Origin of the sequence: Tolypothrix campylonemoides VB511288_2, from assembly GCF_045999855.1 — a bacterium.
Classification (GTDB): domain Bacteria; phylum Cyanobacteriota; class Cyanobacteriia; order Cyanobacteriales; family Nostocaceae; genus Scytonema; species Scytonema bouteillei_A.
In genome coordinates, this window is record NZ_JBFPMW010000001.1 from 115,343 (window position 1) to 230,685 (window position 115,343).

The window sequence follows — 115,343 nt, forward strand, 5'->3', positions numbered from 1 at the left end:
CTGCTTTGTCAAACTTTGCTGGTAATCCTTTTGTAACTGTTGAGAAGCAACGGAATTTTGCTTAAAAACTTGCACGGATTCAGACACTTCCAACATACATTGTGCTGCATTTCGCGCATCACTGGCAACTTCCTCAAATTCCAAGATCGCTGTGGCTACAGTTTCCTGCAACCAAACTGCTAGTCCAAAAGCACCACGGGCTGGACGAGTAAAACCCATTTCAGTCACTTTAGTTAAGGCTGTGCGTACATTAGCAATGAAATTTTCAACAGCTTGATTTCCATTGGTATAAGGTTTCAGTAGTGGCAAAAAATTCACAATTTCTGGGCTTTCCCAATCGATATGAGGAGCAGTTTGCAGGAGATTATCTAACCTTGTTTTGAAAGATTGAACTTCACTTATAGTATCTAGACTTTGTTTGGAAATTGTTTCATATCTTTGATAATTTTCCTCTAAAACTGTCTTTTCTGCTTCTAATTGTTTTTGTGTTTCTTGAAATTCTTCTTCAGTTTTTAAATACTTTAAAAATCTTGATGAAGCTTTCAAAATTTCCTGAAAAAGCCGTACATTTTCTTGACGTTTTGCAAGATTTTTCTCACAGTCATCAGCAGTATTTTGCATCCATGTTACGATCGCATTATCTTCTAAAAAAGGCTGTCCTTCTTCCTGCACTTTTTCAGCTTTTCCCTTCCGCAAAGCACGGATAACAGGGCTGTGAACTAAGCGACTGAGAGCATTATCCACCGCTAAATTAGCTTGAGATGCAATCAGCGTCTTTCCACCCCGTAAGGCAACTTGATAGCAAATTTCGGCAATTACTGTAGTTTTACCAGTACCGGGAGGACCCTGAATCAAAACCATATCGGGAGCGGAAAGTACTGCTTCAACTGCAGCTATTTGATCGGGATTGGCATCTCGTTTTAATAAGTCTTGAGGTTGTAGTTTAATGATTTTTGATGGACGATGGGCTTTGGCTGCATCGAATAAGAAGTTTCCTAATAAAAGATTTTGCGATCGCCCCTGTCGCAAGTTGTCTAAAGCCTTTTTCTTTTGGTTGATTTGGTTTATATCACCCGCAGCTTCAAAATATAAAAATCCTTTTTTGGGGAGTTTGTAACGCCCCCGATTCAAGCGCTCAACAAAATCGGAATCTAACCTAATACGAATTTTACTCTCTTCAAAGTCAACGTCTGCGATTGTCCCCAACTTTTCTCCATCTCGTTTGTTGCTATATTGGGGAGAGGAGTCAAACAACATCACATCTTCATTACGTGCTTTTTTAGCGCGTTGCCAAAAGTCATCTTCATCCAACTTATTTGCAGAAGAACCGTCAAGAGTTGCTGCTTCCGCATCAATTTCAAAAGTTACCCGTCTGGTATCTCCACCATAGTTATGATTTTGAAAAGGTACGCAAAATTGGCGGGATTGGGCTATACGTTCTTCTATCTCTAAAAATGTATACCAAACTTGTAACTGTTTTTTTGTTGGTATGACCCGTTCCCCAACAGCATCTTCTGAATTGTTATTTCTTGTATATATAGGTTCTACATTGGTTGGCTGATTTGCTCTAATGAAAGCAGAAATCCGAACAACCCGATTGCCATCGATTGCTTCAATAGAAACAGAACCAGAGAGAATCGTTCCAGTAGGAATATCTTGTGAATCCAGCGTTAAGTACAAATCCTGCACTCCCGGAGATAAGTGAGAATCTTGCACTCTCAACCAACTGACATCAGATACAATTTTACACGGTGTCCCTAATTGTACCGTCCAAGAACGTTCAACTTGGCGATCGCTTTCTACCTCTCCAAAATCCAAAATAGCAGGAATATCCCAATGAGCATTTTCCCAGATTGCATGAGGCGCTATCCCTGTTAACCTGACCGCCTGACAAACGGGGGGTGTTTCTTTCGCAGCCCAAAGCGCTATCTCTCCCTTATCTCCTCCAACCGTGCGGGCGATCGCTAAATTCTCCAGCCGTACCCCAGGAACTTGCACAACCAATGCTGGCTCATCAACTGCAAAAATAACTGTCTCCGCACCTGTACCGCGAAGAGTCAGCGATTTTTCGATACAGAAGGGTCCTTTATATTCCCCAGACTTCAAGCTGATTTCCGCACCATCACGGACAATTTGCAGCAATTCAAGAAAATTTTCTGGTTCAGCTTGAAATGATGGCATTGTTACCTCAGAGAGTTGGGTTTGGAAATGGAGAGTTAGGGATTAAAGCTTCCCTATTTTCCAGATTTACATATAGTTCCGAAATTTTGATATAGTAGCAGACTGAGGAGGTCATGTTTTCAAGATGGCAATCATAAAAGTTGTAGTGATGCGATTGCTGGAGGATTCATTTTGGTAACGATAGAATGTAAAAACGTCAAGTTTTCCCATATCCAGGCGGTTCTATTTGACAAAAATGGGACTCTAGAAGACTCAGATGCTTATTTACGCGCCCTTGCACAGAAGGGTGCAAGGGTAATAGATGCACAAATTCCCGGTATTGGCGAGCCACTGTTAATGGCATTTGGTGTGAGTGGCGATACTTTAGATCCAGCAGGTTTAATGGCGGTAGCCAGTCGTCGCGAAACAGAAACGGCGGCGGCGGCTTACATAGCAGAAACTGGGCGGGGATGGTTTGAATCGTTGGTGATAGCCCGTAAAGCTTTGGATGAAGCGGAAAAGTATGTCAACCAAACACCTTCACCTCTGTTTGCAGGTACATCGGAAGTACTTCAATCTTTGTCGCAAGCAGGTTTGAAACTTGGGATTCTTTCAGCAGCTACAACTTCTGAAGTGCGGACTTTTGTAGAACGTCATGAATTAAGCGATCGCATCCAAGTGGCGATGGGAGTTGATGGAGGACCAAGTAAACCAGATCCCATTTTATTTTTACAAGCATGTCAAGCTTTGGGAGTCGAACCCAGTGCCACACTCATGGTAGGAGATTCTGTAGGTGATATGCAAATGGCACGTAATGCCAAAGCAGCTGGTTGCATTGGCATTACCTGGATTGGGAAATCAGAGAACGTCCGAGGTGCAGATGTGGTGATAGAGCGACTCGAGGAAATTCTTGTGGTTTGACGCTCCCGCAGCTGGCTCAATCCAAAATGGTATGACTTATCCTAGAAAAAATTCTAGTAAAAACGGGTAAAACTTAGTCGCTAATAACTCAAATTTTTCTCCAATCCCATCAGGCGACGTGATTTTATACCCCGTGCCATTTGACCAGTTATAATTATTTCCCGGAATATAAATTAAGTGAGCCGTTCCTTGGCAATAGTACCCAGATAAAATTAAAGTCTTGATTTTTGGAAAAAACATCACTCTAAAGTTCTCAGAGGCATATTTGCCCTTAAAAGTCAGCGATAAATTCTCACTTCCGATCTTTGGTGATAACAACTCAAATTGAGTTTTTGGAAGTACCAACGCTGCACAATCTCTTCCGATTGGTTGTGAAAATACCTTAAACAGAGTTTTTGGAAAAGCCAAAGCAGCAATATTAGCGGCTTCTGTTTGGATATCTGATTGTACTGTGTGGAAAAGATCTCCTGCGCCTGTGGTAAACATATTTTTTTCCTTCAGCAATAGATTTAAAAGTAGTTTTGTTAATGCTCTGGATGATGCAATAGCTAAGATTTTCGCACAGTTAAATTTTCTACAAACAAAGTTCAATTAAGCCCACTAAATTATCCTGAAAAGGGGTACTTGTTGAGTATTCTAGAGCGTGTTTCCACGCGTATTTGTTTGGGCTCCTAATTTCCCATATCCCCCTCTATCCCTCAATTTATTGGGGGACTTTTGAGTATCTTAGCCGCCCTTTTTTAAGGGGGTTAGGGGGGATCGAAACTGCAAGAATACACTTTAGAAGACGTGTGTACACCACCGTAGCTGGGGTTGGGGGGAGATGGGGGGATCTATAAGAGTTTGAAAACGCGCCCTAGGGGGAAGCAAGCATAAAATATAAGATTTCTCAGACACCCTCTTTGAATCGCTACATAAGTTTGCTCTGTTTATCTATTAATAAAGTAGGGAAAAAAAATGAAGATTTCGTGAAGGTGTGTCCATTACGATCGCTGTCTCTAATTTTTTAAAATTATTGCAGTTCCAGTCTTTATGACATATTGTGGCTTATAAAAATCTTGCAACTGTGCGGTGAACTCTATATTAGAGGTAGCAATTTTGCGGTATGGCTAAGGAGAAGCGTTGGGAATGAAGGCGTTTCTCGCATACTCGAAAAACCCCACTTTAACCTCCTGTTGGTGGGTTTGAGAGTGGGGATATAGAATGAGTAGCTAATGAATTAGTAAGACTTTAGTTCTTAGTGTAACTATCAATTACCTTAGCTAAGCCCGGTACTGCTTCCTCCACGTGCTTCTTAGCCGAACTGCGGAGTTTGCTATATACGCCTTTCACGGTTGTGTTTTGGCTTTTTTCGATCCTTTCATCTGTAACACTGAGCAACGCGTCTGCGGTACGAGTACGATTTTGAACTAAGTGTGCGACTGGGTCTCCTGTTTGTACACCCTCATTCCAAATGGGATCGAGTGCTGTGAGGGATTGCGGTAGAATCCTTTCAATAGCACCCGTGCAATACGTGGGCGCAATTCCTTTAACCGCAGCGTAGCCAGCTTTCAAAGCTAACCCAGAAACGCCTCCCATTGATGCAACTTGTTCGTCTAGCAACTTTGTACAATCAGCTACAACCCGATCCTTTTTATTTGGGTTTGAAAGACCATCACAAAGCCCCATTTTAATTCTCCTTAAATGGTAAACTAACTTATGTTTATTCAATCTCTACTTACTAGAAAGTAGGAAATGATAGATGTGAAATCGGAAAGCCAGAAAATTTTCTCAACTTTCTCATATAACTTAAATGGAAAAATTTCAGTAAAAGCAACCTGGAATAAGGACTGAAAAAGCTACCTGTGCTTGAAAAGCAAAGCTATATATAGTTCTGCTAATCTGTCTAGCTTTTTTCATCTTTATCCTTTTGAATTAGGTTAATTTTCATTAACTGTTATAACCATAATTGCTGTTTATGTCAACTAAGAACAGACAAAACATACAACCAATCAATATTCATACTATATGAAGTAAGAAAAGAAAGTAAGTTCATCAATTCTTTAATTAATAAGTCAGAAACGTAAGGATTTAGGGAAGTCTTGACAATTCCATTTGAAGGGCGTATTCTTATTTTCTGGAAAGCTTAATTGCAGCTAGCGATCGTTTCGTTCACTTTTTTATCTCTTCGTAAGATATATAAAGAAGTTAGGTTGCCTATTAAAACCTATTTTTTCATATATATAAATTATATTTAATTGTTGAAATATAAGTGGGATAAGCATTCCCTACTATTGAATGTAATACCAATTCTATATGAGGTTGCGCTTAAAATTCCCTCACATTGGAAATGTGGGGCTATACAAACAAAGCCCGCCTGCGCGGGCTTACTAAATGCAATTTATACAAAATTGAGAAGTACTAATACGGTAAAATAATGTAAATGATATAACTGTTAAAGGTGGCTTTTATACTTAAATTCACCTACCTACGCTTCAGGTAATCTATGGTGGCTTGTAGATAACACATCAAAATTTGAGTTTTCGCTAACATAACAAAAAGTAAAGAGTGTATTGACAGTCTCATGGGTTAACTGCATGTTCAACTTAGCTATGTGCGTTAGCGAAGCTTACCGACAGTATCATTCTGTAAATCAGTGGCTTGGTCTAAAGGCGACACTTTCTCAATGGCTGACAACACCTGTTGTTATCGTGTTACCACTCTTGTTTCTCGTTTTATTACCTTGGATTTTTCCCCGACTGCGTTGGAAACGCATCATCAGTACTTTGGGAGTGTTGTTACTGGTTGTATACTTTAGCGCCACTTTTCCACTCACGATCGCAGTTGCAAAAAAAGGATTAGTTGCTTTTATTCCCCCTGACTCTGGTACCGGTGTAGATGCAATTGTTGTACTGGGACGGGGGAAACCTTTTAGAAGGTCGCGAGTGGAAGTTGCTGCTGAACTTTGGAAAGCCCGTCGCGCACCTTTGATTTTTGCTAGCGGTTCAGGTGATGGTTCTGAAATTGTCGAGCAACTTAAAGAAAAAGGTATTCCCGCTTCCGCGTTAAGCGAGGAGCATTGTTCTGAAACGACTAGAGAAAATGCGCTCTTCACCGCATCAGAATTACAACCAAGAGGAGTCAAGAGAATTTTGTTGGTAACCGATCCCCCTCACATGTTGCGATCGCTACTCACTTTTCAAAGTCTGGGGTTTGAAGTCACTCCACATACTAGCCCCGTACCAAGTGGGTTATCTTCAAGTAAAACCGCAGTGCTTTTGTTTTATGAGTATATGGGCTTAGTGAGCTACGGTTTACAAGGGCGATTTTTACCTCAAAATGGAAAAGAGATTGCTCCACCCGTTGCAAAGGTCAAAAACTTGCAAACTCTGGGGAATTTGTAATAAATCAAATTGAAAAATACCCGCTTTACCCTGAGGGTGAGCATTCCTGCTCACCCTCGAATTACAAGGGTTTAATATAGCAATCCTATCTAATAGTTTGGACAGGTTTTGAATAGCGCACAGCAATAGTACTATTGAATTATCATTATTTAGGTTGAACGTTGGCGTTCGCTGAAGGAAAATTAAGCTGAAATTGACAAAGAAGGATTTGTCTTGTATTCAAGATAAGCTCCATCAAGATGATTGTTCCACTTTTCTTAAAAACTTATTATGGCTCTAGTACTAATAAAGCTGGGAGGGTCTCTCATTACAGATAAGGAAAAACCTTACACTGCTCGACCCGAAGTTATGCAACGATTGGCTAGAGAAATACATTATATACGGGCTCAAAATCCCAATCTCAAATTAATTATTGGCAATGGAGCGGGTTCTTTTGGTCATCAGTCGGCTAAGAAGTACAACACTATCGAGGGTTTTGTCTCTCCTTCTGAAAAAATGGGATTTTGCCTGGTACACCAAGATGTTTTAGACCTCAATCTCTTACTAGCTAAGATTTTTTTGCAAACAGGTCTACCAGTGGTTAGCTTACCTCCAGTAACAATGGTTGTGACTGAGAATCAAAAGCTAATAGAAAGAAATTTTTCATGCATAGATAACAGTTTAGCAACCGATTTAATTCCTTTAGTTTTTGGTGATGTTGTTCTGGATAAGGAAATTGGCGGTACTATCCTCTCTACAGATACTTTATTAGCAGAATTAGCTAAATATTTCCTCAAGCAAAATCAAGATAAAATTATTTTAATTAATGCTGGAGATTATCCGGGAGTTCGCGATCGAAAAGGAGACGTTATTTCTCTAATTACTAAAAGTAACTATTGTGAAATTGAAACCGCTTTAGGTTTAAGTCACTCAGTAGATGTCACTGGGGGAATGAAAAAGAAAGTAGAAGAGTTTTTAGCTATTTCTAGTTTGGGAATCGATTGCTGGATTCTTGATGGAAGTATTCCTGAAAATTTAGTTCGGGCTGTTTTAGGAAAACCAACTTCAGGTACTCTCATTCGAGCATTCTAATAAGTAAACTATCTACACCGCTCTTTTAGTTGCACAAACAATAGTACACATATCATGGGTTGAACTATATGTACTATGCCCAATGCCCAACTGTATACGTCTGATGGCGAGCAGTGCCCACACAACTTGGATTATTTGGTAATGTATGTTACATTATGAAAAACGCTAAGAATTTTGTCCCCTAGTATCTTAAGTCATAATCTTGATTGAGCAACAGCATAAAATTAAGACTTGCACCGATCGTTTGGTCAGTTAAAAATAAAGTTGGTGAATGCACGCGGGGAAACTAACGTGAGTGAAGGGTTCGATTACGATTTAGTGATTTTAGGCGCTGGAGTGGGCGGACATGGTGCTGCTCTACACGCCGTTAGCTGCGGTCTCAAGACAGCGATTGTCGAAGCGGCTGACATGGGAGGAACTTGTGTTAACCGAGGCTGCATTCCATCTAAGGCACTGTTAGCAGCATCTGGGCGGGTGCGGGAATTACGTAATGCTCATCACCTCAAGTCCCTGGGTATTCAATTGGGAAATGTTGAGTTTGACAGACAGGGTATTGCGGATCACGCCAACAATCTTGTGGCAAAAATTCAAGGTGACCTAACCAATAGCTTGAAGCGCTTGGGTGTTGATATCATTCGTGGTTGGGGTAAGGTCGCAGGGACACAAAAAGTCACTGTCACAACAGATAGCGGTGAAAAAACTATTACGGCAAAAGACATTATTCTTTCCCCTGGGTCTGTACCTTTTGTCCCTCCGGGTATTCAAGTAGATGGCAAAACAGTTTTCACAAGCGACCAAGCGGTAAAATTAGAATCATTACCCGAATGGGTAGCAATAATTGGCAGTGGTTACATCGGATTGGAATTTTCTGATGTTTACTCGGCATTGGGCAGTGAAGTCACCATGATAGAAGCCCTAGACCAACTTATGCCGGGATTTGACCGCGATATTGCCAAGCTTGCGGAACGGGTTTTGATTGCGAACCGTGATATTGAAACCCATGTAGGAATATACGCGAAAAAAGTGATTCCCGGTTCACCTGTCATTATTGAGTTAGCTAATTTTAAAACCAAAGAAGATGTGGACGTACTGGAAGTGGATGCTTGCTTGGTAGCAACCGGACGCATACCTGCTACACAAAACTTGGGTTTAGATTCTGTAGGGGTAGAACTGGATCGCCGGAATTTTATTCCAGTTAACGACAATATGGCTGTGCTGTCCGCAGGTGAACCAGTACCGCACTTGTGGGCGATTGGGGACGCTACTGGTAAGATGATGCTTGCCCATGCAGCCTCAGCTCAAGGAATTGTAGCTGTGGAAAATATTTGCGGGCGTCGTAAAGAGGTAGACTACCCCAGCATTCCCGCAGCAGCGTTTACCCACCCGGAAATTAGCTACGTTGGGATGACTGAAACTGCTGCTAAAGAAAAGGGTAGCGCAGAAGGATGGGCGGTAGGAACAACTAAGAGTTACTTTAAAGGCAATTCCAAAGCCCTGGCTGAAGGTGAAGCAGACGGAATGGCAAAGGTTATATATCGCAAGGACACGGGCGAAGTGTTAGGCGTCCATATCTTTGGAATGCACGCTTCGGATATTATCCATGAAGCCTCAGCAGCTATTGCCAACCGTCAATCCGTTCACACCCTTGCTCATTTGGTTCACGCCCACCCAACACTATCAGAAGTGTTAGACGAAGCCTACAAACGAGCAGTAGCTTAATAAATGATGAATTATGAATGATGAATGCTGAAAAACTAGCAATTCACCATTCATAATTCATAATTCACAATTCATAATTTTTTTATGCAAATCCGTCGCCGTCGTCCCAACCCATCCGTGGCTGTTTCTATAATGCTGTATCAGGTCGCTGTTCCTGATGCTCAGCCAAACAACATATTAGAGGAAATTGTTTGGCACAAAGAACAAGAAGTTGACATCATGCGGGAAAAGGTACCCCTACAAGAGTTGCAGCGTCAAGTACTGGATGCACCTCCAACTCGTGATTTTGTGGCGGCTTTGCGTCAAGGCAAAACACAGCCAGCACTGATTGCTGAGGTAAAAAAAGCTTCTCCCAGTAAAGGGGTTTTAAGGGAGAATTTTGACCCAGTGGAAATTGCTCTAAAATATCAACAGAGCGGTGCGAGTTGTATTTCGGTACTTACGGATGAAAAATTTTTCTCTGGCAGCTTTGAAAATTTAACTAAGGTTCGTTCTGCCGTAGAATTACCGTTGCTGTGCAAGGAATTTATCATTTATCCTTATCAAATGTACAGAGCACGTGTTGCGGGTGCAGATGCAGTCTTATTGATTGCAGCAATACTGAGCGATCGCGATTTACAGTACTTTATCAAAATTGCCAAAACTTTAAAAATGGCAGCTTTGATTGAAGTTCATACTCTAGCAGAACTCGATCGCGTTTTAGCTCTTGATGGTGTGACCTTAATAGGTATTAACAATCGCAATTTAGAAGATTTCTCCGTTAATTTGCAAACCACTTGCGAACTGATAGCCGCAAGGAGCAATTTATTACAAGAGCGTAACATTCTAGTTGTGAGCGAATCGGGATTCCACACACCAGAAGATTTAGCAATAGTAGAACGTGCAGGAGTCTCTGGTGTTCTTATTGGAGAGTCTCTTGTAAAACACCCAGACCCAGGGGAAGCGGTTACCAACCTCTTCGCTAAATCTTCATCGCCTGCCAAATTAGGGCTTTAACCAAATTATTTTGGCTTATGTAACAATTTATGTAATGACAAATTACCAGTAAGGATAAAGAGTAAAGGATAAAGTAAGAAAGGTTGATGCTTCGCCATTCCCTCTTCTTTCAGACTTTATACTTTATACTTCGGTACACTTATCCAAAAATTGCAATCAAAAACTAACTACATGGAGCAACTTCCTCTGCCTTCACCTGTCCATTACGAACTTATACTGCAACTGCTAGAAAGGCAAACTCTGTCAGCAGTCAGTAGCAACCCAAATTTAAGGAATCAGGTGAACCAGCTTATTATTACTCTCAGAAAAGCCGTTGCACAACAAAAGCAATTAGAAGAAGCTTGCCAATCATCCTCTATAGAGGTAGATCATCGTTGGTCGCTCAATCACCTAAACACCGAACAAGTTGTTACCCCTGATTGATAAAAAACTTCCATCATGAATTCTTATAGGCAAGTTTAACTCCGCCATCACTCAAACAGTTCGCAATTCGCAATTGATTTTTCGATTGATTGCAATTTGCGAATTAGTATGATTTTTTATTTTCCAAACATCCACCAAGCACCAACCAAATGAGAAAGCGGGCTGAATAATTCGCCCGCTTCTCAGACTTATTCTGTTTGACAGATCTATAAGGTCCGCAATTGCTCGCATTCTGAATCAGCCTTTGTACAAGGCAAGGCAAATCCCGCATAGTAGATTATCCTCAACGACCATCCTATAACTACGCAGTTTCCAACCAGTCATAGATTTGTTCTAACTGGTCCATAGTGATCAAGCCATACTGCCAAAGAATCATTGGTAAAGGACCCGGATCTTGCTCTCGATGGCGAAGGGCAACAGCCATGCAGGCTGTCGAGATCGCTAAATCTTCCTGTAAAAAATGAATAAACCTGGAATATGTTGATGGTGACACCCTTGTGGACCCCCTAAATTGAGAATTAAAGTGTACTTAAGTATATCAAGTAAAATTTTTTCCAGCACCGACGTTTTTTTTGATGCCAATAGAGCTTCGGCAAACACTTGTATCAGTTTCCGGATTTTCTTGAACAAAGCGGATTATATTAACTCAAGCTTATGTGCCACTAGCTTTTGAGTTTCAAATAGCACAGATTCTTGTTCGTTTTAACTTTATCCTTTGTACCTTAGTACCCCAGTTAACTACACCTGCACTAAGAAAGATTCCTTAGATAATACTCCCTTATTGACTACACTTTACACTTACGTCAAAAGAAATATCTTTTGCAATCTGGAGTTAAATCCATTATCTGACTTGAACGCAGGAATGCTTACTGAAACGCATTGTATCAAATATTAATCTTATAAAAGCTCTCTTTACAGATACGTAATACTTTTTTTACAAATGCTTCAAAAAAACTCAGAGTACAGAATATCACAGGCAAGCTATTCTGACTCCTGAGTTTTCACTTCTTTTTTCAGAACACCTTATTTCAACGAAGAACCAGATTTAAGAAATTCAATTTTGATACGAGATCCTTCTTTCAAACCAAGTTCAGATGCTCGCCCAGAACGCAGTTCAATAACTTGGTTAACTGGCGTGTCAGGACCGTAGGTAGGACAAGGGGTGCGGTTACAGGGAGGGACGGAAACAGCGATGTGTTTTACAACACCATCAAGCATAAAGACCATATCGAGAGGAACAGGTACATCCTTCATCCAAAAGCTAGCTTGAAACGCTGAGGGAAATTGAAAGAGCATTCCTCTATCATCAGGTAAAGCAGGTCGAAACATCAAACCCATTGCCTGCTCTTGGGTTGTTCGGGCTACTTCCAGTTGAATTTTTGCATTATTAGGAACAATAGCAACGGCTGAAATTGGTAACTGCTGACCGGCTTTGGCTGTAAGTGGCGCTTTCTCCTGATTCATTTGTGCTTGAGTTTGAGAACTAGGAGTACCTGTAGGCGATACTGCTGATGTCTGAGTAGAACAACTCATCAGCAATAGACTCAACATTATTGATAGGATGCATAGTCGATTCATCATAACAGGTGCGTGTTAGTTGTTAGTTGTTAGTTATTGGGTGTTAGTGGTTGGGTGTTGACAACAAATCCTACTAACCAACCACTAACTATTCTTCTAAGATTCTCTCAACACATAACCTACTCCCCTCACGGTTTGAATAAGTCTCTTTTGACCTTCATCTTCTATTTTTAACCGTAAGTAGCGAATATAAACTTCTATCACATTTGATTCACCCATGAAGTCGTAACCCCAAACGTTTTCTAAAATTTGTTCGCGAGTTAAGACTTCACGAGGATGTTCCATAAGATACTTGAGAAGTTCAAATTCTTTCATCGTCAAGTCAATTGCTTTACCGTTAAGTACGACACGACGAGTCGCTATATCTAACACTAAATCTCCAAAACGCAGTTGTTCGGTTGTATCGATATCAGGTTTTAAGTATAAGCGAACTAGATTTAAAAAATCTTCCGCTCTATATGGCTTGAGAAAGTAATCATCAGCTCCTGCTTCCAAACAGGCTACGCGATCGTCAACTGTATCTCGCGCCATCAAGACTAATACGGGCGATCGCGCTCCAGTAGTTCTAAAACTTTTACATAAGGACAATCCAGATTCTCCTGCTAGCATTCGGTCAATCACAATTAAAGCAGGCTGACGTTCTCGACTGTGTTGTATTCCACTCACCCCATCATGAGCCACAAGAGGCTCATAACCTGCTTCTTTTAAATCAAAAGCTAGCTGATTGGCGAGACTTTCGTCGCTTTCAATAACTAAAACACAAGGGTTATGAGCAACTGTCATATAAATTCTATACTTTAGATTTTAGATTCAGGTAGAGGTGCAATTGTTTCTTAAAATAAAAAATCCTGATTTAACAAGCTGTCTACCCAGTTGTAACACGTACAAGTATCAGCTAATAAATCAAGACAGTCAGTAAACTTAACGACTTATTTAAAATTTTACCCATACGCAGTCATCGGTAGCCAGCGAGCAGTGACCGTTGAGTGTTATGGCAATTCCACAGACGTTGGTTTGGCAATATGTGGTAAACCCCAACCTAATTTTTCTCGCAAGATTCTGAAAAATTCTGGAGTTTGCAAGCGGATAAATCGGGCGCTGTATTGCGATCGCTCTAAATACACCCTATCCTCTGGAAGAACATAGCATCCACCATTGCCATCTACCACCATAACCAACCGAGGAGTATTGACTGGGTAGATATTAACGGGTTCGCTATCTGGAAAAACCAACGCCCTAGAAGCTAGAGAATGGGGACAAATGGGTACTAGTTGCAATACTGGTACGCCAGGAGTGACTACCGGACCACCAGCACTTAAAGAATACGCTGTAGAACCAGTTGGCGTAGATACAATCACACCATCAGCAGCAATATCCACTGGTGCGTGATGACCTATGGCTATTTCAAAATGGCACATAGAGGTCAAAGGTTCTCTATGTAGCACCATTTCATTTAAACAAAGGGCTTCCCAGAGAGCAGCATCCGAGCGAAACACTTTGACGCTGAGCATCGCTCTCTCTTCAACCTCATATTGACCCGCCAATAGTTGTTCTACCGCTTGAGGGATCTGGTTGAGGTAAGCTTCTGTCAAAAACCCCATATGACCCGTGTTTACCGTTAATATCGGAATACCACGAGGAGCAACAAGACGGGACGCCGCTAAAACCGTACCATCACCGCCTAACACCACTGCAAATCTCATTTCTGAGTCAAAGCCAGGAGGTGTTAGACCTTCAATCGGGGTGTGACATACGGGGCTTTCAGGGGTTGAATAGCCCAATATCCCACCGACACCACTTGTGATGCAAACATCCCAGCCTGCAGTGGTGAACTTTTCCTTTAATTCGACAGCGATTCGACCCGCTATCGGTTTAACATCATTGTATATAATGCCTGCTTTGGGCACGCTCAAACATCCAATTCTTAGCGACTCGCTTTCTTTAGATAATCGTTACACATTTTGGACTATTTTTGTCCTTGTGTTATTTGTCTTCAGCCATCGGTCAATCGTGTAACCGGGATTAACCAACGACCACTAACTGTTAACTTTTTTAAAGGGTGTTTTTTTGGGTTTTTGTTTTTTAGTGTTGGTTTGCTCGTAATCTATTTCTTTAAGTTTTTTCATTATACGACTGAAGTACTCTTGTAAGTAAGTTTCTAAAGTTGTTGTTTCGTTGCGCTCCAATCCAAAGGTTGTGTAAACTTCATCCATAGACGCTGTCAGGGGCTTACCGCTTGCCAAAACCTCTGTAAAAGCCAGCCGATCTGCTACATTCCATCCCCACTGGAAAAACCGCAAGGCACGACGCATGGTGCGGAGCAAGTTAATGGGCATTCGCGTGATCCTAGCTTCTTTTCCGGCTAGGCGTTCGCAAAGACTGATAATTTCCTCTGCACTCCAAGCACGAGTTCCAACGACAGGAAAAGCTTTTTTCTCCGTTTCTGGCACTTTCAAAGCCCGAATAGCGAATTTGGCAATATCTTGAGTATCCATGTAAGCAATGGGTGAAGATTCACCTGTTACCCAAACAGGCTGTCCTTCCAAGACAGGAATTCCATACTGACCGATTAAGCCTTGCATGAAACCGGCCAAACGCAATATGGTGTAGTTTAAACCTGACTCTGCCAAAAACAGTTCCGTACACCGCTTAATTTCCATTAATGGCACTTCTGGGTATTTGTCAGCATCCAAAATGGAGAAAAAGATAAACCGCTCTACACCAGCAGCACGCGCAGCTTGGATCAGAGAGACTTTACCTTCCCAATCTACCTGTTTAATACTGAGAGAATCTGTAGGACGAGATGTTGCCGCATCAATAACTGCGGTTACACCCTCAAGTGCCGATGTTAGTGTTTCGGGGTAAGACAAAGAACCAGGTACTAACTCTGCTCCCCACTCTTTAAGAAACGCGGCTTTCTTTGCACTCCGGACAAGACAACGAACTTTATAACCTTCGTCGAGCGCACGACGAGCTACTTGCCTTCCCAAGGTGCCAGTGGCACCAACTATTAATAATGTCATGAGAGTTTGTAACAAAAATTATTATAGAATATTATCAGAATAACTCATGTCAACAAAAATTTACAAAAGAAAGCATCAAGGATAAAAAGCCAGTAGTTGAAACCTCGACCTGCATTTTATCCTTAATACTTTATCCTTGTTCAGGCGGTTACTCTTCTGCTCCTTGGATTTTTAACAACAACGTACCTAAAGCCCAGCCTACAAAGATCAAACCGAAAGACAGTAGAGCTGCATTAAACATTTCGCCGCCCATAAGCGCAAATCTCCTTTGTAAAGTGTTTCATTAAGTTAAGTTTACCAGATGCTTGAAAGCGCTCCTGTATGATTAGACTTATGTTAACGATTGTAAAGGAAGAGGATTTGGCGATAAGGGGGACAAGGGAGATAAGGAGATAAGGGGGACAGGATAGAATACTCATGCCCAATCCCTAATTCCTAACATTATGCGTAAATTACGTTTGGCACTAACATTGGGAGACCCAGCAGGAATCGGTCCGGAAGTTATTCTAAAAGCTTTAGCAGACCCAGCAGTAGGCAAAAACTGCGAGATTACAGTAATAGGAAATCGAGAATTAATAGTAAAAAATTATATAAGTTTTTCTAAAACTGCGAATTCAGAACCATTGGTCAATCCAGAAAAACTTTCCATTCTTAATGTAGCAGCAGCTTTGCCTTTTCAAGATAATATCGTTATCGGTCAGGGTAATGCAGCTAGTGGGTCAGCAAGTTTTGCTTACATGGAAGCAGCTATCAGTCATACTCTTGCAGGTCAATTTGATGCAATTGTGACAGGTCCAATCGCAAAATCAGCATGGAAAGCAGCAGGATATGATTACCCAGGTCAAACAGAACTTTTGGCAGAAAAGTCAGGTGCAAAACGCGTGGGGATGTTATTTGTAGCGCGATCGCCTCATACAAACTGGTTACTTCGGACATTGCTAGCAACAACACATATCCCCCTCAGTCAAGTCCCGCAATTTCTGACACCGGAACTTATGACGGCAAAACTGGATTTGTTGGTAGAGTGTTTGGAAAAAGACTTTGGGTTAAAAAAAGCGAGAATTGCGATCGCAGGTTTAAACCCTCACAGTGGGGAACAGGGACAGCTAGGACGCGAAGAACAAGAATGGTTAATACCCTGGATAGAGCAAGAGCGTAAAAATCGTCCAAACTTACAAATAGACGGTCCGATTCCACCAGATACAATGTGGGTCAAACCCGGTCAAGCTTGGTACGGAAATGGCACAATCCAAAATCCCGCCGATGCTTACCTTGCTTTGTACCACGATCAAGGTTTAATTCCAGTAAAACTGATGGCGTTCGATCGCGCCGTCAATACATCTATAGGTTTGCCTTTCATTCGGACATCCCCAGATCACGGTACTGCATTTGATATTGCAGGTAAAGGCATAGCCGATGCAACAAGTATGAAAGCAGCAATAGAGCTTGGAGTATTCCTGGCGAGCGAGCGATTGAAAGCAAAAATAGGGACTAAGGACTAGGAACACCGGGACAAGGGAGAGGGGGGAGACAAGGGGGACAAGGGAGAAGTACTAATCTCCAATTCCTAGAAAAAATTGAATAACTATAGCAATGAGAACCAGTAATGATACGATTGTCCACGGTGTCTTCTAGCCAAAAGGGGCAACGATGAGTAACAGAAGTAACCTCCTTCGTAACGTACTAATTGGTGCTGGAGTTGCAGCAGTTGGTGCTATTGGAACCAAAGCAGCCGTTGATTATTTCAAGAATCGGGGGCAAGAAGAAGTTGTTGGGACGCGAGGTGGTGATGAAGCTGATGCCGAACCAACCTCTCCAGAAGAAGTTGCTTATGCGACAGTTGAACCAAGTTCGGTTCAAGATTTTCTAGACAAAAGTTTTGGCGATCCCGGTCGTTATGTTCCCACTCGTCCACCAAAAGTATTTGATTATCAGGGCCAACAATACATGGTGATTTGGGCGCGTGACAACAAGCAAAACAAAAATCAGATGTTGGCTTTTGCTTATGTAGACCAAAATCGCAAAATGATTGCTAGTGTTGGGTATACCAATGACAAAACAGACTACAATCTCAATCTGGGTGGTACACCTTTTGCCGTTGAAGTTAACGGTCAACAACTGACGTCAGGGCAATCAGAAACTGGTGGCACTGATGAAGTTGATTTTGTTCTGGCTGCTTAGTTAATATCAATTAATGTTATCCCCGACTCATCTTACGGTGTTGTCGGGGTATCGCTAGGTTTTTATGGAATAAACGTGGTGTTTAATAGCTTGTAGACGACGGGTTTGCCAACTTTTACTTGTAGTTTCATCACGCACTACTGAACTACTAGGAAGTTGAAAATCAAAATTTTGGAAAGCCCAAAGAATTTGCTGTCCTGTAGTACGGTACACAACACCATTCTCACGTAGTAGAATCTCGCGGTTAATCATTAAGTCGTTAACTTTATTAAATACTTTAAATAGTGAAATATGCCAAGTGTTCGGTTTATCGAAATCACCACGCACGCTGCCATAGTTAAAGCTGATTTGCTCGGTTTTGATATCCCAAAATACATACCACATCATTCGGTAAGCCAAACCACGGAAAAAAGTGTCATCGGGATCGACTCCTGCTTTCTGTAAAGTTAGGGTATCGAAGTCAGTCAGACAATCCATCCATAAGGGCAAATAATTCAGCTTGGCGAGAAGATTTGGACCCGTGCGATGGATTCCGAATACTCCAATGTCTTCTCCACAGTAGCGGTAGCCAATTTTTTGCATTTCTGCCATCAATTTTAAGTGGGCATGGTACTGTGAAAGAATGGCTGCAGCTGGTTCTTTTGCAGGACGTTGGGTAAATAGTTGCTGATTGTTGTTTGTAGCTGGCTCTCTGGCACTACTATCTGCAAGTTGGATAAAGTGGAATTTATCGCTAGAGAGATTGGTTGAACTATCTAAGAAAATAGCTTCAAGCCCTATTTCATCATGTGCTTGCTTCCAACGCTTAAGCCAGTATTCTCGTATAACTGGATCTCGTAAATTGAGTACGGCGAAAACTGGCGTGTAGTGATCGGCTTCAATAGCATTGGACGGATTGCGAACAAAAGGATCTTGCGATCGCTCTATGGCTTCCATTATCGATCCTTCTTTCGGTAAATAATCAAGACGATTTTTTACACCATTGCGATCCCATTGTTTGAGACCAAAAGTGGATAAAGCTGTATTACCCCACATCTGAACTATGGCACCACCAGCTTTTGTTTTATTACAAAAATTCCGCAAATTTTCTTCACCAACTGAATCTGCAACCTTCAGGTCAATCGTGCATGCCATATTCCCGACCCCAAAGGTATTCATATTATTTTGGAAATGGTTTGCTAAAGCAACCATTTTGACACCACTGGCTAGTAGTTTTGGCAGTGCCACTTCGGTATAACGTTTTAAATTGGCATTATCCCATTGTTCGATCAGCGCGTAAGTTGTTATTCGTTCGCGACGCATACCTATGTCAGCGTGCAGTGTTTCGTGTACTAGTTCTCTTACTGCTTCATAGGCATTGGTTTGCTCAACGCGATCCAGTTTGCCTGGGGACCACAACACCTCCATCGGTGAGGTAACTAATTCTTGACCCAGATCGCTACAGTGTTGGTGCCAGTGTATAATTTCATCAATACCACGCGGTTTTTCAAATAGCGAACGGATATGACTGGCTTTCGTTGCCCAAGTGACTAACGTACCGGATGGTCCTGATGTAAAGGTAAAGCCTTGTAAAGCTGTTTGCAGTGGTACAAATTGAAAGACACTGGGATTTTTAGCAGAAGGCAGATACCATTCAGTAGAGTAAAATTCTTCTACTGAATGAATGGACGCAATAGAAGGTGCAAAAGAGTTACGCATCCAAAACTCATTACCTACTGCACGACCATCCAGTTCCCAAGTAGCTCGATCGAGTATTTTGTAAATAGGAATGCTTTGGCTTTGGTAGCGATATTGATAACTCAAGCCTGTGTATTTGCGATCGCCTATGTTACGTGTAACCGGACGAATTTCTAACCATAAAGCAGTATCAGTGGCTTTTTGTGGTTCAGCAGCCCAATCGGATGTGTTGTAGCGGTTCCGAACAGTATGGAGCATCCACTCCATCAGACCACCTTCACGGTAATGCATGGAGAATTTTAGCTGAACTAAATTATTTGTAATATTTTGTTGTGCAATCGTATAATTGTAAAGACTTACTGCGCTAGGATTACAAATTTCAACGAACATTGGTCTTCTTCCACTTCGCAATAAGACATTTTCAGCCTTGATTTGACCAATACCAAGAAATTCATCATTATGCGTGACTAGTTCTAGTGAGATACCATTAGCCAATGCGATCGGTTGTCTGAATGACACTGCTGTTTCTTCTGAAGGCTTTACAGGCGAAGCCATTGTCTGCCTGCCCCGATTCAAGATTCCCACGATACCGCCAACAACTCCTGAAAGTGTTCCCAGCAAAAACTTACGGCGGTTAGCATCCTTCATACAACGTCTATTATTCGGCTAGTCTTTTGCTTGAGTATAACCGAATACTTTATCTTTTTTGATAAAGAAAATTGGAGTTGGGCAGTGTATATAAAATTAAGTTAAAAATGCATTACTTAAGTAAATCTTCTTTGAGACAGACGAAGTTAAATTTGATTAATTTGGTGTTTTAATAATTTTAATGACATGGACTTGCAAAAATATTATTTATATGCAGAAGATAAATTCAAACAATTGTTCTTCAGCCTATCTAATTTTCCAATTCTAAAGTCAAGTCTATATTTTATAATTTTGAACAATTTCCGGATTGAAACAGTAAATTTTTTTGACCGCTTCCGAATCTCCAGAAGATAACCAAAAGACGTAGTAGCACTGGTCATTTTAGGACAGAAAGGAAGTATTTGCATTATGTTGTACTTGCAGCATTACTTATAGAAAAAGAAATCGATTGATTATTTAAATATCCTGCTTTTAACCAAGAATATTAACTGGTCACAGGTTAGGGGTCATTGTTAATAGCAGGTCTACCATTAGGCATAAATTCAGAATTTTCATTCTCCAGAAAGAGCAATCCACGCCATTTTGTTAGATACATTTCTTGCAGTGCATAAAATTCTTGCAACTTCTTTTGTCAACTTACGCCTAAAGTCTTTTGCAAGGTAGTCTAATACGTTACAGAGGATACTCATGACTAACAAACTAGTAGACAACATCATTCCACAACAGCCCCCCATTGACTCACAGTCTGATGTTCATGTTCTCAAGTCTCGTTTGGAATGGGGCGAACCTGCTTTCACAATTTTAGATGTGCGCGATCGCAACGCCTTCAACCAAGGTCACATCATGGGTGCGATGCCCTTCCCTCAAAACGAGTTGGTAGACCGTGCAGAATCCATAGCAAAAAGCCGTGATATCTACGTTTACGGTGAAAGTGACGAACAGACTGCTCAAGCGGCACAACAATTAAGAAGCGCTGGTTTTGTACACGTATCTGAACTCAAAGGCGGTTTGGCTGCATGGAAAGCAGTTGGAGGTCCTACTGAAGGAATTATCGAATCCAGAACACCTGCTGGTGCAGATGACTATAACGTTGTAGATCGTTTGAAGAATCACGCAGAAACCCAGCAAAAAGGGTAGTCCTAACGGTGACCAGTAACCCTGGTCACTGTAACAACACCCTAATGTTCAAACACATCCTTAAATTGCAGTAAATCTAAAGAAACTATAGTTGGCAAACACTCAAAACATTCTAGGGCGATTGCATACCGTTCTTCACGTTTGAGCATATCGACGAGTTTTTGCCGCGCACCTATTAAATAACGTACATCATTAGCAGCATAATTCAGTTGTGCTTCTGATAGATTGGCAGCATTTCCCCAATCAGAACTTTGAGAGCTTTTGTCTAATTCTACTTTTTCCAACTCTTGCACCAAATCCTTCAGCCCGTGACGTTGGGTATAAGTACGTGCTAACTTACTGGCTATCTTAGTACAAAAAACGGGTTGGATATAAATGCCTAAGCTATAACGTATCGTCGCCAGATCGAAACGTGCAAAGTGAAATATTTTAAGGACGTTTGTCGCTTCCAACAGCTTTTTTAAGTTAGGAGCCTCTGTTTGTCCCTTAGCAATACGGATTGCAGTCACTCTACCATCTTTGTTGCATAATTGGACAAGACATAAGCGATCGCGTTGTGGAAGTAACCCCATCGTTTCGGTATCTACAGCAATTTCATCGTTTTGTAGATAATGGGATAAAGTAGCGTCAGTGAGGTCGCGATCGCAAACCTGAAAATCTTCCATGAATTATCAGCAGTTAGGTTAGACATCTATATTATCTAATGGCTAATAGCTAATAGTTAAGAGAGTTTTGACCATTAGCAATTAACCATTAGCCGTTAGCAATTTTAATTTATCTCATGCGAATAAAAATCTGTGTCAGGTACACTTCACCATCGCTGTTAGTAGCGACACCAATACCCGTCAGATTGTAATTCCCCTTAATATTCTTTAGATGTGCGGGGCTTTTCAGCCAACTTGTCACAGCTTCCTTAACCGGATCGTTGTAGCCTTGGTTAAAAGCGAGATTTTCTGATGCGCTTCTGTAGCGAAGGGGAATAGCATCAACTCTTCTTCTAAACCCTTGGTGACTGAATGGGGCTTTGCGTCTAGCCATATTTTGACTGTGAATCCTAGCTTGTCGAGTAATTCTTGGATTTAAAGTCAGCTTTCGCAAACCCTTAGAAACCCGGTACCGATTAATTTGGTCAAAAACTGATTTTTCCAAATCAGTTGTTTTAAAGGTAGAGAATGATTTAACCTGGCTTGATGGAATTGATACCGATTTACTTTGGGTTGCTTTTTGTTTGGAAGAGTAACCCGCTAGTAAACTCGTTGGTAATCCACTGGCAAGGACAAGCATACTTAAAGCAATGCCAAAAGCAGTTTGTCGAAACATGGAGTGTTAAATAACGTATAAGTTTAAGAGACACAATCCCTGATTTTTTGTTTCTTGAGATACCAGTATGGTTTATGGTAACCAGCAAGTTAGGAAATATTTACATATTCCAAAAGCTTCGTCAAGAGCCGCTTAATATAATTCAAGTTAATTTTTAAAACAAACACAGCTAAAATCTCGATTTGATTTTTAAAAAAAACTTAGGATTGCTGTGGATTAATTGTTGACAAAAAACCATCTTAATAAATTAAAAAATGTAAAGACGTGCTACGGCTCACTAAATCCCCTAATGAATTAGGTGACTTTTGAGTATCTTAGCCCCCTTTTTAAGGCTACGGTGGTGTATACAAGTCTTATATAGTGCATTCTGGCAGTTTCGATCCCCCCTAGCCTAAAAAAGGGGGGAATTGGAATCAACTTTCCCTGTTATCCGGTTGTTTCATATTTTTTCTACAGATCTGTATACCACCGTAGCTTTTTAAGGGAGGCTAGGCGTCTCCTCTGGGGTTGGGGGGCAGATGGGGGAATCTATAAGAGTTTGAAAACACTCCCTAGGGGCGATCGTGCAGAAAATCTGATACTTCTCGGACATCCTCATGTGGGATTGAAGTACTTAGCTACGGCTTGTACATCTTTATCCCCGCGTCCGGAAGAGTTAATAACTATCTTGGGACTTCCGCTAAGTTGGGGACACAGGGTTTCTAAATAAGCAAAAGCGTGGGCTGTTTCTAAAGCGGGAATAATTCCTTCCAAGCGTGAAAGCCTTTGAAAAGCAGCCAAAGCTTCTTCGTCAGTCACGCTGTAATATTCAGCACGCCCTATATCCTTCAGGTAGCTGTGTTCCGGACCGACACCCGGATAATCTAATCCAGCACTAATTGAATGAGCTTCAACCACTTGTCCATCTTCACTTTGCAAAAGGTAGCTCATAGCTCCGTGTAATACACCAATTCGTCCTTTTGTCAAGGTTGCTGCGTGTTTGTCAGTGTTAACTCCTTCTCCAGCAGCTTCTACACCAATTAACCGCACGGAAGGTTCGTCTACAAACTCATAGAACAAACCCATGGCATTGGAACCACCTCCCACACAAGCGATCGCAATATCGGGCAAACCACCCCACTTTTCTAGTGCTTGAGCGCGAGTTTCCTGTCCAATCACTTTGTGAAAATCGCGTACAATCATGGGGTATGGGTGAGGACCTGCAACAGAACCCAAAATGTAGTGGGTTGTTTCCACATTTGTGACCCAATCGCGGATAGCTTCAGAAGTGGCATCTTTTAAAGTACCAGTTCCTGCTGACACCGGGCGAACCTCTGCGCCCATCAAACGCATTCTAAAAACATTCAAAGCTTGACGTTCCATGTCGTGAACGCCCATGTAAATAACGCATTGCAACCCAAAACGAGCGCAAACAGTAGCCGTTGCTACTCCGTGTTGTCCGGCACCCGTTTCTGCAATGATTCTCTGTTTGCCCATACGCTTTGCCAGCAAGACCTGACCCAAAGCGTTATTAATTTTGTGAGCACCAGTATGATTTAAATCCTCACGCTTTAAATAAATTTGGGGTCCAGTGCCATCTGGTTTTGCGTAATGTGTACTAAGGCGTTCGGCAAAATATAATGGTGTTGCACGCCCTACATAATCTTGCAGCAACTGTTGCAGTTCTGCCTGAAAAGCAGGGTCATTGCGATACTGCTGATACGCTGCTTCCAACTCAGAAAGAGCTGGCATCAACGTTTCAGGAACATACTTACCACCAAAGCGACCAAAGCGTCCTAGTGCATCAGGAAGTTGAGTAGATGATTGAGAACCCGAAGGTAGGGGAGTAGTAGTCACGGACAAGCTAGAATTACGGAACGACCACAATTATACTAAGACTGCCGATACGGTTTCTCTTAATACTCATTGCCTGTTAGTGGTTCTTTACAAAGTTAACTTTATGCCTTCATCATCAAATCGTAACAACCCTGAAAACCGCTTCGTGTACCAAGAGTTTGGGAATGGTAACTCTGCTGCTTTTGAAAGAGCAACCCCCGACTTGCCACCAGAAAAGCAAAATGTGCGCGTACAAGCAACTCGCGCTGGGCGTAAAGGTAAGACCGTGACTGTGATTACTGGCTTTCAAACAAATCAAGAAACTTTACAAGCTTTACTCAAGCAGTTAAAAACCCAGTGCGGTACGGGTGGCACTATAAAAGAAAATGAACTGGAAATTCAAGGCGACCACAAGCAGAAAATTCTTGAGCTTTTAATTAAGCTTGGTTACAAAGCCAAGATCAGTGGTGGTTAGGACGGTTTACCACACTAGCTTAACCTGATGCTTTAAAAAATAAATGCTATTGTTGATGAGTATACAAATCCTGCTCATTTTAAGACTTACAGGAGGGAGCAATGGATTTAGTTAGGATACTTTGTGCTGTTTTTTTACCGCCGCTTGGAGTGTTCCTACAAGTTGGTATTGGTAAAGATTTTTGGATAAACTTGCTGCTTACTATTTTTGGATTTTATATTCTTGGGCTTGTTCATGCAATCTGGGTGATTGCGAGAAGGGATTAATTTACATAAACTGAATTGTTTTAAGTCACTTATAGGAATCCTAGTTGATTTTTCAAATATACGTAGGTAGTTGCTCTGGAACATAACAGCCTTATTGGTTGGTATTTCCCAGTTGTCTGTCGCAAAAGTTTTGATAGGCTGTCAAAACTTCGCACACCTGGTTCCCAGGTGACAGCCGATCAAAATTAATGGGACAGACCACTACAGTACTTAAAATTTTTTCATCAATGGTTTAAAATGCCTAAAATTAGCCCAAAATTGATTTGAGGGCTAATTTTTTCTTTTAGAGCATCAATTCGATAAGTAACTATTAAGAACGGATAAAAAAGCTTATAATATAAGCTTTTGCGCCTTCTGCCACGCAACTTGCTAGAGCGCGGGAAACCCGCCTACACGACTGGCCTCACGGCCTGCGCGGACTTGATAGAAAGTCCACGTAGGTGGACTTTGTTTGTATAGACGCGATTTTAATCGCTTCGTTTGTATAAACCCGATTTCAATAGCAAACGTGTTTTTTCCAAATTGGGATCTCCCCTTGCTATAGCCTGTGGAACCCTTTTGGGTATCTCCTATGTGCAAACCACACGCTATGCGATGCCAACCTATACCCGTACTATACGCTATCAGCACTGGTTTCACCGTCTATCGCAGTGGCTCCTCTGACGAGCAGACTTTGCTTTTTTATACCAATCACTGCTTGCTGGTTGCTGGTGATTTTATTTTGTAAATTGTTACTGCAAATACTTTTTTTTAAAGTCTTTAATTACAGAATACTTCTATCTTCAGAGTTTGTTTGAGCAACAAGCCAACCTCAATCTGTACTCCACAGTCCAAACACCCAGTACGGCATGGTTTAGGAAAAGTGTTTGGAAAAAGGTTTTAGAAAGCCGAGTCGATAATCTTTTGCGCCTTCTAACTTCTGCTTTTACGTACCAGTCAATAACATCGATCGCTTGTGGCTCATTTTTGAAGTTTTGCATTATACCACAAAGCTGCCTTGACTCGTGTAGCTAATTTTATAATTATGCAGGTTTTATTGTAGCCAGTTTCTTTGTTAGAGAAACTACGAAAGCACCTTGTAATATCAATGCAAATAGTCATATGCTTGTATAGGCTTGCAAAGTCAAAGACCACATAATTCTGGCGCGTCGAAGGGTCTTACTTTAGGTAAGTTAAGCAGTGCTAGCACTTAGTCTCTGTTTATTCCCAGTTGATGACATCATCAGAATATCGAGGTGGCTACCATTACTTTTTCTCGCTCAACTGAATAATCGGTGACTGACAATTAAATATACACTCTTTCAAGATCTGAAATAACCAGACTTGAGTCATGAATTTGCCCTTAAAGTGGCACTTTCCTTAGAGTTACCACCTATAGCAAAAGGAAATGTGATTATGTCAATGGTGAATAGTTCCATAATTCCTTTTAAAACCGTAGGTTTTGAAAATCCTGTAATTCCCAGTAGCAGCTTGAGTTATCAGATGCTCAGTGGTTGAACTATATGCAATTTTAATAGTCTTGTGCCTGTCAACCCGTAGTTGAGACTTTAATACTAGCGTCTAATCGCGGCTCAAGCTATTATCGCAACCAAAATTTATAGATTCACCAAAATCCGATTAATTAACGTCTTGTACCGTCTGGGTTACAGAAGTTGATTTTAATAATCTCCGTTTCACTGCAAAAGCAACACTAGTCTTAGATAGTGAGATTTTCGCAGGGCAAATATCATCATACCTTTCTGCTAACCCTACAGTGGAACTCAACTCTTTTCCTGCTTGAGTTCTAGCTTGAGATGCGACAGAACCTTATGAATGTGAGTACGTAACTCTATATTGCCTGTAAAAAATCTCTCGATTCTCAAGCGAGCGGGGAGTATGAATCCTTTTACCTCACTCATCTTCCTATTCAAAGGTGATAAGTGAAGAGTCCGTATGGCTCAAGATTGGAGTGAAACGTCAAGTCAAGTAACTATCTCGTTTGAAGTTCTCATCTTAAAGCTTTAAACTTCGGTTGCTCTACACAATTCCAGATACAACTGTTACTAAGTCAAAGGATTGAGGATAAAACATTTAATCCATATTATGTATAATTTAGTACTGATTTTTTGGAACAACTTTTTGTACTGCTTTTGCATTCACACTCTTACCATTGTCCTAAAGACTATGCTGACAGCAAAAATTCGCTGTTAAAGATTCATCTTGGTATGAAAGTTTGATGTATAGTTACGGACGCCAAAAAAGGCAGTACCACTCCCAAATAGATGTACTCTTTATACTAATAAAATGACTTAGTACTGAACCTTGAAAGGACTGTAGTATTTTGTTGTTGCAGGTGATGAAAATGCTTTTACAAACAAACAAAAAACAGCCTATTGTCCCCACAGAGTCTAAGTCGCCTTTGCTCACACTCTCTCAAGCTCAAGCGCTCTGCGGACTTTCTCTACAAGCCCTATACGATGCGATTTTCGAGGGAAGGCTACGAGCCAGGATGATTGGTAAAGATTGGAAAATTAGAAGTAGCGATTTAAAAGAATATATCTCTACCTTTAATAGGAATCGGTAAGCAGTTATAGATGAGCAGTAACCAGTGACCGACAATCAGTAACCCGCGCTCGGATAGGGTACTCACTGCTTTCACCATTCCTTATTTCTCAGTCTTGATTTTTGCGTGCAGCTAAGTACTCGTACATTTGCCAGCGTGCATTTACCTCAGCTTGCGCCTCTTCTAGCAAGCGTTTGGCGAGGGCTGGTTTGTTCTTAGTGAGCATCTTGAAACGATTTTCTTGATACATCGAGCCTTCCACCGACTGTTTGGGCGATCGCATATCCAATTGCAACGGATTTTGACCCTGTTTTTGCAAATCGGGATTGTATCGATAAAGCAGCCAACGACCTGATTCCACCAAAACTTTTTGGTGATTCATAGCTGTTACCATATCGATCCCGTGGGCTATACAGTGGCTGTACGCAATAATCAACGATGGACCGTCATAAGCTTCTGCTTCTAAAAATGCTTTGAGGGTATGTTCCGCCTTCGCGCCCATCGCTACGCTTGCTACATAAACATTTCCATAGGTCATGGCAATCAAGCCCAAGTCTTTTTTCGCAGCGGGCTTACCACTAGAAGCAAACTTAGCAACTGCACCTTTGGGAGTGGCTTTAGAAGATTGTCCGCCTGTATTGGAATATACCTCTGTATCCATGACTAAGATATTGACATTGCGACCGCTAGCAAGTACGTGATCGAGTCCGCCAAAGTCAATGTCATACGCCCATCCATCACCACCAACAATCCAAACACTTTTCTTGACTAAATAATCAACTAGTGCTGCTAGCTGTTTTACTTCGGCAATGGGAAAATCAGACATCGAAGAGTGTGTTTTAATTAACTGATGTAGCAAAGATTTGAGACGTTCGACTCGCTGCCGTTGTTGATAAATATCTGCCTCTGACTTTTGCTGTGCAGTTAAAATAGATTGAACCAAATCGTTAGGAATTAATGGTTCAACTTCTCCATTGCCGATTTCGTGTTTTGTATTTCCTAATTTTTTCAGCAGTTCGGTTGCAAATTCAGCCTGCTTATCCAAAGATAAGCGAAAGCCAAAACCAAATTCAGCATTATCTTCAAATAAACTATTTGACCAAGCAGGACCTCTCCCTTCATTATTTGTTGTCCATGGAGTGGTAGGTAAGTTTCCACCGTAGATTGAAGAACAACCCGTAGCGTTAGCGATCGCAGCCCGATCCCCAAACAGCTGTGTTAGCAATTTTAAATACGGTGTTTCACCACAACCAGCACAAGCCCCTGAAAATTCAAATAACGGTTGTTGCAGTTGTTGTTGGCGGATTTGTGTAAGTTTAAGCTGTCGGCGATCGGGATCTGGCAAAGTTAAAAAGAAGTACCAGTTTTCCCGTTCTTGCTCCCGTAAAGGCAATTGTGGCTCCATATTGATTGCCTTGCGTTCTGGGAGAACTTTATTTTTTGCAGGACAAATATCCACACAAATTTGACAACCCGTACAATCTTCTGGCGCGACTTGAATTGTAAACTTTTGTTCTGCAAAATCTTTATCTTTTGCATTGGCAAATTTAAAATTCGCCGGAGCTTTATCCAAAGCATTTGCTTGATAAACTTTACTCCGAATTGCTCCATGAGGGCAAACCATAACGCACTTACTACACTGCACGCAAATGCTGGAGTCCCAAACAGGAATCTCTTGTGCAACATTGCGCTTTTCCCACTTGGCAGTACCTGTAGGATAAGTCCCATCAGGAGGAAATGCGCTTACAGGCAGTTCATCACCCTGCCACAACATAATTTTTCCTAAAACTTCCCGCACGAATTCGGGAGCAGTTGGGAGAGGGGGAGAAGGGGGGAGGGGGAGAAGGGGGGAGGGGGAGAAGGGGGGAGGGGGAGAAAGCTCTGTTTTGTCTTCTTTGTCCCAAAAAACTTTATGCAAGTTTTCTAAAGTCCGATCCACAGCCTCTAGGTTCATGCGAACGACTTCTGTTCCTTTCTTACCATAAGTCTTTTCGATCGCTTGCTTAATTTTAGCGATCGCTTGTTCTTGTGGCAAAACACCTGCAAGTGCAAAAAAACAGACTTGCATGATGGTGTTGATCCTTCCACCCATGCCACTTTCACGAGCGACTTTGTTCGCATTAATAACGTAAAACTTTAACTGCTTGCTAATAATTTGCTCTTGTACTTTCTCTGGGAGATGTTCCCAGACAGTATAAGGATCGTGAGGGCTGTTCAACAAAAATATTGCTCCAAACGCAGCATTTTTTAAAACATCAATACGTTCTAAAAAAAACCACTGATGGCAACCAATAAAGTTGGCTTTCTCAATCAGATAAGTTGAACGAATGAGTTGGGACCCGAAACGCAAATGCGAAACAGTGATGGAGCCAGATTTCTTTGAGTCGTAGACAAAATAGCCCTGGGCATAATTATCGGTTTCTTCACCAATAATCTTAATTGAGTTTTTATTTGCTCCTACGGTTCCATCAGACCCCAACCCATAGAACATTGCTCGTACTACACTGTCTGGTTCAATAGAGAAGTTAGGGTCATGGGTGAGGGAGGTATGACTTATATCGTCATGAATGCCCACAGTAAAGTGGTTTTTCGGTGTTGTTTGGGCAAGATTTTCAAAAATTGCCCAAACCATTGCTGGGGTAAATTCTTTGGAAGAAAGACCGTAACGACCGCTAATGACTTTAGGTAGGGGTGAAATCCTTCCACTACCTCTGGCGTCCCACATTTCATGGAGGGCAGTTACTATATCTAAATATAAAGGTTCGCCAACACTACCTGGTTCTTTTGTACGGTCAAGAACTGCGATCGCTTTCACAGTTGCAGGTAGTACGTCTACAAATCGTTTGGCATCGAAAGGACGGTACAGCCTAACTTTAACAACACCAAATTTTTCACCACGAGCATTCAAATAATCCACTGTCTCATGCACTGTTTCACAACCAGAGCCCATGAGAACGATAATATACTCGGCATTGGATGCACCGTAGTATTCAAAAATGCGATAATAGCGTCCCGTGCGTTCTCCAAATCGATCCATCACTCGTTGGACAATATCGGGACAAGTGCTGTAATAAGGGTTAATACTTTCGCGGGATTGAAAATAGATATCGGGGTTTTGAGCAGTTCCCCGCAAAACGGGACGATCCGGAGTCAAAGCACGATTGCGATGGGCAAGGATCGATTCAAGATCGATAATGGCTTTTAAGTCACTATCGTTTAATAGCTGCACTTTTTGAATTTCATGGGAAGTTCGGAAGCCGTCAAAAAAGTGCATAAATGGCACTCGCGTCCGAAGGGTAGCAGCTTGTGCAATTAGAGCAAAGTCATGGCTCTCCTGTACTGAAGCCGAACACAAAAGGGCAAAACCGGTTGCACGAGCAGCCATGACATCACTGTGGTCGCCAAAAATTGACAGGGCGTGAGTTGCTAAAGCACGAGCAGCAACATGAATCACAGCACTTGTTAATTCACCTGCAATTTTATATAGATTGGGAATCATCAACAGCAATCCCTGCGATGATGTGAATGTCGTTGTCAGGGAGCCTGTTTGTAATGCTCCATGAACAGACGCCGCAGCTCCACCTTCGCTTTGCATCTCAATCACGCTCGGAACAGTACCCCATAAATTGGGACGTCCTTCAGATGACCAGGTATCAGCCCATTCCCCCATTGCAGAGGAGGGAGTAATGGGATAAATAGCAATCACTTCATTTATGCGGTAAGCAACACGGGTAACAGCTTCATTACCGTCTATGGTTGCAAAATTTGTATTCATACTCCTCCTGCTTTGATTGCTACTATCTCCTAAATTTTTCACATTCTTTGTACGCTATTAACTAATAAGTCATTACAGAAAATAATTAGCTTTTAGCAGTTTCAAAATGTGATATGTATTAAACTAATGCTCTAATTCATACATTAATGAAATTAACATTTGTATGAGTGTGCTTGGGCACTAGGTAGGGCTTAGCATAGCTCTCAATTAAACTTTTATATCACTTATTATCTCACCCTAGGAAGAAGATTTATTTGTTTGAATTACTTGTGTACTCAAATTTTAAAAATCTCATTGAGTAAGGGTTTTAGACAATTTTGTTATTTTTTAGGGGTATAGGTGCGGGATTTAATAATTGGTTTTTACGATTCTAAAACTCTTGAACTTGCATAACCTTGCTAAGCCTAGTAAGTAGAGAGGCGCAAAAAAATGAAGTATACAACGAAAAGTAAAATTGCCTAAAAAACTCGTTCCTTCAGCATAGCTACCCTCTGCCATCTGCCTTATCATGACGACAATTTTTAACACTAACCTACTTATATGAAGGGAGAAGTAGAAGCCACTGTGATGGACGGATTCTACAGGGAATGGCACGAAGAAAAGGCAGAGGGCAAAAGGACGGAGAAGATAAAACGGTATCAAGTTTTAAGTTTGTTAATCGTCACTACCATAATTTTTTACATTTGTGGTTCAAAAACATTTTTTAATCACGGTTACATTTACCAAGCATATTGCAATAGCGGCTTAGTGTGTACTCGAAGTACGAACGCGAAGACAATACTTATTTTTCCATCATCACCAGGAGCGGGTTAAGCAGGTAAATACCCAAGGCTACCCCTTTCAATGCGCTTAACCCACGCATCAGGGTAGCTCCCCTACCTCCTTCAAAAATGAAATGGGAGTTCCATAAATGAAATTTAAATCGCTAAATATAATTTAAATATCTCGATTTTTTTTAAAAAATACCGCGTTTTTCTTTTCATTTCTGTTAATTGCCGACTATGTTAAATTTTAGCAATTCTCAATTTCTAGGTATCGAGAAGTTAAGGCTATTTCTTTTAAAAAATCTTTTTCTATACATTTTCTTTTTTTATGTTATATGTTATTCATATAAATTTATTATTTTCTATTTAAATTTTATATAAATTTAAATAGAATCGTAAAATATACGATTTATGAAGTGTAAATTATTGAAGAAAAAGTAAAATTTATTGTCAGATAAAATGTATGAGTTGAAACAATGATTAACGAGTTTTGCATAAAGCAATATTTAACAATTTTTCTAGTTCAAAAAGCAATTGTTATTAATTATGAGATAGGCATTGAGCAGTGGAAAACTATAAGAGCATACTTAATCTCAGAAAACAGAGTCAAAAAATTGTTTTGACTCAAGATTGACCCAACAAGGAGCAGAGGCGGTGAACCAAAAGCAACCACAATCCCTTGAAGATACATTTGCTGATAATAGCAACATGGCAAAACTCATGCGAACTTATTCTAAATTAACCAAGGTGCATCAGAAAAAAGTAGCTCGCAAGCAGCAGTTGTGCGTTAAGGCAAAAACGGTATGTGTAGATGTTGGGAGTATTCTTGAGACTATCACTGGTGCCGTTATTGTAGTGGATTGCGAGTGGCGCTATCTCTATGTCAACTCCGAAGCCGCAAAGCTGATGCAAAAAACTCCACAAGATTTGCTTGGGTTGCAAATGTGGGAAGTGTTTCCAGATATTATAGGAACAAAATTTGAAAGAGAGTATAGGCGATCGCTCACCGAAAAAGTGCCTGTCAATTTTGAAGAGTTTTTCCCGTCCTACAATATGTGGTTGGAAGTTCGGGCGAATCCTTTTGACCAAGGGCTGGCAATTTCTTTTTCAGATATTACCCAGCGCAAAAAAGATGAGCAAGAGCGCTTAGAACTTTTACAACGCGAAAGGGTAGCACGAACTGAAGCTGAATCGGCTAACAGAATTAAAGATGAGTTTTTGGCGGTATTATCCCACGAATTGCGATCGCCCCTCAACCCCATACTGGGTTGGGCAAAAATGCTAAGAACTGGTAAGTACGATCGAATAGCAACTGACCGTGCTTTGGAAACAATCGAGCGGAATGCTAAGTTACAAGCACAACTTATTGAAGACTTGTTAGATGTATCTCGTATTTTACGTGGCAAGTTAGTCTTAAATATCCATCCGGTTAACTTAGTAACAGCAATAGAAGCTGCGATCGAAACAGTACAGTTAGCAGCACAAGCTAAAGCAATCCAAATTTATACAGTTTTAGATTCTCATGTAGGGTTGATATCAGGAGATACAAATCGCCTGCAACAAATCTTATGGAATTTGCTCTCAAATGCTATTAAATTTACACCCAATGGAGGACGAGTAGAAGTCCGCTTGGAACGAGTAGAAGGCGAAGACAAGGGAGACAGGGTAGAAATGATTGAGGGCTACGCGCAAATCACCATAACAGATAGTGGTAAGGGGATTAATCCTAAATTTTTACCCCATGTATTTGAGTATTTCCGACAAGAGAACAGCACTACAACCCGTAAATTTGGTGGGCTGGGCTTGGGGCTAGCTATTGTTAGATACCTAACGGAAATGCATGGTGGCTTGGTAACAGCCCACAGCCAGGGAGAAGGACAAGGAGCAACATTTACCGTCAAATTGCCAATTGTTAGCGCTCCTCAAAACCAACTTGGAGAATCTGAAGATTGCCATTCCCGAGACTCCATTGCCCACTCTTCACTTCAAGGATTGCGAATTCTGATAGTAGATGATGAAGCTGATATTCGACAATTAGTTGCTTTTATTTTAGAAGAGTCAGGAGCCGAAGTCTGTATTACAAAATCAGCCAGTGAAGCACTCGCTGTTATGGAGAAATCAGTGCCAGATCTTTTGGTTTGTGATATCGGTATGCCAGATGTAGATGGTTATATGCTGATGCGTCAGATTCGGGCTTTGCCACCAGAAAAGGGAGGTCAAATGCTAGCAGTTGCGCTGACAGCTTATGCAGGAGAGTACAATCGAAAACAGGCTCTAGCTGCAGGATTTCAGATGCATCTTGCCAAACCTATAGATCCAGATATATTTATAAGGGAAATCTCTCGCATATGCTCTTATATCACAAAAACTAAAGTTTTTAAATAATTTCTAATTTTCCTATACTATACTTAACAATCAAAGTTCTAGCCTTGGAGACAAAAGTGGTTTTATATTAATCCTTATCAGGGATTGAAGTTTTTATAACAAAATATGTCTCCCGATCCGAAGTCATCACAATCGAATCCTCTTGGCTTTGATGAATTCATTGGCATTTTAGTTGCCTTTGCTACTATTGGAGTCATTCTATTCTGGTCATTTTCCCGTAGAGAAGGCTCTAGTTGGAATATGACTGGGCTACAATTACCGTTACCGACAGCCTCAACGTCTCCAAACTCAAGCATTCCACCAGAACAACTCATTCTACGTGGTAACGAACCTACTAAAACTCCATTAGTCCCTCAGGAAGCAACACCTGAAGATGAGTTACCCCCAGTTAGCCAAACAGAGCCCAAGGAATCACCACAAGCACAAATACCTTTGTTAATTGCTCCTGAAATATATTCTGTAGAAGAATATCGCGCAGTGACTCCTTCAGAAAAATTACCAACTATCCCTCCTCCCATTGCATTCACGGATATACCGAGTGACTTTTGGGGGCGTCGCTTTATTGATAAACTTTCTTCCCGTGGAATTATCAAAGGCTTTCCCGATTACTCTTTTAGACCCAACCAGCCCGTCAGCCGTGCTGAATTTGCTGCTATGGTGCAACAAGCCTTTAATACAAAAGTACGTAGCAAGGGACTCTCGTTTGAAGATATATCAGAAAAGTACTGGGCTGCTCCTGCTATCGATCGAGCTATCGGCGCGGGATTTTTAAAAGGTTACCCAGACAAAACATTTAAACCCCAGCAGAAGATTTCTCGAGTGCAGGTGCTAGTTGCTCTTGCAAGTGGATTAAATTTGAAAGAGTCTTCCCCCCCAGGGCAGGTTTTAAATCTTTATGAGGACGTAAAGGATATTCCTCAATATGCGATCGCTAAAGTAACGGCGGCTACTGAAAATAGTATTGTGGTCAACTATCCAGACGCAAAGTTTCTTGCCCCAAATAAAGAAGCTACCCGTGCTGAGGTAGCTGCTATGATTCATCAAGCTTTGGTAAGAACGGGAAGGTTACAACCCATTAAATCTCAAAATGTTGTGACCCTGCCTTAGTAGAGATCAAAGAAAGGGCTGTTAGTAGTTGATGGTTAGTCGTTAGTGGTTGAAGTTTAGTGGATAGTATAACAACCAACAACTAACAACTAACCAGTTACAATTTTTTACCCTTCCAAACCGTCTTTGCCTACAACTTGTGACTTCAGTGATGCTATTTCACCAGTTAACTCTTGCCTGGTTGAAGCTTTTAGTAAATAGCGGTAGACAAACCAAGCAGAATAACCAATACCAATCAACTCAAAGGTTGGCGCTACCAAAGGAAAATCATTCAGAGCATCTAAGACTGCCAGAACGACTTTGACAGTCACAATTGCTGCTACGATTAAACCAACAACGATGAGAGGTTGTTTGTATTTGTTGAAAAATCCTCCCAGGTATTCAGGCAGTGATGCCAAAAAGCTAGAAGCTTGTTCTCCATATTTTAGCCATTGCTCTTGAGACTGCACGGCAGGTTGGAGTTTGGTTATGGTTCCTGTTTGGTTGTTGATATTTGGCACTGTTGCCTCTGAAGACTTTGTTTCCACAATTTCTGGTTGTTGCATTTCCGCTTCCATAGTTTTCAAAGTTAATTTACTTTTATCCGGACAGTTACAACCAAAAGGCTGTTGTATAGGCGATGCATCAGCGCATCGACACAACTGATTTGGGTAACAAGGAGAGTTTTAGTTGCCTATAACCATAATTGTCCCTCAATCAGCAGTTCATCAACTCCAAGGTAGAAGATAGTAGAAGTGGCAGTAATAACCTATTGGTTATTTGAAATCAGCATTCAACAGCCCGTTATTTTACGAACCCGAATCCTGAGTCTGGGGTTATTACCTGCGGCACGATCGCCAAGATAAGTACTCTTTTCAGTACAAATCATACTAAAATCGCTTCACCTCTTAGTTTATACAAACCTAAATGCCGATTTTACCCGATATTTAAGTTATCTTAAGCTCTAATGCTCTATTAAGGCATTTTTATTAGTTTTTATACTGAAAAAAAGTTATCTAATATACTTTTTGCTAAAGACAGACAATTTTTGGTATCGTCAGAACCGTGCCATTGTTGATTTCTGGGTTTGCATTTGGGCTTGAGCGCTCAAGCCCTACAAATGCAAGATTGAGTGTTTCAGAGGGTGGATTGCACCACCAATCTTAAAAATATGTCTTTCCTGAGTCCCAATCTCCGACCCCCAATTCCTTTTTAGTCCCAATCAGGTATTTCGCTACTATCTCCACCAACACCAATCCCCGTATTGAAGATTTCAGCATTGGTAATGTTAAGGTTATTCATTGATGCCCCATGGACGTTGGAGTCGTAGATTTTAGCTCCTGCAAAATTGACTCCGTTGAGATTAGCTTCTTTGAAATTTACGTTTGTTGCAAAAGTTGACGATAGGTTAGCACCAGCCAAGTTCGCACCAGTTAAGTCAGCACCTTCAAGATTTGCATCTGTTAAATTCGCTCCAGAGAGATTTGCATCTCTCAAATCAGCCCCAATCAAATGAGAACCACTGAGATTGGCGTTAGATAAATCACAACCAGTACACTCTCCGGTTTTTAGTAGCCTTTGTACGTGCTGCGGATTGGCTGCGCTAACCGAACTAGCTAAGAGCAGGGGTGTTGCGATCGCCATAGTAGCGAGAAGTTTAAATTTCATACATTTTCCCCCTTCTTTTTACGAATCACTTCCGGTTTTCTCCTCACAAATCTATTATCTTCTCAAAATGCTTTTGATGGTAGATTGACCGCACAAATAAAGTGTGATACCGATCGGTCTTGCTTTTAATTGGTCACCAGTCACTGTATAATGCGCCTAGTTCCCATCATTAATACAGATCCTAACAGTCACAATCTGCCCTGAAGTCTGCCTTGAGTTGTTAGCAATTGTCTGTTTTAGGACGTAAATTTTGCTTTCTCACCGCAGGTTCTCCTGTAACTTAGGTGTAGTTAGTGGGTAATAGAAAGACTAACACTCTTCAATAGCTTAACTGTGACCATAAACCCGCGATCGGTAACTAGTGACACTTATAAGTTCGTCCGTCATTGGCAGTGATTGTAATTAAGTCATAACTAACTACAAATTCATATGGCCCTTTTCCAGAACACACCTTGATGTCAACAAAGGTATTTTGTTCTCAAGTCAAAAGTCATAGAAGTAGATAGTAATTGATTCACCTAGCGACTGATGAGATTTCAGCTGGCTCGGATTTACCTGAGTAGTAGGGTCTTCCGTTTAAGGAGTAAAAACAGTGCAACTCAAACCGATAAATCAGCAAGTTGTTGTTTTAGTGGGAGCTTCAAGCGGTATCGGTCGTATTGCGGCTCTTCAATTTGCGAGTCGAGGGGCAAAGGTGGTCGTTGCCGCTCGCAGTCAACCAGGGTTACAGTCTTTAGTAGAAGAAATCCAAAACATGGGTGGTGATGCAACCGCAGTCGTTGCTGATGTCACAATATTTGACGAAGTGAAAGCGATCGCAGACAAAGCGATTGAAGTTTACGGGCGAATTGATACCTGGGTACACAATGCAGCTGTAGAACTCTATGCTGCTTTTGAAGTGACAACACCTTTAGAATTCAAACGAATTGTTGATGTTAACTTAATGGGGCAAGTACACGGTGCAATGGCGGCGCTACCACACATCAAGAGAGAAGGGCGCGGAGCTTTAATTCATGTTTCTTCAGTTGAAGCAAGACGCAGTTTGCCATTACAAAGTGCTTATGCTGCTTCCAAACACGGAATTGATGGCTTCTTGGAATCTCTTCGTGTTGAGTTGATGCATGAAAAGGTACCTATTAGCGTTACAAATGTTATGCCCGCTTCAATTAACACACCCCTGTTTGACAAAGCACGTACAAAGTTGGGTGTAAAACCAGTAGGTGTACCGCCTATTTATCAGCCCAGTCTTGTTGCTAAAGCCATTGTTGAGGCTGCGGAGCATCCAAAACGCGATGTTGTTGTCGGTGATGCTGGCAAAGTTATTCTTTTCGCTCAAAGAATTTCACCAAGCTTGGTAGATGCATATATGGCACTGACAGCATTTAGCGGACAGAAGACAAATCAACCAAAGTCAGAAAATGCTCCCGACAATTTGTTTGAACCCATTCAAGGTTTTGACCAAATTGAGGGTGACTTCAGTGACAAAGCCCGGTCTTGGAGTTTGTAATGACAGAGCTTTAGTGCTACTTGGTAAAAGATAGCTTCTCTTGGTCGTAGAGGATGTCCGAGAAGTATCAGTTTTTATACATAATTTTCCCAGTACCCCTTAAAAAGACTTGCGTATACCACCGTAGCTTTATAAGGGGAGCTACTGCAGTAGAACTTTGATACGTCACCAAAAACTTTTCAGACATCCTCTTATAACTTGGCAATCTATCCGTTAGGTCATTTTTTTAATTAGAAAATAAATAATTTCTTACTTGCTAAGTCAATATGTATGAATTCTGAATGATTTATGAATTTTTTTCATGAATGATTTAGGATTGCTAGATATCTTTCTTTTGTGTTTTGCGATCGCTATAACAAATGTATAAGTTATTGTTTGAGATAAATTGGCAAGAAGTTTTTGTTCCTAGCGTATCTATCCTTGAACTTGTTCTGCGCGGAACACTCGTGTACCTATCTCTATTTTCAGTTTTACGTGTTATGCCAAGCAGACAAGTAGGAACACTAGGAATTGCCGATCTACTTGTGGTGGTGTTGTTTGCTGAAGCTGCTCAGAATGCTATGGCTAGTAATTATTCATCCATTACCGAGGGAGGAATTTTAGTAGGAACTGTCATTTTTTGGAGTTACTTTTTAAACTGGTTAGGTTATAAATACCCACAAATTCAACGCTTTTTAAATCCGCCTCCACTCCTGTTAGTGAAATATGGCAGGTTGATCGAACGCAATTTGCAAAAGGAACTTATTACGAAGGATGAATTGATGAGCCAACTCCGTCAGCAAGGAGTGGAATTACTTTCTGATGTCAAAAGAGCATATATGGAGGCTGATGGAAGTATTAGTGTCATTCCCTATGAGCCTTCAAACAATCGTTCTACTGTCGGAAAAAAAATTTGAGTTTCCAAATGACTTCCCTAGCGGGCTTACAAAAATTTTGACATTTGTATAGCTTTTCTGGCAACGTTTATCAAAGAAGTCAAGACAAATTGGTAGAACTCAAGTGGATGTATCTTCCTTAGTCACCGTTTCAATTATTTTGCTGCTTTTAGCCACTGGGGTTGCCTTGTTAACACGATGGCTTCGCGTTCCATATGTTACAGGGTTGGTGCTGGCTGGTTTGCCAATTACCGAGTTATTTTCTCGTCGTATTGGTTTAGAGCCAAACCTTGTTTTGAATCTTTTTTTACCGATTTTAATATTTGATGCTGGCATTAATACAGATATCAGCCGCCTGCGAAGCACCTTTAAACCAATTGCTCTCCTGGCTGGTCCTGGGGCTGTGTTTTCCAGTGCTATTATTGCCTTTGTCTTAAAATTTGGGTTGGGGCTGGCTTGGATACCCGCTCTATTTGTAGGAGTCATTCTGGCAAACACAGATACGGTTTCAATGATTGCTGTCTTTAAGGAGATTCCAGTACCCTCACGACTTTCTACTATTGTTGAAGGAGAAACCTTATTCAATGATGCTGCGGCTCTAGTTTCGTTCAACCTGCTCGTGCAAATCTATTCGACAGGTTCGCTCACGTTTCTAGAAGGAATCCAACAGCTACTCTTTATCGCTTTAGGAGGCTGCGGAGTGGGGTTAGTCTTGGGTTACTTAAGTATACCTATATTTACTCGTTTAGACGATCCCCTAAGCAGTCTCTTACTAACTGTGGCAGTTGCATTAGGAACTTTTCAGGTAGGGCAATTTCTAGGTGTATCAGGTGCTGTAGCTGTAGTTGTTGCCGGACTAATCTTTGGAAATTTTGGGCTTTCTCGCAATGCTTCCGCTTCTAGTCGCATTACCTTATTAAGCTTTTGGGAATATGCTAGTTTTACTGCCAATACCTTTATTTTTCTGATGATTGGTATAGAAATCAACCCGATAACGCTGTTGAAAGCGTTACCTGTGGTTTTACTTGCAGTTTTAGCGTATCAAGTCGGGCGAGTTCTTACAGTCTACCCACTGCTAGCAGGGGTTCGTTGGTTTGACCGTCCAATTCCGCTACGCTGGCAACATTTACTCTTTCTCGGCAACATCAAAGGTTCACTCTCAATGGCTCTAGCGTTAAGCTTACCTACTACGTTGCCTGGGCGAGAAGGTCTCATCGCTTTAGTCTTTGGCAGCGTGTTGATATCATTAGTAGGTCAGGGATTAAGCTTGCCCTGGTTTGTAAAACGCTTAAAATTATCTAAATTTTCTAAGGCTCAGCAACAGGTTGAAGAATTACAAGCTCAATTAATTACGTCTAAGGCAGCCCAGGATGAATTAGACAGTCTGTTGAAGTCAGGAGTGTTGCCAAAATCTGTCTATGAAGAGATGCGATCTTCTTACCAGGTGCGAATCGCTGGGGCAGAAAAGGCACTCCGAGAATTGTATAATCGTCGCCCTGAGGAGTTTGAAACCAAAAGTGGCGAGTTGAGTAAACTAGACGCTATTCGTCGTCGTTTACTGCTTGCAGAAAAAGGAGCACTTAATGAAGCAATGCGTAAGCAAATTCTTTCGGAAGATATTGTGCGAGGGCGGTTACAAACTATTAATGAACAGTTACTCCAACTTGATGATGATTTGTAGCTGTTCAAGATCTTTGTTTTGGCAATGAACCTTTGTCGCTATTTTGACTTTTAATGACTTTACCAGGACTGGTAAAAGAAATTCCTTGCTGAAAGTCAGTACCAATCATGATTGCCTCTACTATCGGTGAAGATATTTCTGTTTGAGCTACCCACTCCACAATAAAGTTTGCACCTAAACCGCCACTGGTATCATTTCTATTAATGAAAAAATCTGTTGAAGCTAGCGCATCAAGTTGAATGGGACGCTCTAAATACTGCTTAACTAATTTTCCCTCTGAGTCATAGTAACGTACAGAAGTGACAATCATTGGATTTGCTAAATCTGTATTGCGAATACTGAGCGTAGCCGCTAAACTGAAAACTTCCTGCTGATTGTGATGATAAATATGGGAATAAATAGGAACATAGATTGTTTGACCCGTTGCTATCTTAAAATTTTTATCTAGAGTCACAACCTGATAAGATGGTCTTGCTAGATTTTTCTTTGGTTGTGGCTTTGGTGTCATCTCAGTTGATTGACAAGATACAAGAACAATTAATGTAATTGCTAAATAAAAATATTGATAAAGCTTCATTAGACTATTTACAGCCTTCCATAAAATCGATGACTTGATGTAGAGACCCAGGTTTGGTCACAATCAGTATAGTCGAACCCGGTTCTAGGACGGTACTACCGTTAGGAATCATCAAATCTTCGTGAGGATGAGGTTGATAGCCAATAATGAGAGAGCCAGTAGGAAATCGAAAATCTTGAGCAATTTCGGCAACGCTACGACCAACGACGTAGCAACTGTTTGGAATAGCAAGTTTTAAAACCTCAATTTGTCCTTGCTCAAAATGCATCATTGATTCTACTTGCGGATACTCAATAGCATTCACCATTGTTGAAACTGCTAGTTCAACAGTACTAATAACATGAGTAGCTCCTGCCAAACGCAGTGGTTCAGCAAAATCAGAATGGCGCATCCGAGACAAAATATGGGAAACCCCATAGTGTCTGGCAAGAGTTACCATTGCTAAGTTCAACGCATCATTTCTGAGAACAGCAGCCAGAGCATTAGCTTTACGAATTCCAGCTTCTAATAACACTTCTGTACTGACCGCACTTCCTTCAAAAGCCATCGCTCCTACCTGTTCGCGAGCATAACGGCAAGCCGTAGGGTCAATATCAATGACGGCAACAGTATGACCTAGTTCTACCAATTTTTGAGCCAAAGAAAGCCCTATTAAGCCTGCTCCACCAATTAGCACGTACATAGCTGCTCCCGATCCTATTTGAAATTCACCAAAAGGAACATGACCCAAAGGTGTTAGAGTTTTACGATCGCTCACCTCAATCACTCTGTTTCAGTCATGTTTCCGATGAGTTTTTCTCAAGCCATCTTTATGTATGGAAAATAACAGTCACCATAGGTAATAACGCTAAGAGGAAGCTTTTCCAAAACTGCAAGTTCGATCGCCCTATGGGCTGCGGTTCTTTTAGCAAAGCTTCTATTCTCTGTTCCAAACGGTCAACGCCACTCGAACCTAAAGCCGCACAGCAAATTTCTGAGGAGACAGGTGGGGTAGTAGCTACCAACAATAGCGATTCTGCAAGCAGTAATGGGTCTACTTTCGATGCAGCGTAGACATCAGCTCGAAGTTCGCGCAATGTCAGCAGTTCTTGCCACAAAACTTCTGTGTTGGGCAACCAAGCAGTGCAAAAACGCGCCCATCCCAACCAAAAGAACCAAAACGTGTCTCGGTAGTGAAAATGTCCTTGCTCGTGAGCAAAGACTGTTTCTAATTGATCTGGGGTAAGAGTTTGCAGCAGCCCTTCACTGAGGACGAGTTGAGGTTGCCAAAATCCAATTTGACCGGCAAATAATGCTTTTGTATTGAGAACTCTCACTTGCTGACCTGCAATGTTAACTGGGAAACAATTGCGGGTCGATTGGATAGACTTCCATCCTTCTACTGCCAGTTTAATGCACGAAATGGCAATAAAAGCAAGAATAATTAACGCTAAAACATAGCTGAAACAGCCCGTCTGCAAGCCGCCCATTTTCCCTTGGGGTCCCATGCACAGTAGAGCAATATCTGTCATAAAAATGAGCAATGGGGGAAAGAGAAATAAAAAGAGTGTTTTTTGCCATCGCTCATTCCAGTTACCTGAAATTTTAGTCGATTGAGACCTCATCCAATAAGCAACCGTTAAAGCAGCTAGAATCATCAAAATGTGCATTATTTCTCCTCCCTGGCTTGGCGTGCGGCTTGAATGCGTTTCGCGATCGCTTGTATTTGCTCGGTAGCAGCTTCATCAAGACTATCAGCAAAAGCAGCGACTACATCGGGATTGCCTACCGCTAAAAATCGTCGTAGCTGCTCGTGTGCTCGAATCATCTCTGCTTGCTGCTGTGTGACTAATGGTCGCCAGTAAAACGCTCGCCCTTTTTTGTCGCAGGCTAGCCAACCTTTGTCTGTGAGGCGACGCAACACTGTGGTAACCGACGTGTATGCTAACTCTCGGTTGGGATCGGCTAAGATGCGATCGTGTACATCCTTAACTGTAGCCGAACTCAGTTCCCAAATAATACTCAAAATCTCTGCTTCTAAGGGACCTAAGGACAGTTGTTTGGGGCGGTAGTTTGGTAAAGGTGCCATGTCGGTTTGAATTTTTAAGAGGACATCTAGCTTAAAGCAAGGGTTACGGTACCCTATAGTTTAAGCCAAGCACAAGTTGTTCGTGCTGTCTGTTCTTTCTTTAAGATTACCTCTATCTTTCAATCGATAAGTTTTTCCTGCTATTGTGATAGGAATTTCCAATGGATACTTCCTTGGATTTACCTTCTTTATTCACAGTGGTTAGTCCTTACACTAGTTAGAATATTTGTCATGAGTATAAATCATTATTAAATCAGGTGTAACCAATCCGTGAAGCTATACATTTACCATACCCCGGAGTCAACTCCAGTACACGAAGTCCCAGAATGCGCGATCGCAGTGGACGTACTGCGAGCCACGACTACGATAGCGACGGTCTTGTCTGCTGGAGGCGAAGCGGTTGAAGCTTTCAGCGATTTGGATAAACTGATGGCAGAGAGTGAAAAATGGTCTCCTGAAAAACGCTTGCGAGCAGGAGAACGGGGTGGGGCAAAAGTTCCTGGCTTTGATTTGGGTAACTCTCCTCTTGATTGCACGCCGGAATTAGTACAAGGACGGCGTTTATTTATTAGTACCACTAACGGCACTCGGACTTTACAAAGAATACAAAATGCTAGAACTGTACTAACGGGTGCTTTTGTTAACCGTGCGGCAGTCGTGCGATATCTTGTAGAAAAACAACCAGAAACAGTTTGGATCGTTGGCTCGGGTTGGGAGGGTAGTTTTTCTCTGGAAGACACAGCCTGTGCGGGTGCAATTGCTCATACTGTCTTACAACAGACAAAGTTGTCACCTAATGAAGTTGCTGGTAATGATGAAGTGATTAGTGCGATCGCTCTCTACTCCCAATGGCAAGACAACTTACTCGGGCTATTCCATCATGCCACTCATGGCAAACGCCTGTTACGCCTCGAATGTCATGAAGACCTGAAATACTGCTCTCAAACAGATATTTTAGATGTTTTGCCCATGCAAGACAAACCTGGAGTTTTAAAGAATTATTAAGCATAAAGGATGAAGGATAGAATATTTTTTCGTGAACTACCCCAACTTAGCTTGCGCTTGAAGTTGGGGCTTCCGTACTCAACGGCGAGTGCCTCAACTTAGACTTTCGTCCGAGTTTTGGTCTTACCTCCCCTCCTACGGCAGAGACGGCTGAACCTTCCGCCCTTACGGGTTCACCAGTTGCTTCAACGGGGGGAACCCCCGCAACGCACTGGTTCACCTTTAGCATTCTGATACCCTCTGCTTGAATATTGGTTGCTGCGTTGACATCTCTATCGTGATGAGTACCACAGTGCGGGCAAGTCCATTCCCTCACATCTAATGGCATTTCATTCATTTGATAGAAACAATTCGAGCAGAGTTTGGAACTAGGGAACCACCTATCTATCTCTACCAACTTTCCACCTTTGCGTTCTAACTTATAGGCTAAAAAGTTGGTGAACATTCCCCAGCCACAATCAGATATTGCTTTTGCCAAATTGTGATTGCGAACCATGCCTTTGACATTAAGATTCTCTACTATGACAGCTTGGCTATTGCTGACTAACTTGTAACTAAGTTTATGTAGAAAATCTTGCCTTGAGTTACTAACCCGTTCGTATACTTTGGCAACAACTTTTCTATATCTATTTCTTGATTTACTTCCTTTTTGTTTCCGTGCTAATTTTTGTTGCTTCCGTTTTAGGTTCTTTTCATGCTTTGCGATGTGTTTGGGATTGTCGTATTTAGAAATCTTTTCACCATCAGTCACGACAGCAAAGTGTTTCAACCCTAAGTCAACTCCATAAATTTTCCCCTCTGAGGTAGTTGGGTTTTCGCCCTCTACCTCAGTCAAGATAGATGCAAAATATTTACCTGTTGGTGTTTTGCTAACGGTAACAGTCTTAATTTTACCCTCGATTTCCCTGTGAATTTTAGCCTCAATAATCCCAAGATTACCTGGGAAACTTAGATTACCTTCTATCACTTTGACGTTTTGAGGATATTGAACTGATTGCTTACCGTGCTTAGGTTTGAAGCGAGGAAAACCAGTCCTACCTTCAAAAAAATTCTTGTACGCCGTAGTTAGGTTGAGTGTTGTAGCTTGCAAAACTTGGCTATAACAATCAGCTAACCAACAGGTATCTTCTGTTTTTTTGAGTGCTGGTAAAAGTGCATTGAGTGCAGAACGTCCAAGCCCTTTACCAGTTTCTTTATAACTCTCAATTGATTTATTGAGAGCATAATTCCACCACCATCTTGAAGCTCCGAATATTTGAGCTAATTGTGTTTGTTGTTTTTTGGTTGGGTATAAACGAACTTGTATAGCTTTATGCAGCACTCAATACCACCTCCTTGATTTCCCTATTTTATCACAATATATAATTTGCGATAAAGCGCCTCAGAAAAAATATTTGGAAATTGCTCGGACATCCTTTATGGATGTACCTCACAATCTCCCGGCTATCCATCCCCACCGCATGGCGGATGGGGAATTTCGCCGAATTCGTTAAAATCTGATACTTTCTTCATCCTTGATACTTCATACTTTCTTGTACTTGATCGTGTTATTCAATTTTTCTGATAGCTGCGCCAATAATAAACTGATACTTCCACAACCGATACCAACAATCATGATGGTTAATTCTCCATTTCCCCAAAAGACGGCTTTGGGTTGGTAGAGGATAACACTGAGAGTTGTGAGGGCTGATAAACTACCCAAGACTAAAGACAGCCTGACACTAAAATCAGAAAAAGTGTAAAGTTTTCCGTGATTGAGTAGATAGGCAATCCAGGGAACCCAAACGGCAGAAAGGTAAGCGGTATAAAACAAAAGAATTAAACCAATAATTTCTCCTCCCTTAAGAGCGATCGCTAGAGCAAATAGAGCATTTATAGCTGCAATTAAGACAACATGCCCTTGAAATTGCGGTAAAATTTGTAAGTCTAACAGAGTCTTGGTTTGTACTCGCAAAACACTACTGCCCAAACCCAAACATGGTACAGCTAACACCCCTATTAAGAAGATACCTAGAGGTTGATTTGTTCCATGCCCAACCCAAGACAAAATATAGGGAACAACTTGTTTGGCATCCAAATTTGCGGGTAAAATTCCGGCATTTTGAGCAGCAATAACGACAGTAGAAGGGAGAAAAGCTAAAGCAATTATTGCTATAGCCGCAACGAGACAGCCAAGATAAACAGTACGTACATCTATAGCTTGAACCATATACTGGTGACATTTCATGTCAATCACTACCAGCAAGGTTGTAGAGAGGGAAACACCGATAACTTCAGCCAGACTCACTTGGTGCAGGGAGGTAATAAATTCCACAGGAGCTTGCACGTAGTTTGGTAAACCGTGCAATACCCACAGTGCGTAAATCAACCCCACAATATTTAGTAAGAGAAATCCTCGAAACAGCCAACTGACTTTCTCAACAGCTAGTAACGAGAGCACCCAAAATAACAACGTCACCGTCACCATAATGGGTAATTTGGGTATTCCCACAATAGCGAGAATGGAAGCAGCTGCAATAATCTGAACAGCACCGATACCAATAAATGACATCCACGACATCAAGCCAACGCCAATCTTCACCAAGTTTCCATAACGGTTTCCCAGTAACGTCCAAATTTGCTCAATCTGCGTCCAATAGAATTTTGCGATCGCCAAGCTAGCAATAACTCCCAATCCAACAGAAACTGCATACAAACTCCCCATGACTCCTGAAGACATAGCTTTTTCAGCAGTTCCCAGAAGAAATCCCAATCCATAATGGGCAGATACCAGTAATGTTGCTAAAGAGACAATACTTAGTTTTCGGTTTTCAGAGACTTCCATTATCTTTCCGTAGATCGTTCAGCATCTACCAGTTCACTCAATAATAGACGCTATTGCTTGACCTGCTAAATACCCAGTTGTCCAGGCACTTTGAAAATTAAATCCACCAGTGATACCATCTATATCTAAGATTTCTCCTGCAAAATAAAGTCCTGGAACTAACTTGCTCTCCATTGTTTTAAAATTAATTTCCTTCAGGTTAACACCACCACAAGTGACAAATTCTTCTTTAAAAACTCCTTTACCATCAATTAAAAATTGCCCTCTGGTCAGTTCTTGGACTAATAGATTGAGTTTTTTACTGGGAAGTTCCGCCCAACGCATCTCAGGAGCAATCCCAATACGAGAAATTATATATCGCCAAAGCCGATGTGGTAAGTCCACACCGCGATGCAAGGACATCGCCCGCTTCCCCCATTCATCTTTTACCGCTAAAATTTGTTGTCGGACTGCGTCTGCCTTAAGATGAGGTAGCCAATTGATATGTAGAGTGGCTTTGTAGTTGTTAGAGTGTAACGCTCTTGCAGCCCAAGCAGAAAGTTTGAGGACAGCAGGACCGCTTAAACCCCAATGAGTGATTAATATCGGTCCGAGTTGTTCTATGGCAGGTTTGTCTGGTACTGTTAAGGACAAACGTGCAGATTCAACGCTGACACCAGCCAATTCTCTAAAGTTTTCATCGCGGATATTGAAGGTAAACAAAGAAGGAACTGGTGGTTCAACAGTATGTCCCAAATCTTTAGCCAATCTGTAACCTACTGGGTTGCTTCCTGTAGCCAACAACAAGCGATCGCACTCCAAATTTTCCCCTGATTTGAGAGCAATTTTAAAGCGATCGCCAACCGCGTTAATAGAAGCAACTGCTTCTCCGGTACGCAAGTCTACTCCAGCTGTTTTTGCCGTTTTCATTAAACAATTGGCGATAGTTTCCGAACTATCGGTGATGGGAAACATCCTACCATCTGCTTCAGTTTTTAAAGGAACTCCTCGATTGGCAAACCAAGCTACTGTATCCTTAGCTTGAAAGCGGGTAAAAGCACCAAGCAGTGCTTTTCCGCCTCTTGGATAATTTTGCACTAACCCTGATGGTTCAAAACAAGCGTGAGTGACGTTGCAACGTCCACCACCAGAGATCAAAACTTTATTTAAAGGGTGACGACTGGCTTCAAGTAAAGTCACTTGAGCCTTTGGATTTGCTTGGGCTGCTGCGATCGCACCAAAGAAGCCAGCCGCACCGCCACCTATAACAACTATCACTAAAGGTTTCACTGTCACTTCTTACTCCCCAATCCCCAATCCCTTTTTACACATTAGATTTATACATTTGCGACATAATACCAGTCATACTATCCAACCAACCGGCAAAATCAAGTACGGCTGCTGTGGTGGTTGGGGGTTTGGAGATCAGAGAATCTTCCTGAATTAAACGGGCAAAATTAATTTTAATTGGACTAGATCTTTTTTCGCCTCGACTGTTAAAAAACTCAACCCCAGCTAGTTCCAGAATTTTAATGACTTCTTGTGCCATGATACCATAACCAATTGTGGTGGGATGTATGCCATCTAACGAGAATAATCCGCCTTGATGTCTTCCTTTGGCATCAGAAACCAAGAATCGCGTATCGGGTTTTGGATTAAGCTGTTCCAAAGCAGGAGGTAAATTATACGGAGTCCACCAACTTGGACGACTTGCCCGATCTTCTTCTACCAAGTAACGCTTATATGCTAACCGATCTAATAATGAAACCATCTCGAATACGTACCAATCTTTTCCTTCGCGTCGTCCTTGCCGCACTGCTTCTACTATAGATTCATTATATTTATCAATCGCACTATCAATGGCTCTTGCTTGATTAGCAGTGAGATGAGGATGACGCTTGGCATCAAATCTTTTTTCATCCAACCACACGGGAACGTAGTACGGGTAATAACGAGAACCGGGGGAAGCTTTTTTCCCCACTTGTGAGGGATTGATACCTTTTACAAAGGGTGGAATCGTAACGTGAGGGACTGTTGCCCAAATGACGTGACGTGCTTTAATTTGCTTGACCTGTTCTACAATCAGATCCAACTCAGCTTTAAAATGACTGGGTTGCCATACTGTGAAGCGATCGTTCACGCTCATATCAGTATAAGAGTCTGCTTCAGACCAAACTGCTTTAAACGTTAAAATACTACCTAAAGCATTGTTTGCTCCAATAGCAACAATGAGAGTTTCAATTCCATCTCCTTCTTGGCTCAAAGCTTTTGCTGCACCGAGAGGAGTTAAAGCTTCTCCATTTTTATCCCTTGCTGTATCTAAAACTCGTAACGTAGCAATTTCGTTAGCGTGTTCGGGAACTTGTTTTAAAGAGTTGAACTCATCATCATCCTTGAAAGGATTATTGAGAATAATATCTCGAGCAGTTTTGGCTGTGCGAGAAAGTGTATTCCGTAAATCCCAACCGTACATAGCTAAATTATGATTGATTAATCCCTTTTCTGGAGATTGAAGAGAATTTTTCGCCCACCCTTCCCAATACTTTTCGTTGGCATCAAGATAATTTCTCAGCCACGGCAGTATCATAGCAAAGTCTATTGCATTGATACCATCAGCTACCTGAAAGCGTTTGCCCAAATCTCTCGCAAACTTTTCTAGATTTAATGGTAATCCGTTCCCTGGACTGTCGTATTTAGGATAGCGAAATTGCTCGCTACAACCAAGTTCGCGGGCAATCAGTGCGGGATAAGACAAACTCGTATTAAAAATTGCTCCACTTTGGTAGCCTTGGGTTAGTGAGTCGCCAATCGCGACAAGACGATGAGCTGGCTTCCCCTGTCTGTTCGCTGTAACAGGTATTCCCAAAGTTGGATCGCTTTCCGGTTCGCGAGCTTCTAGGCGAATTGCTGCTTTTACCTCATCAGGTGTATTTTCTAATCCTTCTAAATACTGAGGTGCTACATTAGGAGAAAAATCAGTCATAGATTATGCTTGGTTACTTTGGTACTGCAAATATAACCAATAATAAGGATGACGGGCTCCCTTTCCACCTGAAAATTACCGATTTTACCGAAAGAATGGGTTTAAAGCCCCGTCCTTCTAGGACGGCTTTTTCTTTGTCTTCAGAGTTCTGATGAGTTCTCTGAGTACATCTGATTTTGTTCTCCCCACAGAAGCGCAATACTCTTCGAGTATGAGGAGTTCATAAGACCAATCGTTGGCTGAAGCTGCAAATACGGGGAGAGTTGCGAATATGGAGAGAGTCGTGAATGCAATTCGCGAGAAAATTAGAGTACACATTTCCGTTATCCTTTCATAAATACTGATTCGTGGATACAAATCGTCTGATGTGCCCTTATATTGAGTCAAGCAGATCGCGGATTGAGACATATGTCGGTTGAGTTGAGCTTCATAAAACTCAGCAGTCGCAGGATGTTAAGCTTTGTGTCCTCAACCCAACAACAGTCAGGATTGAGTAATCATTCGCGCTCTTTAAGCGAATTGGCGGTTGAGCCAGTCCTGGACGTGCTCCTACTCTTTTTTTATTAGGTGTACGATCGCAAGGACATCCTTAATCAATTGACTACAGGAATTAGCTTTGTAACCAGTCTCCTTACCTTCTATTTTGGTTGCAAGTTCACTTAATAATCTAAGCGCTTCACTTACTTAATACTCGTAATAGTGATATTGAAGTGGGGATTTTTCAACAAGTTCAGCAATAACTTTTGCTAAAAAATCAATGTTTAGAGGTTTTTCTGTGTATACATCAAACCCAGACTTAAAAGCTCGTGCGTGTTCATCTTGTGTAGTTAAACCTGTTATGGCGATAGCTGGGAGATACTTGTACTGTTGACATTTTTCCAAAATTCTAATTTGACGTATTAGGGAATAACCATCTTCATAAGGCATTGCAATATCGCTGATTAAAACATCTGGTTCCCACTGTGCTAAAACTTTTAAAGCTTCTTTCACTGATTTCGCTAACCTGACCACTACAGAAAAACCTTCAAGAATTAGCTTCAATAATTCCAAGCAATCATCATTGTCATCGACTACAAGTACTTTTAACCCGTCTAAGGATTGATTTTGACTGTCAGAAGTAATCATTACAATACCTCTAATAGGAAAAAGCGGTAAAAATCGGTAAAAATTAGAAAAAGCAATAATTTGTTATTTGTTAGCTCTGTTATGTATTTATAATTACCACTATTTTTTATTCACAAATATTAAAACTTTCTATATTAAATAATTCAAGAGTCATAAGAGGACGGACTTTAGAAATACAACTTCCATATAGCAACGGAAAATAATTGATATATTAACCTTGAAAAAGTCCGGAAAAATCCTCTAGAAACTGCTTCTAAAAAGTATATATCTCAAAAGTAAGAAATTAATAATTGTATAGGTAGTATCACTTAAACTTAATATTTAGCATCAAGTGAAGGAGTGAGGGTAATTAGCCAGCACGCAATGAAACTTTATCATCGAAACTTAGAGCAGTTACAGAAATATCTTGAGGTAAGTGATAAGCAAGTGTTGGGTACGGCTTCAAGCTTGGCTATGCTGTCACCTGTGGGGTCAGATGTCGGGAAATATAGATATGTTCTAAGTATCCCCCTAGACGTGCAATTGCTCTAATTGCCCAATCAACTGTAAGCTTTAGGAGCTTTTTTTGTTTGGGTGGAGTATTAGCAAATAACACATCCATTTGTATTTTTGTTAGCACTAATTCTACCGAACTGTGCGGGGAATTCCGATGTAAATAAGTCATTCGCAGTAATTGTGCCGCAATAACTGTTAAAAAACCTAACATCGTTGACAGACTCTCACCCGCCAAGCGGTAACTTTCCGCTTTACAACCAAATTTCAGTATTTTGTGATAGAGGCTGACCATATTTTACTTTTAAAACCTTCGCAATTAACATTGCTCTGTTGGTCAGACGTTTGTCACCAAAATCACAATTGCGATACGGCTTCGCTTCTAATAGTTTCATTTGCATCCCTCAATACGATACTACAAGTACCTTATCTTAGAGGACGCAAATTACCTTAAGTTCAAAGGACTGGTTCGCGTTATTTCGTCGCGAACCAGTCCCCTTTTCCACATCCGGTGAAAAGTCAGCAAAATCCACGAGCTATAAACTCGTGGTGTGGCTTAACTCCACAAAATCTTGCATCCGATTAGCCCAGTCGCTTATTTGATTTCGGCAGGATCGAATTCAGTAACTCGTCCCGGACGGGCAGCCAGAAATACGTCGTAGGAAGCACAATAGGCAATGGTGACATCATTAGCATGGTTATAAAGATGAACCACGGTATTTGCTCCTCCGGGTTGAACGGCAATAGGTTCAAGATCGCCAAAAAAGAGACGACGAATGGTATCACCACTGCCCAATTCATCCCTGAATTTCCGTAACAGAGCTAATTTCCCTTCCAAGGTCGGGGGTGTTGGATCTGCTGGGCTCTTTGCTTGACTCATAATTGTTGTTCTCCAATGTTGTTCAAATGTACTGGTCAAACTTTTTTATCCCTGTCGGTTAAGAAATTATTGATAACCGACAGATGTGACACAAAATATCAATGTGAAATTCAGCATATGAGAAGTTACACCGATATTGGCTCTACATTAAAGAGCGGAAACTTCTGCAAGCCATTCGAGCGGTCTGGGTTGCCAATTGAGTTCTCGTTTGGCTTTAGCGTTTGATGCTCCGCGCAGATGGTTGGCGTAGTAAACTGCGTCTGAACCTTGAGCGAGTTCTGCTTCTTCTTCAGTGACGCGAACAGGTGGTTGAGCACCAAGCGTTCGAGCCAAAGCAGATAACCACACACGGAGTTCAACTGGTTGGTCGTCATTGATGTTGTAAATACCGGATGTACCTTGATGCACTGCGGCAATGGTAGCTTGAGCAACGTCTTCAATATGAACCCAAGACCAAACACCTTTTCCTTCTCCCACAATTGGGTATTGCTGTTGGCGGACTTGGTTGGCTACATCTCCATCTTTTGAGAACCAAGTTCCCGGTCCGTAGAAGAAGCCGTATCTGAGAGCGATCCCTTCAAGATTGGTTGCTGATAAGACTCGATGTTCGGTATCAGCATATACACGAGTACCGGACGCGATGCTCCCAAAGGGAGCCGCCCAAAGGGCGATCGCAGGCGTTGCATCAAAGGCAAATGGTGTTTCTTCTGTCGCCAATCCCTCACCCGGAGCATACCAAAACGCACTGGACTGGATAATATAACGACGTACACCCGCCGCTTGGGCCGCCGCTTGTACATTCGCACCGCCTTCTTTTCGCAATCGAGCATCAAGTTCCGCCGCCGCAGTCATTGATGCTCGGGTATAGGTTTGAGGTAGAGAAGTCAATTGCTCAATCACCACTTCGGGCTGAGCTTGAATCATGGCAGTACGGACTGCGACTGCGTCAAAAGCATCAACCACTACGGGTTTTGCCCCCAGTTCGCTAAGAACATGAGCTTTTTGAGCTGTTCGAGTCATTCCAATCACTTCATGACCCGCCGCAACTAAACCCGTCACTAGTGGACGACCAATTGCTCCAGTTGCGCCTGCAATAAAAATTTTCATATACTTGACTCCTGTAAAACAAGCATTGGTTTAGAGTTGATAATTTAAAGTTAGAGCGGATTTTGGTTTGATTGAAGAGCCAATTTTAAGAAACTTGAGTAGTCCAATTTCCGTGGGCAACGGTATGGAGTTCCATCTAACATATGTAGCGAACTGCAATATTCAGGTGAAAAGTCAACGTTCAATATCTTTGATGGGTGGGGCATCTATTGCTCAACCAAGTTTGCAGTTGAAGGCATTACCGAAGCTCTGCACGATGAATTAGCTCCTCTAGGCATCCATGCTACTGTGGTCGAACCGGGATACTTCCGGACTAATTTCCTCGATGGCAGCTCGCTCCAGCGCACTGCCATAGAAATTTCCGATTACGCGGATACTGTTGGGAAAATCCGTCACCATGCCTCCGAACTGAACTATCAACAACCCGGAGATCCCACCAAACTCGCCCTGGCGCTCCTCGAGATCGTCAACGCAGATAAGCCACCTCTGCGGTTGCCTCTAGGGACAGACACCCTTCAGGCAATTGCTGAGAAAAACGCTTACGTCGAGCAAGAAACGGCACAATGGCGGGCTCTGGCTGAATCCACTGACTACAGATAAGGAGTGGAAGACTCAGCCTTGAAAAAGCCGCCTTATCTCTAGTGTCTTTAGCGATCGCCCAGATGACACGCTTCTCTCAACCAGTCTGCCTCACTCGGGTCCAAAATTGGAGTTAGCTTCTCCACAACAGCAGCATGGTAATTTTCCAACCACTGACGTTGTCTCAGTTCCAATCGATCTAGTGCAATCAATCGTTTATCGAATGGAATGTACGTTAATGGTTCAAAGCCATACCAAGGAGTTTTGCTTGGATCTGCTTGGAGTTCGGACTCCGGAGTTAAATTTTTCACCACGTAGAGGTTTTCAATACGAATACCTCCCCAATTAGCTAAATAAAAACCCGGTTCAATGCTCGTTACCATACCCGGTTCTAAGGGTTCAGCAGCACGCTTGCTAATGCCATTGGGACCTTCATGGACGTTTAAAAAAGCACCAACTCCATGCCCGGTACCGTGTCCGTAGTCAAGTTCCTCCATCCACATATTAGCCCGAGTGATACCATCGAGTTGCACACCTGTTGTCCCTTTGGGAAACCTTTGCATGGCACAGTTAATGTGTGCTTTTAAAACTTCGGTATAACGTAAAATTTGTTCGGGAGTTGGTTCACCTACAATAATAGTTCTGGTAGCATCTGTTGTCCCTCCCAAATACTGCGCCCCTGAGTCGAGTAAGAAGAATTGACCCTCACTTAGCAATACGTTGGGACTGGGTGTACCGTAGTGAACAATAGAACTGTTTGTTCCCGCACCTGCAATTGTGTTAAAACTTAACCCTTGGAAGTCGGGTTGTTGTTGGTAGAATTGAGCGATCGCATTTGCAACATCTAACTCGCTCAATTGCTGTCCGCTTGCAAGTTGTTCCGATATCCACTTTAAAGTTCGGACTTTTCCGCGACTTGATTTGAGATTCGCCCCCTTCATTTGCTCGACTTCAACCGCATTTTTGCGAGCTTTCATTCCCTCAATAGGATTAGCAGTTTCTACAATGCGATTCTTATCTATTAACTGATAAGTACCCATTGTCGTTTGCTTGGGGTCTAAAAGGACTTTGCCCTGACTTTCTTGTGAAATTAAAGCATTCAGAGTTTCTGTGTATTTTTCATAGGGAAGTAAAGTGACACTGTCTTGTAAAAATTGCCGAACTTCTGTATCAATGCGATCCAAATTAGTTAAGAGAAACGCTTCATTTGGAGTCACGATCGCATAAGCAATGAAGACAGGGTTGTAGGGAATATCCCAACCTCTTAAGTTAAACAGCCATGCTAGTTGATCCAACTTGGTTATGGGGAAGATTTCTGTTTTGTGCGCTCGCATAGCTTCCCTAATTCTGCCCAACTTTTGCTCTATTGTCGCTCCGGTTACTTCATTAGGGACGTAAAATACTTTAGAATCACCCAAAGCCGGTATAGGATCTGATTCAACCCAAGGACTTTGAGAACGAACAATATCTACCAAATTCTGGTTCACTGGTACTAGTTCCACACCAGCAGATTTTAATTTATTTTGAAATGTCCGATATTGTTCAACAGGAATAGTGAATGGATCGAACCCCAAGCGAAAACCAGCCACTTTTTGTCCCAAAGTTTCTAGCGTTTCCACCACAGTATTATGCCCTTCCATGCCCAATTTTGAGACATGAACCAAAGATAAATCAACCTCTAGATCGGCTTGTTCGTGGTAGCGAAAATCAACAAACAACCAACTCGATTCCCGTCCTACCAAAAAATCTCCTGCAGAACCCGTAAAGCCACTGACCCACATTCGTCGCTGTTTTGCTTCTGGGAGATATTCATTTAAGTGCTCATCAGCAGAGGGAATCAGGTAAGCATCTAATTGATACTCTTGCATCAACGCACGTAAATTTGTTAATTTCGCTTGTAGCGAGGTAGAGGCTGGGGCAGTTAACAAGTCTGAAGGCGTCATGGAATGATAGGGATTACGATTTAATGAGTTTATCTGTTTTTATTCTAACCGATCCTCCAAAGTTTATTTTACACCTAACTCTCTATGGATTTTTACTACAGAGCTAATGCAAAGAGTTGATACTCCTTTTCCACCGGAAGATTACCTATTTAAATGAACCACAAAGACGCAAAGATTGCGAAGAAATAGGAAAAGCATATCGGTAATCTTATAACGGGAAGGAAGTAGGAATTTCCTATTCATTTATTAGCTGAGCTTATCATATAATTTAGCGTATTTTTTGATACAACTAAAAATACAAAAAGTAGCAATTTGAGAGTTCTCTTTTAGGGGCGATCGCAAAAGTTAAAGTTTTCAGTCAACTGAATTTGTATGATAATACTATTCACTTTAAATAGGTTCTCAACCTAGTGACAGAGCTACTTGAGATAATGAACTGCATAAGGTTCAAATTTAGTCAACTATAAAAGAGTAGAAACAGACGAAACACAATTACCATCGTCAAGGAGTCACAAAGATGTCAAACAAAACTTCTCAAAAAAGCAACACCAAAGAAAATTCTCAACCCCAAAATGAGAAAGATAGGGAAACCCAGCGTCAGGAGCCAAAGCCTGAATACAAAGAAGCAAGACCGTCAAACTAGGAAAGACTTACAAGTTATTGTGTAAAATTAGCTCATCTTCTCAAGCAGAATCTTCTAGTGTCTGTAAAACTTAAATTCAGGAATTTACAAAATCAAAAAATATCAAACTTTTTCTTGTGGAATGGGCACACAGCCGATTCCATAAGATAGATAATGTATTTATTTAAACACGAACTGGCGCTTAGAAGTGCTTGAAAAGGCTAAAACTTATTTCCAAATGTCCAAATTCAAAAATTAAAAATATTTAACCTAGATATTTGAAATAACTGTGCGAGATTGTAACTAACTCAATTTAAAGCTTCTTAAAAAAAACGATTTTTTTCAAATAATGAATGGTTAAAAATTACTGAGTTTAGGGGTTGTATCATGCCAGGTTTTTCGCGCAATTTGGCATTTATCATTGGTATTGACAATTATCAAAATGGGATTTTTCCTCTCCAAACTGCTATCAATGACGCTAAAAAACTAGTAGAACTTTTGAAGGAAAAACATCAATACCAAGTGTGGGTTTATTTAGATGAAGATGCAACCCTAGACAACTTAATTCATCTACTTGAAAAAACTCTGCTGCAAGAGGTTCAGTCTGGCGATCGCCTCCTATTCTACTTTGCAGGTCACGGAATAGCCTTAAATAGCGAAGATGGTCCACACGGTTATTTAGTACCGCAGAATGCCAAACTGGGAGATACCAGAACTTACCTACCAATGACTCAAGTACATGAATGCTTGACTCACTTGACCTGCCGTCACTTCCTTGGTATACTTGACTGCTGTTTTTCTGGTGCGTTTCGCTGGTCATTTACCAGAAATGCCATGTCAACGCCCGAAGTACTCCATCAAGAACGTTACGAGCGCTTTATCTGCGATCCCGCTTGGCAAGTCATTACCTCTGCGGCGGCTGACCAAAAAGCTTTAGATGCATTGGATCTCAATACCCAACGCGGTGAGATTGGCAGCCATTCTCCGTTTGCTACCGCATTGTTTGAAGCCCTTACAGGTGCTGCTGATGCCTATCCTCCAGCAAGCCATGGCAAAGCTCCTGGAGACGGAGTCATGACTGCTACCGAACTGTACTTGTATATACGCGATCGCGTTGAACCTGTCACTGAAGCATTTCGCCACAAGCAAACCCCTGGTATTTGGTCTTTAACAAAGCACGATAAAGGCGAGTATGTCTTTCTAACACCAGGACATCCATTGAACTTACCGCCAGCACCGCCTTTGGATGAGTCGCAAAACCCCTACCGAGGTTTACAGACGTTTGACGAAAAACACAGCCACCTGTTTTTCGGTAGAACAGAGTTAGTCAAAAAACTATACGATTTTGTGGCTACCAATCCCCTAACTGTGGTGCTAGGTGCTTCCGGCTCTGGTAAGTCTAGCTTAGTGAGAGCGGGATTAATGCCTTTATTGAAGTCAACAAATCAGCAGCAATCCCATCAACCGTGGAGTATTATACCTGCCATTCGACCTGGAGCTTTGCCATTCTTGGCTTTGAACTATGCACTTGCTAACGCCAACCTACCAGAGGTAAATCAGCAGCATTCTCTCGCTGATGCGATCGCTACTTGGGTAAACCACAATTGCACCTCAAAACTACTGTTATTCATTGACCAGAGTGAAGAACTTGTAACTCTTTGTCACAATGAGGAAGAAAGCAAGGCATTTCTAAATGAAATTGCAAAGGCAATTATTACCCATCCTCAGCAGTTACGGGTAGTTTTCACCTTACGCTCCGACTTTGAGCCGCAATTAAGAGACCTTGTTCTAAAGTTGCTCCCAACAACTATTCGGTTAGAAAATACCGACCTAAAGAATTATTGGCAAAAAGGACGATTTATCGTGTCTGCCATGACAAAAACAGAATTGCGAGAAGCGATTGAGAAACCAGCAGAAACGCGGGTTATGTATTTTCAACCCTACAGTTTGGTAGACCAATTGATAGATGAAGTAGCTGATATGCCAGGGACACTACCGCTACTGTCCTTTGCCTTAAGCGAACTTTACTTAAAGTATTTAAAGCGCCAATGGGAGGCTAACAATCAAAACAGAACCCTCGATCGAGCGCTTACCCAAGCAGATTATGAAGAATTAGGAGGAGTCATCCAATCCCTAACCCAACGAGCCGAGCAGGAATACAAAGTCTTGGTGGACTTGAACTCGGCTTATGAGCTAACCATACCTCATGTGATGTTAAGGATGGTTGCTTTTGGTAGTGGCGAACTAGCTCGCCGCAGGGTATCAGAAATTGAACTGGAGTATCCAGAACCAGAAAACCAGCTGGTAAAGGAAGTCGTTCAGCACTTTTGTGATGCTCGCTTGCTGATTCGGGGAGCAGATGAGGAACAAAAACCTTACGTAGAACCTGCCCATGATGCTCTGATATGCGGGTGGAATAGGTTGCGTGAATGGATCGACGCGGAGAAAAGCCTGGAACTACAACGCCGTTTAACGCCTGCTGCATTAGAGTGGAAAAGTATCAAAAACAAGGAGCAATTACCAAGTTTTTCAGCTAAAGCTGAATCTCTCCTCAATTCCATTGAGCAAAAACTTGATGTTATCGAAAACTGGTTTAATCAGCGCAAGATTCAGCCGATAAAGAATGCTCAAAAACATCCAAGAGAAAAATCGGTAAATTATCTTTGGAATAACGATCCTTATCTCCCAGTCTTAAATGAGAAACTTCAGTCCAGTGACCACTGGTTGAATCAGGTAGAAGCAGAGTTTGTGCAACGCAGCATCAGGCGACAACAAAGGAATACTCGCTTGCGTTGGATGATTGCGATCGCGGTGATGCTGGGATTAAGCGGTTTGAGTGTTGCGGCTTTAATCGGTCAGCGCAATGCTCAAATCAGACAGATTGAAGCAGATACGCAAGTTTCGGATGGATTATGGGTTTCCTACCGCGAAATCGAAGCATTACGTCATGGTATTCAAACAGCACAGAATTTAAAGAACCCACTGCTAAAATTATTCCCCTCCAATTCCCAAATTGAATACGGATTGGCAAAGACTTTGCAAATCATACTTTATAGAGTCAAAGAATATAATCGTTTATTTGGGCATAGTCGAGATGTCACAAGTGTGAGTTTCAGCCCTGATGGTCAAATGCTTGTCTCAGCATCAAAAGCGGACAAAACCATCAAACTGTGGAGTGTCGATGGTCGGGTACTCAATTCTTTTATAGAGCAACCTAAAGCCGTGACAAGTGTCACCTTCAGTCCAGATGGCAAAACTATCGCCTCTGGCAGTGAGGACAACACTATCAAACTCTGGAGCATCAATGGTCGGGTTCTCAAAACTTTGACAGGGCACAGCCAAGGTGTGACAAGTGTTGTCTTCAGCCCAGATGGTAAAACTATCGCCTCTGGCAGCCAGGACAACACTATCAAACTCTGGAGCACAGATGGTCGGGTACTCAAAACTTTGACAGGGCACAGCCAAGGTGTGACAAGTGTTGTCTTCAGCCGAGATGGTAAAACCATTGTTTCTGGGAGCCAGGACAAAACCATCAAACTGTGGAGCACAGATGGTCGGGTACTCAAAACTTTGACAGGGCACAGCCAAGGTGTGACAAGTGTTGCCTTCAGCCCAGATGGTAAAACTATTGCCTCTGCTGGTCAAGACAACACTATCAAAATTTGGAGCACAGATAATTGGGAACAGAAAATTTCTTTGGCTCACAATGCTGTTGTTCTCAGTGTCAGTTTCAGCCCAAATAACAAAACTATGGCTTCTGCTGATGAAGATGGTGTCATTAAATTATGGACAGTGAATGATTACAAACAGCAAAGCTTTCCCCGACAGGACGATCGGATCTACAGCCTCAGCTTTAGTCCCGACAGCAAAACTTTAGCGTCCGCAAGCGGAAACAACTCGATTACTCTCTGGCGTCCGGAAAACAGATCGCTGCAAACCCTTTCTGGGCATAATGGTGCGATCGCCGATATCACTTGCAGTCGTGATGGTAAAATTGTCGCCTCTGCCAGTCATGACAACACCATTAAACTTTGGAACGCCAAAGGACAGTTACTGAAGACTTTAACTGGACATCATCGTCAGGTGACAAGCCTCAGTTTTAGTCCCGATGGCACGGTGTTGGCTTCAGCAAGTGAGGATAAGACCATCAAACTCTGGTATTTAGATGGTCGGGAACCCAAAACGCTACATATGCACAGTGCAGGAGTTACATCTGTCATATTCAGCCCAGATGGCAAAACCCTAGCCTCTGGTAGTGAAGATAAAACAATTAAACTGTGGAATGGCGATGGACAGCCACTAAAGACCTTGATTGGACATAATGGTAAGGTAACAAGCCTCAGTTTTAGTCCCGATAATAAAACGCTCGCCTCAACTAGTGCGGATAGAACCATTAAACTCTGGAGTTTAGAGACTGGGAAAGCGAGAACATTAGGGCAGCACGATGATGTTGTTACAAGTATCACTTTTAGCCCAGACGGCAAAACCCTAGCTTCTGCCAGTCAGGATGCAACAGTTAGACTTTGGAGTTTAGATGGTCAAGTTAAAATACTTCGGGGTCACCGTGGTACGGTAAGCGATATCAGTTTTAGTCCTGACGGTCAAATTCTTGTTTCGGTTAGTCGGGACAGCTATATAAACTTCTGGAGTTTAGATGGTCAAGAACTGACTTCTCGCACTTCACATTCGAGCCCTATAAATAGTGTGACGTTCAGCCCTGATGGACACACCCTTTTTATTGGCAGTGACGATGGAAAAATCACTGTATGGAACTTAAATCTCAACGATTTGCAAGTACGCGGTTGTCGGTGGTTAAAGGACTATCTCAAAGCCAATCCAAATCAAAATCGTGAAACGCGCCATATTTGTGAAAGTCTTGGAGCGTTTCAATAAATTTGCAATTTCCAACCACACTTAAGGTACGTAAAATTACAGAGTTCTTCAGTCTTCATCAAGCGATCGCGTGCTGTCGTGGGTGGGAGAAGAAATGCCCAGTAACCAATTTAGAATTTAACGAAAAGCTGTATCCTAATCTTGACAGCCTTGGCGACTCATTGGTTACAGAATTCATATAATTATGACAACACCCACAAAATCTTTTGACATAAATGCTCTGATTACCTCTTTAGAAGGTATTGAACTCATTACTGATTCCCATCAAGTAGCAAAGTTATCTCAAGATTACCATACCTTTAGCCCGGTACTTGTACCCAAACTAGAGGGGAAAGTAGGCGATCTTGTGGTGCGTCCTGTCAATGAAGAAGAGGTATTAAAAGTTGCAGCAGCTTGTGTCAAACATCGCGTTCCCGTAACGGTGCGCGGTGCGGGAACAGGAAATTACGGGCAATGCGTTCCCCTACAGGGTGGCGTTATTCTAGATATGACCCGAATGCACGAAGTACTTTGGATAAAACCGGGAATAGCACGCGTGCAAGCTGGGGTAAAGTTAGCAGCATTGGACAAACAAGCACGAGAAATCGGTTGGGAGATGCGAATGGCACCTTCTACATACCGCACGGCGACAATAGGTGGATTTATTGCTGGGGGTAGTGGGGGAATTGGTTCGATACAGTACGGTTTTTTGGGAGACAGGGGTAATCTTCAAGCTTTAAGAGTTGTCACTTTAGAAGACGAACCACGAGCAATGGAATTGCGCGGTGATGACGTACAAAAGGTAAATCATGCATGGGGCATTAATGGTATTATTACTGAGTTGGAAATTCCTTTGGCTCCAGCGTACCCCTGGGTGGAAGTCATTGTGACTTTCGATGAATTCATGCAAGCTGCAAGATTCGGTCAATCCCTAGCTGAGGCTGAAGGGATGATTAAGAAAGAAATTGCTGTTTTTGCATCTCAAATCCCTCCTTATTTCACAGCTATTAAAGAGCATATTCCTGATGGTCAGCACGTTGCTTTGTTAATTGTTTCCCAATCTAGTTTTGAATTACTGCCGGGATTGGTACGGCAGTTTAACGGTAAAATAACGTATCAAAAATTAGCATCAGAGGCAGGTAAGGGGGTTAATTTAGGGGAGTTTACCTGGAATCACACCACATTACACGCTCGGACTGTGGATACTTCTATAACTTATTTGCAAAGTGTTTTCCCTGCCGATAATCTGCAAGTGGTCGAGCATATGTATCATCATTTTGGCGATGAAGTCACTATGCATTTGGAATTTATTCGCCAACACGGTCGTGTCGTTCCTGGTGCTTTGCAACTTGTACGTTTTACAACAGAGGAACGTCTCAACGAAATTATCCGCTATCACGAAGAACAAGGGGTGTTTATTGCTAATCCCCATACTTATATTATTGAGGATGGTGGGAGAAAAGCGATCGATCCAGAACAATTAAAGTTTAAGGAAATGGTCGATCCTCACGGGTTGATGAATCCCGGTAAGAGCAGAGCATTAAATGTTGGTGGCTAATCTCCCCCAACAAAAATTCTGATAATTATGTGCTCGGATATATAGCAATCTTATTTGAGAGCCGGACAAGGGGGACAAGGAAGAGGTGTTTGTTACTGCTACACGTTTTGCACGCACCTCCACTCTCTTCTCAAGAAGTTATCCAATGGCAGGAGTATGGAAACTTAATTTACGGCGATGGGCAAGATGAATTCGAGACCCGTTGGGTGTAAACATGTTCCATTCAAGTTGGCGTTACTAAAATTAGCTTTTCTATCATTCAGATAACTGAGGTCATAAATTCCTAATTTCTCAAAATCAGGTGAACCAAGCAACTTTGCATGGCTGAGGTTTGCGTATGTGAGATTGGCATTGCTAAAATTGGCTCCTCTTAAGTCAGCATAGCTGAGGTCAGCTCCAAAAAGATTGGCTCCCTTCAAATCAGCTGCACAAAGATCTGCCCCAGAAAGATTTGCTCCATGAAGGTTGGCATCGTTAAGATCCGCAAATCGCAAACTTGCGTGATGGAGATTCGCATGGCTGAGGTTAACTCCACTTAAACTTGCTCGAAACAAAAGACCGTGATAGAGGACGCATACCCCCAGGTCTGCTCTTGCGAGGTTTGCTCCACTTAAATTAGCTCCGTGAAACTCTACTGATGCTAAAAATAGCCCATCACTGAGGTCAGCGTAGCTCAGGTTGGCTCCACTTAAGTCTGCAATGCTAAAATCAACACCACTTAAGTCCGCGCTGTGAAAGTTCGCATTTCGCAGTTCGGCTTCGTAAATTTTGACTCCTTGAAGATTTGCATAACTGAAGTTTATACCATCTAAGATAGTCGAAATTTCTATATGACTTAAATCTGGTTTAACTTCAGGATTTTTGTCCCTCCATTGGTTCCAAGCTTGGATACCGGACGAAATCAAAGCTAACAATTCGCGACTTCCCATTACAAGTTTACGTTAAGCTTCTTTAAAGATAAAATATGAAAAATTTACACCTTTTTGGTAGAACGCAAAACAAATCCCTGTTTATCGTTAATAGCTTCAATTCCTTCTGCTTTGATTTCGGTTTCAAAAGCTTACCAGTTTAATTTTGTTTTCCTGTTTGCTTTTGAACAACCAGTTGCACTGCTAATGCCAACAAACCTATTGTGACTATGCCAAAGACTCCAGTACCTAAAGCTGTAACACCTATAACCAAAGTCCTGACAGCAGAAGCAATATTTGCTGCTAATTGGCTATTTGATGCAATGGGTTTATTGGCATAGGTTGTCACTATGCCAATCATGAGAGAGTACAATCCATAAGTTAATGCCCCGGAAATCACAGCTCCTATTATGCAGCGTAAAGGATTTGTAGGTACTTGCGCTTGAGAGTCTGTTGGTTGCGCGATCTTTTGGTCTGCCATAATTTAGTGGTAAGTTATTACTTATCAGTGTAGCCGCACTTAACGATTAACCGTGAATTGTACTCCATGTGTAATGGTTTGAGTAACGAATAATTCTAAATCCTTGTCAGGAATAGTTTCTCGAACACGAGTTTTAACTTGTTCTGCTTGCTCTTGAGATTCACAAATCCCAAATACGCTCGGTCCCGAACCAGACATCATCGTTCCTAAAACACCTGCTGCTGCAAATGTTTCTCGCAGTTGCAAGACTTGCGGGTATTCTGGTAACACCACACGCTCTAGATCGTTGTGCAGCTTTTGGGCAATTTCTTTTGGGTCTCTATTTACTATAGCTTTGACTATCGATCCAGAATGAACTGCTGCAGCGCGAGCTACCAAGCTTTCTGTATCTCTCAGATATGTATCCCCAAATTGCTGTCTGTAGGTTTTGTATGCCCAAGCGGTAGAAACTTCTAAACTGCGGTATTTGCCCAATACTATATATATATTGTCTAAAGCATTAAGCGGCGAAAGCTGCTCACCTCTACCTGTCGCGATCGCAGTTCCACCTCCCACGCAAAATGGTACATCTGAACCCAGTAGAGAGCCAAGCTGCTCTAATTCTGTGCTAGTTAGACCTAAATTCCACAGCAAATCTATTCCTACCAATACAGCTGCTGCATTCGCCGATCCTCCTGCTAACCCTGCGGCTATAGGGATGCGCTTGTTAATATTAATGTCCACACCGCCATATTTTGCATAAGCATCTGGAAATTTTACCGTCATGAGTTCGGCAGCACGGTATGCTAAATTACCTCTGTCTGTTGGTAAATCTGGTTGGTTGCAGTGAAGGCGGATGGTGTCAATACTCCCTGCTTGTAAATGAATTTCATCTGCTAAGCCAATACTTTGGAGTATCATAACTAACTCGTGATACCCGTCGGAGCGATCGCCAATAATTTCTAGATATAAGTTGATTTTGGCAGGAGCTATTAAGGTGTAACTACGCATAGGTAAAGTTAAGAGCGAGGAGTTAGGAGTCGCTTTTCTGCATGGGTAAATAACAAAACCATTATGTCAGGCATTTGCCTTTTTAGACCAAATGCAAATTATTTCTTGACACTTCACCTTGTTTAGTTTTATTATTACAACTGCCTTAAGAATGAAAAATTTACTTTTTTTGTTGGTAACTGCGATCGCAGTTCAAGTTTACAAATAAGAGTATTAACAATTAGCGATCTTGGAAAATTAATGACTCCTTACTTTTTCAAGCTAGCCCAAGAAAACGAGAATCTTTATCATAACGAGCTGCTCAAGTATGGTGTAGAACACAACTTAGCCGCCTTAGCAGCTAAGATTCTGGCATCTGACAAACCCAACGAACTCCTGAGTTCAGAGGAGCTACAAGTGCTTACAGAAGCTTGCGAACATTGGTCAACACAGTATTTATACCGAAATGGGGGTATGGGAGAAAATCGGCGTTTAAGTCAGGATTTTTGGTAGTCTGAGAGAGTTTCCTCTACGAGGAGAGACAATGCCATCGAAAATGAGTTAACTGTAAAGGTTTCAAGAAGTTTTTTGCTCGATCTTGACAACCGGAGTGGTTGGTGAATAAGATGCAAAACATTTCTATCGAGATTTACGGTTCACACCTCCTAGCACACTAATGAAACTGCACTGGTTCGTATTAAGCCTCACATCTATTGTATTGTTATCTTCTCCAGCAAAAGCAACTCCATCACAATCAGCGTATAGTAACCAATCAAGAGCGATCGCGCAGAGTAAATACTCCAATAGCATTGCGGATAACAATTCTTCAAAAGAATTAGATCGTTTACCGGAAATTGAATTTATTGCGCCAAAACCTGAAACTGATTCTGTAAATTCAGGCGATCGTGATTCATTTGCCGAAATTGTTCCTACAGGCAAAGAAATGTCACCGCTTAATTCTCAAATTCAAGCTTTAATGGCTCGTTACAGTTTTCTCCTCCCAGGAATGTTTTTTTTGGATTTGCAGTCTGGTGATTATTTAAATATTAATGGAGATAAAGCATTTCCAGCAGCTAGCACCATTAAATTCCCCATTTTGATAGCATTATTTCAGGAAATAGAAGCCGGTAGAGTGCGTTTTGATGAATCTTTGGTGATGCGACGGGACTTAGTTGCTGGTGGTTCGGGAGATATGCAAAGTCAATCTGTTGGCAGTCGATTTAGCGTCTTGCAAACTGCAACTAAGATGATGACTATCAGTGATAATACCGCCACAAATATGATTATTGACCGTTTGGGTGGTAAGGCGGTATTAAATCAGCGTTTTCAGAGTTGGGGATTGAAAAATACCACAATTCGCAATCTTCTAGCAGACGTTAACGGAACTAATACTACCAGTGCAAAAGACTTAGTGAGATTATCTGCGCTAGTTACCAACGACAAATTAATTAATAACACCAGTCGTTCTCAAGTTTTGCAAATAATGCGTCAATGCCACAACCAAAGTATGCTACCTTCTGGTTTGGGTTCGGGTGCTATCATTGCCCATAAAACTGGAACGCTGAGATTTGTGCTTGGAGACGCGGGAATTATTCAAACACCAAACGGAAAAATATACTTGGCAGGAATTTTGGTCAAAAGACCCAATCATGACTCCAGAGCAACAGAATTTATTCGTCAAGTTTCCCGATTTTTGTATGATTACGAGAATACTGCACAATTAACAGGTTTTCAACGGTAATCACCCAACCGATGATTAGTACGCAGATAGGACTATGCAGCACAAAAACCTAATGTCTACGTAATTCCATTTCCCCCCTTTTTCAGGTATGGAATAGCGAGCACAAACCTGGTGCGCTCCTCATTGCTTGGGAGTACTAAATCTGAATGTGTACGTAATTCCATTTCCCCCCTTTCCAAGGGGGGTAGGGGGGATCAAATGACTTACAACCTCTGCAAAACAGATTTTAACTTGCCTTACAACCCACAACTTGTAACTAAAGCAAAGGAACTTCGCAAAAATCTCACTCCTGCTGAAAAAAAGCTTTGGCAAGGATATCTGAAAATGTTTCCATTTCGCGTGTTGCGTCAGCGCCCGATCGATCGCTTTATAGTTGATTTTTACTGTGCTGAGCTAAAACTGGTGATTGAGGTGGATGGAGAGAGTCATTTTACAGAAGAGAGTAGGTTGTACGATTTGGAGAGGACACAGATCTTGGGAGACTATGGCTTGAAGGTTCTTCGATTTACGAATGAGCAGGTGATGATGGAATTTGATGGTGTGTGTCAGCAGATTGAGGAGGAAATTCTGTTTTAAGAAGGAAAGGTGGTCACTATATGCAGGGGGATTTTTTGCTGATTGACACAGTGGTTTTCGATCCCCCCAAACCCCCCTTGGAAAGGGGGGCTTTATGGTTACTTACTCCGTGGGAAAGCAGACTAAGCTTGGGTCGAACTAAGGTTTATTTTATTTGCTAATGTTACCCATTGTCCGACACTCAGTTCTTCTGCTCGAACTTGGGGATTTACGTTTAATTCTTCTAGTAACTTAGTCAAGTCATCGCGTTCCACAACTGATTGCAAATTATTTCGTAACATTTTGCGCTTTGCTCCAAAGCCCAACTTAACCAGCATTTCTAACTGTCGTGCATCCAAGGCTTGTGGTTCAAATTTACGGGGAACCAAGCGCACAACGGCTGAATCTACTTTTGGTGGTGGGTAAAACGCTCCCGCCGGAACCGTACAAATTAACTCGCATTCTGCCAAATACTGGACTCTTACAGTCAGTGCTCCAAAAGCTTTCGAGCCGGCTTTTGCTGTCAGTCGTTCTGCAACTTCTTTTTGTACCAGTAGCACGATTAAATCATAGGGTTGGGGATTGGGGTTAGATATTGTACCCAGCAATTTCTCAATAATCGGTCCTGTAATATTGTAGGGAATGTTAGCAACGACTTTGTTTTGGTTTTGAAATGCCGGAGACGATTGAAGCAGGGGTAGTAGATTTAGTTCAAGAAAGTCCCCTTGTAGGAGTAAGAAATTTTCTTTGTTTCCAAGTTCCTTGACCAAGCGCTTGCACAAGTCACGATCGATCTCCACCGCTAATAAGGATTGTACTTCTGGCAACAGGCGGCGAGTGAGCACACCTGTTCCCGGACCAATTTCCAAAACGCGATCGCAATTTTGGAGTTGTGCAGCCCGAACGATTTCGTTGAGGGCTTTATCACTTTTTAGCCAATGCTGGGCAAAGGACTTACGCGGAGCTAACTTCTGAAAATCTTTACCAACCATTTTTCTTAACTTTCTTAACACTTATTGAATTTTGGATTTTGGGCATTAGGCATTAAGTATTACTTATCTTCCTTGTCCACCTTGTCCCCAGTTCCCATTGTTTGCACTAAATTTTTTGCCAGTTGGGCAATCGCCTGCCAATTCCTTGACTCTACATACTTTTTAGGAAATAATTGACTGCTTAAACCAACTGCGATCGCTCCTGCTTGTAAAAAATCCTTAGCATTTTCTAGAGTAATACCACCTGTTGGAATTAGGGGTATATGACCCAAGGGACCTTGCAAACTTTTTATATATTGAACACCTCCGAGTGCTTCTACGGGAAATACTTTGACACAACTTGCACCATGAGCCCAAGCAGTAACGATTTCTGTAGGGGAAAGCGCTCCCGGTATGACTGGGACATCAACAGCAACCGCTGCTTGAATCATTGCTAAGTCAACGTGAGGAGTAAAGAGAAACTGTGCTCCTGCTGCAATAGCTTCTTGCATATGCTTGAGATTTAATAATGTACCAGTGCCGATCGTGCATTTAGGTAATTCTGCTTGTAATTGACCTATCAGTTCAGCAGCACGATGGCTATTCCAAGTAATTTCAATAAACTTAACTCCCTCAGATGCAACTGCTAAAGCCATCTGGTAACCCAATGAAATTTCTGGAGCACGGATAACTGCGATCGCTTTGTGTTCTTTAAGTTGTGATAGCCAAACTTGATTGGACATTTTTTGATAATTTTAGATGAATGATAAAACTAATTAGTCTTACTTATGAAATAAAATTTAATATACTTTCTTTCTAGAGACTGATGTTGTATTTTTCGTAAAAAAGCTAGCATAGCACTCTTTTCTCAGTTTGAAAATAAATGTTGAGCGCTCAAAAATTAGTAATAATCAATTCTTAGAAATTCATAACCTTTGACTGCTAAATCGTCAGTTAAATTAAGTCGTCAGCAAGAGGGAAATTTTTTTATTCAATTTTACTCTACTACTAAGACGTTCTTAATAGTACAGAAAAATACCATGCCTCTTTACAAGATTGCAGACTTCGATCCAAACTACAGAGAGACTTTTGGTGGCGATGATGTTAAAGCTTTAGATCTCTATACCCAAGGTGGAAAGAGAATTGGCTCTGTTGATGATGTGTTGGTAGATGGTGAAGGTCGTTTTCGCTATCTCGTTATAGATAGCGCTTATGATTCTTCTAATAAAAAGATTCTACTACCAATTGGTCTAGCTCACATTGACTACAACGCCAGACGCGTTTTTGTAGATGGACTGAGCAAAGAGCAAGTACAAAGCTTACCTGAATACAGATCCAATTTGACGGTTGATTACGATTACGAAGAACAAGTCCGTAAAGCTTATCGCCCTCTATCCAGTACTGCAACCCACAATCGCGATACTTACAACTACCAACAAGACTCCGCTTTGTACAATTTGAACAACCAACATCAAGAAACATTCAGATTGTATGAAGAACGGTTAATCGCCAACAAGAGCCGCGTTAAAACAGGAGAAGTTGCAGTTGGCAAACATATTGAAACTGAAACAGCAAGAGTTTCAGTACCAATTGAAAAAGAGCGAGTTGTGATTGAGCGCATCAATCCTACAGATGCAGGAAGAGCAGTCAATCCTAGCGAGTTACAGTTCCAAGAAGGAGAAGTTGCACGTATAGAAATCTACGAAGAAACACCCGAGATCCACAAAGAAGCCTTTGTGCGTGAGGAAGTTCGAGTTAAAAAAGTCGTAGATCGCGATACTGTAGAAGCACAAGAAACCATCCGTCGTGAAGAATTAGATATTCAGACAGAGGGAGATTTACTAACGAATACTTCCGAGAAAAAATTAAATGACCGGATTTAATTTAAGGGTTAGTTGTTAGTGGATAGTGGTTAGTCGTTAATAGTGTTACGTAATATCTAAAAATAACAAGTAACGACTAATCACTCACCAGTCTAACTAAGTCATAAAAGTGAGTAGATGGTGGGTATTCGTTGAGAGTTCGATCCAAGAAAAACTAACTAATAACAAGTCTAATTAAGTCATTCGTAGGAGAGAGGAATCATAGAAATTCTTCTTTTAACATGACTGAGTAAGAGAGAAAAATAGTTGGAGGGTAAAAATATGCCTCTTTATAAAGTTTCTGATTTCGATCCAAACTATAAAGACACATTTGGTGGCGATGACATCAAAGGAATGAGTGTCTATGAAGAAGGAAGCGACCAGAAAATTGGTACAGTTAACGATGTTTTAGTTGATGATGAAGGTCGTTTTCGCTACTTTGTTGTTGATTTAGGTTTTTGGATTTTTGGTAAGAAAGTATTGCTTCCTATTGGTCGCGCTCGCATCGATTACAATACAAATCGCGTGTACGCCGTAGGAATGACGAGAGAGCAAGCAGATAATTTGCCAGAGTTCAACGAACGTGACGCTATTGATTACGACTATGAAGAGCGTCTGCGTAACGTTTATCGCAGTCCTGTCGGTACTAAAACTCCTTTAGAAGCATCTGCTCCTCTAGAAACTTCGACTCCTTTGGAAGCATCTGCTCCTCTAGATGCTAATTATGCAGCTGGATCTGCAGCAAATCGAGTAGCAGCCTCAATCAATCAGCCTGCAACTACCGCTAACACCACTAGCTACGATCGCAATACATACCGTTACGATGCTGAGCCATCTTTGTATGGGATGAACGATCGCGATCATCAAACGCTGAGACTATACGAAGAACGATTGATTGCTAATAAGAGACGGATCAAGGCTGGTGAAGTCGCTATTGGCAAACACATTGAAACTGAAACAGCAAGAGTTGCAGTTCCAATAGAGAAAGAGAGAGTTATTGTTGAGCGGGTAACGCCAACAGATGCAGGTAGAGCAGTGAATCCTGGGGAAGCAAACTTCCGTGAAGGCGAAGTTGCTCGTATGGAAATCTACGAAGAAACTCCTGACATCCGTAAGGAAGCTGTCCTGCGCGAAGAAGTTCGAGTTAGAAAAGTTGTAGATCGGGATACTGTAGAAGAACAAGAGACAATTCGTCGCGAAGAACTAGACGTTAACGCTCCCGGTCTCCCAATTGATGAGCGCTAATCCCTTGTATTTTTCCCTCTAGTTGAACAAACTAGAACGGTCAGATCCCCGACTTCTTTTCAGAAGCTGGGGATCTTAAAGCCTGTTAAAGCAACCAATTCTTAATCTAATTAAGAAGAACAATGAATAAGACAATGCCTGGTATAGGTAATAAAGACACTAGCAAAATTGCCAGAATTAGTACTTTGCTGGAAAGCTTGCGCCAAAAAGTGCGTAAATTTACCATTATGGATAGGCAAAATCAGCTAGTAGGTGAAGTGCAAGATTTAATTATTGATGTCAATCGTCAAATTAGTTTTGTAGTTAATACAAATAGAAATTCAGACGAGAAATATCAAACTTTTTTACTAAGTAGTAAGTTAGTAGAGAAAATTGACTCTCAAATTAAATGTATTTTTTTAAAAGTTAAAAAAACAGAGATAAGATTATTGGAAAACCCTCTAGAGAAAAACAGCCAAATTAGTACAATGGAAGATAATTCAAATACTTTAGCAGGAAATACACAAGATACTTCAGTAATTTCAAATAGTATAGTCAATACAAATGATGGGAATATCTCTTCTGTAGAAGAGATAGTGCGGTTGCTTGGAGAACGCGTAATTGTAGACCGCAGTAAAAGAAAAGTTGGTGAAGTGATCGTTCGCAAGCAAGTAGAAACCCGGATGGTACAGGTACCTATTCGGAGTGAAAAATTGATTGTCGAGCAAGTAAGCCCGGAACGCAAACAACTTGCAGAAATAGATTTAAGCCAAGGAGATATCTCAGCTGATTTTGAGTTTGCTGACACGGATAGCTTGCATTCAACTGATAGTTTTGATGGGAGTTTAACCGTCAGTGGTGAATTTAGTTCTCCTAAAATCGCCAGTTTGCTTTTAAATGCGATCGCTCTTGAACGAAACCATGGCTGTAAGGCGGTAAGAGTCACTATCGTTGTAGAGGACGAAGAACATCAGAAAAACTATCAAGAATGGTTTTCCCGCACTTCAAAAAGTTAACGAGATTGACAACTTATAGTTGTAAAGCCTATACCTAACGGAGTTATCTTTAACAGTAGAGACATAGCTTGCTATGTCTCTACTTTTGTTATCTCTTTGTAATGCACGTATTACAAAACTGTGCCAATTTCCTTCAAATAAACCCGTGTAAACGGTTCATGTTCTCCCAAAGAGTATTCTTCAATCAATCCCTTGCGCCGGATGGAAATATTATCTCCTTTTCTAATAACCACAGTGGAGTCTTCAAAAACGTCCCGTGTCAGTACCGTCTCAGTTTCCGTGGGGTTATCGAGAACGACCATATTACTTCCGTAATAGAACATCCCTTCCTTCTCTAAAACGTCTTCTTTATACTCAGCAATCAGCAAATCAAGCTTGGGATTGCGTAGCAATGTTAGGAGGTTGGAGTTGTAATCTTTATTGAGAATTTTTTCCGAACGATTGACGAAAACCCCCTCCCGACAAACAGCACCGATTGTCCAGTCAGGATGTTGTAAAAGAATGTGGTCTATTGTTTCTTGAAGTTCCTGTACGGAGATGTTGTTAAAGGTAATTATGGGTATTCTGGCATCTATCCCTGACTTATAAAAAGTTTCTAGGATAGATGAAGGAACATCAACACTTTCTCCTATAGCAGGGTTAAGATGCATCAAAATCCCTGGCGCGGCGTTGATTTCTAAAATGGCAAAGTCGCCTGACTTCCAAGATTCGTTAAGATTTCGAGCAATCACATCGATCCCCAAGCAAATGAGTCGGAAGTGCTGGGCAATGTCTTGCGCCAAAATAATATTGTCTGGATGAATTTCACGCGTTGCATCAATGCTAACTCCTCCTGATGAGAGGTTAGCAACTTTACGAAGATAAACTTTACGGTCTTTCTCAAGGACACTGTCAAGTGACAAGCGCTGCTGGTCGAGGTACTGTTCCATAGCCTCATCACACTGAATTTTAGCCATTGCTGAGGTTGGAGTGTCCCACCGTCCGGGTTTTCGGTTTTCTTCTCGGATTAATTCTTCAATAGTTGAGTCACCGTCACCCACTACCCATGCAGGACGACGTTCCGTAGCAGCAACAAATCTACCATTGACACACAGCAGGCGAAAATCAGCACCTATAATGCTTTTTTCAACAATGATACGTGTCGATTCGTTTTCTGGAATTGCCTTGAGTGCGCGATCGAAAGCGGATTCTAGTTCGTATTCGTCTCGCACTTCTGCGGTGACTCCAATTCCTTTGTGACCGACGACTGGCTTCACTGCTACTGGATAACCAATCTCTCTAGCAACTGCAAGGGCTTCCTTTTCTGTTACAACAATATCTCCTTTAGGAACTGGGAATCCCAAAGTTCTTAAAAAAGCTTTACAGTCATCTTTACGGGTTGTGAAGTCGGAATCGACGTGGCTGTCGCTATCAAATGTTGTGGCTATACCCCGAACCTGTTTCTTGCCATATCCATACTGAGTAAGTCCTTCATCCCACAAGTAGAATGCAGGAATACCTTTATGGAAAGCTGTTCGCAGTAGAGTGTAGACTGTTGGTCCACCATAGACAGATTGCCGAAACCGCTTTTGAAGGCTTGAAATTTGTTCTTCAAAGGTAATTTCTTTGTCCCGAGTTATGGCTTCAAACCAATCCCAAACAAAGTAAACAACACCCCGTGTTGTGCGTTCGTGCAATGACTGCAAGCTAATCCTCGTAAAATCGGAATACGGTTTTATACCCCATCTGAAGAGGTGTAAATCCATTTGTAGCTTTCCAACTTCTGATAAAGTACGTGCAAACAGATGGGCATGGGAATCGTAGGTTTCGTTACCCAAATTTGGATAGCGATCGCTAATGACTGCAACATAATCCTCTACAGGCAGAGGTTCTGTAAATTGAGTCAAAGTAAAATCAAATACTAGTGCCCCTGTTTCTAAATAGGGATTCGGACCAACGTAATGCTTAAAGTTGAAAATATCGAACGCATCCGTCTTTCTTGCGTTAACGCGGATTGGCTCTGCAACTCTGTCTTGAACCATTGACTCTAGACCTTTGGCTAAACACCTGAGCTGGAGGTATATATGCTTTCTCCAGACTGAGTTACTATCTTGTAAATTGAATACTACTTGCGAAGCGATGGCAACAGGCCGCGCTACACCGTACACGTTACACTTGAGTTTTGGATCAAATGCTACGCTTATGCCTGCTTATTGTAACTCCAATATAATGACTTTTAGTTATCCTAAAGGCATAATCATTGAACAAGGGAACTAAGGAACACTCTAACAGGGAACAAATCTCAACAGGAATTAGGTTACAGTTCTATAGCCTAGTTCGTTATTTGTCCTTCACCAGACCGAGCCAAAAGATACAACTTTTGAAAGTAGTCGCAATCCCTTTGTATTTTTTATACTTGCTAAATCACTGTTTGTATAATTATAGGAGACGACAGACTATGATGAATACAGAAGTTGTTCTTAGAAATGAAGTTCAACACCTTGCAGAAGAAGCTTTTCACCACAAACTGATTTCTGGATACGGAGATGGTCCCAACAGTAACGAATACCAAATCGTTTTTCAGGGAAAGCCCAGACACTTTTCTTTAGAAGAGGCTCGCTCTTTTCTGTGTGAATTGCTTTTTGATATTGACAGATCGGTTCTGAATTCCTAAAGAGAGTGCTGTAAACTCAAGTGAAGGCGATCGCGCAGCCACTGACCCGAATTGGTAATAACTCAAAACTTTTTAAGAAAATCTTTTTCCACATAGCTTTAAAGCATTGTCTCATCTTCAGTTACTGGTGGGTAGCTCACAAAAAAACCCACCCTCCCCCCCCGCCCCCTCTCGGTCAACAGTTTACCTACTTACCTACTAGTTAACCTGCGCTTAAACTACGACGATTGACAGCGTCGAGCGCAAACTGAGTTGACTCGATCGAAGACCGATCGCCTTTACTGTTGCGAAGAGACAGGGCTTGTTCAAAAAAACCCCGTGCTGCTTCATACTGGTGTCGATCAAATTTGCATTTCCCCATATGTTGATATGCAAAATCAAGATAGAATGTTAAGTCAGAATCGCACTGGCAAAGAGCAATCGTTTCATACAATAATTGCTCGCTAATCGCGTAGTCCTTCTGCCATTGATAAACATGAGCTAACCGAATCATATTCGCAGTTCTCAACTGTTTAGAACCAACCAATTCTGATAGCTCAACAGCTGAAGTTAGAGCTTGCTGGGCAACCGCAAAGTCTTTCAATATGCGGGAATAAACACCAATTAATCCAAGAAGCTGAATTTGGCTCTTTATTTCAATTGCATTATCCTTAAGTTGGGATTGCAGAAATTTCAATGCTTGTTGCATTTCAGTAGGATTGTTTGGAACCTCACGTAAATCATCATCAAAATGAAATGACACGTCAAAGGGAATAGAGATCGTCATTTCTCAACCCGCTCGATAAAGTTTACCCATCCAGTGCTGTCTTCATAATCACCCAAGTCGGTGACCTTACAGGATGAAGACAGATCTCCCGTAACTCTCTATTATGGAACTGATTCACTTCAGAGGTTAGCTTGTGTTTGAGCAACGATTCCTACGCCTAGATGGGTTTACTAAAGCAGAACGGATTCAGATGACTGCTCGTGTGAGTGAGGCGATTAACCAAGCAGGTGCTTGGGTGACTGACTTCCACCTGTACTCGAACGTCTTAATCTGCATCAACTTTGAGGTGCCAAGCGGTAACTTGGAAAAACTCGCTGCATCTTTGCAAGAGACAGGTTTGCATTTGAGCCAAGAGAGCTTCGAGCAACTTATACCTGCTAATGACTCGGCACTGAAAGAGAAACAGTTAGTAGGGACATTGCAAATTACATTTGTACATAACGAACCCGACTTGCTCCGAGAAGTACCTGCAGTGCCGGGGTAAAAGCTAGGGCGATCGCTCTCAAGTTCTTCTTTTTAAAGTGTCGGTAGAAGAAATTTCAAGACGAATTCCAAATTTTACCTCAGTAGAACTGAAGTGCGATTCGTTCTTTAAAAATGAGTAGTAATGCTCAGATATAGCCGAACAGGAAAGAGCCGCATTCATTTATCTTAATAAAAGATTTACAAAATTAAAACTACTTTGTTCTCTACAATAATACAGATTTATTTTTTGTATTGTAATCTACCAAACGGGTGTTCTCTTACGATTGATAGCCATGTTTTATTAAAAATAATAACTTTTATGAGGTGGCTATATGGTAGCTAGTGAAATTAAAAGACAGTTAGTCATTATTGGAGGTGCCGAAGACAAAGAAGGAGATTGTCAAATTCTTCGGGAGTTCGTTCGTCGTGCTGGGGGTACAAAAGCCAGAATTGTTATTATGACCGCAGCAACAGAGCTGCCTAGAGAAGTTGGAGAAAATTATATTAGAGTCTTTGAACGTCTCGGAGCCGAGAATGTTCGTATAGTTGATACGGAAACTCGCAGTGATGCTTCTTCATCGACAGCGTTAGAAGCAGTTAATGAAGCGACTGGTATATTTTTTACAGGAGGAGATCAAGCTCGAATCACGAGTGTCCTGAAAGACACCGATCTTGATAAAGCTATTCACAACCGTTACTCCGAAGGAATAGTGGTAGGCGGAACTAGTGCGGGTGCTGCAGTTATGCCCGACGTGATGATTGTAGAGGGTGACTCAGAAACAAATCCTCGAATGGAAATTGTAGAGATGGGTCCTGGGATGGCTTTTTTACCAGGAGTGGTTATAGACCAGCACTTCTCACAACGCGGACGGTTGGGGCGTTTAATTGCTGCTTTAGCTCAGCAGCCGGCTGTTTTGGGATTTGGGATTGACGAGAATACAGCCATTATAGTAACCGATAACCAATTTGAAGTGGTTGGAGAAGGTTGTATCACAGTTGTTGATGACTCATCAGTCATGCACAGCAATGTTGGTGAGATTTTGAAGGATGAACCCTTAGCCATTTGTGGAGCAAGGCTTCATATCCTACCAAACGGATATAAATTTGACTTAAAAACTCGCAAGCCTATCCTAGATAATTACTCCGTGACAAATACTCCTACACCAATTGTTACACCAGCTGCTTAGAAAATTCTTTAAATGGTAACTGGGGACCAGGGAGACAAGGGAGAAAATTCTACCTTGTCTGTACCAATCCCCATTCCTCCATCTCCCCATCTCTCAATTTCTAAATAACAAGTCCTAAATGACAAGTGCAATCAAATTTGAACTATTTGCTCCCCGCAATAATGGTGTTGCTCTGATTGGTTCTTTCTCCGACTGGAAAGAGATACCAATGGAAAAGTGTGAAGATGGTTATTTCCGCACTCACGCAGAACTCAAAGATGGAGTATATCAGTATAAATTTCGCGTACAAACAAAGAGCCCGCAATTTGAACCAGATCGGTGGGTGGATGTTATCGATCCTTACGCAACAGATGTTGATGAAGACAGAAAAGTTAGTATAGTTCGGATCGCAGGTGGGAAAAAAATTGTTGATACTTATATTTGGCAACACGATCGCACGCCATTACCTAGCAATTGTGAATTAGTGATATATGAAATGCACGTTGCGGATTTCACTGGTGGTGAAGTTGACCGATACAAACGTGGAAAATATATAGATGCTATTGAGAAGTTAGATTATCTTAGCGAATTGGGAATCAATGCGATCGAATTAATGCCAGTGAATGAATATCCGGGTGACTATAGCTGGGGGTACAAAGTCCGCCATTACTTCGCTACAGAATCTAGCTATGGTTCAACGGAAGATTTAAAGCGCTTTATTGATGAGTGTCATGGTAGAGGGATTCGAGTTTTTATGGATGGAATTTACAACCATACGGATGAAGAATGTCCTCTGATGTTAATTGACCGAAATTATTGGTATTACGAACACATGCATTATCCGGAAGATCCAGGTAACTACTGGGGACCGGAGTTTAATTATAACAACTACGATGAACGGTTAGACGTTAAGCCCGCTTGGAAGTACGTTGGAGATGTCGTAAAATATTGGGTTCAAGAATATCACATTGATGGAATTCGTTTTGATGCTGTGCGACAATTGGCTAACGATGAATTTCTGACTTGGCTAGCTCAACAATCCAAACAAAATACAGCACCCAAACCATTTTTCAATATAGCCGAACATATTCCTGACACCAGTAAAATCACCACTCCTGAAGGTCCGTTGGATTCTTGCTGGCATGAAAGTTTCCGCTATTTTGTTTTACCACATATAACTGGGGAAATGTTTGAACCAGACAAGCTGAAGGAGATCTTAGATCCGAGGCGACAGGGTTATGCAGCAGCAACAAACGTTATAAATTATTTAGCAACTCACGATCGCGAACACTTATTGAGAGAATTGGGCGATCGCGGTATCTTTGATGAAGATGCATTTAAAAGAGCCAAGTTAGCAGCTGTACTACTTATGACAGCCATGGGTATTCCCATGCTGTGGATGGGTGAAGAGTTTGGAGAACACAAGCGTAAAAGTGAAAATGTCAATCAACCTAAAAAGATAGCATGGGCATTGATAGAGAGAGAGCAAAATCGCGATTTATTTGAGTACTATAAAAAACTGATTGCCTTACGCAAACAAAATACTGCTTTGCAGAATAACAATATAGAATTTTTCCATGAAAATCGAGAGGCAAAAGTTTTGGCATATGTTCGTTGGAACGAACAGGGTGAGCGTGTTGTCGTTGCTGCAAATTTCTCAGATCAAAATTATGATGATTATCTAGTTCCTAACTTTCCCTGTGATGGAAAATGGCACGAGTGGATAGATGGTAATAATATTGAAGCTAGCGATCGTCAAATTATACTCAACCTTGAAGCATATCAAGCAAAAGTCTTAGTACAGCAATCTACGCCCAGTTAACAATATACGGTAACATCTTCTCCGCATACATCTGCAAGATAAACTAAAGACTTAAACCGAAGCATGACTAATTGTTCGTAGAAAGGATTTAGCTTGCACAGAGGTGGAATATATAAGATGGTGCGATTAAAGAGTGTCAATTTGCGTTCAAAGGGACACTGGGCTGGAATAGTCTTGCACAGGCGTTGAGCAACTTTACAGTCATTAATTTCTATAGAGTCGAGCCATTGGCGTATTGATTGAATAGGATGAAAACCGAAATGACGTGAATTGTTTAATAGCATAATGGTTAGTGGTTAGCGATCGGTTGTTAATAATTAATAGCTAATAGTTAGTAGTGTGGTTGGGTGGGCAATGCCCACCTCATGCATTAGCGTGCTAGGGCTGAAGCCGTTAAGCCTTCGGCTTATCGCTGCGCTCGTTTAGTAAGTTGGTTCTTGTTGGGCTGCGTCTAAAATTTCTGTCACAAAAACACGATCTGCATCAGAAATACTTTGCATCAAGACAGCACGTGCATTCTGATTAACTAACAGTTCGCCATCAGCTGTAGCACTAAAATCTTGACCTAAAACAAAACCTTGACTGGTTAACTTTTGTACGGCGAGCATGACTACATACTCTTTTAAAGTAATACAAGCATCAAGGTAAGGAAAATTTTGCCAAATCCACTGACAAGTATCAGGAGCACTCTGTGCTAGTTGAAACAAAGCTGCATTCATGATATTTTGTGTATATTTAGAACCCATAAGGTTCATCAAAACTTGTTCGCAGGTTTCCACTAGATCTCTGTCTTTAAACTTTAAAATATTGACAAACAAATTGACAGCAGCGTTAAATTCTTGATATTCCCTCTCGAAGTCTTGCTCGTACATTTATCATATCCTTTTTCAAAGTTAAGTGTTAAAAAAAACTGCAAATGAATAATTAACAAATTTATTTAGTTCTTGGTCAATCATGAGTAGTTCTTAGTGGTTAATAGTAGCAATTAACTAACAACTAACAACTAACAACCTCTACGCGTCAATCTGTTAATTAAATTCATTGCAGTCTCCATTTCCAAACCGAGGTCACCTGATATTTAAGTTAGAGTCCAAAAATGAAGAACCTGTGGAGAGGAAAAAATTTTTGCAACATCTAGCACTAACCCAGAAGCTGTGTCAGTTGGTCGTTTAACATCATGGGATTGAACGGTTTGGCAATTAGCCCTTGAACACCAAGTTCTGCGAATCGTCGCTGGTCGGATGATTGCACTTTTGCTGTCAGTAGAATTACGGGAATGCTCTGAGTCGCCGGATTGGCCTGTAGTTCCTGAAAAGTTGCTATTCCGTCCATATCTGGCATCATGACATCCAATAGAATAGCATCTGGTTTTTCAATTTCAGCTAACTTCAGCCCTTCGATACCCGATTCAGCTGTAAAAACTTCCCAACCCCCTACTGACTCTAAGGTAAGTTGGGCGACTTCTCTAATATCTTCTTCATCGTCAATAATAAGAATGCGTTTGGCTGTCACTGTTATCCCCTTTAATTGTTGGAATAATTCCATTTAATAAATTAACTATATGTTCTTCAAATTCTTCTGGTGTGACGCGTCCTTTAGTAAAAAAGAGAGTTTGTCCCAGTTTCAATCGTTCTCGGTCACAGTTATCGAGGTCTTTAGCACAATAAACTACCAAAGGAACAGTACACAAACGTCTGTGGTGCCGCAGCCAATCTACCACGGCAAAGCCATCTACCTCCGGCAATGCTAGGTCTAATACCAGTAAATCGGGAACAAGACGCTGGCTTAAACGCAGGGCTTCTCGTCCTGTTTTGGCATGGTAGGTTTCCACTCCGTAACGCTCAAACATGGCAATCAACACTTGTGCCAAATCTGTATCATCTTCTACAATGAGTACTTTCAAACTCTGGCTTTTTTCTCCCGCGAGTGCTCTTTCCAACGCTTGAAATAATAACTTTTCATCTGGAGGTTTCACAATCCACTCAGTGACATCTGGATGGGGAACACTTCTGGCATCTGGCATTAAACCGCTAAGAACAATCGCAGGAATGTCTTTAGTCTGGGGTTGCTGCTTTAATACCCCTAAAGTTTCCCAACCGTGCATACCGGGCATCATGAGGTTGAGAAAAATCACATCTGGCTGCTGTTTGATTGCCAGATCTACTGCTTCTTGTCCGGAAGCCGCACATATCGTTTGATAGCCTCGTTGTTCTAACATAGCTCTCATGACAGACCGGACTGAGGGATCGTCATCGCACACCAATATCAGTGGACCATCATCAATGTCTAATGGAACGGATGGAATTACTGGCTCTTCCTGTCGATACAAAGGTAATGAGATGTAAAAAGTGCTGCCCTCCCCTACAGTACTTTCTGCCCAAATGTGCCCATCATGACACTGTATGATACTGCGGCAAATGGCAAGACCCAAACCAGTACCACCTTTTTTACGTGAGTCAGAAGCGTCTACCTGTTGAAACCGTCCAAAAATGGTTTCTATTTTATCAGCAGGTATCCCTCTTCCTCGATCGCGGATAGTGAAGAGGACAAGGGGCGTGGGGGCTTCTTGGATTTCGGCACTAAACCAAATAGTGCTACTCGGGGGTGAAAATTTAACGGCGTTGCTGAGTAAGTTGGTGAAAGTTTGTACAATTCGGTCAGGATCTGCCCACAACTTTGCCGACTGGGGGGACACGGAGAGGGTGACTCCTGCTTTGTCTGTCATGGACTGCATTTCTTCTACTGATTGCTGCATCAAGCTGGTCACATCACAGATTTGTTTGGTCATTGTGACTTTGCCTGATTCGATGCGTTCAATATCAAGGATATCGTTAATCAGTCGAATTAAACGGTCAGTGTTATTGACGGCGATTTCCAGCATTCGTTGAGCTTTTTCGGGTTGGCTGCTCAGGACACCACTGGCGACTAAACCCAAAGAACCGCGAATTGAGGTCAGAGGGGTTCTCAATTCGTGACTGACAACTGAGACAAATTCATCTTTGAGTCGTTCAATCTCGCGACGGTGACTGATATCTTTAACAAAGCAGTAATATCCTTGATAGTTCTCGTGCCGATCCCAAGCTTTAATCATAACGAGTTGCATATCAAACACCGAACCATCTTGACGGACTCCTCTGGCTTCAACTTCTGCTTTGCCATCTTCTAACATTTTCTGGTATGCGATCGTGACCTTTTCTTGGTCTTCTGAATGCACGGTTTGTTGCCATTCCATACCCAGTATTTCCTGGGGTTGATAGCCTACCATACTGGCATAGGCTTGGTTGACGTAGGTGTATCGTCTTTCAGGATTAAACTGGGAAATTCCTTCTACAGCGCTTTCTAAAGCGGTACCGAGATTGCGTAGTTCTGTTTCCGCTTGTTTGCGTACAGTAATATCGAAAACTGTACTCCGCGTCATGAGGAAGTTTCCGACTGCATCTTGGATGGCGGTAGCACTCAAAACTACGGGTAAAATGGTACCATCCTTGCGAAGCATCTGAAATTCTAAGTCACTTATCGAGCCTTGCTGTTGAAAAAGTGCAAATGATTTTTGGAATGTTGGCAAGCTTGAGGCTGTAATAACATCAGCAAATTTCTTTTTCCCAACAACTTCGTCTCGTGTATATCCCAACCAATTCAATTCGGTATCGTTAATACGGACAAAAGTACCGTTTTTATCTAAAGAGTGATAACCGCAAGGTGCATTATTGTATAAATCTTCAACTTCTTGTGTATACTCTTGCAACACCCGTTCTGCTTGCTGGCTTTCGGCAATTTTACTCGCTAATTCACGATTGATCGCTTTCACGTGCTGTGTTTGCCGTCGTGATTGTTGGGTGAGATAAACTCCCCACGCTAATAATACAGCCACTGATGTACCTCCACCAAGTACGACGTTGGGAAGGGGAGAACGTTCTGTAGCTGTAGTCTCTGGCGTAGGTAAAACTTTTATATTCCAAGTTACACCATTGAGATTAATTTCTGTATAGTGTTGCTGTTGAGCGGGAATCTTGTGACTCAGATGTTCTTGGTTTGTATAAATTTTGTCGTTTCCATCAAAAATAGCGATCGCATATTTTTGCCGCAAATTTTTTCCTAAAATAGCATCTAACAAAGTTTGGGTGCGAAAACTCGCGACAATAAAACCACCAAATTGATTTTTGGGAAACAGGGGTACAGATATCAAAAAACCTTTACCGCCTTGAGCCAGGGTGACAACACGAGTCATTGTGACTTTTTGGTTTTTCCTTGCTTTTTCCAAAGCAGTTCGGCGACGTTCCTCAAATGTTAAATTAAAATTCTGTGCTGCCTCATTTCCTGCTAAAGGAATAATCCAACGGACATAATTTGATTTATCTACCCATTCGAGTGCTTGAAAGCCGGGATAGTCTCGGTAATAGTTTAAAGCGTCCGCTTCCCACTGTGGTTTGGTAGTTCCACCTTCATGTTCCCATCGCCTAGCCATGCGAACCAATCCCAAGGTTCGTGCTTGGAGCTCGGCTTGGATCTCGTGGCTGATGCTTGCTGTAGCTAATTCAGTATTCCTCTTTACATATGCGTTTTCTTGATGAATTAACTCCTGCCAAAATAATAAATTGAGAACTATAATGCTGGTGCCTACAATTATCGGAATCCACAAATTTTTGCCATTAGTCATCGCTCAATTTTCCTATAATTTTTTATACTATTTTTTGTCAAGTGGTGGCAGCTTTAGCTGTGGAAACTAAAGCAATTCATTGGCTTCCCTACTATTCACAAGCATTATAGGTTTCACACTGGATTTGGCTATTTTGGAAAGAAGAGACTGTCCTATGCGCGGACACCTTCAGCATCCCCACGCAGTTCTGCTTCACGGACGCGAGTAAAAGCTCTCTGGGACGCGAACGGGCGATCGCATCTTGCTAAGGCAGCTTGATAGAGGACTTGTAAGTCAGCACCTTGTTTTGGATACTGAGCTACTCCTGCACTAAAGGTTACCTGAAAACGGCTCCCATCAGGAGCGATAAAATTTTCTTGAGTGATATTTTCCGCGACTTCCTCCAATCGCTGCCACCCATCTTTTTGTGTCATTCCATACATTCCAACAACGAACTCCGCACCTCCCCAACGACAAACAACATCACTTTGAAATACGCGGCGCAAAATTCTTCCCAATCGCGATAAAACTTCATCTCCAATCGCATGACCGTACTGTTGATTGATTTGCGCGAGGCGGTCTACTTTAAGAACAGCAAAACAGAAAGGCTGATGGTGACGGCTCGATAAGTTCATTAACTCGTTGAGTTCGTAAGTTGATTGACGGCGATTGGCGACTCCCGTTAAAGCATCCGTTTCTGCCATGTTTTTTAAAAGACGCGAGCGTTCCAGACGGTTGAGGATGCGCGTCACCAGTTCTGGACCAACAATAGGTTTGCATACGTAATCATCTGCACCCACAGCAAACACGCGACGCATCGTTTCCGCATCTGTATGAGATGTAAGAAATAACACGGGTAAGCCACAATAGTGAGGATCGTTTCGGACAACCTGACACAGTTCAATTCCACTCATTTGGGGCATTTCTACATCCAAAACCAACAAATCTGGGGCTGTGGCTTCTAAGGTGTCCCAAAATTCTAAAGGATTTTCTAAGGTAGAAACTTTTAATCCCCAAGGCTGTAACAAACTACACATCGCATTTAAGATGAGCGGATCGTCATCAACAAACAAGACTTTCGCTGTTGCTTGACGATTGCGTTGGATCAAATTTGCGATGGTCTCCAATACCATAGCCGATGCTACTGGTTTTTGTAAAAAACCCTGTCCGCCCAAGCGGGCTATTTTCACGCGATCGAGTAAACTATCGCGATCGGTCAGCACCAAAACGGGTACCGGAGGTGCAGAACAGTTTAATTCTGCTAGCAACTCCAAACCTTCGTCAGTCATGGTACCTTGTAAATTTAATACCACTGCATCGGGACGTCGAGAGGTGAAATGTTTTTTTACAAGTCCCGGCTTGGACACTATAAATGTTTGTACATTCCAAGTATCGGCTGACCTAACCAACTCATCGTCTAGTGGTTTTTCCAATCCCACTAACAGCACCAAAGGACGACCATCAACTGATGATTCCTCAACTTGCTCTTTAGCGTTTGTCAGTTGTAACTCCCGACGCAGCGATACAACGAGTTCCGACAGCTGCAACTTTTGTTCCCCAATCAGTCGCACCTCAACTTCTAGTAATTCTTCGATTTGTCTGGCTACGCGTGACCCAAATTCAAAACCAAACATCCCCAGAGAACCAGCTAGCTTGTGAGCCTCAGAACGTGCTTGCAAGCGTAATTCCTCATTCAGTACATTCTCAAACAGGGCTGTGGTGGCTTGTTCTATGACTGTAATGCGATCGCCTATCTTTTCTTTAGCTTTTTCCCAAGCGTTTGCAATGATTCTTTGAGTTTGGTACTTCAGGTCTTGGGGAGTGGGACTCGGAGGCTGGGGCGATAGGGAGATGGGCGGATTGGGGGAGGTGGGGAGTAAATTTTCGCTTTCTTGTCCCCCCTTTTTCTGGTCTCCTCCTCTCCCCTTCTTTTTGCTTCCCCTATCTCCTTGTTTCTTAATTTCCTCTAGGGCTTTCAAACGATAACCAATACCGTACACTGTTTCAATAGGATCGGTTGCCAAACCTGCTTTCTTGAGCTTCATTCGCAATCCCTTGAGATGAGTTCTCACCGTATCCTCTCCTGGTGGTTCTTCAAATGACCACAGGTGATCTATGATTGCACCACAATTAAATATGCGGTGGGGATTGCGGAGAAACAGTTCGAGTAAGCTGTACTCTTTTGGCGTTAGGTGGAGCGTTTTGTTGTTATATTTAACCTCACATATACTGGGGTCTAGCTTGAGATTCTCCCACTGTAATTCTGGAGGTAAAGCCAAACCTCCCCGTCGCATTGAAGCACGAATACGAGCTAGCAATTCTTGCAAATCAAAAGGCTTTGTGATATAATCGTCGGCTCCAGCATCCAAACCAGCGACTTTATGCGTACTGCTATCTTGAGCAGTCAACAAAATAATGGGTGAGTGAATGCCACGCGATCGGATTCGCCGACACAGACTAATGCCATCCAACTTTGGCAAACCAACATCCAATACGATCAAGTCGTAAGCAAAAGCTTCTACAAACTCCCAACCTGCCTCACCATCGCTAGCAATATCGACAGCATAATGTTGCTCCGATAGAGCTTGGACAAGGGGTTTAGCAATTAAATCATCATCTTCTACGACAAGAATTCTCATAGCTATGTGCGTATCCGCACTCTATAAAAATTGACTGCTAAAATGAATCTAAATCAAACACCAACTTGCCACACGTAACACCATAAGCCTATCTTAAGTTGTGTTAAAGTTTTCTGGGTGCTTTGTAAAACTCAACACTCATTGAGCAGTTATCATTTAGCAATTGCTGGTGATACCTGATAGGGAACATCTGTGATATTATGAAAAACTGCTGCAAAAATCTAAAACTAAGTTGAATTATGGCATTAAAGCAACAGCGCAAACAAGAAATTATCTCTAACTATCAAGTTCACGAAACTGATACAGGTTCTGCTGATGTTCAAATCGCAATGCTGACAGAGAGAATTAACCGTCTCAGCGAACATCTCCAATCCAACAAGAAAGACCATTCATCCCGTCGGGGATTGTTAAAATTGATCGGTCAACGCAAGCGCCTTCTTGCTTATGTTCAACAAGGTAGCCGGGATCATTACCTAGCTCTCATCGGGCGTCTCGGTATTCGTGGATAGAGATAACCGCTTATGCCTGCTGAATCCGAACACAATCGCTTGCCCTTTGAACCAAACAAAAAGCGCCGCAAGCCCGCAAAAGAAAAAAGCGAACAGCCAGTAGTAACCAAGCAAGAAACGAAGGCAAAGGACACTAAAAAGGCTCCTTTTACCAAAGAAGAAATGGCAATTCCCCAAATTGTCAGCCAACGGATGATTCGCAGAGTGGCTGGCTTTTGTGGCATTCCAACTGCTTTAGGAATTAGTACTCTTGTTGTCAGCTATCTACTCTTAACTTATGCTGGCATTAAACTGCCTCCCGTCGCCGTATTACTTGTGAATATGGGATTTTTTGGATTGGGAGTAGTGGGACTCACTTATGGTATTCTCTCAGCCTCTTGGGATGAAGAGAGAGCCGGCGGTTTACTAGGTTTGAATGAGTTCAAAACCAACTGGGGACGGATGGTAACAGTTTGGCGCGAAACTCAGCAAAAAAATACTTGAGGGCATAAGGGCTTGGGGATCGGGAAATAAGCAGTACGCAATACCCATTCCCCAATTCCCGATCCCAATTCCCTAGTTCCTATTTTCAAAACTTTTGCTAAAGGTTTATAGTAATCAGTCACTGACGGTATATCGTTTTCTAAGAAGCATCTCATCACATCTAAGCAGGAAGATTGGCATGATTATAGTCATGAAGGTTGGTTCCCCTGAGGCGGAAGTAGACCGTTTGAGTGAGGAACTAGGCACGTGGGGGCTGACACCAGAAAAAATCGTTGGTAAACACAAGGTAGTTATTGGTCTTGTCGGTGACACTGCTGACTTAGATCCGTTGCAGATTCAAGAAGTAAGCCCTTGGATTGAGCAAGTTTTGCGGGTAGAACAGCCCTTTAAACGGGCTAGCCGTCAATATCGTCATGGAGAAGCATCTGAGATCGTTGTCAATACTCCCAACGGACCGGTGACCTTTGGCGAACATCACCCCGTAGTGGTTGTGGCTGGTCCTTGTTCGGTAGAAAATGAAGAAATGATCGTGGAGACTGCACGCAGAGTGAGCGCATCTGGTGCTCAATTTCTCCGTGGTGGCGCGTACAAACCTCGAACTTCACCCTACGCTTTCCAAGGACACGGCGAGAGTGCTTTGGAATTACTAGCAAAAGCACGAGAAGTCTCGGGGCTGGGCATTATTACAGAAGTGATGGATGCAGCTGAGTTGGATGTAGTAGCAGAAATCGCGGACGTCGTGCAAGTAGGCGCGAGAAATATGCAAAACTTCTCTCTACTGAAAAAAGTAGGCGCACAACCAAAACCAGTTCTTCTCAAGCGCGGAATGGCTGCAACTATTGAAGATTGGTTGATGGCAGCTGAATACATTTTAGCTGCGGGCAATCCAAATGTTATTTTGTGCGAACGGGGAATTCGGACTTTCGATCGCCAGTACACTCGCAATACTGTGGATTTATCTGCAGTACCAGTTCTGCGAAATCTCACTCACTTACCAATTATGATCGATCCCAGCCACGGTACGGGTTGGGCTGCATACGTACCATCAATGGCAATGGCATCGATCGCCGCTGGATGTGACTCTTTAATGATAGAAGTTCACCCCAATCCTGCAAAAGCTCTATCCGACGGTCCGCAGTCTCTGACACCAGAGCGTTTTGACCGCCTGATGCAAGAATTGGCAGTCGTGGGTAAAGCTTTTGGTCGCTGGCCCAAACCAACTGCGATCGTAGCTTAAGTTTTGTTAAGAGCGATCGCTCACCAGCTTGAGTCTCGTTCCCAGCCTTTACCTTCAGTAGTTCTTTCATCTCTTGCCTTTGAATACTCCGTGTTTTTGCAGTTAAATAAATTACTACTTAACCGCAGAAACGCTCAGACTATAGGGGATAAAGATGCAAATTGCTACTTGAATTCCAATTTTAATGCGGTTCAGTTAACAATATTTAATCCTTGAAGATCCCCCCAATTGATCCTACGGTTGTGTACACATCTTTAGAGACCCCCCTCAATCCTCCGATAAATTGGGGAACTTGAAGCAGTTTCCCCCCTTTTTAAGGGGGGCTAGGGGGGATCGAAACTGCCAGAAGGCACTTTAGGAGACTTGTGTACACCACCGCAGCCAATTCATTGGGGGGGGCTATGGGGGAGCGAGTCTTATCTGAACCGTATTGGTCTAAGAAGAATCTGCAAATTCTATGCATGACAGCTTAAAGCGAAAGCCCACCATTTGATGTTAGTGGGCTTTCGCTCTATCTAATTTACCTACTTTGAGGTAGAACCTCAAGGATTGCATTCCCAAGCCTCAGCCTGAGAACGAAAAACAAAATAGTTTTATTTGCTTATTTAGCGCCTTCTGCTACCAAAACCAGCACGCGGTCTCGAACGACTAGCACCACCACTACCAAAGCTGCTACCACCAGGGCTGCGCCGATAGGTGCTAGAGCCAGAAGGTCTAAGAGTGCTACCACCATAACCCGAACCGGTAGCGCGATTACCAGGAACAGTACGTGGTGCAGTACGTGTTGTTGTACTGCTACCAGGATAGCTTCGTCTCAAAGTTCCTGTTGTACGGAAAGCAGTTCTATTTCTCTCTACAGCAGGCGGTGCATTGTAGCGAGTGCGATAACTTTGAACTGCGTCAGTATAGCTTCTGCCGTATCCACCATAACCGTAAATGACTCCACCGGGCTGATAAGCAGGAGGAACGTAATATTGCGGTCTAAAGAGAAGACTACCAATAGCCTGACCTGCTAGACTCCCTGCGGCTGCTCCAGCAAAAGGAGCCCAAAAACTGTTTTCTCGACGAACGACAACTGTTTCTTGTTGACCGGTTTGAGGGTTAGTCTTCGTCTCGGTAACGTTGTGAACGTATTCGATTTTGAAATCTTCTGTCAGGTACAATGCTGGCTGACCGTTTTCTACCTTCAAGTAGGTTTTTTGACCTTGCTTGATTTGGTCATCAGTCAACCTTGCCATTTGTAAATTTTCTGTTTTAAAGTTGGGGGGTGTAGCGTTTAACAGAAACAACGTGTACTCCCCATCAGCATCATTGTACTCAGCTTGCTGTACGGGATACTGACCATCTGCCAATTTATTATTGGATGTATTAGATACTGTTCGACTAGTTTGATTGTTATCACCCGGTGTTGTAGCTTGGTTTCCACCACCGCCGCAAGCAACGGTTGTCAAGCACAAACTCAAGGCTAAAAAAACAACGGTGAACCTACGCAAGACTGTCATGATCATATGATGATTTTCCTATCCTGAGCTTAACAATTTCTCGATTATGTGGTAGGTGTGGACGACCGATCCAAAACTACAGGGGTATCAACTCTGGGTAATATTGTAGAAGTTGGTCACCAGTCAATTCATCTCCTAACCGGGCTGGCGAGAAATGTACCTGAATAGCCCGTAATTTATGTTTGTAATGCAAATTGATCAACGCTTTCAAGCCCTCTTTAAGCGCTTGTATATTCGCCAGGTCAGTTTCTAAATCTGGAACTTCACCCTCATATGCTACCGTAATCATGACAACGACATTGCTGGTAACAGGGAGAGATAGCGGTTGATTGTCCCTAAAGTCATCACTATAATCGGGTTCGCTCAAATAACGTTGAGCTGAGTCAGTAAAAAGTTCATTTACGTAATCTCCAGCCTCTCCTTCACTCCAAAAGACGTCGCCTTGATTCGCGGCTGATTGCCAGTACTCATCGTACTGTAAAAGGGACTGAGAAACTTCTACGAGCCCTTCCCCCAAGACTTCCATGTCACCATCACCATCTACTGCTTCCCTAGCAGCGCGATTTAAAATCCCCATAATAGGTGCTACGTCAGACCCGCCTAAATGTAACATAATGCGACAGACGACGTAGCGAGTTCGACCCATCATTTTATTAAATGTATCTCGCATTTTTTTCTCCTGATAGTGGTTAATGGTTAGTGGTTAGTGGTTAGAAGACCAATAACTACTAACCACTAACCCTTAACTATTGACTTATATAATGAAATCCTTTAAAAAAATCAACAATCATACTTAATGAGGGTGTAATCATTTGTGAGACCTCAGTAGAATTATCATAAGCTATGTAATGACCCTCATCAGAGCTATTAAGAAATCTTTTCCCAAAGTATGGATTATCATATAAAAGTAGATTTTGAGCACTAGAATTCGTCAAAACTATCTGAGTGGGGGCTTGAAAAAACTTAAATTTTGCAGTAATTTCTAAAATTTTTTTCATTTTCTTTATAATAGCAGCATTTTCTATTGCTTGTTCTAAGAGCATACTAACTTTTTCAATGCTTGGAAATTTCAAACCTAGTTGAGAGGTATCTTCACCTGAAATCATCTCTATCAGAGTATAGATATTTTTGTGGGCATTTGATGTATCTTTAAAGGGGAGAATAGCTATATAAGCTGTGGGTAATAAACACTCGTCATTATCCATACGGAAGGTGAAAATAGTGCGACGACACCCTACTTCTATACTTGGAGGTTGTTTGAGTTCTGGGTATTGCTGGGCGATTTGGTAATAAGCACCAGCAATGGCAAAATTTGCTTCATGGTCTATAGTTTTATCTACAATAATTCGGATGGTTGGCGGAGTTTCGTTAAAAAAGTCGCGGGAATCAAAAGAGGTAAAATTATGTATAACTGTTTGATCGCCTGTTGGACTGAGGTCTACCCATTCACAAATAATTCCTTCAGTTTTTAATCCAAATCTTGAAGTGGCGTATAATTTTGTTCCAGTTAAAACTGCTCCTGTAAGGTCTGCACCAACCCACTCTACCTTGATTAATTTTGCATGGGTTAAATCCGTATGAATTAGACTAGCATTGGTTAAATTGGCATAACTCAGATCTGCACCAATTAAATTGGCTCCACTTAGTTTTGCCCCACTTAAATCAGCCCACCTGAGATTTGCCCTACTTAAATCAGCCCACCTGAGATTTGCTCCACTTAAATTAGCCCCACTTAGATTGGCTTGGGTAAGAATTGCTTGTTTGAGTTCGGTATTGCGGAAATTGGCACCACTAAGATCCGCACGAGTTAAGTCAGCTCCTTTTAAATTGGCAAGTTCTAAATTGGCTCCTGTCAGGAAACCATCCTTAAAAGTTGTCTCACTTAAATTTGCCTCTCGCAGAACAGTATGTCTGAGTGCAGCTTCTCGCAAATCCGCACCTTTGAGGTTTGCCTTCATGAGGTTAGCATGGCTGAGATTGGCACGAATTAATTCGGTGCGAATCATAGAAGCCCCCTTGAGTTGGGCATTGCTTAAATCAGATCGAATCAAATTAGCAACGTTGAGACTAGCGCCTTTTAAGTTAGCGTTTTTGAGTATAGCTCCTCTGAGTCTTGCAACATTCAACTTTGCATAACTCAAGTTAGCTTCGCTTAAGTTCGCACCACTCAGGTTGATCACACTTAAGTCAGCTTTGGTGAAATTAACACCACTCAGTTTTGCTCCACTTAAATTGGCTTCACAAAGGTCAATTCCAGAAAAATCTCTTGTCCCTGATGCATATTTATCTAACAATTCCTCTACGTTCATTGAATTTACTCCTGAATTGCCAACTTCAAGAGTTGGTAGTATGCAAAAATTTGATTATTGGAGATTGGGTTAGGGGTTCCCTCTGGGGATAAGGGGCAATGGGGATTGGTCGTTAGTCATTAGTCATTGGTCACTGGTAAAGAACTGTGAACAAAGGACAAATGATAAATAACAGTTAACGCAGTTTCATTTATTGGGTACACAGTTACTGAGATGAATATTGGTATTCTGGGGCTTGGATTAATTGGTGGGTCTTTGGGTTTGGATTTACGATCGCAGGGACATTATGTCTTGGGTGTAAGTCGCCGGGAATCCACCTGTCAGAGGGCAAAAACCCTTGGCGGTGTGGATGAGGCTTCCGTAGAGATAAGCCTGCTTTCAGCAGCAGAGGTAGTCTTTATTTGTACACCTCTAGGGCTTATTATTCCCACATTTGAGCAGCTAATTGCTCATTTGCCTTCAAATGCAATTGTGACTGACGTTGGTTCAGTAAAAACACCGATAGTAGAAGCGATCGCACCTCGGTGGGAAAACTTTGTTGGCGGACATCCCATGGCGGGTACGGCTGAAAGTGGTATCGAAGCCGCTTTACGGAATTTGTTCTTAGATAAGCCTTATGTTCTGACACCATTAGAGACAACACCCCCAGATGCTATCTCGGTTGTGGAAAAATTAGTGCAGGAACTTGGGGCGAATCTCTATTCTTGTTCTCCGGAAGAACACGATCGAGCAGTCAGTTGGATTTCTCACTTACCCGTAATGGTGAGTTCCTCATTAATTGCAGCTTGTATGAGTGAACCAGATGCAAAAGTTTTACAATTAGCTCAAAATTTGGCCAGTTCTGGCTTTAAAGATACAAGTCGAGTTGGTGGAGGCAATCCAGAGTTGGGGTTGATGATGGCAAAATTTAATCGGCAGCAATTATTGCGATCGCTCTCACAATACCGTCAAAATTTAGACGAATTGATTCATGCGATCGAGCACGAAAATTGGGATTTTTTAGAACAACAATTACAAGCAACAAATCAGGCAAGACAAAAGTTTGTTGATTGAGTTGAACGTTATTCTCGTGCTAAATATTCCCCAATCTCCCGCAACATACTTGCACTTCCTTTAGTATTTACTAAAAGAATTGGTTGAAGATGTGATGGGCGATTGGCTTCAATAAAATTGGTGGCAGCGTGTTTGGCGCTAGCTGTCACCATCACAACAAGATCCGAATTTCTTACCCACTGAAGAAGTCGCTCATCACCTCCTTTATGATGGCTGAGATGAACTGTCACTTGTTGACAAGTAGCTTCTAAAATATTTTTAACTCTGATAGCTACAGTTTCTGTTAGAGTATATATAAGGACAGATTTACCCTTAAGTTTTTGGAAGATATTTGCCTCAACTTCAAAATTTGGCTCTCCCAAACTTGCTTTTTTGCCAAGCAAATCTGAAAGAAATTCTTTCAGATTTAAATCTTTAACTAAAGTGCGAAAAATTGCCCATTGCCCTTCATTAATACGTTCTGAAAAGCGATATAGAGTTTCAGCTGCAGCAAATAGGAGTTGTTCGCGTTTTTCTGGAACTGGGGAGGGATATGATACCAGTACATCCATTAAATCAAGTATCCAGTCAAAGTATATGGGTGAGGCGAATCTCTTCCAAAGTTCCATAGCATTATTGACTATTTCAGCATATTGTGATGTATTAACTCCTACTGTTAAAAGAGCGATCGCCAACTCATTAAACAAAACCAAATCCGCATTCCCACCCTCCGTGCTCAATACGAGTAGTTCCACGAGCGACTGATAAAGGGTGAGAAACTCGCGCCGGGGAAATTGCTCGTCTTCTTGAAAAAATTTCAACAAGTAAGGAAGGGCATTATGCAAAATCAACTCAGCTTTTGAGCCTACTACCAGCAATAATTCGTTAAACCTTGCAACTGCTTGAGGTTGTACAAGTAAACTGCTGACATTCCATTCTTCTGCTCCCTGACGTGCCGTTTGTAGCGCTCGCTCCCAGCTTGGATCTCGATCGATCTGCGATAACCACTCCAGCCAATTCGTCGGGACAGACAAGGCTGTAAGGTCAGCTGTTCCTTCCTGGCTTCCTTGTAGTTGGCTAAGAAAATCTTGGTTCCAACGAACCTTGAGCAAGACAGTTTGTTCCTCAACCTTCAACTCGTTAAACGCTTGCATTGCAGCGTTTTCCACTGCTAAGGTTTGCAATTCGTAGGCGCATTGGAAGAGCAAGCGAACTTTTTCTTTCGATGATGGAGCATCACAAAGCAAGGAAAACGCTTGGTCGAAGTCTCCGTTTTTGGCGAGATGTTCGGCTTGTTGTAAGGGATCGCCTGTGCTAGGTGGTGTAGCATCGGGTAGGAGTGCAGCTAACTGTTGTAGATAGCGATGGTGAGTCTCTTCAACGTCGTCAATTGCTAGCAGTTCGTCTCGGAGCCCAGGCTTTGATAGCTCTCCACCTACTGCTAGGAGCATAAATAACTTTAAAACTTCTGGGATTTTACTACCTGCACGGATAGTTAAAAGATTGTTGTAACGGGGAAAAACGACTTCTTTGAAATAGGCTACAGCACTTTTGGGAGCGTTATTGTCCTCAAAATGTTGCAATTCATTGCGGTATACTGCTTTTAGTAATGCTTGGGTAACCGCAAAAGGTCTGCGAACTTGTAAAAGATTGCTTAGTTCTGGTAGAGAAAGCAACTCTTTCCATTGCTCTAATTCTGCTAAGAGTTGCACCCGTAGAAACAGAAGATTGAGTGCATCCAGACGGTGTTGGTCTAAAAGGTATTGTAAAGAATTTTCCGCAGATGCGCGATCGCCTGCTTGGATCGCCATGTAAAAGTCACGCAGGACTCGACCTGTAGGACGGGGAATGCTTGCAACCCGGAGCACTCGTCTCTCACTGACCCGGCGCATCCGTTCGAGTGCTTCCCAAACGTCCTTTGCTTGTCCGCACAATTTGACTGTAGCCCCTCCGGTAAATTCATAAACTGCTGCTTCTACGGGGTCTTGCAGGTCGAGTTGTGCTCGTTGTCCCCGAAATGTCGAGTATGTGGGACCGACAAACGCCATTAATTCTTCACTTAAGCACCTTAATTGGCGTTCGGACAGGGCGATCGCATACCAATCTACACTTAATTCTCGCCAGCAGGGAAGAACTGTAGGTTGGGGTTCGCCCTTGGTCAATAACTCTACCCAAGGACGGATTTTTGCTTGTTTTCCTTCACCAAGTTCTATTTTATTTAAGTCAAATTTATTACCCGTACCAAAAAATTGCTCCAGGAAGTGGCGGACTTTTGCTTGACTCGGGCTTCTCATTGCTCCACACCTCCCCAACGTTGGGTAAAAACCAACTGTTCTTGGGCGATGACTTCTCGTGATGTCTCGTAAGTTAATGCTTCTTCATTAAGATTCGTACCGTTATAAGTGAAGTTCATAGAACCCGCAAGATAATAACTTTCTCCTAAGATACCTTTTGCATGGAGTTCTCCTGTTAGGTGAAATTTCACGGGAAATTTTTGATGGTTAATTCTAGCTTTGACTTTTTCTTTGAAAGTTTTGTTGTGGGTATCGGGACGGGTAGCAATGTGTAGGGTTGTTCCGCGTTCGGCTAAGGTAGTAATTATTTGGGAGAGGCGAATGTGAGAGCGACTCCAGGAAGGTTCCAAGCACAGGAAGGTGTTAGCAGTGTTATCGATAATGGGTATATCGGATATCCAGGGGGAGACAAGCCATATACATTGACTGGGGTTAAGGAGTTCGGCGGTAAAGATAGTTTGGAGTAAGTCGGGGATTTGGCGGGAACTTAGGCGGGAGTGTATGTAACGGGAAGGCATAATATAAGTGATGATGAAGTACATTTGGGCGGGCGAGAACGCTAACCCTACCACTAGATTTGCTCAAGCCTCGCTTTAAGATGTTTCCTCATCAACAATCTTAATTATCTTCGCCCCTCTTCTATTATGGATTGGGTAAGAAATTAGCTTTGGCTGTAGAGGATGTCGCAGGAGGTCATTCTAGGCGGAAAGGAAATGCCACTATTGATTTGTCTTAGTAAAAATCTCCTGAATTGTAACCAATCAACTCTTGTTTTGATGAAATATGTCAAACTTTAGCACTACGATTGTACGTCTGGTTTACTACAGAGTTATTGAGCGTCGAGGTAATGGTTGGGCTGTTCAGGAAGGTACATCATTCATAAACTTTTTTAATGCACCTTTACTCTCCCATGAAGAGATATTTGCAGCTTTTGGTACTTCAATCAAAAAATTAGCAATCGAGCTTTTCCGCATTAATGGTCAAAAGCAGGGTTACTACATTGCAAATATATTAGATAAACAATATTACTATTGCGGTACTCAGTGGAAGGATGTGAAAACCAAGCTAAAGGAATTGGGAATTGGGAGAGACAGCCCAATTGAGGATAAAGATTAAAGAGTGAAGGAAAAATGCCTACTGTGGGTCAAAGTTCACTGTTATTGAAGTTTGAGTTCTCTTGTCCCATGCAGAAACGGAAAGGAAACCATAGACATTGATTTCAAATATGACTTCAATTTGCGGTACTCCTTTGGAGGCTGGAGGAATACCATTTAAACAAGAGAAACCCAAGCTTTTGTTGTGCTTTGCAAGTTCTGCGTCTCCTTGTAAAATATGTATTTTTACGTTATTTTGACCATCTTCAGTAGTACTGAAGTTATCTACAAATTTAGTAGGTACAGCAGTATTACGAGGGATAATATTGGTCATGCTCCCACCCAAGGTTTCTACACCTAAGGATAACGGTGTTACATCCAGCAATAAAATACCAGTCATGGCACCACCCAATACACTTCCTTGAATAGCAGCACCCAATGCAACAACTTCATCACGATTGATGTTTTGCTTTGGTTCTTTACCTAATAAATTCTTCAGCATTTCTTGTACAGCAGGGATGCGAGTAGAACCACCAATTAACAAAACTTCATCAATATCACTTTTGTTTAACTTGGCATCACGCAGTACATTCTCAATGCCAACACGACAGCGGTCAACTAAATCTGAGCAAAGTTTCTCAAATCTAGTACGAGTTACCGTCCTGTCTAAATGTTTAGGACTATTTTGAGTAACAGCTATACACGGCAGGTTAATTTCTGTTTGAGTGGCGCTTGAAAGTTCAGTCTTAGCTTTTTGGGCTGCTTCTATTAGGCGTTGTAGTGCTTGTCTGTCTTTACGAAGGTCAATATTTTGATCTACCTCAAACTCGTTAGCTAAGTAATCAACGATTTTCCAATCGAAGTCGTCGCCACCTAGTAGAGTATCGCCAGAAGTTGCTAACACCTCAAACACACCATCACCAACTTCCAAAACAGACACATTGAAACTACCACCACCAAGATCAAATACCAGGATTGTTTCGTTACTCTTTTTGTCAAACCCATATGCCAAAGCAGCAGCGGTTGTTTCATTAATAATCCGCAGTACTTCCAAACCAGCTAATTTACCAGCATCTCTTACTGCTTGGCGTTGGGAATCGTTAAAGTATGCAGGAACAACGATCGCAATTTGTGTGAAGGACCCGTCCAATTTTTTGTTCGCATCCTCAACTAGCTTGCAAAGGAGTTGCGCTAAAATTTCTTCAGGAGCAAATTGTTTATTAAGAGCTGGACAAAACAACTTAACGTTGCCATTATTATCTTTTTGAACATTATATGTAACTTTTGTTACTTCATTTCGGACTTCTTCGTAACTGCGTCCAATAAAGCGTAAGACTGAGTAAAAAGTATTTTCTGGATTAGTCACCGCTTGACGTTTAGCAGTTTCTCCAAATAAGCAATTACCATTTTTTCCAAAAGCAACGACTGAAGGTGTTGTCCTAAAACCTTCAGCATTCTCTAAAACTATAGGTTTTCCACCTGAAATTCCTGTAACTATTGACTTAGTTGTTCCTAAATCAATTGCTAAAACAGAGCAGTCAAGCTGATTTAGTTTTCTTTTAGAGGTTGCGTAGCCATTGGACTGATTATTGTTAGCAGGTGGATTCTCAGTGGGAGTGGGTGTAACGGGAGTCGAAGTAGATGCTTGATAAGCGCTTGCTACCTCTGTAGGTTCAGTTGCTGTGGCTAGCTCAGTTGGTGCAACTGAGCCACTTTGTTCCAAAGTAATTGCTGTTACTCTTAAATTAATTTGCCCTAACTGCAAATTGCTACCTTGAGAAAGTGCTATTTCCCCTGTAGGCAAAGCTTTTCCATCAACAATCGGAGGATTTGTCTGGCGTAAATTTCGCACATAGAACTGTCCCACTTGCTGGTTAAAGAAAATTTCTACGTGTAACCCTGATACCGTCAAATCAGAAAAAACAAGATCGCACTGTACAGGATCGCGCCCTATCCTTACAGTTCCAGGGTTTTTACTTTGTTGTTGGTCGCGAATAATTGTATTTTTTACCTGTCCAACTTCGAGCCACTCTAAAGTTAATTGATTGACTACCGCACCTTCTACCGTCTGTGGTTGGGAAGTTTGTACCAATTGCTGAAGTGCTTGCAGTACCTCACCAGCAGACTGGTAACGCTTTTGGCGGCGATAGCGTACCATTTTACTGACAATTGTTGCTAATCCCGAACTTACGGATACTTTATTTTGCCAGATAATCTTACCTGCTTCGTTTTGTCCAACAATCTCGCCTGTATCTTTATGCCAAATAATTTCACCAGTATTCTCATCTTCCGGAAGTAGATGGGGATATACACCAGTTAAAGCTTCAATAGCTGTCATGCCGAGAGCATAAATATCACTACTGAATTGTGGTTTTCCTGCAGTTTGTTCTGGAGGTGCATAACCTAACGTATAAACTCGCGAACCAACAACTGTTGAAGCACCTGTACCTGGAGTGTTAAGAACTTTTTCTTTAATCGCCCCAAAATCAATTAACACCAACTTGCGATCGCGGTTTCGTCGCATGATGTTGTCTGGCTTAATATCCCTATGAATCACTCCTTCATCATGAATAAACACCAAAACTCTCGAAATATCTTGCAATAAAGCAATTATTTCGGTTTCCGTCCAATACCTTGTAGGTGGCATTTCATCTCTAAGAGAATGCCCATCTATAAATTCTTGAACTAAATAAAATTCTGTTCCTGAGTGAGCTTTTAATTCTGGTATTTGGTCATGCTTACCTAATTTAGCAAGGGTGAGAGCTTCTTTGGCAAAAAGTTCTTTCGCTTTTTCGAGACTGCGAGGGTCATCTGGTTGCAGGTGTTTTACTACACAGTAAGGGTTTTCAGGATACTGTGTGTCTTTGGCTAAGTAGGTTTTTCCAAACGCTCCCTTGCCTAATTCCCGAATAATTTGGTAACGACCTTGAAGTAGCTGATTTATCATAGTAAATTTCATTAAAATTTAGACAGGTTTTATACATTTAAATTAAAACGTGACATTCTTAAATCCTGGAGCTAGTACCGAAGTATTATGGTTTTTATCGGTTACAATTCGTTGCTACTAGCACCATAATTGGCGCAAGTCCACGAGAGAACTGATGGTGCAAGTCTCAGTCAAGCACTAAGGATTGTCAGGGCAAGGCTCAAACTTAATATTTAATTGTATAAATTCATACTCTATAAATTCAAAAAAGAACCCTATTAGAATGTGTAAATTGTTGTCTAAAAATAGTTTGCCCAGGATATCTCACGGAATAACAAATTTAATACAACCTTTAATTAAGAGTTTTTTCAGTAATTATGCTTGTATTTTTTCGGTTATTCATGCCTATATAATGCAATGGTGGAATACAATAAGGGATTCAAATCCAAATCTAAATAGTTCTTCCCACATCCCGAAGCAGATTTAAAACCTCATCAGAGTCAGTACTGGCTTAATGCCGATCCGATGGCTCCAGATGAATTTGCTGCACAGGTAGAAATAACATTGCAATTTCATAAGGTAAATGTATAAGGGCATCCAATAAGGACGCCTTGCGTAGATCGATGAGACATGATGAGTCACTAACAATAATCCGAATAGACACAACTTGGTCCCTCTAATCCAGCCTCTACTTGGTGAATCGGTTTTCGCAAAAGTTCTGCAGCTTTACTTAAAGAAATTAAACCTTCTGCTAACGCACGATAACAAAGCCGCTCAAATCGGCAAGCTTGTTCTTTTTTACCTCTTTCTTCAGCTACTTCTAATTCTTCTGGTTCAGTGGTTCTCCAATATCTTGCGATCGATTGAAAAGAGTAAGTTAAAGTTGCTTCAGAAATAATTCCGATAGCTTGAAGACGAATCAATAGTGCTGCTCCATTCACTTGATACAATCGTTTAAGCTCAATATTGGTTTCTATTAAGGGTTCTGGTCTTATCTAAATCGTGTTATACACTTGTTTTATATCATGGTTTTGATACAGTAACTGAAGTTGTAGGAACAGATAACGTATTTAGCCAAAAATTAAAAATTTCTTGAAGAGCGACATTAAGTTTTTTACAAAAAAATTTTGTTTCTTCAAAAGTAATCTTTTTTGAATGTGATTTTGTTTTTTTATCTACTGGATGATCGACACGGTTTCGCATAGAGCCAAGTTCTTTCCAAGTTTCGTAGCTATTTGGAAGGGAATTGGTGAAAACTTTTCTGTCTGTTAGAGATGCATAACCATCATGTAAACCTGATTCTGATGGGAAAGTGTATTCATAAAAAGCAATTAAAGTTAGATGTGCAAATTGATGAAAAGTTCTGATATAAGCATTCGGTGATTTATGATAACTACTGACAGATTCTCGTAACTGTTCGACGGATCTTTCATAATGTACACCATAAAACAGACAAAGATTACTATATGATAATGAAACGTTATACATAGTTGAAAGCGTCTGATAGATAAAGCATATTTTTGGTGCGTCTGGTGATAAGCCAACAGATCTAACTAAATCTGACAGCTTGCTCATTTCTTGATGGTAAGGCTTTAAATCATCCCAAGTAACTCTACACTTATTCATTTGTAGAAGATAAATAGCTAATCTGTGCATTACAGAACTTTGATCGGTACAAATTAAGCGAAACAATGCTAAAAGCTTATGATAAGATTTAATCCTCTGAAAAGCACTATAAGCTAATTCTTGTCTAAGCAGTGATGAAGATTCTGGATCATCTTTACTATTATGCTGTTCTTGCTGCAAACATTCCATAAAATAGGAATGTTGACCAGGCAGTTTTCCTAATATTCGTGCAGCTATCATTCTGGCATACCAGTCCAGCTGAGTATCAGCTAGCCATTCTCGGCATATAAACCCAGTCTTTTCAGCTCCATTAATTTGATATAAAGACCATAGTGCATTAGCACGATGCCAAGAATATACCTTATGTTTATTTATAAAATTTTGTAATTCTTCTACAATGACTGAATCATTTTTAAACCGTCCTAAACAATAACATATAGCTTCAGAACGCCAAGGCAACTTGTAAAGTAAATCTACTAATTTCTCACGTATTAACTCATAAGGTTCTAGTCGGTATAGGCAAAATGTGATATTAGATTCTGCTTCTTTACTTTTGTCTGAGTTATCTAAAAGTGAATAAGCTTCTGAAAAGACCTCCAGTAATTGCTCTTGTAATTTTATATTTTCTGTTATATCTTTATTTAACTTACTCTGTAAAGAGTATCTTTCAACCTCCTCTTCTTCTTCAAAATCATCGTTGTTCTCTTCACATAAATCCGTGCAAGTATGCAATTTTGTTGTTTCTCGATCTATATTACCGTTAGCTGTTTTATTAACATAATCTGCTGCCAATTCAGCTTGTTCACTTTTAGGAATAGTAGGCTCTTTAATTAGAGTATATTCTCCTTCTCCTGTGGGATCTGTAATTATAAAGCGTAAATGCGTAATTTCTTTAGTTATATCTTCAATTTCATGAAGGCTAGTTTTTGTGACTTGAGCTACTAATCCAGCACGCTTAAGTTCTAAATCAAAAAGAATTAGTCCTTGCTGAACAGTTGGCTTATCGCGTCCTAGAATGCGTATATCGTCTACATAGCGTACATAGTTATATCCTTTACAAATCATTATCTTGTCAAGTTCATGTAAAAATAAATTTGCTAAAAAATCAGAAGCATTACTACCTTGAGGAATTCCACGACTCATTTTTACATTTGCTGTATGTGCAGACCATTTTGAAAGACATTCTCTCAAGAGGTTTTCAAATTTACTAAATTCTTTACATCTACAATATTTCCGTACAATCTGAATAAGTCTCTCATGGTCAATAGTGTCATAGAAAGACACAATATCTGTTGAAGCAATCCAAAAATTACCATTACGATACAATCTTTCAACAGAATTAACAAAATTATTATATTGTTGTTTCCAGGGACGGAGCATCCAACGTTTACCTGAACCAGCATAAATATTACCAAAAATATGTTGATTCTGATAAGTCACCAGATATTGATGGCTTTCGTCAGCAATAACATTAACAAGAGCCTGGTAAACAATAACATCAGGTACAGCCATAAGCGACATTGTTCTCAATGTTGTTGATGGTTTTGGAACATACACTTTATGATCTGCTAAAGGTGTATATGGAAAATCTTCCGCTTGTACTTGCCTGATTAAATCTTTTAGATTAGCTTCAAGATTAAATGCAAATATTTTAAAACCCAACTCATCAATAATCATACGGCTAGTAACATTTACTGTTCTTTGCCAAGCCAGCAGAAAATTATCGTAAGTTAAAAATTTATCCCACAGATTTTCACTAAATGTCATTCTTGATATTTCTTACTGAGTTAATGGAGTGTAACCAATCAAATGCTTATACTTATTTTAAGTCTTTCCCAACAAGAGTTCCAAGTATAGAATTTTAATCAAAGAAAGTAAAATAGGTAATTTTAAATCATAATTTTAGCTTAAAAAATATAATTACTTAGTTTATTATATAACTTGTATAAAAACTATTGTACTACGCATTATTACTGCACCATCTCCCGTACTTGTAACCGTACCGCAAACCCTTGCGAATGCCGTTGTACGCCTTCCACCATGGGGTAAACCTGCAAAAATCCTAACTCCATCGGTTCCACTGCTAAACTCAAAATCGCTGCTTTTAAATCCTCCTTGGCATCAGGACGTGCTATCAAGGAAACTGATGCACCTTGTCTAAATGCTTCCTCTACCTGTTCCCGCCAGTTGGTTTCATCTAGCGCAACTGTTTGTTCATCCGCTTGCAATACATCCAGTAACAGTTCTCTATCTGCATCGGGAAGTAGCGTAAAAGGATTATAGGAAGATAAAGCTCTCGCACGCAGTACATTCCCTCTCGCCCACAACAACCCATAAATCACCTGAAACCGCCAATAAGGTGATGGTTGTACTAAACCAAGATGCAACAACACTCGATCTAACTGGTCATCATGACTCGCTACATAGGCAAAAACTCGCGCATCAATTTCAATGCCTAACCTTTCTTCTTCTCCATACCACAAACGAATCAAATCCAGCAGTAATTTATCTGTTTGAGAAGTACTCCCAGGACGCAAAACCCGTGCGTTAATTGCGGTGATGACTGGATGCGTGACTAAAATTCCCTGAGAAGATAGGGCTTTGCGGAAGCGATCGCTGGCTTGTTTTAATTCATTGTATCCCTCTGCCAACCGCACTTTTGTCATCGTATCAATAATATCCTCACTCGTTTGGGTTAATTCCAAAAACCGTGTCAATTCTGAATCCACAATCTCAAAATCTGCTGGTTGCAGTGCATTCTCCGCCAATCGGAAAAAGTTTTTAGGGTCAGCAGTATAGCGGCGTAAAATTTCCTCAATGACTCCACCACCGCCAATAGTAGACTCAGTTATCCAAATTTCTTCCACACCCTGTGGAATAGCAGGTGCATCTGACGGACGAACCCCTGGTTCGATATCCAAAATTAGGTCGTCCAAGTCAAAATGAGGACACAATTGTCCGCACGCATTGAGTATAGCTCCTCCCATGGTTGCTTTTAAACGCAATGCTGCCCAAGCGTTCCACTCTTTATCGGGTTCTGACCACAAAACTGGGGCAAGGTCGTTTAATATTGATTGGATTGTATCTGCGTTGCACAGCGATCGCAACCTATCGTGTACTCTTTGCCTTCCCTGAATTTCTCCTGACACAGATTCCCCTGGTTCTAGTAAGGTTTCCTCAACGTTCAAAGTTTGAAAGATATTGTCAAGAACCCTTGCCATTTCCTGACCTATATTTTCACTTAAAAGAGCTTCAAAAGCTTCTGACAGCGAGATTTGGTCAGCTAAGGCGCGGGCGGTAAGCATTGATATATATATTTGATAAAGCCATTCCCGTTGGAATCCATTTGTGAATTCACATAATTCTCTATCTGTCAATACTTTATATCTGAAATATGCCGTGTAAAATGCCCTAATCTTCCCTTGATTGGAATCGTTCTTATCGATCCTGAAATTCGGCGGAATGCAAAAGCGAAAGACCAAACCGTCAACAGATTGAGCAAATCCTACAGCAGCTGGTCTACCATCACTGTGGGTAAAGCGAATTGTGGTGTTGAGTTCGTGACCTGTTTTGAAGCGGATGTTTGCTTGGGATGAGATCGCAAAGCGTCGTACTTCCACTGGCGATTGTTGAGCGTGGGTAAAGCAAGATACTTCTGTAATGAGTTTGCTCCACGGGGAACCTTGAGGAAGTTCGAGTTTTATGCCAGAGTCAGGTGGTATAATTTGACTGCGCCATTCCAACTGGGCATTAGAAGTAATTGCAATATCACGCGGAACTTGAGTCGGATGAATTGCCCAAGGGCGAATGCAGCGAATATCTACGACTTCCCCATCTTGCAAAAATTGAAAATTTCCCACTTCTTCAAATTCAGTACAGTAGTCCTTTACAGGTAAATTTTGCTCTATATGTTGCAAGTCTTTTGGAGCAATCCAGTGGCTGGCGTGGATGTGCTGTATGCCAAAACGACGCGTGACTCTTCCTGGAGCAAAGGTTTTTAGGGCTTGGACAATGGGCAAAGGGTTGATATCTGGCTCGCTGTTGCGGCTTTGGGGTGGTGTAGTAATTAGCACTTCTGGCAATAACAGGTCAGTAAATAAGTTGGGGGGAACGAAATCAGGTAAGGGGTCGCGGGTTTGATAGTCTTTTTTTGATTCATCTAGATGGAGGGGATAGAGCTTCCAACCAGACTCCAAACGCCGCAGCAAAGTGGGAAGCACCGCCATCATCAATGAGCGTGGGGGTTCCCAAAGAATTGCTTCGACTTCATCTTTGGTTAGGTGTAATGCTGATGACAAATATGTTTCTAAACTGCTGAGTCCTGCTTCTGTTTCAAGAATATTTTTGATAAGTTCGATTTCTTGTTTTTGGCGGTTGGTGTTGAGTAAGTTGGGACTAGCAAAGTCACTCCAAACAGTTCCTTGGTCAGTTAATTGCTGTCCTACCCAGTCCATAAAGGCGAAAACAGCTTGAATGCGGATGACATAGCGGTTGGATATGGGGAGACTTCGCTTTTCTAAAACTGGGTTAAACAGCATATCGTAGTTCTGATAGGCGATTCTGTCTCTTCCGTAATCAGACAGCACCACTACCGTCCACGGTCGCATGGTTCGGCGTCTCCCCGCCCTTCCTTTTCTTTGTAAAAAAGATGCCATATCTCTCGGTGCTTTGTGCTGAATCACACCTCCAACTTCTGGGTCGTTAAATCCCACTTCCAAAGCAGCAGTCGCAACAATGACATCTGAATTTGGCGTGATTCCAGTATCCTGCGAACTGGTGCGCCCGATGGTTAAAGGAAGTTCCAATCCATGACCGATTTCTTGACACAATAACCAAGATTGACCTGCAATCAGCCTGTCTCTACCATCAGCCGCAGTATGCGATCGCAACGCCGCGAATGGCTGTCGTCCTCGCATGGGACGACCCCAACTATCCCGACCTTCCGCATCTAAAAGGTCATGAAACAAGCGGTTGGTTACATCTAAGTCGTCTGTGAAGGCGAAAACACGAGAGCCAAAAAATCCTTTGCTGGGGGGTTCTTCCGATGGGTCAAGTACTCGTCGCAGCAACATTGCTGTTTGGATAGTTGTAGACAACAGACTTGTTCCCGATACGGGGTCGCCTCTGAGAACCAGTTGATACTCCATCCCCTCAGCAATTAAGTTTTCACCTGGTGAAATCTCTTCTACCAAACTGGGATTTAAACCTGTAAGTTGGCTAAAAAATTCGGCTGCACTTTCTAGTGTTGCTGAAAGCCCTGCGAAATGCACTCTCTTAGCAATAATTTTTTGCCAGCGTCGCAACAGGTAAGCAACTTGCGCTCCGTGTATTCCTGTATATGTATGTACCTCATCCAACAAAACGATTTCAGGAGTTTTTGCGGCTCCAATCCCAAAGACATGACCGTAGCGGGAGTCTCCCATAGACCGATTTAACATTTCCGTGCTGGTAAAAACCAAGTCAGGGGGAGTTTTTGCCATGCGATCGCGTGTCAGAATCACTTCATCTTCTTGGATAACAGCACCGCAGGAAAGATTGAGACAGGAAAGTTTTTCTCTTCTTGCTTCCACATCAGCCCGTCGCCAGGACAGCGCACCTTCACACTTGGGACATCGTAGGTAAGGACAAGTAAACCCACCGCTCTGGGATTCCCATTTCTCTTGCACCCGCTCCAAGGTAGCGCTTCTGGGAGTTAAGCCAAAAAAAGCACCAATTAGAATTTTACGCTTTCCTTCTGCTATAAGGACTTCATCGAGACGACGTGCTTCTTGATAAGTTTCGGAAAATTGGTCTTTGAGGAGTTCGTTACGGGGATAAATTGCCAGTCCTTTACTCCAGCAATCATTTTTGTTGACTAAAACCGCAATATGTGCAAGCGCTGGTAAGTAAAATGCCAAAGTTTTTCCCGTTCCAGTTCCAGCACAAACGATCGCACCCCGACTTTTGCTACTGTTCAGGTCTTGGAGTATCTGAACAGTAGCACGCAGCTGAAAATCTGCGAGTTGTACTTCACCACGGGAGGGGGAATTGAGGATAGCTGTGACGGCTTTTTGTTGGATTGGTGTTAGGAGTTTGTCGGCTTCTAATTGTGCGATGGCTGTTTCTGGTGCGATCTCTCTTTTTGGATAGAGTCGCGGGCGAATTTGCAAGCGGTAATCAGCTACTAAGGTGGGAGAGGTTTGCCAAGTATTATTAAGGAAGAGTTGACGCAGCCGAGCGAATAGTCTTACTGTCTCAGACATCCGGGTACGAAAAAGCTGGCGTCCTCTCAGGTTAAAGTTAAAGAGTAAGCGTCGTTCAAGGGTTTCGTTGATTAAGTCCCAAGTTTTGATGTCGCGATCGTTGTCATCTATGAAGTCTGATGTGATGTCTTCGAGTTCTTCTTCTGTAAATCCTCCATCTACGATTCCCCATGTCAGGAGTTTTCTTTCCTGTTCTTCTAGTAAATTTAGGAAGTCTTGAATTAAGGGGTTTGTTATATTAGTCATTTCAGATTGGAAGATTTTAGATGATTTAACTATCAATCACGGTTTAACTCTCTTTGCATTCATCAGCTGTTGGGCTGATAAGAATGCACTTCGATAACGGGTGGGAACGCCTGTTCCACAAGAGCTTGATTGGCGCAGACTGTGCAAATTAAAGAATTCTTAGCTTTTATGAGGATTTGTATATTAAGTCAAGCGTATTCGTAAAGATTGAGCCAATCTATGCTCGATTAACCACTCTTTAACTTCTGGAGTCAGAAGATCGAGAGTAGCTCCTTGATGAGCGGCTGCTTTGAGAAAATTTTGTACGTTTTGTGGTATTTTATCAGAACTTAGACTGTCTAAGGATTGGTTCAATTGCTCGATTATTTTATCTACTCTGTCAAATTCTTCGCTGTTTTTGGGAAATTCAATTTCTTGGATTTGTCTATCTAATGTGTCAATCCTCTGAATCGTTGGTTTAAGTGACTCTATTTCAGCAAATATTTTTAAAACTTCTTTATTTCTGCTTCGTAGCTGTTGAGCTAAGTAATTTTTCCAAGCTTGAGACAGATTTTGCTTCAGTGTATTTTTAAGATTTTCTATTTTAGAAAGAAAATCCGTACTTTTAAAAGTATTGCTGTTCAGAATCCATTCGGGATTTGTCTGGAAATTTTCTTTAATAGAGGTAATTATGGTTAATAAGTTATCTACTTTTTGATTCAAGTCAATATGAATGTTTCCTTTTTGTCTAAAAGCTCTGAGAGCAATAATTAGAGGTAAAATTTCCCGCACAGTATTGGTGATTTTTGCTTGTCTTCCTGTAAAGCCGTCAATTTGTGCTGCATATTTTGTTAATTCAGTTTTTTGTTGAGATAAATCTATCAGTTCCTGGCATTTTTCTTTTAAGGATTTGGATGTGGTTTCGGGAATTTGATTGAGAAATTTTTCAGGTTCCACAGGCAAATTTAAACGATCGCTACCCTCACCATACACTTCAGACAAACTAGGGTTTCGAGGAAATTTATCTGGATTATCATACTCTAAAGTTAACTGTCCGTTGGATTTTAACCACTGATTTAAACAAAAATACACTTGTGCTAGATAGACGGTGTCCATCTTGGCGTATTCTAACTGTTTTGGGCTGAGGGGTCTTCTCCCCCAGTCACTTCTTCCTTCCTCTGCATCTACATTGGTAAAATGGCAAAGTTCTTTGGCTAATGTTTTAAGTTGTAGATTTGATGTTCCCAAGCGATCGCGTGATATACTTCTTGCTATCTTGTATGTACAAGTGATATTCTCCGCCTGAGTGCTTCCTAAATATTTGAGGTCAAAGACAGCGTTGTGGAAAACTTTTTCAATTTTGTCATTTGCCATGATTTGAGTGATAAAATACTTTGTAATATCAGGTTTGTTTAGTACGTCTAATATGTAAACGCTGTCGCCAGTTAAATCGTTTGCTTCTGCTAAAACTTGAATGAGAGATAGTTTGGGTGAGGGGGTGTCATAATCCGCAACTTCTGTATCTAACCAAAGTATTGGATGTGAAGTAAGTTCGGGGATGATTGCTTGAATGTCTGAAGCTTGAGTTAGGTAAAACATTGTTTTATTGGCTAGATCGTATAGTATATTAAAAAGTTTAAGAACCGCCGATAAATGCTAACGAACGCTGACGGATTGGAGTTCTGTAGAGGCGTAAAATTGCTACAGTTTACTCTTTAATTTCCGTTAGCAGGCTGTGCAATTCCTCTAACCCGTCTTGAATTGCTTGGTGACTTGATTCAACAATTGTTCCACTACCTGATTTTTGAAGTGTTTCAATCTGTTTGCGTGCTTCTTGGAGAGAAGCGTCAAGAAAATGACTCGTGCTTTTGAGAAATTCATCAGCAATTGTCATGTCTCTTTGATAATTTTTGCTCAAATACTGAAGCAGTTTATTAGTTGGCTCTGAGTTTTCTTTTTCGGTTTGGACTCGCTTCATTGTATCTAAGTAATTAGTCAATTTTGTACCATCAAACTGTTTTAAAACTTGATTGAGGTCGTCAAAACTCTTTCTTCCACGAAATACAGCGGCTCCTCTTGCGGCTTCCATTGCCTGGATTACAATATTAATGACTTCTTTTTTCTTGATATCTTCTCCTAGCTCGGATACTAGGGAATGATACATAGCGAGTTGGCGATCGCATTCTTCTTTGATGGCGAGTTCTAATAGTTCGTCTACTTGTTGACGTAATTTATGCAATTCTGAGAATTTTTCACGAACATCTTCAGGAATTTGATGTTGAGGTTGCCAAGATTTACGAACTTGTTCCAAAGGTTCTATAATTTGTACGGCATCAATAATCTGGAATGTGGAATTACTACCTTTGGTACAAGCAATTCTGCTTTTAACGATTTCTAATAGTGCTTCTCGGTTTTTCTGGTTAGACAAGGAATCATATAGCTTTTTCCAACTTGGTGCTCGATTGACATCTTCGTTTTTATTTAAATCCAGAAATAAAGAGTTAATCAGATTTTCGAGTGTATGGGTGGGATGTCCTCCCATTGTCGCTGCGATCGCAAGTAACTCCACTGCTGCTGGTACGGGATTCCACGGTTCTCCTGATTCGCGGGGGTAAAGGCGAATTTGTTCTACAAGGTATTGACTCCAGCGCTCTAGATATTTGGCGTAGGTGCGGAAATAGCGATCGCCGTTGGAGAATTTCCAATTTTTGTAGTGGCTGTATAGCAAAATACCTTGGAAAGCGATCGCAGTTTCTCTAAACTCCTTCTCGTTATTTGGGTTGAGGGGAAGGGATAACTTCACCCCGGAAATCGTCTCTCTGGTGACTTTGGGGCTGTAAAAAATAATATTTTTTTGCTTAAAAATTTTGTTAGTTCTGTCATTCCGATCGTCTTCTTGTGATTTAGGCGATCTAGCAAAACTTCCCTGAATTAACATCTCCGTATCCCATTCAATTCTTTCAATTATTGCTGGATAAAGAAATTCACGAATTAGTTTTCCTACATCTTGAGGCAGAATATCTTGATTATTCCAATTATCTAGAAGCTTAATATCTTCTGCTAGCTTATTTGAAATTTGATTTTCTTGAATAATGACAAGCTCTTTAGGTTGTACTACATAATTTTCTGTAGTATCTTCAGTACTTGGTGATATCCGATTAATTTGTGTTTGTCGTTTTATTAGCTGGATTTCTGTAGGCTTATTCTTAACGTCAAGTAGTGGTAAATTAAAAGCTGTATGAACTTCAGGCGACAAATTACAAAGTTCATTGCTATCATCCCACAAGTCTAAAAATATCTGACGGCGTTCGGCATTTGCAGAGTCCATGCGGCTAATATCATCTTTATAAAGAGTACTGAGTCTCATTTTGCCAAAATGTTGCCCCAGTCCTATGGAAGGGAAATTTCCACTTTTAATATCATCAGCCGAATTTTCTAAAGTGTATTTTAGAACATCACGAATTAGAATTCGCGGATTAAACTCACCAGGATTGACTCTTGTAAACATCTGCTCTAATGCTTTTGGTGTGAACGGATAAAAACCCATTTCATTCACATTCCCAAATCCTTGATGGCAAGCTTGGCGGTGTTCGCACTCGCTACAAGCACTGATTAGCTCATCCCTATTTTCAGAATTTGCCCAGTTTTCAATGACTTTTTCTTCTAAACGAACAGTATTGAGATATCTAGCAACAAATATTTGAATATCTGTTTGAGTAATTAAAGATTCTTCCTTGTCTATATCGATATTAAGATTGACGCTAAAGGTAACACGTTGTTGAACTGTATCAATCAAATTTTTAAAATAACCTGTAGTACAAGCCAATGCAGTACGGATAGCGCATAAGGGTTTGCTGTCTAATTGTTGACTTCGTGCGAGAACTGCTTCTAAGACTGCTCTATCAATACCCTGTAACTTGGCAAAATCTTCTATCAACAGAACTAATTCAATCTTTTTCTCTGCCAAATTTTCTCGAATTTCGCGCATTAACATTAGTAAGTCTTCTCGACCTAAATTCAAAAATTGAGTAATGGCTTCATTTAAATGAATGTTTATCCAATTGACAGTTTCTTTTTGGATTTCTTCATTATTTATTAATAAAGAATAAAAATCTCGTGCCTTTTTTCCTGCTTTTTGAATATCCAAAATATTGAGAGGTAAATCTCCAATGGAAAATTCACGCCGCTCGTTAATATCTTCAATCTTATCTTGATACCCAAGCGTATGAGTAACCAACCGATGTATAATCCCTCCGTCTTTTAACAAATGTTGTCGGAAAAAATGATCGTAGAGGAGAGCAGGTAATTCTTGTATAAGATAATCTTGAAGTTCTTGATTAGAAAGATTAGCATCCGAAGGATTTCCGTTTGCTCCTACTTGAATAGCTAAATTATTCAAAAGATGTTCGCGAGCTTGAGCCTCTGTTAATGTCTTACTTGATTGATTTAGTCGTTGACGATATTCATTAAGCTTTTCTGTCTCAATACCCGAAATATTAATAATTTTTTCGATGATATCTTTAAGATTAGTACCAATTCTAGGTATTAGCAAAACTTGACGTTGATTTGTAGACTTAATATTAGCAGCTAACCAACGAATTAGATGCGATTTACCTGTTCCTGTCTCACCTAAAACAGGTACAAAGGCAAAATCTCTTTCAGCGAGAAAATCCCTGAGAAATTTCTCTTCATCATATTTCATCAACGATGAGGCTTTAATTAAGTCCTGGCGATACATAGCTATTGGATGATGTGTCGCCAAAAATAGATGATTGGGAGGTTGAGTTGCTTCCACTTCCATCACCTTACGAACCATGTTAAGCTTCCAACAAACAAAGTTTTTAAAGGTCATACATTTTAGAGCCTAAAAGAATATGAGAAATTTGCCCATCCCAATCGACTTGGTTATTTATTTTTGGTAAAACTATCAAGTTTGCATCTGAATTTTTTTCCAGTTTTATGTATCCCTCATCTTGAAGTCTAAACAAGGCAAAAGCTGTACTTGTAGAAAGATAATTAGGTTGACGTTGACCGATCTTTTCTTCAACTTGTTCGCGAAACTTACCTGTTTCAAAAAGAGGGCATTTTTTCGCTAAGCTAATAATGAAATCTTTCAATAAAATTTCTTGATGTTCATTAAATAAATTCTTAATGTTACGCTTAAGGTAAACAGTAGGATCGGGAACTGTTACTGTTTTTCCTTTCAAAGCATGACCCCAAGCAAAACCCAGATAGCGCATCCAATCATCCATTTGCACGAAGAGGCGATCGCTTGTCATTCTCAAAAAATCGCCAACTTTTTGCTCGCTAACACGCAGTTCTACCTCTTTTTCTGTGCCAGGTGCATCATAAATATCTTGTGCTAAATACCAAGCGCAAACTCGACCAAAATCTTCTTCATCTTCGTTATTAGAAGCAAAAAATAGATGAGATAGAGTATTTGGTAATAATTGGTCTCCAAATTGAGGATTTCGAGCCTCTTCTGGTAAATCTGGGTTAATGCAAATTTCCTCATCCTCTTTGACCAATAGACCACACTTAACACTTTCTCTTAAAGCAGCATTAAACATAGGGCGTGGAGTACTTTTATCCTCGACTAATTTATCTGGAGAAAGTAGTCGTTCTAGGACTTCTTTCTTTTCTCTTTGTCCCTTAGTATGAAGCAAGTATCTAAATATGCCTCTGATTCTACTAGGGTTGGCTAAAGATGTTTTTAAAACACTCATATACTAATCTCCGTACAAAAAGTTTCAAATTTAAATTGCTTTTCTGAGAAAATATTTATAAGCAGTCGGTCTTCTCTATTTGGATCTGGTGCATTCATGGGAAGGAGAATAATACGCTGTACGCGAGATGTATGATTATTTGATAAATATCGATAATTTAAGGGTTCTCCTGGAGGATGAAAAATGAGAGTGGGAATGCGAGCCATGCGAATCGGCTCGTAACTTTCAAATAAAAAAACTAAAGTTTTGCTAATTCTATTAATATCTTTGATAAAATGTTGATGCTCTTGAGAAATGACAATATTTTTTATACCTTGCTCTATAAACCATTGAAATAATTTGCTACCCCTTCGCATCTTATTTAACTGTTCCAGGGAATCATAAAAAATAAGCATTAAATGCTCCCCAGCAAATAGGCGTTCAACCTCTGCACTTAAAAATAATTTAGGTTCGTGCCATACTGGTCTTGAAGAAGGCATAATTCCCGAAAAAGGTGTCACTCCTTCTTTTCGACAAACAGGACATCCACCACAAGCACGAGACACAACCACCGAATTTTTCACGCTCGATGTTG

94 protein-coding genes and 1 pseudogene (2 of these 95 running past the window's edge) are annotated in these 115,343 nt (G+C 41.4%); 38 read left to right on the forward strand and 57 right to left on the reverse strand.

The window, feature by feature from the left end; translation table 11 throughout:
- A protein-coding gene (locus tag AB0756_RS00515) for an AAA domain-containing protein (protein ID WP_038085156.1) crosses the window boundary here: on the reverse strand, positions 1-2,181 show its 5' portion. The gene continues 2,340 nt to the left of window position 1, outside the view; the window shows 2,181 of its 4,521 coding nt (coding positions 1-2,181); it begins with the start codon at positions 2,179-2,181; its stop codon lies beyond the left edge, outside the window.
- 171 nt (positions 2,182-2,352) lie between these two features.
- Here AB0756_RS00515 and AB0756_RS00520 point away from each other — a divergent pair, with 171 nt between their 5' ends.
- Complete coding sequence (locus AB0756_RS00520; RefSeq protein ID WP_038085154.1) at positions 2,353-3,081, forward strand: HAD family hydrolase; 729 nt, start codon at positions 2,353-2,355, stop codon at positions 3,079-3,081.
- A 36-nt stretch (positions 3,082-3,117) separates the two neighbouring features.
- Here the strand turns inward: AB0756_RS00520 and AB0756_RS00525 are convergent, their stop codons facing one another.
- A complete protein-coding gene (locus AB0756_RS00525) occupies positions 3,118-3,567 on the reverse strand; it encodes a hypothetical protein (protein WP_038085152.1) in 450 nt (149 codons plus the stop codon).
- Between the two features lie 744 nt (positions 3,568-4,311).
- Positions 4,312-4,749 (reverse strand): DUF6918 family protein, encoded by a 438-nt coding sequence (locus AB0756_RS00530; protein ID WP_038085149.1) that lies wholly within the window; start codon positions 4,747-4,749, stop codon positions 4,312-4,314.
- Positions 4,750-5,657: 908 nt separating this feature from the next.
- Here AB0756_RS00530 and AB0756_RS00535 point away from each other — a divergent pair.
- The 5 genes from AB0756_RS00535 to AB0756_RS00555 all read left to right on the forward strand — a co-directional run bounded on the left by AB0756_RS00535 (position 5,658) and on the right by AB0756_RS00555 (position 10,673).
- Positions 5,658-6,464, forward strand: a complete 807-nt coding sequence (locus AB0756_RS00535) for a YdcF family protein (RefSeq protein WP_038085147.1) — start codon at positions 5,658-5,660, stop codon at positions 6,462-6,464.
- Between the two features lie 270 nt (positions 6,465-6,734).
- A complete protein-coding gene (locus tag AB0756_RS00540; RefSeq protein ID WP_038085145.1) occupies positions 6,735-7,535 on the forward strand; it encodes an isopentenyl phosphate kinase in 801 nt (266 codons plus the stop codon).
- Positions 7,536-7,826: 291 nt separating this feature from the next.
- Complete coding sequence (lpdA, locus tag AB0756_RS00545) at positions 7,827-9,254, forward strand: dihydrolipoyl dehydrogenase (protein ID WP_038085193.1); 1,428 nt, start codon at positions 7,827-7,829, stop codon at positions 9,252-9,254.
- A gap of 84 nt (positions 9,255-9,338) precedes the next feature.
- Complete coding sequence (gene trpC, locus AB0756_RS00550) at positions 9,339-10,250, forward strand: indole-3-glycerol phosphate synthase TrpC (RefSeq protein WP_038085142.1); 912 nt, start codon at positions 9,339-9,341, stop codon at positions 10,248-10,250.
- A gap of 171 nt (positions 10,251-10,421) precedes the next feature.
- Positions 10,422-10,673, forward strand: a complete 252-nt coding sequence (locus AB0756_RS00555; protein ID WP_038085139.1) for a DUF5340 domain-containing protein — start codon at positions 10,422-10,424, stop codon at positions 10,671-10,673.
- 301 nt (positions 10,674-10,974) lie between these two features.
- Here the strand turns inward: AB0756_RS00555 and AB0756_RS00560 are convergent, their stop codons facing one another.
- From AB0756_RS00560 to petM, 6 genes are all read right to left on the reverse strand, one after another.
- On the reverse strand, positions 10,975-11,166 hold the full coding sequence (locus tag AB0756_RS00560; RefSeq protein WP_038085137.1) for a DUF2949 domain-containing protein: 192 nt from the start codon (positions 11,164-11,166) through the stop codon (positions 10,975-10,977).
- Positions 11,167-11,696: 530 nt separating this feature from the next.
- Positions 11,697-12,254 carry a DUF192 domain-containing protein gene (locus AB0756_RS00565; RefSeq protein ID WP_038085134.1) on the reverse strand — a complete coding sequence of 186 codons (558 nt, stop codon included), beginning with the start codon at positions 12,252-12,254 and terminating at the stop codon, positions 11,697-11,699.
- Between the two features lie 93 nt (positions 12,255-12,347).
- A complete protein-coding gene (gene nblR / locus AB0756_RS00570) occupies positions 12,348-13,034 on the reverse strand; it encodes a response regulator transcription factor NblR (RefSeq protein ID WP_038085132.1) in 687 nt (228 codons plus the stop codon).
- Positions 13,035-13,240: 206 nt separating this feature from the next.
- Positions 13,241-14,158, reverse strand: coding sequence for an NAD(+) kinase (locus AB0756_RS00575; RefSeq protein ID WP_038085130.1), 918 nt, complete (start codon positions 14,156-14,158; stop codon positions 13,241-13,243).
- Between the two features lie 129 nt (positions 14,159-14,287).
- On the reverse strand, positions 14,288-15,274 hold the full coding sequence (locus tag AB0756_RS00580; protein ID WP_038085128.1) for an SDR family oxidoreductase: 987 nt from the start codon (positions 15,272-15,274) through the stop codon (positions 14,288-14,290).
- A 148-nt stretch (positions 15,275-15,422) separates the two neighbouring features.
- Positions 15,423-15,527 carry a cytochrome b6-f complex subunit PetM gene (gene petM / locus AB0756_RS00585; protein WP_038085124.1) on the reverse strand — a complete coding sequence of 35 codons (105 nt, stop codon included), beginning with the start codon at positions 15,525-15,527 and terminating at the stop codon, positions 15,423-15,425.
- Positions 15,528-15,717: 190 nt separating this feature from the next.
- Here petM and pdxA point away from each other — a divergent pair, with 190 nt between their 5' ends.
- Together pdxA and AB0756_RS00595 are read left to right on the forward strand one after the other, a co-directional pair.
- On the forward strand, positions 15,718-16,776 hold the full coding sequence (gene pdxA, locus AB0756_RS00590) for a 4-hydroxythreonine-4-phosphate dehydrogenase PdxA (protein ID WP_050045500.1): 1,059 nt from the start codon (positions 15,718-15,720) through the stop codon (positions 16,774-16,776).
- A 148-nt stretch (positions 16,777-16,924) separates the two neighbouring features.
- Entirely contained in the window at positions 16,925-17,455 is a 531-nt protein-coding gene (locus AB0756_RS00595) for a hypothetical protein (protein ID WP_038085119.1), read from the forward strand.
- Between the two features lie 54 nt (positions 17,456-17,509).
- On the opposite strand, the gene AB0756_RS00600 is transcribed toward AB0756_RS00595, so the two are convergent.
- On the reverse strand, positions 17,510-19,780 hold the full coding sequence (locus AB0756_RS00600; protein WP_038085117.1) for a hypothetical protein: 2,271 nt from the start codon (positions 19,778-19,780) through the stop codon (positions 17,510-17,512).
- 687 nt (positions 19,781-20,467) lie between these two features.
- Between AB0756_RS00600 and AB0756_RS00605 the strand changes: the two genes are divergently transcribed.
- On the forward strand, positions 20,468-20,917 hold the full coding sequence (locus AB0756_RS00605; protein ID WP_038085115.1) for a rhodanese-like domain-containing protein: 450 nt from the start codon (positions 20,468-20,470) through the stop codon (positions 20,915-20,917).
- A 41-nt stretch (positions 20,918-20,958) separates the two neighbouring features.
- On the opposite strand, the gene AB0756_RS00610 is transcribed toward AB0756_RS00605, so the two are convergent.
- The 3 genes from AB0756_RS00610 to trpB form a co-directional block, all read right to left on the reverse strand.
- On the reverse strand, positions 20,959-21,582 hold the full coding sequence (locus tag AB0756_RS00610; RefSeq protein ID WP_038085113.1) for a ribonuclease H-like domain-containing protein: 624 nt from the start codon (positions 21,580-21,582) through the stop codon (positions 20,959-20,961).
- A 109-nt stretch (positions 21,583-21,691) separates the two neighbouring features.
- The gene (locus tag AB0756_RS00615; protein ID WP_038085111.1) at positions 21,692-22,237 is read right to left on the reverse strand and encodes a CAP domain-containing protein; all 546 of its coding nucleotides are present in this window, start codon (positions 22,235-22,237) and stop codon (positions 21,692-21,694) included.
- A gap of 594 nt (positions 22,238-22,831) precedes the next feature.
- A complete protein-coding gene (trpB, locus tag AB0756_RS00620) occupies positions 22,832-24,073 on the reverse strand; it encodes a tryptophan synthase subunit beta (protein ID WP_038085192.1) in 1,242 nt (413 codons plus the stop codon).
- Between the two features lie 103 nt (positions 24,074-24,176).
- On the opposite strand from trpB, the gene AB0756_RS00625 reads away from it, so the two are divergent.
- From AB0756_RS00625 to AB0756_RS00635, 3 genes are all read left to right on the forward strand, one after another.
- Positions 24,177-24,527 carry a translation initiation factor gene (locus tag AB0756_RS00625; protein ID WP_038085109.1) on the forward strand — a complete coding sequence of 117 codons (351 nt, stop codon included), beginning with the start codon at positions 24,177-24,179 and terminating at the stop codon, positions 24,525-24,527.
- 101 nt (positions 24,528-24,628) lie between these two features.
- Positions 24,629-24,793 carry a YqaE/Pmp3 family membrane protein gene (locus AB0756_RS00630; protein WP_038085107.1) on the forward strand — a complete coding sequence of 55 codons (165 nt, stop codon included), beginning with the start codon at positions 24,629-24,631 and terminating at the stop codon, positions 24,791-24,793.
- Positions 24,794-25,382: 589 nt separating this feature from the next.
- Positions 25,383-25,520 carry a hypothetical protein gene (locus AB0756_RS00635; protein ID WP_408019816.1) on the forward strand — a complete coding sequence of 46 codons (138 nt, stop codon included), beginning with the start codon at positions 25,383-25,385 and terminating at the stop codon, positions 25,518-25,520.
- Positions 25,521-25,575: 55 nt separating this feature from the next.
- On the opposite strand, the gene AB0756_RS00640 is transcribed toward AB0756_RS00635, so the two are convergent.
- Entirely contained in the window at positions 25,576-25,773 is a 198-nt protein-coding gene (locus tag AB0756_RS00640) for a hypothetical protein (protein WP_237266034.1), read from the reverse strand.
- A 1,361-nt stretch (positions 25,774-27,134) separates the two neighbouring features.
- On the opposite strand from AB0756_RS00640, the gene AB0756_RS00645 reads away from it, so the two are divergent.
- Positions 27,135-27,356 carry a helix-turn-helix domain-containing protein gene (locus AB0756_RS00645; protein ID WP_050045502.1) on the forward strand — a complete coding sequence of 74 codons (222 nt, stop codon included), beginning with the start codon at positions 27,135-27,137 and terminating at the stop codon, positions 27,354-27,356.
- An 88-nt stretch (positions 27,357-27,444) separates the two neighbouring features.
- Here the strand turns inward: AB0756_RS00645 and nifJ are convergent, their stop codons facing one another.
- Positions 27,445-31,110: a pyruvate:ferredoxin (flavodoxin) oxidoreductase gene (gene nifJ, locus AB0756_RS00650; RefSeq protein ID WP_050045503.1), complete on the reverse strand. Its 3,666-nt coding sequence runs from the start codon at positions 31,108-31,110 to the stop codon at positions 27,445-27,447.
- A gap of 1,418 nt (positions 31,111-32,528) precedes the next feature.
- Between nifJ and AB0756_RS00655 the strand changes: the two genes are divergently transcribed.
- Together AB0756_RS00655 and AB0756_RS00660 are read left to right on the forward strand one after the other, a co-directional pair.
- The gene (locus tag AB0756_RS00655; RefSeq protein ID WP_038077312.1) at positions 32,529-34,259 is read left to right on the forward strand and encodes a PAS domain-containing sensor histidine kinase; all 1,731 of its coding nucleotides are present in this window, start codon (positions 32,529-32,531) and stop codon (positions 34,257-34,259) included.
- A gap of 105 nt (positions 34,260-34,364) precedes the next feature.
- Positions 34,365-35,366 (forward strand): S-layer homology domain-containing protein, encoded by a 1,002-nt coding sequence (locus tag AB0756_RS00660; protein WP_038077241.1) that lies wholly within the window; start codon positions 34,365-34,367, stop codon positions 35,364-35,366.
- Between the two features lie 107 nt (positions 35,367-35,473).
- On the opposite strand, the gene AB0756_RS00665 is transcribed toward AB0756_RS00660, so the two are convergent.
- Positions 35,474-35,923: a CAAD domain-containing protein gene (locus tag AB0756_RS00665; RefSeq protein ID WP_038077243.1), complete on the reverse strand. Its 450-nt coding sequence runs from the start codon at positions 35,921-35,923 to the stop codon at positions 35,474-35,476.
- 634 nt (positions 35,924-36,557) lie between these two features.
- Positions 36,558-37,013 carry a pentapeptide repeat-containing protein gene (locus tag AB0756_RS00670; protein WP_038077245.1) on the reverse strand — a complete coding sequence of 152 codons (456 nt, stop codon included), beginning with the start codon at positions 37,011-37,013 and terminating at the stop codon, positions 36,558-36,560.
- Between the two features lie 592 nt (positions 37,014-37,605).
- Here AB0756_RS00670 and AB0756_RS00675 point away from each other — a divergent pair.
- The 3 genes from AB0756_RS00675 to AB0756_RS00685 all read left to right on the forward strand — a co-directional run bounded on the left by AB0756_RS00675 (position 37,606) and on the right by AB0756_RS00685 (position 41,076).
- A complete protein-coding gene (locus AB0756_RS00675) occupies positions 37,606-38,520 on the forward strand; it encodes an SDR family oxidoreductase (protein ID WP_038077248.1) in 915 nt (304 codons plus the stop codon).
- A 359-nt stretch (positions 38,521-38,879) separates the two neighbouring features.
- Positions 38,880-39,416, forward strand: coding sequence for a DUF421 domain-containing protein (locus tag AB0756_RS00680; protein WP_038077250.1), 537 nt, complete (start codon positions 38,880-38,882; stop codon positions 39,414-39,416).
- Positions 39,417-39,519: 103 nt separating this feature from the next.
- Entirely contained in the window at positions 39,520-41,076 is a 1,557-nt protein-coding gene (locus tag AB0756_RS00685) for a cation:proton antiporter (RefSeq protein ID WP_038077252.1), read from the forward strand.
- A 4-nt stretch (positions 41,077-41,080) separates the two neighbouring features.
- Here AB0756_RS00685 and AB0756_RS00690 read toward each other — a convergent pair whose 3' ends face one another.
- The 4 genes from AB0756_RS00690 to AB0756_RS00705 all read right to left on the reverse strand — a co-directional run bounded on the left by AB0756_RS00690 (position 41,081) and on the right by AB0756_RS00705 (position 43,721).
- Positions 41,081-41,653, reverse strand: coding sequence for a DUF3124 domain-containing protein (locus AB0756_RS00690; RefSeq protein ID WP_038077282.1), 573 nt, complete (start codon positions 41,651-41,653; stop codon positions 41,081-41,083).
- 4 nt (positions 41,654-41,657) lie between these two features.
- A complete protein-coding gene (locus tag AB0756_RS00695) occupies positions 41,658-42,335 on the reverse strand; it encodes a potassium channel family protein (protein ID WP_038077315.1) in 678 nt (225 codons plus the stop codon).
- Between the two features lie 127 nt (positions 42,336-42,462).
- A complete protein-coding gene (locus AB0756_RS00700) occupies positions 42,463-43,302 on the reverse strand; it encodes a M56 family metallopeptidase (RefSeq protein WP_038077286.1) in 840 nt (279 codons plus the stop codon).
- On the reverse strand, positions 43,302-43,721 hold the full coding sequence (locus AB0756_RS00705) for a BlaI/MecI/CopY family transcriptional regulator (RefSeq protein WP_038077290.1): 420 nt from the start codon (positions 43,719-43,721) through the stop codon (positions 43,302-43,304). The genes AB0756_RS00700 and AB0756_RS00705 overlap by 1 nt, the downstream gene beginning before the upstream one ends.
- A 270-nt stretch (positions 43,722-43,991) precedes the next feature.
- On the opposite strand from AB0756_RS00705, the gene AB0756_RS00710 reads away from it, so the two are divergent.
- A complete protein-coding gene (locus AB0756_RS00710) occupies positions 43,992-44,726 on the forward strand; it encodes a 2-phosphosulfolactate phosphatase family protein (RefSeq protein WP_038077294.1) in 735 nt (244 codons plus the stop codon).
- Positions 44,727-44,772: 46 nt separating this feature from the next.
- Here the strand turns inward: AB0756_RS00710 and AB0756_RS00715 are convergent, their stop codons facing one another.
- From AB0756_RS00715 to AB0756_RS00755, 9 genes are all read right to left on the reverse strand, one after another.
- Complete coding sequence (locus AB0756_RS00715) at positions 44,773-46,047, reverse strand: RNA-guided endonuclease InsQ/TnpB family protein (RefSeq protein ID WP_038077297.1); 1,275 nt, start codon at positions 46,045-46,047, stop codon at positions 44,773-44,775.
- Between the two features lie 201 nt (positions 46,048-46,248).
- On the reverse strand, positions 46,249-47,550 hold the full coding sequence (locus AB0756_RS00720; protein WP_038077299.1) for an SLC5/6 family protein: 1,302 nt from the start codon (positions 47,548-47,550) through the stop codon (positions 46,249-46,251).
- A gap of 33 nt (positions 47,551-47,583) precedes the next feature.
- Positions 47,584-48,819, reverse strand: coding sequence for a BaiN/RdsA family NAD(P)/FAD-dependent oxidoreductase (locus AB0756_RS00725; RefSeq protein ID WP_038077317.1), 1,236 nt, complete (start codon positions 48,817-48,819; stop codon positions 47,584-47,586).
- Between the two features lie 34 nt (positions 48,820-48,853).
- Entirely contained in the window at positions 48,854-50,512 is a 1,659-nt protein-coding gene (locus AB0756_RS00730) for a hypothetical protein (RefSeq protein WP_038077300.1), read from the reverse strand.
- Between the two features lie 684 nt (positions 50,513-51,196).
- A complete protein-coding gene (locus AB0756_RS00735; protein WP_038077302.1) occupies positions 51,197-51,637 on the reverse strand; it encodes a response regulator in 441 nt (146 codons plus the stop codon).
- Positions 51,638-52,088: 451 nt separating this feature from the next.
- The gene (locus AB0756_RS00740) at positions 52,089-52,424 is read right to left on the reverse strand and encodes a hypothetical protein (protein WP_038077305.1); all 336 of its coding nucleotides are present in this window, start codon (positions 52,422-52,424) and stop codon (positions 52,089-52,091) included.
- Positions 52,384-52,530 carry an IS4/Tn5 family transposase DNA-binding protein gene (locus tag AB0756_RS00745; RefSeq protein ID WP_408019813.1) on the reverse strand — a complete coding sequence of 49 codons (147 nt, stop codon included), beginning with the start codon at positions 52,528-52,530 and terminating at the stop codon, positions 52,384-52,386. The genes AB0756_RS00740 and AB0756_RS00745 overlap by 41 nt, the downstream gene beginning before the upstream one ends.
- Positions 52,531-52,724: 194 nt before the next feature.
- Positions 52,725-53,009: a hypothetical protein gene (locus tag AB0756_RS00750; RefSeq protein WP_038077306.1), complete on the reverse strand. Its 285-nt coding sequence runs from the start codon at positions 53,007-53,009 to the stop codon at positions 52,725-52,727.
- 147 nt (positions 53,010-53,156) lie between these two features.
- Positions 53,157-54,116, reverse strand: coding sequence for an NAD-dependent epimerase/dehydratase family protein (locus tag AB0756_RS00755; protein WP_408103975.1), 960 nt, complete (start codon positions 54,114-54,116; stop codon positions 53,157-53,159).
- Between the two features lie 186 nt (positions 54,117-54,302).
- Here AB0756_RS00755 and AB0756_RS00760 point away from each other — a divergent pair, with 186 nt between their 5' ends.
- Positions 54,303-54,716, forward strand: a complete 414-nt coding sequence (locus AB0756_RS00760; protein WP_272900282.1) for an SDR family NAD(P)-dependent oxidoreductase — start codon at positions 54,303-54,305, stop codon at positions 54,714-54,716.
- A 47-nt stretch (positions 54,717-54,763) separates the two neighbouring features.
- On the opposite strand, the gene AB0756_RS00765 is transcribed toward AB0756_RS00760, so the two are convergent.
- On the reverse strand, positions 54,764-56,638 hold the full coding sequence (locus AB0756_RS00765) for an aminopeptidase P family protein (RefSeq protein ID WP_038077309.1): 1,875 nt from the start codon (positions 56,636-56,638) through the stop codon (positions 54,764-54,766).
- 517 nt (positions 56,639-57,155) lie between these two features.
- Between AB0756_RS00765 and AB0756_RS00770 the strand changes: the two genes are divergently transcribed.
- From AB0756_RS00770 to AB0756_RS00780, 3 genes are all read left to right on the forward strand, one after another.
- The gene (locus AB0756_RS00770) at positions 57,156-57,281 is read left to right on the forward strand and encodes a hypothetical protein (protein ID WP_272900163.1); all 126 of its coding nucleotides are present in this window, start codon (positions 57,156-57,158) and stop codon (positions 57,279-57,281) included.
- A 366-nt stretch (positions 57,282-57,647) separates the two neighbouring features.
- Complete coding sequence (locus AB0756_RS00775; protein WP_050045505.1) at positions 57,648-62,153, forward strand: nSTAND1 domain-containing NTPase; 4,506 nt, start codon at positions 57,648-57,650, stop codon at positions 62,151-62,153.
- 184 nt (positions 62,154-62,337) lie between these two features.
- Positions 62,338-63,690: an FAD-binding oxidoreductase gene (locus AB0756_RS00780; RefSeq protein ID WP_038073076.1), complete on the forward strand. Its 1,353-nt coding sequence runs from the start codon at positions 62,338-62,340 to the stop codon at positions 63,688-63,690.
- Positions 63,691-63,854: 164 nt separating this feature from the next.
- On the opposite strand, the gene AB0756_RS00785 is transcribed toward AB0756_RS00780, so the two are convergent.
- From AB0756_RS00785 to ispE, 3 genes are all read right to left on the reverse strand, one after another.
- A complete protein-coding gene (locus AB0756_RS00785; protein WP_050045506.1) occupies positions 63,855-64,619 on the reverse strand; it encodes a pentapeptide repeat-containing protein in 765 nt (254 codons plus the stop codon).
- A gap of 139 nt (positions 64,620-64,758) precedes the next feature.
- Positions 64,759-65,079: a DUF3082 domain-containing protein gene (locus AB0756_RS00790; protein WP_038073078.1), complete on the reverse strand. Its 321-nt coding sequence runs from the start codon at positions 65,077-65,079 to the stop codon at positions 64,759-64,761.
- A gap of 39 nt (positions 65,080-65,118) precedes the next feature.
- The gene (gene ispE, locus AB0756_RS00795; protein ID WP_038073080.1) at positions 65,119-66,069 is read right to left on the reverse strand and encodes a 4-(cytidine 5'-diphospho)-2-C-methyl-D-erythritol kinase; all 951 of its coding nucleotides are present in this window, start codon (positions 66,067-66,069) and stop codon (positions 65,119-65,121) included.
- A 240-nt stretch (positions 66,070-66,309) separates the two neighbouring features.
- Here ispE and AB0756_RS00800 point away from each other — a divergent pair, with 240 nt between their 5' ends.
- The 3 genes from AB0756_RS00800 (at position 66,310) to AB0756_RS00810 (ending at position 68,365) form a co-directional block, all read left to right on the forward strand.
- Positions 66,310-66,561 (forward strand): hypothetical protein, encoded by a 252-nt coding sequence (locus AB0756_RS00800; protein WP_038073082.1) that lies wholly within the window; start codon positions 66,310-66,312, stop codon positions 66,559-66,561.
- 163 nt (positions 66,562-66,724) lie between these two features.
- The gene (locus tag AB0756_RS00805) at positions 66,725-67,789 is read left to right on the forward strand and encodes a serine hydrolase (protein WP_038073084.1); all 1,065 of its coding nucleotides are present in this window, start codon (positions 66,725-66,727) and stop codon (positions 67,787-67,789) included.
- Positions 67,790-67,987: 198 nt separating this feature from the next.
- On the forward strand, positions 67,988-68,365 hold the full coding sequence (locus AB0756_RS00810) for an endonuclease domain-containing protein (RefSeq protein WP_038073189.1): 378 nt from the start codon (positions 67,988-67,990) through the stop codon (positions 68,363-68,365).
- A gap of 122 nt (positions 68,366-68,487) precedes the next feature.
- On the opposite strand, the gene rsmA is transcribed toward AB0756_RS00810, so the two are convergent.
- Together rsmA and AB0756_RS00820 are read right to left on the reverse strand one after the other, a co-directional pair.
- On the reverse strand, positions 68,488-69,336 hold the full coding sequence (gene rsmA / locus AB0756_RS00815; RefSeq protein WP_038073086.1) for a 16S rRNA (adenine(1518)-N(6)/adenine(1519)-N(6))-dimethyltransferase RsmA: 849 nt from the start codon (positions 69,334-69,336) through the stop codon (positions 68,488-68,490).
- A gap of 59 nt (positions 69,337-69,395) precedes the next feature.
- The gene (locus AB0756_RS00820; RefSeq protein ID WP_038073088.1) at positions 69,396-70,058 is read right to left on the reverse strand and encodes a bifunctional 4-hydroxy-2-oxoglutarate aldolase/2-dehydro-3-deoxy-phosphogluconate aldolase; all 663 of its coding nucleotides are present in this window, start codon (positions 70,056-70,058) and stop codon (positions 69,396-69,398) included.
- Positions 70,059-70,355: 297 nt separating this feature from the next.
- Between AB0756_RS00820 and AB0756_RS00825 the strand changes: the two genes are divergently transcribed.
- From AB0756_RS00825 to AB0756_RS00835, 3 genes are all read left to right on the forward strand, one after another.
- On the forward strand, positions 70,356-71,198 hold the full coding sequence (locus AB0756_RS00825; RefSeq protein ID WP_038073090.1) for a DUF2382 domain-containing protein: 843 nt from the start codon (positions 70,356-70,358) through the stop codon (positions 71,196-71,198).
- 261 nt (positions 71,199-71,459) lie between these two features.
- Entirely contained in the window at positions 71,460-72,422 is a 963-nt protein-coding gene (locus AB0756_RS00830) for a DUF2382 domain-containing protein (protein ID WP_038073092.1), read from the forward strand.
- A 122-nt stretch (positions 72,423-72,544) separates the two neighbouring features.
- Positions 72,545-73,417 (forward strand): DUF2382 domain-containing protein, encoded by an 873-nt coding sequence (locus AB0756_RS00835; RefSeq protein WP_050045507.1) that lies wholly within the window; start codon positions 72,545-72,547, stop codon positions 73,415-73,417.
- A gap of 110 nt (positions 73,418-73,527) precedes the next feature.
- Here the strand turns inward: AB0756_RS00835 and AB0756_RS00840 are convergent, their stop codons facing one another.
- Positions 73,528-75,438, reverse strand: coding sequence for an ATP-binding protein (locus AB0756_RS00840; RefSeq protein ID WP_038073194.1), 1,911 nt, complete (start codon positions 75,436-75,438; stop codon positions 73,528-73,530).
- Between the two features lie 416 nt (positions 75,439-75,854).
- Between AB0756_RS00840 and AB0756_RS00845 the strand changes: the two genes are divergently transcribed.
- Positions 75,855-76,070 carry a hypothetical protein gene (locus tag AB0756_RS00845; RefSeq protein WP_038073094.1) on the forward strand — a complete coding sequence of 72 codons (216 nt, stop codon included), beginning with the start codon at positions 75,855-75,857 and terminating at the stop codon, positions 76,068-76,070.
- A gap of 202 nt (positions 76,071-76,272) precedes the next feature.
- On the opposite strand, the gene AB0756_RS00850 is transcribed toward AB0756_RS00845, so the two are convergent.
- Positions 76,273-76,836: a tetratricopeptide repeat protein gene (locus AB0756_RS00850; RefSeq protein WP_038073097.1), complete on the reverse strand. Its 564-nt coding sequence runs from the start codon at positions 76,834-76,836 to the stop codon at positions 76,273-76,275.
- A 133-nt stretch (positions 76,837-76,969) separates the two neighbouring features.
- Here AB0756_RS00850 and AB0756_RS00855 point away from each other — a divergent pair, with 133 nt between their 5' ends.
- The 3 genes from AB0756_RS00855 to AB0756_RS00865 all read left to right on the forward strand — a co-directional run bounded on the left by AB0756_RS00855 (position 76,970) and on the right by AB0756_RS00865 (position 80,289).
- The gene (locus tag AB0756_RS00855) at positions 76,970-77,320 is read left to right on the forward strand and encodes a hypothetical protein (protein WP_137986200.1); all 351 of its coding nucleotides are present in this window, start codon (positions 76,970-76,972) and stop codon (positions 77,318-77,320) included.
- A 313-nt stretch (positions 77,321-77,633) separates the two neighbouring features.
- On the forward strand, positions 77,634-78,488 hold the full coding sequence (locus tag AB0756_RS00860; RefSeq protein WP_038073102.1) for a cyanophycinase: 855 nt from the start codon (positions 77,634-77,636) through the stop codon (positions 78,486-78,488).
- 118 nt (positions 78,489-78,606) lie between these two features.
- Positions 78,607-80,289 carry an alpha-amylase family glycosyl hydrolase gene (locus tag AB0756_RS00865; RefSeq protein ID WP_038073103.1) on the forward strand — a complete coding sequence of 561 codons (1,683 nt, stop codon included), beginning with the start codon at positions 78,607-78,609 and terminating at the stop codon, positions 80,287-80,289.
- Here AB0756_RS00865 and AB0756_RS00870 read toward each other — a convergent pair.
- From AB0756_RS00870 to AB0756_RS00890, 5 genes are all read right to left on the reverse strand, one after another.
- Positions 80,286-80,573 carry a Mo-dependent nitrogenase C-terminal domain-containing protein gene (locus AB0756_RS00870; protein ID WP_050045508.1) on the reverse strand — a complete coding sequence of 96 codons (288 nt, stop codon included), beginning with the start codon at positions 80,571-80,573 and terminating at the stop codon, positions 80,286-80,288. The two genes, AB0756_RS00865 and AB0756_RS00870, sit on opposite strands and share 4 nt — an antisense overlap.
- 138 nt (positions 80,574-80,711) lie before the next feature.
- A complete protein-coding gene (locus AB0756_RS00875; RefSeq protein WP_038073105.1) occupies positions 80,712-81,161 on the reverse strand; it encodes a hypothetical protein in 450 nt (149 codons plus the stop codon).
- A 268-nt stretch (positions 81,162-81,429) separates the two neighbouring features.
- Positions 81,430-81,801: a response regulator gene (locus tag AB0756_RS00880; RefSeq protein WP_038073107.1), complete on the reverse strand. Its 372-nt coding sequence runs from the start codon at positions 81,799-81,801 to the stop codon at positions 81,430-81,432.
- A complete protein-coding gene (locus AB0756_RS00885) occupies positions 81,773-84,946 on the reverse strand; it encodes a response regulator (protein ID WP_038073109.1) in 3,174 nt (1,057 codons plus the stop codon). The genes AB0756_RS00880 and AB0756_RS00885 overlap by 29 nt, the downstream gene beginning before the upstream one ends.
- A gap of 152 nt (positions 84,947-85,098) precedes the next feature.
- Positions 85,099-87,564, reverse strand: coding sequence for a response regulator (locus AB0756_RS00890; RefSeq protein ID WP_038073111.1), 2,466 nt, complete (start codon positions 87,562-87,564; stop codon positions 85,099-85,101).
- A 239-nt stretch (positions 87,565-87,803) separates the two neighbouring features.
- Here AB0756_RS00890 and rpsO point away from each other — a divergent pair, with 239 nt between their 5' ends.
- The 3 genes from rpsO (at position 87,804) to aroF (ending at position 89,793) form a co-directional block, all read left to right on the forward strand.
- Positions 87,804-88,073 (forward strand): 30S ribosomal protein S15, encoded by a 270-nt coding sequence (gene rpsO, locus AB0756_RS00895; protein WP_038073113.1) that lies wholly within the window; start codon positions 87,804-87,806, stop codon positions 88,071-88,073.
- 12 nt (positions 88,074-88,085) lie between these two features.
- Positions 88,086-88,556: a PAM68 family protein gene (locus tag AB0756_RS00900; protein ID WP_038073115.1), complete on the forward strand. Its 471-nt coding sequence runs from the start codon at positions 88,086-88,088 to the stop codon at positions 88,554-88,556.
- A 178-nt stretch (positions 88,557-88,734) separates the two neighbouring features.
- Positions 88,735-89,793 (forward strand): 3-deoxy-7-phosphoheptulonate synthase, encoded by a 1,059-nt coding sequence (aroF, locus tag AB0756_RS00905; RefSeq protein ID WP_038073117.1) that lies wholly within the window; start codon positions 88,735-88,737, stop codon positions 89,791-89,793.
- 605 nt (positions 89,794-90,398) lie between these two features.
- Here the strand turns inward: aroF and AB0756_RS00910 are convergent.
- From AB0756_RS00910 to AB0756_RS00920, 3 genes are all read right to left on the reverse strand, one after another.
- Positions 90,399-91,301, reverse strand: a complete 903-nt coding sequence (locus tag AB0756_RS00910; protein ID WP_038073119.1) for a hypothetical protein — start codon at positions 91,299-91,301, stop codon at positions 90,399-90,401.
- A gap of 70 nt (positions 91,302-91,371) precedes the next feature.
- Positions 91,372-91,965 (reverse strand): DUF1517 domain-containing protein, encoded by a 594-nt coding sequence (locus tag AB0756_RS00915; RefSeq protein WP_038073121.1) that lies wholly within the window; start codon positions 91,963-91,965, stop codon positions 91,372-91,374.
- A gap of 76 nt (positions 91,966-92,041) precedes the next feature.
- Positions 92,042-93,604, reverse strand: a complete 1,563-nt coding sequence (locus AB0756_RS00920; protein WP_038073123.1) for a pentapeptide repeat-containing protein — start codon at positions 93,602-93,604, stop codon at positions 92,042-92,044.
- Positions 93,605-93,817: 213 nt separating this feature from the next.
- Here AB0756_RS00920 and AB0756_RS00925 point away from each other — a divergent pair, with 213 nt between their 5' ends.
- Positions 93,818-94,657 carry a prephenate/arogenate dehydrogenase gene (locus AB0756_RS00925; RefSeq protein WP_038073127.1) on the forward strand — a complete coding sequence of 280 codons (840 nt, stop codon included), beginning with the start codon at positions 93,818-93,820 and terminating at the stop codon, positions 94,655-94,657.
- A gap of 8 nt (positions 94,658-94,665) precedes the next feature.
- Here AB0756_RS00925 and dpdD read toward each other — a convergent pair whose 3' ends face one another.
- Positions 94,666-96,930, reverse strand: a complete 2,265-nt coding sequence (gene dpdD / locus AB0756_RS00930) for a protein DpdD (protein WP_038073129.1) — start codon at positions 96,928-96,930, stop codon at positions 94,666-94,668.
- Entirely contained in the window at positions 96,927-97,448 is a 522-nt protein-coding gene (dpdK, locus tag AB0756_RS00935; RefSeq protein ID WP_162002299.1) for a phospholipase D-like domain-containing protein DpdK, read from the reverse strand. The genes dpdD and dpdK overlap by 4 nt, the downstream gene beginning before the upstream one ends.
- 265 nt (positions 97,449-97,713) lie before the next feature.
- Here dpdK and AB0756_RS00940 point away from each other — a divergent pair, with 265 nt between their 5' ends.
- Positions 97,714-98,046, forward strand: a complete 333-nt coding sequence (locus AB0756_RS00940; protein WP_038073133.1) for a hypothetical protein — start codon at positions 97,714-97,716, stop codon at positions 98,044-98,046.
- Between the two features lie 18 nt (positions 98,047-98,064).
- On the opposite strand, the gene dnaK is transcribed toward AB0756_RS00940, so the two are convergent.
- The 9 genes and pseudogenes from dnaK to dpdF all read right to left on the reverse strand — a co-directional run.
- Positions 98,065-99,546: a molecular chaperone DnaK gene (dnaK, locus tag AB0756_RS00945; protein ID WP_272900281.1), complete on the reverse strand. Its 1,482-nt coding sequence runs from the start codon at positions 99,544-99,546 to the stop codon at positions 98,065-98,067.
- Positions 99,547-99,789: 243 nt separating this feature from the next.
- Positions 99,790-100,983, reverse strand: a pseudogene (locus tag AB0756_RS00950) (protein kinase domain-containing protein); the annotation flags it as partial.
- Positions 100,984-101,591: 608 nt separating this feature from the next.
- Positions 101,592-101,900 (reverse strand): hypothetical protein, encoded by a 309-nt coding sequence (locus tag AB0756_RS00955; protein WP_038073135.1) that lies wholly within the window; start codon positions 101,898-101,900, stop codon positions 101,592-101,594.
- 73 nt (positions 101,901-101,973) lie between these two features.
- Entirely contained in the window at positions 101,974-104,343 is a 2,370-nt protein-coding gene (locus AB0756_RS00960) for an RNA-directed DNA polymerase (RefSeq protein ID WP_038073137.1), read from the reverse strand.
- Between the two features lie 203 nt (positions 104,344-104,546).
- Positions 104,547-109,064, reverse strand: coding sequence for a protein DpdJ (gene dpdJ / locus AB0756_RS00965; protein ID WP_038073139.1), 4,518 nt, complete (start codon positions 109,062-109,064; stop codon positions 104,547-104,549).
- A 183-nt stretch (positions 109,065-109,247) separates the two neighbouring features.
- Complete coding sequence (locus tag AB0756_RS00970; RefSeq protein WP_167844839.1) at positions 109,248-110,642, reverse strand: ribonuclease D; 1,395 nt, start codon at positions 110,640-110,642, stop codon at positions 109,248-109,250.
- A 109-nt stretch (positions 110,643-110,751) separates the two neighbouring features.
- Positions 110,752-113,895 carry a protein DpdH gene (dpdH, locus tag AB0756_RS00975; protein ID WP_038073141.1) on the reverse strand — a complete coding sequence of 1,048 codons (3,144 nt, stop codon included), beginning with the start codon at positions 113,893-113,895 and terminating at the stop codon, positions 110,752-110,754.
- Positions 113,885-114,769: a protein DpdG gene (gene dpdG / locus AB0756_RS00980; RefSeq protein WP_167844837.1), complete on the reverse strand. Its 885-nt coding sequence runs from the start codon at positions 114,767-114,769 to the stop codon at positions 113,885-113,887. Before dpdG ends, dpdH begins: the two co-directional genes overlap by 11 nt.
- Positions 114,766-115,343, reverse strand: partial view of a protein DpdF gene (dpdF, locus tag AB0756_RS00985; protein ID WP_050045516.1) — the final stretch only. 1,954 nt of this gene lie beyond the right edge of the window; only the last 578 of its 2,532 coding nucleotides appear in the window; its start codon lies beyond the right edge, outside the window; it ends in the stop codon at positions 114,766-114,768. The genes dpdG and dpdF overlap by 4 nt, the downstream gene beginning before the upstream one ends.

What these genes read in the sequence shown, in the direction of transcription:
- AB0756_RS00820 (WP_038073088.1), bottom strand. Translation starts at nt 70,058, where the DNA reads ATGTCCAATCAAGTTTGGCTATCACAACTTAAAGAACACAAAGCGATC.
- AB0756_RS00625 (WP_038085109.1), top strand. Translation starts at nt 24,177, where the DNA reads ATGCCTTCATCATCAAATCGTAACAACCCTGAAAACCGCTTCGTGTAC.
- AB0756_RS00840 (WP_038073194.1), bottom strand. Translation starts at nt 75,438, where the DNA reads ATGGTTCAAGACAGAGTTGCAGAGCCAATCCGCGTTAACGCAAGAAAG.
- AB0756_RS00735 (WP_038077302.1), bottom strand. Translation starts at nt 51,637, where the DNA reads ATGATTACTTCTGACAGTCAAAATCAATCCTTAGACGGGTTAAAAGTA.
- AB0756_RS00800 (WP_038073082.1), top strand. Translation starts at nt 66,310, where the DNA reads ATGACTCCTTACTTTTTCAAGCTAGCCCAAGAAAACGAGAATCTTTAT.
- petM (WP_038085124.1), bottom strand. Translation starts at nt 15,527, where the DNA reads ATGGGCGGCGAAATGTTTAATGCAGCTCTACTGTCTTTCGGTTTGATC.
- AB0756_RS00540 (WP_038085145.1), top strand. Translation starts at nt 6,735, where the DNA reads ATGGCTCTAGTACTAATAAAGCTGGGAGGGTCTCTCATTACAGATAAG.
- AB0756_RS00530 (WP_038085149.1), bottom strand. Translation starts at nt 4,749, where the DNA reads ATGGGGCTTTGTGATGGTCTTTCAAACCCAAATAAAAAGGATCGGGTT.
- AB0756_RS00705 (WP_038077290.1), bottom strand. Translation starts at nt 43,721, where the DNA reads ATGGCACCTTTACCAAACTACCGCCCCAAACAACTGTCCTTAGGTCCC.
- AB0756_RS00690 (WP_038077282.1), bottom strand. Translation starts at nt 41,653, where the DNA reads ATGAAGCTTTATCAATATTTTTATTTAGCAATTACATTAATTGTTCTT.
- AB0756_RS00740 (WP_038077305.1), bottom strand. Translation starts at nt 52,424, where the DNA reads ATGGTCAGCCTCTATCACAAAATACTGAAATTTGGTTGTAAAGCGGAA.
- AB0756_RS00770 (WP_272900163.1), top strand. Translation starts at nt 57,156, where the DNA reads ATGTCAAACAAAACTTCTCAAAAAAGCAACACCAAAGAAAATTCTCAA.
- AB0756_RS00835 (WP_050045507.1), top strand. Translation starts at nt 72,545, where the DNA reads ATGAATAAGACAATGCCTGGTATAGGTAATAAAGACACTAGCAAAATT.
- AB0756_RS00775 (WP_050045505.1), top strand. Translation starts at nt 57,648, where the DNA reads ATGCCAGGTTTTTCGCGCAATTTGGCATTTATCATTGGTATTGACAAT.
- AB0756_RS00695 (WP_038077315.1), bottom strand. Translation starts at nt 42,335, where the DNA reads ATGTACGTGCTAATTGGTGGAGCAGGCTTAATAGGGCTTTCTTTGGCT.
- AB0756_RS00745 (WP_408019813.1), bottom strand. Translation starts at nt 52,530, where the DNA reads ATGCAAATGAAACTATTAGAAGCGAAGCCGTATCGCAATTGTGATTTT.
- pdxA (WP_050045500.1), top strand. Translation starts at nt 15,718, where the DNA reads ATGCGTAAATTACGTTTGGCACTAACATTGGGAGACCCAGCAGGAATC.
- AB0756_RS00670 (WP_038077245.1), bottom strand. Translation starts at nt 37,013, where the DNA reads ATGAAATTTAAACTTCTCGCTACTATGGCGATCGCAACACCCCTGCTC.
- AB0756_RS00780 (WP_038073076.1), top strand. Translation starts at nt 62,338, where the DNA reads ATGACAACACCCACAAAATCTTTTGACATAAATGCTCTGATTACCTCT.
- AB0756_RS00750 (WP_038077306.1), bottom strand. Translation starts at nt 53,009, where the DNA reads ATGAGTCAAGCAAAGAGCCCAGCAGATCCAACACCCCCGACCTTGGAA.
- AB0756_RS00630 (WP_038085107.1), top strand. Translation starts at nt 24,629, where the DNA reads ATGGATTTAGTTAGGATACTTTGTGCTGTTTTTTTACCGCCGCTTGGA.
- dpdG (WP_167844837.1), bottom strand. Translation starts at nt 114,769, where the DNA reads ATGAGTGTTTTAAAAACATCTTTAGCCAACCCTAGTAGAATCAGAGGC.
- AB0756_RS00860 (WP_038073102.1), top strand. Translation starts at nt 77,634, where the DNA reads ATGGTAGCTAGTGAAATTAAAAGACAGTTAGTCATTATTGGAGGTGCC.
- AB0756_RS00600 (WP_038085117.1), bottom strand. Translation starts at nt 19,780, where the DNA reads ATGAAGGATGCTAACCGCCGTAAGTTTTTGCTGGGAACACTTTCAGGA.
- trpC (WP_038085142.1), top strand. Translation starts at nt 9,339, where the DNA reads ATGCAAATCCGTCGCCGTCGTCCCAACCCATCCGTGGCTGTTTCTATA.
- dpdK (WP_162002299.1), bottom strand. Translation starts at nt 97,448, where the DNA reads ATGCCTTCCCGTTACATACACTCCCGCCTAAGTTCCCGCCAAATCCCC.
- AB0756_RS00595 (WP_038085119.1), top strand. Translation starts at nt 16,925, where the DNA reads ATGAGTAACAGAAGTAACCTCCTTCGTAACGTACTAATTGGTGCTGGA.
- AB0756_RS00720 (WP_038077299.1), bottom strand. Translation starts at nt 47,550, where the DNA reads ATGGAAGTCTCTGAAAACCGAAAACTAAGTATTGTCTCTTTAGCAACA.
- AB0756_RS00970 (WP_167844839.1), bottom strand. Translation starts at nt 110,642, where the DNA reads ATGTTTTACCTAACTCAAGCTTCAGACATTCAAGCAATCATCCCCGAA.
- AB0756_RS00790 (WP_038073078.1), bottom strand. Translation starts at nt 65,079, where the DNA reads ATGGCAGACCAAAAGATCGCGCAACCAACAGACTCTCAAGCGCAAGTA.
- AB0756_RS00825 (WP_038073090.1), top strand. Translation starts at nt 70,356, where the DNA reads ATGCCTCTTTACAAGATTGCAGACTTCGATCCAAACTACAGAGAGACT.
- AB0756_RS00850 (WP_038073097.1), bottom strand. Translation starts at nt 76,836, where the DNA reads ATGACGATCTCTATTCCCTTTGACGTGTCATTTCATTTTGATGATGAT.
- AB0756_RS00765 (WP_038077309.1), bottom strand. Translation starts at nt 56,638, where the DNA reads ATGACGCCTTCAGACTTGTTAACTGCCCCAGCCTCTACCTCGCTACAA.
- AB0756_RS00680 (WP_038077250.1), top strand. Translation starts at nt 38,880, where the DNA reads ATGTATAAGTTATTGTTTGAGATAAATTGGCAAGAAGTTTTTGTTCCT.
- AB0756_RS00920 (WP_038073123.1), bottom strand. Translation starts at nt 93,604, where the DNA reads ATGAACGTAGAGGAATTGTTAGATAAATATGCATCAGGGACAAGAGAT.
- AB0756_RS00635 (WP_408019816.1), top strand. Translation starts at nt 25,383, where the DNA reads ATGCGATGCCAACCTATACCCGTACTATACGCTATCAGCACTGGTTTC.
- AB0756_RS00845 (WP_038073094.1), top strand. Translation starts at nt 75,855, where the DNA reads ATGATGAATACAGAAGTTGTTCTTAGAAATGAAGTTCAACACCTTGCA.
- AB0756_RS00805 (WP_038073084.1), top strand. Translation starts at nt 66,725, where the DNA reads ATGAAACTGCACTGGTTCGTATTAAGCCTCACATCTATTGTATTGTTA.
- AB0756_RS00610 (WP_038085113.1), bottom strand. Translation starts at nt 21,582, where the DNA reads ATGGAAGATTTTCAGGTTTGCGATCGCGACCTCACTGACGCTACTTTA.
- AB0756_RS00925 (WP_038073127.1), top strand. Translation starts at nt 93,818, where the DNA reads ATGAATATTGGTATTCTGGGGCTTGGATTAATTGGTGGGTCTTTGGGT.
- AB0756_RS00580 (WP_038085128.1), bottom strand. Translation starts at nt 15,274, where the DNA reads ATGACATTATTAATAGTTGGTGCCACTGGCACCTTGGGAAGGCAAGTA.
- ispE (WP_038073080.1), bottom strand. Translation starts at nt 66,069, where the DNA reads ATGCGTAGTTACACCTTAATAGCTCCTGCCAAAATCAACTTATATCTA.
- AB0756_RS00555 (WP_038085139.1), top strand. Translation starts at nt 10,422, where the DNA reads ATGGAGCAACTTCCTCTGCCTTCACCTGTCCATTACGAACTTATACTG.
- AB0756_RS00940 (WP_038073133.1), top strand. Translation starts at nt 97,714, where the DNA reads ATGTCAAACTTTAGCACTACGATTGTACGTCTGGTTTACTACAGAGTT.
- rsmA (WP_038073086.1), bottom strand. Translation starts at nt 69,336, where the DNA reads ATGGTTGGTAAAGATTTTCAGAAGTTAGCTCCGCGTAAGTCCTTTGCC.
- AB0756_RS00900 (WP_038073115.1), top strand. Translation starts at nt 88,086, where the DNA reads ATGCCTGCTGAATCCGAACACAATCGCTTGCCCTTTGAACCAAACAAA.
- AB0756_RS00870 (WP_050045508.1), bottom strand. Translation starts at nt 80,573, where the DNA reads ATGCTATTAAACAATTCACGTCATTTCGGTTTTCATCCTATTCAATCA.
- dpdH (WP_038073141.1), bottom strand. Translation starts at nt 113,895, where the DNA reads ATGACCTTTAAAAACTTTGTTTGTTGGAAGCTTAACATGGTTCGTAAG.
- AB0756_RS00665 (WP_038077243.1), bottom strand. Translation starts at nt 35,923, where the DNA reads ATGGAAGCGGAAATGCAACAACCAGAAATTGTGGAAACAAAGTCTTCA.
- AB0756_RS00810 (WP_038073189.1), top strand. Translation starts at nt 67,988, where the DNA reads ATGACTTACAACCTCTGCAAAACAGATTTTAACTTGCCTTACAACCCA.
- AB0756_RS00910 (WP_038073119.1), bottom strand. Translation starts at nt 91,301, where the DNA reads ATGATCATGACAGTCTTGCGTAGGTTCACCGTTGTTTTTTTAGCCTTG.
- AB0756_RS00730 (WP_038077300.1), bottom strand. Translation starts at nt 50,512, where the DNA reads ATGACTGATTTTTCTCCTAATGTAGCACCTCAGTATTTAGAAGGATTA.
- AB0756_RS00915 (WP_038073121.1), bottom strand. Translation starts at nt 91,965, where the DNA reads ATGCGAGATACATTTAATAAAATGATGGGTCGAACTCGCTACGTCGTC.
- aroF (WP_038073117.1), top strand. Translation starts at nt 88,735, where the DNA reads ATGATTATAGTCATGAAGGTTGGTTCCCCTGAGGCGGAAGTAGACCGT.
- nblR (WP_038085132.1), bottom strand. Translation starts at nt 13,034, where the DNA reads ATGACAGTTGCTCATAACCCTTGTGTTTTAGTTATTGAAAGCGACGAA.
- AB0756_RS00875 (WP_038073105.1), bottom strand. Translation starts at nt 81,161, where the DNA reads ATGTACGAGCAAGACTTCGAGAGGGAATATCAAGAATTTAACGCTGCT.
- AB0756_RS00865 (WP_038073103.1), top strand. Translation starts at nt 78,607, where the DNA reads ATGACAAGTGCAATCAAATTTGAACTATTTGCTCCCCGCAATAATGGT.
- dpdJ (WP_038073139.1), bottom strand. Translation starts at nt 109,064, where the DNA reads ATGACTAATATAACAAACCCCTTAATTCAAGACTTCCTAAATTTACTA.
- AB0756_RS00885 (WP_038073109.1), bottom strand. Translation starts at nt 84,946, where the DNA reads ATGACTAATGGCAAAAATTTGTGGATTCCGATAATTGTAGGCACCAGC.
- AB0756_RS00890 (WP_038073111.1), bottom strand. Translation starts at nt 87,564, where the DNA reads ATGAGAATTCTTGTCGTAGAAGATGATGATTTAATTGCTAAACCCCTT.
- AB0756_RS00830 (WP_038073092.1), top strand. Translation starts at nt 71,460, where the DNA reads ATGCCTCTTTATAAAGTTTCTGATTTCGATCCAAACTATAAAGACACA.
- AB0756_RS00785 (WP_050045506.1), bottom strand. Translation starts at nt 64,619, where the DNA reads ATGGGAAGTCGCGAATTGTTAGCTTTGATTTCGTCCGGTATCCAAGCT.
- AB0756_RS00960 (WP_038073137.1), bottom strand. Translation starts at nt 104,343, where the DNA reads ATGACATTTAGTGAAAATCTGTGGGATAAATTTTTAACTTACGATAAT.
- AB0756_RS00645 (WP_050045502.1), top strand. Translation starts at nt 27,135, where the DNA reads ATGCTTTTACAAACAAACAAAAAACAGCCTATTGTCCCCACAGAGTCT.
- nifJ (WP_050045503.1), bottom strand. Translation starts at nt 31,110, where the DNA reads ATGAATACAAATTTTGCAACCATAGACGGTAATGAAGCTGTTACCCGT.
- rpsO (WP_038073113.1), top strand. Translation starts at nt 87,804, where the DNA reads ATGGCATTAAAGCAACAGCGCAAACAAGAAATTATCTCTAACTATCAA.
- dpdD (WP_038073129.1), bottom strand. Translation starts at nt 96,930, where the DNA reads ATGAGAAGCCCGAGTCAAGCAAAAGTCCGCCACTTCCTGGAGCAATTT.
- AB0756_RS00565 (WP_038085134.1), bottom strand. Translation starts at nt 12,254, where the DNA reads ATGATGAATCGACTATGCATCCTATCAATAATGTTGAGTCTATTGCTG.
- AB0756_RS00755 (WP_408103975.1), bottom strand. Translation starts at nt 54,116, where the DNA reads ATGAAAATTTTTATTGCAGGCGCAACTGGAGCAATTGGTCGTCCACTA.
- AB0756_RS00700 (WP_038077286.1), bottom strand. Translation starts at nt 43,302, where the DNA reads ATGCACATTTTGATGATTCTAGCTGCTTTAACGGTTGCTTATTGGATG.
- AB0756_RS00525 (WP_038085152.1), bottom strand. Translation starts at nt 3,567, where the DNA reads ATGTTTACCACAGGCGCAGGAGATCTTTTCCACACAGTACAATCAGAT.
- AB0756_RS00535 (WP_038085147.1), top strand. Translation starts at nt 5,658, where the DNA reads ATGTTCAACTTAGCTATGTGCGTTAGCGAAGCTTACCGACAGTATCAT.
- AB0756_RS00605 (WP_038085115.1), top strand. Translation starts at nt 20,468, where the DNA reads ATGACTAACAAACTAGTAGACAACATCATTCCACAACAGCCCCCCATT.
- AB0756_RS00615 (WP_038085111.1), bottom strand. Translation starts at nt 22,237, where the DNA reads ATGTTTCGACAAACTGCTTTTGGCATTGCTTTAAGTATGCTTGTCCTT.
- AB0756_RS00660 (WP_038077241.1), top strand. Translation starts at nt 34,365, where the DNA reads ATGTCTCCCGATCCGAAGTCATCACAATCGAATCCTCTTGGCTTTGAT.
- AB0756_RS00640 (WP_237266034.1), bottom strand. Translation starts at nt 25,773, where the DNA reads ATGCAAAACTTCAAAAATGAGCCACAAGCGATCGATGTTATTGACTGG.